The following is a 115,343-nucleotide window of genomic DNA, read 5'->3' as shown; positions in this document are numbered from 1 at the left end:
ATTATCTTGTAAGTAGTAAGTAGAACTAGATAACGTTGTCTTTAAAGATTTAGTATCTCCAAGCACTCCTTTACCTGAGCCAATAGCATTTGTTCCTGTTACAGGTTTCGCTGCCGGCTTTGCCGCTTGCTTCACATCGGCTTTTGGACCAGCTACGGAATCAATCGTATTGTACTTATCTAGCACTTTACCGCTAATAGCATCAACAAAGTAATAATAGTTGCCTGGTTCAGGGCTTAAGAAATTTAAATTTACTACATAAGCATACGTTGTGTCTGAACCATTTTGATAAACATACAGTTCAGATGAAGGGGATTTTTCATACGTCGGTTTAAAGCCTAAGTCTTTTTCGGCTGCTTGAATTGCCTTTTTGCTGTCAACTTGCTTCTGTCCTTTTAGCTTTTCCTTTTTATCTAAATCAGGAGCTACTGTACCTGATACAACTTTTAAGGTTCCATCTTTCGCTACGTGTGCTAATTGAGTAGATCCCCAAACAGGAATATTATTATATACCTGCTGCAAGCGTACAACGGTTGCTTGTACAACGGGATCTTTCACTACTTCTGTCACTTTAAATGAGTTTTGAGCATTTTCGTTTCCTAATTTATATTTGTCTTTATTTGTATTCATATAATGAAATACGACGTCTTGAGCTTTCTGTGATGATGGGCCTGAAAGCTTTCCAGAAATAAACTCAGGAGATTTAATTTCTTTGTTATACTTTTCGGTTGAAAGTACATTATTTGGCGCGGCACTGCTCGTATGTGCAAAAGCAAATGATGAAGAAAGGATACCAACTGATAATAATACCTTTAAAGCCTGTTTTTTCTTTTTCATAGTTTTTTCTCCCTATCCCTAGTAAATTTAATTACCGCAATTTTTCTGTTAATTGTGATAATTAGCAACATTATAGCAACTAAAAATTACTACGTCTATATATTATTTCAATATTCCTATTATTATGAAAATTAAGAATAAACATTTTGCAATAAGTCTTTTTTACCTATTTAAACTATATGAAAATCATTTATGTTGATTTTCATACAAGTAAAATAATTCTTCAAGTCAGCTGATAAAAACTAGCGGCCTATGGAGTATTATTCGGTCTTACTATCAGTCCTGAGAAGCATTTTACAAAAATTACTTATAAGGAAAATTATAAATTTCAGACCATTTTTGAGGCTTAAATCTACTCTTCCTCTTTATTTTTTTATTTTTTTAATCTATTAATTAAATTTTTTGTGTGTTTTTTATGTACATGCACAACATTATTTTATTATAGTACTGCCCTTCTTATGAACATAAAAAAGCACGAATCTACTAAAATCTTTGTAAATCCGTGCTTTTTCTGTTTATTTCAAGCATGTACAACCAACGATAACTAATAAAACAAATAGTACAACGATTAATGCAAAACCGCCACCGTAACTACCGTAGCCGCCGTAGCCATAACCACCGCCGTAACCCCAGTTGTAAAATCCCATTTCACTTCACCTCCGTAGCCTGTTTACTCTATAGCATATGTACAGGCTAGAAAAAATGCTCGCCCATTTATCGCCCTTTTATGACGATAAAAAAAAGACTGAGACATAACGAAAACACTCCAATCAACCGCTAGAAGCAACCAGCTAGATTAAACCCATGTTCACCATAACAATAAAAAAATCCGAACGATGAATCGTTCGGATCTCCCTTCAACTAAAATACTTTTGTCACAGCCTCTTTTAAGATAACAAATATTAACTTATTTACTTTTAGAAGCTTGTTCTTTAAAGCGAAGTATGTAATACGGAACAATACAGATAACCGCCAAAACAAGAGCCGTTAAACTGACTATGCGGGGATTATTAAGCCCAAAAGAATAGTCTCCAAAAGATGCTCCAATCGCAATAATAGCAAAAATAATATACAGAATACGAAATATGTTAATCCACTTTTTCTGTTTAATCGTAACCACTCCTTTGCTTATTTTACTCCAACATAGAATATTATAACTTTACTAAACAACTTGTTGCAAAATTTCTTCTCCCTTTGGCTGATTACCTTTTATTCTAACGGTAAACAAATTTCTACACTCGTCCCTTTGTTTACTTCACTTTCAATACTAAGAGTTCCTTTATGTTGTTGGATAATATTAAAGCAGATCATTAACCCTAACCCGATTCCGTCTTCTTTAATACTGTAAAATGGTTCACCTAAATGTTTGATGCGTTCTTTTGAAATTCCTACACCTTCATCAATAATTTGAATATGAATATGATTGTTGTCCTTTTTTCTCAGCTCAACTTTAATTTCTCCTCCGGAAGGCATTGCTTCAATCGCATTCTTAAGAATGTTTATGAACACCTGTTTCATTTGATTGCTTTCACAATATACAAAAGGCATTTCTCCATATGAGTTAAGTTCAATAAAGATGTTTTTCATGGTTGCTTGAGGCTGCAGCAATAAAATCACTTGTTGAATTAACAGCTGCAAATCAATCGACTGAAATGTTACGGCCTGTGGTTTTGCCACAGACATGAATTCCTCAGTAATCATTTCAATACGCTCAATTTCAGAGGATATAATGTTCATATAGGTTAACTCTTCTTTACTCGCTTTTTCAGTTAATAACTGCATAAACCCTTTGATGGCTGTTAAAGGATTTCTAATTTCATGAGCAATAGCTGTAGCAAGCTGCCCGACCGCTGCTAATTTCTCAGATTTCTGCAGCAGCTCTTCTGTTTTTAAGTACTCTGTTCTGTCTCTTGAAACAATAAGAAGCACTATTTTGTTTTCTATATTGAACAACTTTCCACTATATTCTAGTTTTTTTATTTCGCCGGACTTAAACGTAAACTGTGATTGTAGCGTAAAAGAAAGATTTCCGTTGCGAATTTCTTCGACTGTTTTTTGAACAATGTCAGAATCTCTAGGTATAATATCGTGGCAAGGCATGGATAAAAGCTCTTCTCTCGTATATCCAAAGCGCTTACATCCAGCTTCATTTACTTCAACAAAACGAGAAGGAAAATGATCCGATCCTATTTCAAGTAAATAAATTGCGTCGTTTGCGTACTCAAATAACGTGCGATATTTCAACTCACTTTCTTTAAGCCTACGATGCAGCAAGTCAAGCTCTTCCTTTGCTTTTTTAGCTTCAGATATATCCACGCATACTCCAGACAAACCTACCAACTCATCTTTCCCATTAAAAATTGGAGAAATGGTGATGCGAAGGTCTACTAAACTTCCATCTTTACGAGCTCTTACAACTTCTACTCGATTGATTGCCTCTTTTTCAGCAACAGTCTTTTTTATATTCTCATGTACATCCTCACTAAAAGCTCCTGCTATATCGTAATATTTTTTCCCAATGACTTCATGGGATTTCCAGCCATATACTTTTTCATAAGCTTCATTAACTCGCAAGATTCGCCCTTCTAAATCAGTTATAATAACCGCATCCATGTGATGATTAATAAAAGACTCCAGCTGTTCTTTCGTATATTCTAGTTCTTTTTTCATTATTCTGACAAAAAAAGAATCTTCTTCATCCTTACATGAATCTGATCCAGCATAAGCAGCTTCTTCTGCTACAGCGTAAAATTTACGATAAAATTCTATCGTCGCTACAGCTACTCCCAGTCCGAGAATCCCGAACACTAAATATTCTATTTCGCTATAAAACGGCGACCGAATAGGTGTATTCCAGAAGTAATTTGTCAGTAAGACATGAACGATAAAATGAATAAAGAAACAAAGAAGAGATTGTTTTAATAAAGAAAACTGCTTTCTATATCGAATAAGAGGAAGGGAAAACAAAAAGGTAAAAATTAAAATTAAGATAGTCAGTAACCAATGACTTTCTAAATAGATACTGCACACGGCCATAGTGATACCTGCAACTGCACCGGCTCTATAACCAAAGTACAGAACGGTCAAAATAAGAGGAAGGAAACGTAAATCATATGTAATTTGTTGATACGTAACGCTATATACCATAAGAATAGCAGAAACAATACTTGCATAAATACCACTCATCCATTTGTATTTATGGGCTAGACGCTGTAACAAAAATATTCTTATCGCAATCATAATACTGACAAAAAACGAAAAAATACATAAGTTAACAAATAATCCGCTACTAATCACTCCTTCTATTCCTCCTTTACTTGTAAATATGCGTAAAATAATTCCCTTATATAGAGAGTGTAACATGAATAAGCGCTGCTATTTATAAAATTAATAAAAAAACTAGTCTCGCCCGAGGCAAGACTAGTTTTTTTATTATCTATGCTGATCTTGATACATAGGTCCTTCTGAAATCATATTGCTTTCAGAAACGTACGTAGGATCTGAATGCGCATCTTTATTTAGGCTAGCATTTACCTGCTGTTTTTTAGATAAACTTGAAAGTTTTACTTTGGCACTTCGAACAAGTCCTTTTACTTTCCGTCGTTTCGCAGCATCGCTTAATATATAAGACGTAATGCCGACTCCTACCGTTGATAGCGTAATACCTGATATCAATGCTTTTTGTTTTCTTTTTCTCATAATAGCTCCTTCCTTGTACCTTTTTGAATCTTACAGTAACTTTTCCCCCTCAGGTAATCTCTCAAACCAGATTATTCAGATTATTCACTTCTTTAACAAGACGCGGCAGTGTGTCCGCTCCTGCTATTCCATCTGAAAAAAGTCCATACCGATTCTGGAATTTTTTCATTGCAGCGATTAATTCATCTCCATAGAAGCCGTCTGCTCCAAACTTCGGAAGAGAAAAACCTAGCGCAAGTAAGTTTTGCTGAATTTGTTTGACTCCTAACCCTCTATCACCTTTGGAATACACAAAGGGTCCTTTTTTATTATTCGTCATAGAGAGATTTGTTGTGACTTCTTTAAAAAATGAGCAGTCCATTTCATTTATATCCACATTTGTAGAAATTCCTTTTACTCTGCCAGAATCCGTATACTGAAACATGGCCCATCGCTGCCACTGACTTAGCTCACCAGGGTGCTGCATACCGCCTTGTCTGTTGGCCGCACTATATCTTGCTACCCACAAAGGATACTTACTTATTTCGTTTGTGAAAAAAGTTTTAGCAAAATGATAATTTGTATATACGATAGGCTTAATTCCTGTTGTTTTGTGAACATGCTCGAGCCAGCTTACGGCAAAGTCAGAAACAAATTCTTTAGATTTTTTTTTATCTTCTTCTAGATCCAAACACGGCGGAAGGTCTAGTTTCATTTGTCCAAGCTGAGCAATAAAAAAAGCAGCTTCTTTCTCCGGGCTATTTGTACAGTGAGCATAATGATAAAACCCTACTCTCAAGCCCGCATTTTTGGCACCTATATAATTTTCATAGGATCTAGGGTCTACAAAAGTTCCGCCTTCTGTTAACTTTATATACACCCCTTTTACTGAGGTGTTTTTTATTTCTTTCCAATTAATGATTCCTTGATGATGAGAAACGTCGAGAATAATAGGATTATTTGAATGTCGCCTTTGCATAGTTTTCACCTCTTTTGCTAGCTTTTTTATGTATACGACGAATCTTTCAAAACCCCTGTTTTTTCCGGATCCCGGTATTCTTTTATAACGATGTGTAAAACATTGCTCATTTGAATAGCTAAATAAGCTTCATGTTTTTTGTCATAATAACGATACCATCCTTGCGTATGAATAATAGATTCCTCAAGCTCTTTTACATTTTCTGATTCAACCAATGTACCGATTGATTTTTCATTTCCAAAATAAAACTTCACTTCGTACGTCACTTGAATCCCTCCTTTATAGAAATGTAAATACCCTAATCGTATGTAGTTGAATCTAGTATAAGGCAGTGTGAAAATTCTTTTAATCCGCAATTTCTTTTTATGTGTTTATTTAGAACAATGTTTATTTTATTAATATTTATTAAAAAGAAGCCAAGCAGCTCAGAATGCTTGGCTTCTTTTTTTATTTTGATGGATGAATCATATTAGCGGGATTTACCCATTGTTCAAATTGTTCTTCTGTCAGAAGGCCTGTTTTGACCGCTGCTTCTTTTAATGTCGTTCCTTCTTGATGAGCCAGTTTGGCGATTTTAGCCGCATTTTCATAACCTATGTGCGGATTTAATGCTGTTACAAGCATAAGAGAATTTTCTAGATTATGCTGAATCTTTTCTTTGTTGGGTTCAATTCCTACTGCGCATTTATCGTTAAAAGCCTGCATGGAATCTGTCAGCAATCTAACTGATTGTAAAAAATTATAAATAATAACCGGCTTAAATACATTTAATTCAAAGTTTCCTTGACTAGCCGCAATGCCAATCGTCACGTCATTCCCAAGCACTTGTGCAGAAACCATTGTTAGAGCTTCACTTTGAGTTGGATTTACTTTTCCAGGCATAATAGAACTTCCTGGTTCGTTAGCAGGAATCGTAATTTCGCCTAGCCCGCTCCGAGGACCGCTTGCCAGCCAGCGCACGTCATTGGCGATTTTCATTAAGTCAGCTGCTAATGCTTTGAGTGCGCCGTGGGCATAAACCACTTGATCGTGACTTGTTAATGCATGAAATTTATTAGGTGCTGAGACAAATGTTTTTCCAAGCGTGCTGCTGATTTCTTTCGCTACTTCATCGCCGAAGTCAGGATGTGCATTTATCCCCGTCCCAACAGCTGTACCGCCAATAGCTAGCTCCTTCATATACTCTACGCTTTGTTTAATCATTTCTTCATTCTTTTCAAGCATATGATGCCATCCGCTAATTTCTTGTCCTAGTGTTAGCGGTGTAGCATCTTGTAAATGGGTTCTGCCTATTTTAATAATATCTTTAAACTGCTCTTGCTTCGCAGCGAACGTTTCTTTTAATGTTTTTAGAGCAGGCAATAATTGATCTTCCACTTCTAGTACAGCTGCAATATGAAGAGCTGTAGGAAAAGTATCGTTAGAGCTTTGTGACATATTCACATCATCATTTGGATGAAGCGTTTCGTTGCCATTTATTAGCTGGTTTCCTCGGTGGGAAATCACTTCATTTACATTCATGTTTGATTGCGTTCCGCTTCCTGTCTGCCATACTACTAAAGGAAAATGTTCATTCCATTTCCCTTCAATAATTTCGTTAGCAGCTTGTACGATGGCTTCCGATTTCCCTGCTGATAGTTTGCCTAGTTTATGATTACTAATAGCCGCACTTTTCTTCAAAACCGCAAAAGCGCGTATTACTTCAATCGGCATTTTTTCAATTCCTATTGGAAAATTTTCTTTACTTCTTTGCGTTTGCGCTCCCCATAGTTTATCTTCTGCCACTTTGATTTCTCCAATTGAATCTCTTTCGATACGATAGCTCATAGTTAGAACTCCTTTTCAATATTTTCTTTACCTATTAGTATTGATTATATGGATGAATTTCATGACATAATAACAATTATTCACTGTTGAAAATTCCCTTTATTTTATTTTTTAAACGGCATTAAACACTTTGATTATTTAGCTCATAGTTTATTTTGATTTTCTAACATAAAAAAGATCCGAAGAGTACGCTCTTCGGATCTTTTTTTAATACGTCTAATTTTACTTATGAATCCATACAGCACCAGCTGAATTGTCTTTTGCTTCACCAATTACGTCTAATTTTAATCCGTTTTGAGGAAGCAAGCGGCCTGCATCTTTAATTCTTTCATCTAAATACGATTTTTTGTCATTGAAGCTTGTAACTCCATTTGATTCTTTAGATGAAATAGTTCCCCACGTTTTATGAGAATATGACCAAGCAGGTGATTTATCAAATGAGAACGCCGCGTCTGCAATTTGATATCGGCTTGAATTTGCTGTCGTGCTAATCCCATTCACATTAAAGTAAAGAACTTTATGAGCATGTGAATCAACCACACCAAGGAATCCTTCACCCGGATGTTGTCCTACCCAGTTATCAAGATAGCTTTCATCTGCGTACCAAAGCAGCATGCCTGTATTATATTTTGCACCGCGCGCGAATTGAAGTGCTTTATCGCTGCCTGCATAGTTTCTCCACTCAAGGTAATAATAGTTATCTTTATAGCTGATGCCGTTTGTCTTTTCAAATCCATCTAACGTTACTTTTGGCGCTCCTTCAGCATCGTCCGTAAATACCGTTTTTCCATTTACTACTAAACTTGCATTATCAAGTGCAAATCCTTGAAGAGCAAGTCCTCCGTCCGTTACATATTCAAATTGAAGCTTGATTTTTTTACCTTTAAACTGCGTTAAGTCATAGCTTTTATCTTCCCATTTTCCGCCGGAAGTTTCAGCAGAACCGTCTGCATTATTCGCTTTATCACCAATTGTATCTAACAGAACTTTTGAACCGTCAGGAAGAATCGCATTTACATATAAATAATCGTATTCTGCCTCTACTTCATAGAACGCTTTATAATTAAACGTCGCTGTTTTGGCCGCTGTTAAATCAAACTCTGGCGTCGTCATTGTCGTATGCAGATCGTCTCCGCGTTTACTGTAGTAGTAGTTGCTTCCAAACTCAGGCTTAATCCCTTGAACAGCTTTTTTAGGTAAATTAATCTTTACAATACCCGGTCGTTTGGATTTTGTCACGCTTTGATCAACCACGCTCACAGAGCCTGATTTTGTAATGTTTTTGCTGTCGATTTGTTGAATATTTGCCCAGTTTCCACCCATATTTGCTTGGAAAAACTCTTTATTTTGCGGGGAGAAACTTGTCGGTTCTGTTCCAGCTACTTCACCAGCCCAGCTCCCTCCGCTCATAATTGACCAAACGCCTACCGGCTCGCCTTGACCCGTATACTGTGTATCATACTCATCCGGCAAACCTAAATCATGGCCAAATTCATGAGCAAAAACGCCAACTGCTCCGTCTTCTGGTTCAATTGTATAATCATAAGCAGCCATATTTGTTCCAGGAACTTTATACACTTGTCCCAAAGTAGAGCGATGAGACCAAATAGCATCGTTTCCTAGTTTACCTCCACCTGCTTCTTGCCCAGTTCCAGCATGAATGACCATTAAGTGGTCCACTATGCCGTCAGGCTCATTGCGGTTGCCGTCTCCATCGATATCATATTGATCGAACTGATCATAATCTGAAAGGTTAATGCCGCTTTTTGCTGCTGCAGCAAGCGCTTCTTTTACAAGATTACGAGGTCCTTTAGATCCAGGCGCATTATCGTTTCCTCCCACTGGATTGTCTGCTCCGTATTCTTTTGCGTTTCCAGGGACAGTTAACCAGTCAGAAACCGTTCCATCTACTGTGTAACTGCCTCCAGACTGTTCTTCATAATATTGCTTAAACGTTTTAATTTTCTTACCGTTAAATAGCGTAAAGTCTTTCTTTCCAAACATTAATTGCTGATAGTGATTTCGGTTAAAATCTTTTGCATACATGTAACCAGGTTCTTGAACGACATTGTTATGCTTAAAGTCTGCGTATTCGACTAAAAGAACAAGAACTTTATCTTTTCTCACTTGTCCGTTATATTTGGCCTGAGCTGCAGGTTTAACGTTTACCCCGTTCCCCGAATTGTTTCCTTGAGACTTAATATTAGCAAATTCGCCTCGTTGAAACTTTTCTTTTTGTTTTGTTTGCATTTCTTTCGCTTTCAAATCAATTTTGCTAGCTTTATGTCCCTTCATGCTCTCTTTATGTGCATCTTTTTTGTTTATGTAAGAAGTAACGGCTTTCTTCACTTCTTGCGGTGTTGCACTTTGAGAAATAACTCCTTGGTTTTTCAGTGCGTTAGCCAATCTTTCTTCCGGTACTGTATTCATATCAATTGGTGAACTCGGAAGTTCCTCCGATTGTGCGGTTTTAGCTGAAGCCGTACTTCCATTCATAAGTACTGGCCCCACTCCGCTTAATGTAACAGTTGTGGCAAGAAAAGATGTCCCCAAAATCTTTTTCCAGCTTTTCAAGTAAACCCCTCCATTTTAGAATTTTCAAACTATTAGCAAGATTTATTTTATATTCTAAAACTAGGAAGGTCAACTACATTTTACTATATTATTAAAATTTTTTGATTCTAGTAGATAATGTAAAATAGTTTTATAGTATGTAACTAGTTTTCTTTGCCTGACAATTAAAATGTCTGATAAACCCTTCTTACGTATGCAAATTCCATGCCAAATCGATAACCAAAACTAAAAATATATGAAGCGTATTTTTTTAGGGAATTAGAACTATCTTTTCCGTATTACTATTATATAAAAACAAAAAATTCCCCATTATGGATACAGAAAGATAAAAAAATCACTTCCCAATAGACGAGAAGTGATAATCTCTGTATGCAAGTAACTTTTAAGAATGTTCTTTTTGACGCTGCAGCAAGATATGATAGAGCGACATGCTCCAAATAGACATATTGCGCGCTGCGATTTCATAAGGTTTTTCATCAATTTTAAACAAGAAATCCCCTTCATAACTCACGGATTTCCCTTGCTTTTCCAGCTCTTGTTTAACAGCTTCGATCCATTCTACTGCATTCGTATAATGCTTGTTCAAACGAACTTTAATAGTTTGATTCCTGTAATGAATAAAAGATGTAATTCCCCAAAAAATTAAGACAAGAAAAAGTACCATATACAGCAATTGCATGATAACGATCCCCTTCTTCCTTCATTTCATTATTTTCAATGAAGACTTAATTTACATGAGTAAATATTACTATTCTCCTTTCCTATCGTCATCTCCTTTAAAAAAGTGAATTCCTTTTCCTCGTGGGCGTATAAAATAAATCCATGTACGTGCTCCCTCATCTTTTTTACTAACGTTTTCTGTTGAAAAATGATAAGCTAATAGAATGATAAATAGAAAGGGAGGGCGACGAGTTGTCAACTGAACAAGTGAAATTAGCAGCCGTTTTAGACGTTGAAACAACGGGCTTAAGTGCTCAAACATGCGATATTATCGAACTAGCAATTGCTGTTGTTTCTTATGATTCTTCTACCGGAGAAATAATCGACATTGTAGAAGAATATGAAGAATTTAATATGCCTTCAACTCCCATTTTCCCGTATATTACAAACTTAACGGGAATTACAAATGAGATGGTCAAAAATAAAACATTAGACGATAAAAAAGTGGAATCGCTGTTAACTAGCGTTTCGGCTATCATCGCTCATAATGCTTCTTTCGATCGCAGTTTTCTTTTAAAACGGTATCCATCTTTATTTAACCAAAAATGGCACTGCTCTATGCGTGCTGTCAAATGGAAAGAGTACGGCTTTCCTAATAAAAAACTAACAACGCTCCTTGATCATCATAATATTGAGAGAGAGCACGCTCACAGAGCTATGGATGACGTGAAAGGAACCATTGACTTGCTCAGACGGCAAAATCCTAGCGGAGAGCCCTATTTTTCTGAAGTATTAAAAAAAGCAATGAGCAAACCTAAAAAAACAGCGGCCTCCACTCGTTTTTAACTCAGCAAAAAAAGCGCAGCTTCTGCGCTTTTTTTGTTTTTATTTGCAGATTTCTTAAGTGTTGAGTTATATGTTTGAGGAGTATGTTTGGAAACAGCGAGGCTGTAAACGCACCGGTAGAAAAAGAAAAGTGCCTGCTTTCAAGCAAAAAAAGCCGCGGAGGAACAAACTGAACAGCTGGTATTTACACACATATACGAAATCAGCTGAATTTCTAATAATCTGGAAGATTTTAATTATATTTCTCTTATTTTTTGATTTTGAAGATCGTGATGCGTTTGTTCTAGTTCACTTAAATTCAATTCGTACAAATGTCTCCCGTCTTCTGCTTTAAAGTAACCCGATTCAATAATTTGATTCATTAAAAGATCTTTCTTTTGCTCAAATGCTTTTTCAGATGTCATGTTATCATCTCCTTTTTCAAGTGAATATCTTTCATAGAAAAGACGTACACCGCTTGTGGTATACGTCTTGTTGCTTTTCACACTCGTTACCTATGTTCAAAAACAACGCAATCGTTACATTTTATCGAGAAGGCTGCTTATGTCTTGCAGCCATATTGAACATTTTGGTGATGCACTACTTTTATACCCTTCATGGTGTTCTTAAAACGCAATTGGAAAAAGATTTTCACAAAATTTGTTTTTCATCTACTGTCCCGCTTTCAAAATGCGGCTGCGCGGCGATTTTTTTCGTTGCTAAACTGACCACCATTAATACAACTAAATTAATAAACAAAGAAATAACGCCGACATTTGTATCTTTAATGATTTGTGGCAACGCAGGAAACAACGTGCCAAGCGTTGTTTCAGTAATCGTTATATACATCACAGACGCAATGCCGGCAACAATACCTGCACATGCCCCGTATTTAGTCACGATATTGTTTTTCATTAAACTAAAAATAAAAGCAGGAAACAGCTGCGTCACAATGCTGTAGCCCATTAGTAAAAGCGTTACAATCGTATTCCCTCCATGAAGTGTAAAATAGACTGAAACAAGCGCAATGACCGGTACAAAGCATTTAGCCAGTATCGAAATTTGTTTGCCCGTCGCTGAAGGAACAAGAACGCCATAAACGTTTTTGGATAGTGACGTAGAAGCTGCCATCAAAAGCATCGATCCAGGTACAAGTGCTGTTAATAAACCGGCTGCGCCAATAAAGCCGACAATCCACGGGTCAAATGTTTGAATGGAAAGACGAAGCAGTGACAAGTCCGCTTCTGCACCTTGTAGTCCAGGTACCTGCATAAGAGCAGTAAACCCTACAAAAAAGACAAAAAGCAGCATTAACGTATAAATAGGACTTATAATAGAATTCTTTCGAAATACATTCTCGTTTTCAGCTGAATACGTTGCATTAAACGTATGCGGCCACATGTAAAATCCTAATACGGTCAGCATGACTGTAGAAATAAACCACGAAATACTTAGACCTATCTTGGGAAGAGTAAGAAACGTTGGATTTGCTTGATGCACAGCCTCAAACATCGGCTGTAAGCCTCCGTAGTAATGAATCGGCATATATATTCCTAAAAATAAGACAACAATAAAAATCATAATATCTTTAACAATAGCCGTCCACGCGGAGCCATGTATGCCTGATATCATTAAGTAAACCGTTAATGATATGGCTCCAATCCAAATGGCTGCGGTTGAAGAGATAGACCCATAAGAAGCTTCAGATACAATAATACCTAAGCCTTTGAACTGTAAAATAATATAAGGAACAATTGCCAGCACCCCTGCGCATGAAACAACGATGCCGAGAAACGGGCTGTTGTATTTTGAAACAAAAAAATCTGGCTGAGACATAAGCTTATGCTGCTTCGCATATCGCCATATTTGCGGGCCAATCCAATACCCTAACACGTACGCTAAAGAAATATAGGCTAAAATATAAAACGCTGGCCCTCCTTTTCCATATGCCCAAGCGCTTCCTCCTAGAAACGTAAAAGTAGTATAGATTTCACCCGCCATCAAAAAGAAGACAAAAACAGTTCCAAAACCTCTGCCGCCTACGCTCCACTGTTCTAAATCCATTTTTTTGCCCCGCGTAGCTCGAATTCCAAGATAAATAGCTAAAAGTAAAAAACCAAAAATAATAATCAGAGCAGTATTCATTATTTATCTCCTCCTTTAACAGCAGGATCGAGCTTGTACACAATGCCCATAATAAAAGACGTAAGGATTACCCACATAACAATCCAAAAGAGAAAAAAAGGCATCCCTAAAATAAACGGCGTTACTTTGTTAACAAAAGGCAATAAACCTAATATTCCTACAAATGGAAGCAAGCAAAGAAGATAAATTATTTTCATAGAACTCCTCCTTAATCACACGGCTTATCAGTACTTATCTAACACTTTAACTATCTCATTATGTACTTCTCTTATTCTTCTCTTTACACCTCCATTCTTGAGCTAAACGAGACGTTTGGCATAGAAAACAGCCGTTTATTTGTTCCTTAGTATCTTCCATTTGTCCCCATGTGAAAAGGAGTTTGTAAGGCATGCTTACAAGATTTTGAATACAGCAGAATATAGACAAACAAAAAGAAACGGAACTCAGAGTAAAGGTCTCAGTTCCGTTTCGATTTAGCATTTCTATACTTTATTCTTCTTTTTTCTTTACACCAAGCGAAGAGAGAGCTTGTTTTAAATGTCCAAACGTTTCAATTTTATTAAAACTAATTCCTACATTAACAGCCGTCTGAGCCATGTCAGGACTCACTCCTGACATAATCGCATGGATGCCTAGCAGCTGCAAAATGTTAATCAAATCAAAAAATTTGTGAGCAACATACGTATCTACATAATTTACACCCGATAAGTCAATGACTAGATGCCTTATATGTTTTTCTGCACACTTTTTTGGAACAACCTCGATAATAGAATCACCTTTGATTTCATCAATAAGCCCTACTAAAGGCAAGACCGCGATGTGATCTACAATTGGAATGACAGGAAAACTCGTTTCGTCGATTAGCTCTTGCTGAAGACTTATTTTTTGCCTTGTGATTTTATAATACTGTTCGGAGAATTCATTAAGGAGTTTATCAAATGTTGTATGATAAACTTCGCTCCAAGACAGTATATCTTCTTTTGTAATAGATGAATGTATCAGACTATATGTTTTGACATACGTCCAAATAATTTTTCTTGTTTTGCTTAGCGCTTCTACTACTTCGTAAATCGGCGTATCAAATTTAATTCTGCTGTTTACTACTTCCGTCGTCCATTTCACCATACGTTGTTTAAAAATCTTTTGATCGTCAAGAAAGCCGCTCGCAATTGTTTCAATCGTATAAAGATGCTGCTCACGCAGCTTTTTCTCAACTGAAGCATCTGCGTCCTTTGAGTAAATCGATCCTTTAATATTACTTCTTTGGCGCAGCCATTCTTCACTGATAGAGGCTGAATTTTCTAAAATATATTCAAAAAGTCGTTGATTTTGTTCACTCACTACTGTTTAACCTCCGTTCACTTTCTCCTTCTGTCCACTTACTTACAAAACGCACCTTATGATAAATCCATGCTTCATATTTTTTCCTCGTCCATCTCTATCATACACGATAACCGCTTTGCATACTTATAGAGAATTAGATATAAACAAGCAGGTGTTTGATTATCTACATAGATAAACTGCCGTGTATAATGCAGCTATCATTTATTTTCACATGAAAGGATGTTAATTGTATTGAAAAAATCAATTATTTTGTTGGGGATTCTCGCTACAAGTATTGGATTATCCGCTTGTTCAAACAATACAACAACTTCTTCTGCCACAAACTCTTCTGCACATTCAGGTCATGAACATCACAAAGCTGCAGTTGCTGATATTCGCGAAGAGACTCCGGGAGCAGATGTTTTGCCACAGTTTTTGAAGAACCAGCCTAAAGATATGAAACTAGTTTATCTATCCGTTGCTAAAAATCGTGAACTACTTGAAAAAATCCCTTGCTACTGCGGATGTGGCATGGAAGCGAATCACAAAAACAGCTATGACTGCTTTATTTTTAAAAACAAAAGAAACGGAGCAGTTGTCTGGGATGATCACGGAGCAGTTGTCTGGGATGATCATGGAACAAAGTGCGGATTGTGTATAGAAATTGCAGCTAAAGCTATGCTCGACTATAACCGAGGCAAATCAATAAAAGATATCCGCAAAGACATCGATGAAAAATATAAAGAAGGCTATGCCCAACCCACTCCTACTCCTTCCTTGTAGGACATTGGCAGTTTTTAAGCAAACATTCGCGATAGGTATATATATAAGGAGAAGATATCAAAAACACATTCTTTTTTAGCGTTTTGAAAGCTGATTCATCTTTGAAAAAGCAAAAAACACTCAAATAGCTATTTGAGTGTTTTTGTGTATTATTCTTTCACAAACTCTTTTGTACTTCTTACTGTATCAATCGGACGCACGAGCTTCTCAATTTCTGCACGTTTTGGCTCTAAAAAAGGAGGGAGTGATAATTTTTCTCCGAGCGTTTCGTAAGGTTCATCTCCCATAAATCCTGGTCCATCTGTCGCAAATTCAAATAAAATTTGCGGAGCCACTCTTGCATACAACGATTCAAAGAAGTGACGATTCACATAACCAGACGTATGGAAACCGAAGCTTGGCATTCGATTAATCCACTCTTCAAGAGCTTGTCGATTTTCTACGCGAAAAGCAACGTGATGAACAGTTCCAAAACCTTGCTGAGCCTGCGGAAGTTTTTCATTGTGTTCTACTACTACTTGCGCACCGTTTCCTCCTTCTCCTACTTCGAATAGGTGAAGGTCTCCTTCTTGAGCAATCTCTTTAAATAAAAGGACTTTTTCCATCATTTCTTTAAAGTAATTAAACTCGGCAATACGAATAAAGATAGGACCAAGTCCTGTAATAGCGTATTGAAGAGGGACAGGGCCTTTTTGCCAAGGAGTGCCTGATTCAACTCCTTGATTTCCTTCATCGGAAATTAACTGATACTGCTGATCATCAAAATCAACAAACGAAAGCGTCTTTTTCCCAAATAGCTCTTGAATCCCCGTATGATTTACTTCTAAGCGATCAAAGCGCTTTACCCAATAGTCTAAAGCCGCATCATTTGGAACGCGGAAAGATGTTTTTGAAATTTCATTTGTTCCGTGAAAACCTTTTGGAATACCTGGAAAATCAAAAAAGGTCATGTCCGTTCCGGCGCTGCCTTTATCATCTGCAAAAAACAAATGATACGTTTGAATATCATCTTGATTGACCGTTTTTTTAACTAAGCGCATGCCTAACACATATGTGAAAAATTCATAATTCTTTTCTGCACTGCTTGTAATAGCCGTTACGTGGTGTATTCCTTTTAAGTGGTTCATTCTACATTCCTCCGGATAAATCGTCTAGTTTATCATTTATTATTATTATTTATCTTTAATTTGAATATCTTTAATTAAAGATAATATACCATGATTAATTTTCCTTTGTCAATAAAGTATGGATGATCTCGGAAGGAAATATGTATATTTTTACATTTAACCAAAACATTATAAATGAGGACGAGCCAAATCGGCAATAAAACATCGTATAAACAAAGAGCTTTTACAATTCAAAAGCTCTTTGTTTATTCTTTAATTTTCAATATGCTTGATTATAATTGCAGGATTGCCTCCGACTACCACGTTATCAGGAACATTTTTTGTCACAACGGCACCCGAAGCAATTACCGCATTGTTGCCTATTTTCACTCCAGGATTAATAACGGCTCTCCCCCCAATCCAGACGTTATTTCCTATTTCTACGCGTTTTCCAAACTCAGCTCCTGAAATTCTTTCAAGAGCATGCAAAGGATGAGTTGCTGTATAGATATGTACACCTGGTGCAAGAAAACAATTATCTCCTATTCTTATTTCACATACATCTAAAAGTACGCAATCAAAGTTAGCATAAAAATTTTCTCCAACATGAATGTTAGAACCGTAGTCACAGCGGAAAGTAGGCTCTATGCAAAGAGAATTTCCCGTAGACCCAAACAGTTCTTTTAATAAGTTTGTACGTCTTTCTTCTTCCCTTTCTGTTGTTTGGTTATAAAGCCTTGTTAATCTTCGAGCGTTTTCACGTTCTTTTATTAATTGCGGATCAGCGGAAAGGTATAATTCTCCATCCAGCATTTTTTGTTTTTCTGTTTTCATTTTGCATCCCCTTTTTTGTAGTTCCTTCTCTAACCGATACTGATTTATTCTCTTACACGATATCATGTTTTTAAACCTTTGTCCGGTATTCGCTGAGATTATAACCCCCCCAGGCAAACATTAGTTAATTTAATAACTCCCGGAAGCTAATTTTTTAATCTTTTTATATAAAAGGAATAGTAAGAGAAAACTTCATCACATATACTATATAAATTTATATAAAAGGCAGGGATATCATGAAAGCACAGCGCTTGGTAGATAACCAAAAAGGAACATACAGCAAGGAAGTTCAGAAGCACTTTAACCTAAAAATAAATGGGAAAATTTATACGCAACCCTCGCCGCAATTACCTCCCTCAACCCCTATGCAGAAGAAAAATCTTAAATACAAACCTCAAAATAAAGTTCTACGCACGTACGATAAAAAAGATAAAACATTAAATGACACACAAGAAAAGCTCATAAAATCTGCAAAAACTAGATTAACTAAATATGAAAAGCTTCTATTAAGCAATGAGCTTTCAGAATCTGCGGCTCTTTACTCACCTTTTGGGTTAGAAGAGCTGGTACGAATGGCTAGTAGAGAGGAGTGAACGATTTGTGTTGGGTGAAAAAGTAATCATTGATACAAACATTTGGGCTTCACATGCGCTTAATTATCCAGAAGTTGTAGAATATATTAATGAACTTATTTCAAATAATGCGGAATTTTTAATGCCTACCGTTGTACAAATGGAACTTCTGTCGCATTGGGAAGTAGAAACAAATCCTCAAGTCAAAGCAGTAAAAAATCATTATATTTACGATATGACAGATAAGATTGTGGACGTTACAAGTGAAATTGCGCAGCTAGCAGCTCAAATTCGCAGAAAAGCTAAAATAAAATCCAATAAAAAAATTAAAGGCCCAGATGCGATGATTGCCGCATCTGCTTTTATACATAATGCAAAACTGATTTCTAACAATAATAAAGATTTTGCTTGGATTACATTTAATTTCAGCTATCGAGGTCAACCATTATCTTATGTAAATCCTATTAAAGATACGATTGCTTATGCTTCTTTTATTAAAAGCTTTGAACATCCCACCCTTCCCGATGCTGATAACTTACAAGAAAACGAGAAGGAAAGCTAATTTGCTTTTATTTTCAAAATAATCCTCGTCTCCCCCCTTTTTCAAATTAAAAGTTTGACGGGTACATACTCCAATTCTTTCTATAATGAATACAGTAAAAAGCATAAAAACTTAGGCGGTGAAAAGAGTGAATTATCAATATTACCCGGAACAACCTTTAGAAGAGTATCAATATGGCTATGATTATTATTCAAATCCCCAAGAAGCTGACGAAAGATTCCCTTATGGTTATTATCCATATCCTCGCCCTCGTCCATTTTATCCTTACCCTTATCCTCGCCCCATTTATTACCACCCCCCTTACTTTTACCCTCGTCCTCGTCCATTTTACCCACACCCAGTGTATTGGAGATAAAAAAAGAAGAGCGATCAGCTCTTCTTTTTTGTTTCTTGATATTTAGACATCTCTTCTTGAATAATGGTCACAAAAGCTTCATTTTGTTCAATTTCAAAAACAGTAATAGCTTTTTCTAGGTAGGCTATTCCTTCTTTAAGCTCACCAAGCTGACAGAGTGCTTCTCCAATTTGATAGTGCAGTTCTCCTAATAAATAAAGCGTCTCATGCTGAATACACAGCTCTAGTCCTGCTTGTGCATATTTAACCGATTTTTCATAACGTTCCATTTGCAAAAGCGCACGCGATAATCCATATAAAATTCGAATTTTAACAAGAGGATCTTTTAACTTAGGAAGCAAAGCAATATGCTGCAACCCTTCCATAAACGTACTGAACGCTTTTTTTAAATGACCTTCTTCTTCATAAATAATGGCAATACTATTTAAAATAGCAATCTCTTTTTCTGAATAAAACTGTTCGCTCGTACGCGTGAACGCAATAGCTTTTTCCAATTTACGAAGCGCTTGTTCAAATTTATTTCCAATATAATAATCACATATGGCTTCGTGCCATAGGAAAAATTGTGCATGAAAAGGATCTTGAAACATAGGATTATCTTTTTCTTTGTTCACCATATGTAACACGGTTTCATAATCGCGTTTTCGTATATAATGCCTAATGGTCGATTTAATTTCTTTTGAATAATCGTTGGGCGTTAGCTCTCCTGCTTCAAAGAAATAATTCATCGGAACCCCTAAGCGTTTCGATAAATGATAGAGAACTTCACTGCTTGCATGAATTTCACCTTGTTCAAATCGATGTAGCTCTTCTTCAGTACAAATTCCTTCTGATAACTCGACAGTTGTCATTTCCGCAATCTTTCGCAGATCTTGAATCAGCTGACCTACTTGTTTTTTATCATTCAAAAAATCACCTTACTTAATGTAAATAAATGTTTTTATCCTACTTTTCTACTATACTCCAAACAAAATGACTTTAAAAGAGATAATGGGCTATTTTTTGAAACTCTTGTCAATCTTTTCTCCGTATCAATAAAGAAAAACAGCACATCAATGTGCTGTTTTTCTCAAGTTTATATAATTTATGACACTACATATCCTTAAATGGAATCAAATACTTGACGCAGTTGAGCTGCGCTTTTATTGATCGCCTGCTGAGCGAGTGGGACAAATTCATGAAACCCTAAAAACCCGTGAATCATTGTTTCATAATTTTCATAGGTGACGGGGACACCGTGATTTTTTAATGCGTCCGCGTAGTCTTTTCCGCTATCTCTTAGAGGATCATATTGTGCTGTAATAATGGTAGCGCTTGGTAGACTCGATAAATCTTCTAGTAATACCGGAGCGTTGTAGGGATGCTGTTCTTCTTCTTTATTATTTAAGTACTGAAGGCGAAACCAATCCATAAGATCTTTTGAAAGAAGATATCCTTCGGCGTTTTCTTTCATAGAGGCAGGGTGCTGATTTTTAAATCCTACAGACGGATAAATAAGCAGCTGATGAACAATGGATGGACCTTGTCTTTCTTTTGCTAAAATGCTTACAACCGCAGCAAGATTGCCACCGGCACTGTCGCCCCCGACGGCAATTTTGTTTGAATCGATATTTAATTGAGACGCATGAGCTGAAATCCAATCCAAGGCGTCATAGGCATCGTTTACTGCAGCGGGAAATTTATCTTCAGGAGCAAGACGGTAATCAACAGACACTACAATACAGTTTGTTTCATTTGCATACGACCTGCATATGGAGTCATGAGTATCCAGGCTGCCTAATACCCAGCCTCCTCCATGATAATAAACAAGAGCGGGAAATGGCCCTGTTCCTTCAGGTTCATACACTCGTATAGTGAGCGTATGTTCATTTAATTCAATTTCTTTATTATATAATTTTTTAACCGCTTCTTTAGAAGGAATTAAAGACATCTTTTCCATTTCTCTCAGCTGCGGAGGTGTAACGTCCTCTAAAGCAGGACGGGGCATCTCATTATATTGATTTAGAAATATTTGAATATGCGGATCTAACGGCATTCTTCTTCTCTCTCCTTTCAGGGTAACTCTATATGTAATGATGAATGAAATTTCAGAAAAAATCCAATATATTGTCTTCTCGGCAGACTTTTGTTTGTTTTGATTAAAAATGGGTATAACAATTAAATAAAGAGGATGATATTCGTATATATTTTATTCTCACCTATATAAATATAAATACGTACAAAGGAGGCACACCGATGATTATTGTTTATATAAGCTTAGCTGTTGTTTTGGCATCACTTGCGTATCTTATTTACGCAGGCGTATCATTTAATAAAAAAATCAAGCCAACTGTGAACTCTGTAAATGCCACTTCTCAACATCTTCAAAACGAAACTGATCATATCAAAGAAAAAACAAATCATTTAAAAGTAACACAAGCAGCGATTAAAACCGATGTACAGTACAAAAAAGATTCGGTCAAATATACAGCCAACTCATTTAAACAGCTTGTGAATAGCTTTAAACGTTAAAAAAGGAAACCTCTATAAAGGTTTCCTTTTTTATTACATCGCCTGAGACGTATCTTTAGGAGGCACAGCCGTTTTGTTTCGGTGATAAATAGCGTTAATCTCTCCTCCAATAACGAGAATTAACCCCGTTAAAAATAGCCAAAGCATCAGAACAATCACGCCTCCCAAGCTTCCATAAGTAGCAGAATAATTGCCAAAGTTGCTTACGTAAAATGAGAACCCTAAAGATGTCAGCTGCCATAACAGCGTAGCAGCGAGCGCTCCGGGCCATACATGGGCAAAAGGAAATGTTTTATTTGGCGCTAATCTGTATAATACGGATAAAACAAGTACCATAATGCCGACACCGATAATCCAGCGCAGAATATTTAAAACCACTGTTGTACCTGAAGGAAGAGAAAACCATTCACTTATCCAATTTAACAAAACCCCTCCGAACACTGGTAAAAGAAGCGATACAACAATTGTTACAATTAATCCAATTGTTAAAAGAATGGACAAGCCTCTTACTTTAATAAACGAGCGCTGTTCTTTCACGTCGTAGGCTTGGTTCATTGCACGAATAAAGGCGTTCATACCGTTTGAAGCAGACCAAATGGTTCCTAAAATCCCTACAGTCAGTAGTCCGCCGTTTGGTTGGCTTACAAATTGAGCTACGTTATCTTTAAAGATTGCAGCCGTTTCTCCCGGCATAACGCTTTGAAGGACATCGATTGCCTCTTCCGGTTTAATAGATAGATACGGAACAATCGATATCAGTAAAATAAGCATAGGGAATAATGATAGCATATAATAATAGGCTTGCTCAGCCGCTAGTCCCGTTGCTTGGTCTTCTTGAATTTCTTTACCAAGACTTTTTCCAAATGATAATAGCTTTTTCATGATAAACCTCTACTTTCTCTTTTTTTGTTCTTTTCCCATTTTATGCACTTTTCAACCTTGAAAGTGGAGAATTTCAAGCAAAATCTCAAATCAAACGACCAAGAGAAAGTAGAAAGATATTTCCTACACAAAAAAAGTTCCAGCTCAAAAGAGCCAGAACTTTTCATCAGAGTGTTTATGTAGAGAAGACTAGCGAATGTGTCCTTGTGCACCACTTAATTGCTGTTGCGCCATTGCAACAAGATGCTTCGTCATTTCTCCACCAACAGAACCATTTGCACGAGCTGTTTGCTCAGCGCCAAGCTGAACGTTAAGTCTTCCCGCGATTTCCGTTTTTAGCTGATCAAGAAGCTGTTCAGCACCTTGAACTAAAATAGGATTACGATTTGCCATGTTTATCACTCCTTTCCTTCAACAGCTTATATAGGTTAATGTTCCTTTCACTTGAAATTTTATACAACATCCCTCAAAAAAAAGATCCCTGGCTATCGCCGAGATCTTTTTTTCTTTTTAAGCTTTTTTACACTCGTTCAAGAGGCATTGTGCAGCAGCGGAAAGAACCGCCCGACTTAATAATTTCAGATATATCAACTTCAATTACTTTATAGCCCCGTTTCCTTAACTCTTCATTCACTTCTGTATTCATTGGCAAGCTGATCACCCGCTGATTACCGATTGATAATACATTGGTTCCCATCGTAAACTGCTCTTCTTTTGTTACTTCAATTAAGTCATATTTCATGCGAAGTAAATTTAATTCTTTCTCATGTAAAGCGGGTGAAAATACGAGCGCTTCTGTAGGTGATAAAATATTTAAAACACAATCAAGGTGAAGATAAGACCGATCAATAGGAATCGGAACAACCTCATAGGCTGGAAGCAGCTCTTGGATATGCTCCACACCTTCTTTACTTGTACGGTCGCTGAGCGCAATAAAAATAGCTTGTCCATCAATCAGCACATCTCCTCCTTCAATAGGATGGTCTAGTACCTGATGGAAAGGAATATCTTGCTGCTGCAGCCAATCGGCTAGCACTTGTTCTTCTCCACTTCGAATCTCGCTGCCCATTTTCGTGACAATAACGGTGTCTCCGAGCGTATAGCCAATATCCCGCGTAAATACTTGTTCTGGAAATGGCTCTTGTGCAGATAGCCCGATGACTTCCACTCCTTCTTTTTGAAGGCATTCAACAAATTGACGGTGTTGCTTTGAAGCCAAGCTCTCATCAATATTTTCATCCGCATAGTGCTTTTGTGTTTCATTAATAATTTCTTCAATTTTCATATATGTAGGTGGGCAAACGACCACACGTTTTAATGTATCATACTCATTTTCACACCCATAACTATTCGTCATTTTAGCTGGCTGTTTCATTTGCATCTTTCTAATCCCCCTTCGTGCATTTATGTACAGTGTTCCCTAAATTACCCGAAACATAAACACGATTTTGCTGAGGAAGCACCCCTGCGCATCTATCTAAAAAGCTTTTTCAGGCAAGAAAAACAAAAAAACACAATACTTCTTCTAATTACAATAACTGTTAGTATAAAATAGTCTAGTAACTGTACAAAAAATTGGAGGTTAATATGAATAAAGTAGCGAACGCATTATATGCGAGCAGGAAAATTTTATTAGTACTATGGATAATCCTAATTATCGGATTTGGCTTTTATGCGGCTAAGCTTCCTTCTGTGCTGGGAGGAAACGGATTTGAAGTGAAAGGAATGTATAAAGATACCGAGCAGCTTTTAGTTGATAAATTTGACGTTAGCGAAGCTCAGATCATCGTTTTGTTTGAAAAAAAAGACGGAGTTTCTGACTCGAAATTCCAGCAAACGATCGCTCAGTATATGCAAAAAGCAAAGGGAAAATCAGACGCGTCGAAAGTCGACATGCCAACGGCTTCTAACAAGATGATAAAAGGAAGCACAGCGTATGGAATTATCCATTTTAATCACGATGATGGCACGATGGATAAACGAGTGGAAAAGATCAGGACTCTTTCAGCTGAAGAAAAAGAAATGAGTGTAAAATTAACCGGTGGTCCTATTATTGAAAAAGATATGAATACAGCAAGCCAAGCTGATTTAGCAAAAGCGGAAGCCATTGGTATTCCTGTTGCTTTAGTTGTGCTTCTTCTAGCTTTTGGCGGCGTGGTAGCCGCTGCAATCCCTCTTATGATAGGAATTGTAACCGTCGTTACCACCATGGGCGTTGTCTATTTCTTTCATCCGTACACAGAGCTGTCCATCTTTATTTTAAATGTGATTCCAATGATTGGATTAGCTCTTAGTATTGACTTTGCCCTTTTATTTATTAATCGCTTTAAAGAAGAAATTCAAACAAAATCGGTAGAACAAGCAATCAAAATTACCATTCAAACAGCGGGACGCTCGGTCATCTTCTCGGGATTATGCGTATTTATTGGATTAGCGGGAATGCTGTTTATTCAAGTGGATATTTTCCAAAACGTCGCTCTTGGAGGAATGGCTGTTGTTTTTATTGCTGTGTTTTCAGCTCTTACGCTTCTTCCTTCCATACTGGCTATATTAGGTACACGCATTAATCGTTTACGCATCTTAAAAGTCAGCGAACAAGGCGGTCAGTCTAGGTGGCGTTCATTCGCTACATTTGTCATGAAAAAGCCTGTAACTATGACGATTGTTTCTCTTATCATTTTGTTAGTAGCACTTATTCCCGTTCGAGACATGCATCTAGAAATACCGTCTTCAGAAGCGCTCCCAACAAAATACGAGTCTCGTCAAGCTTTTGACACGTATAACGATACGTTTATAAATAAAAACACGGCAGACGTTTATTTTGTGCTAGAAGCTAAGCAAGATATGCTAAATGAAAAGCCTTTAACAAATGCCTTTACTTTTATAAAACAATTAAAAGAAGATTCGTTAGTTAAGCAAGTCGATTCTATTTCTACCGCTTTAAACGTAAAATCAAGTGACCAGCTTCAAGCTATGCTGGAAAACCCGCAGATAAGTGCACAGACAAAGCCAGCTGTAGATTCGTTCATTAACGGACATTATATGCTCATAAAAGCTACGCTAGATACAGACCAAAATTCAGATCAAGCAAAAGATTTTGTTCGAAAATGGAAAGACAAACGGTCACCTTTCACCGTTCATATTGGCGGCTATCCAAAATTCGAACAGGAAATATTCGATGAAATTTATGAGAAAGCTCCATATGGTTTGGCTCTTGTTTTATTTTCAACGTATGTCATTTTAATGATTGCTTTTCGTTCTGTCCTCATTCCTTTAAAGGCTATCATTATGAATATTTTAAGCTTAACAGCTACGTTTGGTTTACTTGTATGGCTGTTTCAAAATGGACATGTAGGTCTTACCGAATCTAATATTGCTTTAGTACTGCCGGTCTTTGTTTTCGGCCTTGTATTTGGGCTTAGCATGGACTATGAAGTCTTTTTAATTTCGCGCATTCACGAAGTGTATCATCAAACCCGCGATAATAATGTGGCAACGGTAGAAGGCCTAGCTTCCACTAGTAAAATCATTACGAGCGCTGCTTTAATTATGATTGTAATTACAGGGGCCTTTGCTTTTACAGACGTAACGCCTGTTAAACAAATGGGTGTAGGAATTGCTTTAGCTATATTTATCGACGCAACGATTGTCAGAATGCTTCTTGTCCCTTCTCTTATGAAATTGCTTGGAGATGCCAACTGGTGGTTTTTCACTAAAAAACGCGATAAGTCCAGTTCCAACGAACAGTTAAAATCATAATAAAAAAACCCGCTCACTTGAGCGGGTTTTGCATTGAAGGCTTCTTTATCGACTTAATTTTGCAAAAGCGATAATGCCTTCTTCATCGTCTAATTCCAGTTCTAGTCCTGCTGCGTATGGGTCTACGTTCATTTCCGTATCCAGCCAAAAGCGCAGGGCTTCAATAATGTTCAAAGTAATATGAACCTGCTTACGATCATGCACGTATGACTCTGCTGAAAAACCGTAGTCATCATCATACATTAGCTCAATCTCTACTTCTTGAGGCTGAACTTGTTTCTTTTCTGCGATATACAAACACATCGCATTGATAATATCTTGTTCAGAAATTTTTATTGTCTCCAAGATTTCACTTCCTCATTTTTACGCTTGTTGCTACGTACGCTTTGGAATAACTTTACTACAAGAAGAATTAAAGCTACAATCACGAGCATGTTTACCATAAAGCCTAAAATTGGTCCTAATGGTCCTAAGCTTGATAGTAAGCTTCCGAATAATAAGCCCGCAATTCCTCCCATTAAAAGACCTTTCATTAAGCCGCCGCGCTTTGAGCTAGCCGCTGTACTTTTAGATGATGAGTTTTTAGACGTATTGTTTTGCTTAACTGAATTATTGTTATTGTTTTTAAATAAGCTTGATTGGTTATTGCTTCCGCTGTCAAAAGAGCGCTTTCCTGACTTATACCCTTTTGCGCTTGCTACGTTTGAACCGTCATGAATAAGTGATCCACCGACTGGTGAAAACACAACCGCTAATGCGATAAATGCGGCCAATAATTTTTTTACCATTGTTTTCCCTCCACTAAATGACTAACGTCACATATGTTTTTTCATATATGATTTCCATATATGTTCCTACGTTTCATCATACCAAAAGGTTTCACTTTTTTATATAAAAATGCATCAAGCTCCATCAAATGTTCACAGGATTAAACATTTGTACGTATTTCGTGCTTATATAACATCAGTTAAGTATAAATCAAAGGCATTCATAAAACTAACAAAGGTCCTTCATCTTTATTATATATAGCTTATTTTACACTTCGCCGAAAACATTATCTAAAATTTCTATTTTTGAGGTAGTGACTTTTGCAGAATTCTTTGTTTGCTCCACTAATTTAATAATGTCTTTATGGGCCTGCTTAGCACCTATTATTAATAATTAATAAAGGAACACCTATTACATTAATCTTTAACCTTCTTGAAAACAAACCTCCTAGTGTCATAGATAAGGGTACGGTGGGAGATGTATTGGAAAAAAGTATTTTCGTTTGTAATTCTCCTTTTTTATTTAGCAAATTGGCTAACTCATACATAGCAGGAACTACTACTTTTGAAGACCCTCTCCCTAATGTATATACTTCATTTTTTTCTTCATCATATCCATGAAAAATTAACTTCCCCATATCCTTAGAAGTCAATTTATTAAAAACATCAATATTTAATATTTCTTTATCAGTTGGTTCTCTATTAGCAGGGAGCTTTTTCAGATGGTAAGCAGCTGCCAATGCTGATGAATGTGTGCCTCCGTAGCAGTTATAAATATAAATCATCTTGTCATCTCCTAAATAACTAACTCTCCTTTCATTATGATCAAAATTTCTCTGCTCCATTCTTAGATTTCCCAGAAGAAATTCTGTTCTTTCCCTATTAAAACCCGTACAAAAAACATCCTGGAATACAATTGTTACACTCCATTCTTTACGTCCCACAACTACTTCCCTCTTGATTGAAGTTTAAAAAGATTCAAGAAATTCTTGGTAATAGAGACATTCAAACAGTAACAATAAAGGATCTATATACTTATATGACGAATAACATACAGGAAAAAGATTTAGTGAATGGATGAAATTTGTCTCTGAAAGCTTCTAACATTGCACGTTTGTAGTTAATTCGTCTTCAATACTTCATATTATATACTTGCCCTTTCATAAATAAGAGCTTTCTCTTATATGAATATGTATAGATAGACTAAAGTTAAAAAGGAGAGATACGATGTTGAATGAACAGTTCCCATTATCAACAGCAAATTTATCAGATGCAATGGAAGGTGCAAATCACTTAGACTTTTCTATTAAGCCGTTGCAGCGTCATTACAAACTATTTGGACCGGCTCTTACTGTAGATACGCCTGCTGGTAATAATTACTCAGTGCTTGAAGCGATTCGATTAGCGGAGCCCGGAAGCGTGCTCGTCATTAATGGAAAAAGCTACTGTAACCGTGCCTTAGCAGGAGATTTCGTAGTAGCCATGGCGAAGCTTGTTGGAATAAGCGGTATTGTGCTAGATGGTGTTATACGAGATCAAGAAGATATTGAAAAACTCAATTTCCCCGTATTTTGTAAGGGCTCTACGATCGCAGCAAGCAGCAAAAAAAATAAAGGAATAGTAAATGAAACCATTTCCTGCGGGGGCGTAAAAATTCATCCTGGCGATTTTATTGCAGGTGACGATGGTGGAGTCATTGTCATTCCCAAAGAGGAAGCCGAAGAAGTATTAGCAAAAGCGCGGGAAAAGTGGCAAAAAGATAAAGACAGAGAAAATAAAGTATTAGTTAGCAAAGAAACGGTATATACGTATTTAGATAACGCCCTAAAATAAAAGACCTCCGCTTGGAGGTCTTTTATTTGTCATATTGTAAAAATTCTAATCGATTTCCGAACGGGTCGTGAACAAAAAAACGCTCTCTCCCTGCAATAGGCTCTTCTTCAGAAAGAACGCAGCCCCCGCGTACCAACTTACGTCTAAGCGTCTTGATATCTTCCACGACAAAAGCTGGATGCGCTTTTTTAGCAGGTATGTAGTCTTCTTGAATACTGATATGCACTTCTTGAGTCCCACATTGAAACCATATGCCGCCTCTGTGCCTTAAATTTTCCGGTTTAAGAACAGTTTTCATTCCTAAAAGATTTTCATAAAAATTTCTTGCTTCTTGCTCGCATCCTTCTGGACCAAGAAGCTGAACATGATCAATTCCTAGAAACATCCACAAACCCCTTTCAAAAACGTCTTCCTAAAAATTATTAATCAATGACTCTAGGATTATGAATAACCTGCAGTTCTTTTACAGCTTGCTTCATTTCGCTTTTGCAAATTGGACAAGTTGGCTGATCTCCGCTTTTAAAGTTATCTCGAACCCAGCAATTACACGTATCTGATGTACATTCCCAAACTTTTGTTTCTTCAATAACAGCCGGCTCTAAATTTTTACGATTATACATACACATCGTCTCCTTTAAACAGTACTTTTTAAGTGGATAATAAATGAAGATTAACTTAGCGTGTAAATGTGGTAAATGGTGCAAGATAAAGTGATACTATACATCCGTAAATCAATCTTTGAGGAATACATACGGCGTCTTGAAAGACTAAAATAAAAATGAAGTTATAACAAAGCAGATAGCAGTTGCTTTTTTTAAAACAACGGGATAGTCTGAAAAGAACAAAAATGAAGATCACAAAAATTATATATTTTACTATTATAACAGAGTTTATAATTTTTTACAAATCAGCTTCCATTTACTTGTTTTGCTTTTCATAAAAAAAAGCGAGCACATGATTAGGCTCGCTTTTCATTTCTTATCGAGTTTGTCCGTTTCCACTCATAATATATTTAATTGTCGTAAGCGCAGGAAGTCCCATTGGACCGCGTGCATGAAGCTTTTGAGTTGAGATTCCAATTTCAGCTCCAAATCCTAAAGCTCCTCCGTCAGTAAAACGCGTAGATGCATTATGATACAGTGCGGCTGCATCCACTAAAGACATGAAGCGTGAAACGGCTTGTTCATCTTCTGAAATGATCGCTTCAGAGTGTTTTGTTCCATATGTTTCGATGTGATCAATCGCTTCATCCACACTCTCTACTACTTTCATCGCGATCGCTAAGCGCAAATACTCTTCAGCCCAGTCTTTTTCAGCCGCTGGTTTTGCTCCAGGAATTTCACCTACTGTCGCTTTGTCACCATATACTTCAATATTATGATCGTTGAATGCTTGAATCAATTCATCTTTATGAGAATCGAGCCAGTTCTTGTGTACAAGAACCGTTTCTGCTGCGTTACACACCGCTGGTCGATCTGTTTTTGCATTAATCAAAATTGGAATGGCCTTCTTAACGTCAGCTTGTTCATCGATGTAAATATGGCAGTTTCCAACTCCCGTTTCTAACACGGGAACCGTTGCGTTATTGACGACCGCTTGAATCAATGAGGCCCCTCCGCGTGGAATTAGCACGTCAATATGTTCTTTCATTGTAAATAATTCTTGCGTAGCCGCACGATCTGTACTTGAAATAAACTGTACCGCTTCTTTAGGGATTGGCGTTTCATCAAGAGCTTTATGAATAATGTCCACGATAGCTTGGTTAGATGAAACAGCTGAAGAACCGCCTTTTAACACAATGGCATTTCCAGATTTCAACGCTAGCCCTGTTGCATCTACCGTTACGTTTGGACGGGCTTCATAAATCATTCCGATAACGCCAAGAGGCACGCGTACTTGCTTTACATCTAGACCGTTATCCAATGTCCAGCTTGATAAAATATCTCCTGTTGGATCATCTAACTCAGCAACTTCACGAAGGCCGTTGGCAAATTCTTTTACACGTTCCGCTGAAAGAGCAAGGCGGTCCATCAGTGCTTCATCAAAACCTTTTTCTTTCCCGTTTTTTAAGTCTACTTCATTTGCTTTTAAAATATACTCCGTGTTGCTTTCAAGTGTAGAAGCAATCGTTAACAGTGCATCATTTTTTTGTTCTGTTGTCAGTAAACTTAATTGCTTAGCTGCTTTTTTTGCTGAAATAGCTTGTTCTTCTACTGAATACTTTTCATTTGTTTGTAACACCAAATCACTCCTGGATTCGTTTTAGTTTTGTTTGATTTTAAAGTGTGAGGCATAAGAGGTAAATGCAATCATGCAAAGAAAAGGAAGGGCTCCTTTTCTTTACAGCATGTTTGCTTACAAACCGACCGGTACTGGAATTTCTAAGTGACACACCAGACCTTCGCTGTCTACAATCGGTTGATCAATTGGCTCATTCATTGCAAGTTCATCAGATGAATAATTTGTCACACCAAGAGCCAGCTCATTTTCGTCTTTATCTAGAATACGTACAACTGCTCGTTCACTAAAGTGGCCTTTAATATATTTAACGTGCTCGCGAAGTAAAGGCTCTTTATCTTCAATAATTGCACGTTTCGCGGCATCTTCGACTACTATTTCCCCTTCAGGACCAGAGTTAAACGCAATCCACTGTTTTTTCTGATTAAGGTTCGCAGAATCATCTTCAGATTCAAAATACGTTCCTGTTGCATCTCCATCAACCGCTTGTGTTAAGATGTTTGGCACGCCGGCTCTTCCTAAAAATGCTGGAATTCCTGACGCCATAGCGATTTTGAACGCGTCAATTTTCGAGCGCATACCGCCTGTTCCAACTGAACTTCCTGAATCTCCTGCAGATTCTTCGATTTCTTGCGTAATTTCTCCTACGTGAGGAACTAATTTTGCATTTGGATCCTGGCGAGGATCCGCGCTGTATAAGCCATCGATATCCGATAAAATAATAAGCAGGTCGGAATCCACTAGTCCAGCAACTTTAGCTGAAAGTGTATCATTATCGCCAAATTTTAATCGATTGATGGTTACCGTATCGTTTTCATTGACAATTGGCACAATGCCGCGTTCTAACAGAACGTTAATTGTATTTCGTGCATTGTTGTAACGATTTTCGTCTGAAAAATCGTCTCTCGTGATTAAGATTTGAGAAGCAACGTATCCATGGGATAGAAACAGTTCTGAATAAGCCTCCATTAACAGTCCTTGACCGATTGAGGCAGCTGCTTGTTTTTCAGGTAAAGAGCTAGGTCGCTCTAAGCAGCCAAGCTTGCGGTACCCTGCAGCTACAGCTCCTGATGAAACTAATAGCACTTCATGACCGCTATCTTTTAAGTCTACGACTTGGTCCACAAGGCGCTCGAGCTTCCGTCTGCTGATTTCACCGTGTGAACTTGTTAATGAACTACTTCCAATTTTAATTACAACCCGCTTCTTATTGTCGGGACTCATCAAATCACTCCTAGTGTGTTCTGTATGTTTTCTTGTTTATGATTATTTTTTTGTGGTGAGGAATTCACGAAGAAGATAAGTGACGAATTAATTAGTACTTGCCACTTTTTGTAGTTGAGCACTCATTTCTTTTGAACGCTTTGATGCTCCTTTGACTGCTTGCATCATTGCTTCTCCGCCGCCGTGTTTAGCTAAGGCGTCTAAACCAGCTGCTGTTGTACCGTTTGGAGACGTCACATTTTCACGAAGCTCCGTCGGCGTTTCATCTCTTTCCATCATCATTCTTGCTGCACCGTAAATGGTTTGGGCGCCAATTTCACGTGCTAGCTCAGGATCGAGACCTTCTTCTTTAGCTGCTTTTTCGATATGCTCCATAAGGAAATAAAAATAAGCGGGTCCACTTCCGGCAATTCCTGTGAAAATGTCCATTTGCGGTTCATCAATCACGTATACTTTTCCGATTGCAGAAAGCAGCTCTTTTGCTGTTAGCACAGCATCCATTGCAGCATATTGACCTGGAGATATAGCCGTTGCTGATTGTTGAATCATACTTGATGTATTCGGCATCACTCGGATGACCTGCTGTTCATCATGCAGTAACTCTTCCATGTATGAAGACGAAATCCCTGCAAGAACAGATAGGACAAGCTGGTCTTTGTTGATCTGAGGCTTTAATTCGTTTAATGCCTCTTCAGCGCCTTTTGGCTTCATCGCTAGAATAAAAACGTCGATGTCATCTGTTTTCAGCTCGCTGCGCTTTACTGCTGTGATACCATATCTATTTTCAAGTTCGTGCAGTCGCGCATCATTGCTTCGGTTTGTTACGATAATATTTTCAGCAGGTAATTTCTTTGCATTGACCATACCAGAAATCATCGCTTCGGCCATTGATCCAGCACCTAAAAAAGCAACTTTTTGTTTTTGATCCATCAAATCTCCCCTGTCATTTGTTCGTATTTTTGTTCTCGTTTCTTTCAACGGTTCCTATAGTAACATGCTGAAAAAGAGTGTCAAGTTGAATTTAACCGTTTTTTTCCTCCTTGAGCGTATAACCTTATGCATATGTAAGCGTAAACAAAATTTTTTAAATATTTTTTTCTGCAAAAAAAAAACGATTTTTTTTATAAAAATACGTTTATATAAAGAAAATCGGGGCATACTATATAGTTTGGACTTTAAAATTTTTTTGCAAAAAATAGAGGAATTTTGAAAACGTTATTTGAACAATATAATAGGTTTGCTAAAATGAACCTATGTACCAGCATCTTGGTTTTTTTAAAAAAATTTACTTTTGTTATAAACCACGCTGTGCTGTCGACATTAAAATAAACAAAACGACATACAATCTAGGAAGTGTCTAAACATTATTGGAGGTTCTATTATGAGGAACAACTCGTTTTCTACAGTTCCATCGTCTTCAGAAGGAATAGAGAAACAGGATTTACACGTTGTGGGAATTGGCGCTTCTGCCGGAGGGTTAGAAGCTATTGAGCAGTTTTTCGCTAATATGCCTTCACCAAATGGAATGGCGTTTATTATTGTGCAGCACCTTTCCTCTAAATATAAAAGTTTTATGCCAGAACTTTTAGCAAAAAAAACAGGAATGAATATCAAACTGACACAAGACGGGATGACTTTACAAGAAGACACAATTTATTTAAATCCTCCCCATCATTATGTAACCGTTGTGGATCATACTCTTCGCCTTCGTCCCTATGAAGAAAATGATCAGGTAAAGTATCCGATTGACGCCTTTTTTCATTCTCTGGCCGCTTCAAAAAAACACCGGTGCACAGCCATTATTTTATCGGGAAAAGGAAATGATGGAACAGGAGGAGCAAAAACGATACGAGAGTATGGCGGAACTGTACTTGTACAAGATGAAAGCACAGCAAAGTACAGGGATATGCCCCTAAGCGCTATTGATGCACACCTTGCTGATTATATTCTTTCTCCTGCTGATATGCCTGACCTTGTGCAAACGCATGTCAGCCAAACTGAATTTACATATAATGAAGAAACGCTGCAATACATTTATTCATTAATAAAGAAGAAAACAGGCATCGACTTCTCTATGTACAAAAAAAACACGGTGCTGCGACGACTTGAAAAGAGAATGGCTTTACTCGATCCGCCCTCTCAAACGATGGAAGAATACCGGGATTATCTATGTAAAGAAGCCGAAGAAATCGTCGAACTGCAGCGAGACTTGCTGATTGGAGTGACACAATTTCTTAGAGATAAAGAAGCATTCTCTATTATTGAAGAACAAGTCATCCCACAATTAGTTGAAAGAAAGATTCATAGTCAAGAGGATGAAATCCGCATCTGGGTAGCAGGTTGTTCTACTGGTCAAGAAGCATATACATTAGCTATTTTGCTTCATGACCATTTATCAACAATCAACCGTTATTTCGATGTCCGAATCTTTGCTACGGACATCGATCGTCATGCAATCAAAAGAGCTAGTCAAGGTATTTATGAAGAAGCGGAAGTTCATTCCTTCTCAGCAGCTCAGATTAATGAATATTTTGAGCAAACAAAACACGGGAGTTATCAAGTTAAAAAAACAATTCGCAAAATGATTGTTTTTGCTCCCCATAATATAGGAAAAGACTCGCCTTTTGTAAACGTTGATTTAATTAGCTGTCGAAATATGATGATTTACTTCCAAGCTGAACTGCAGCAGCGCATTCTGTCTCTTTTTCATTTCTCTTTGACAGAAGAAGGCGTACTTTTTTTAGGCCCTAGTGAAACAACGGGAAATTTGTCTGATTTGTTCCGCCCTATCAACAGTAAGTGGAAAATATTTAAGCGTTCCGGACAGCCCAGCCGACAAATTACGGGAGCTTTTAATCTTTCAAAATCCAACTCGCATGAAGGTGATTTTTCTAGCGTGCCGCTGCCAAGTCAGCTTTATAAGCCTCTTCCTTCGCTTAAATTAGATGAGATGTATCAGTCAATGATTGATCACTTTATGAGCCCTTGTCTTGTATTAAATGAATACAACGAAGTGATATTTTGTTCAAAAGAAGCGACTCAGCTTATTAACGTTCCTGTAGGGAAAATTAATTATACAATTTTCAAAATGGTTCCAGTTCACGTCTCTTTAGCCATTGGAGCAGCTATTAAACGCGTAAAAGAGCAAGGTATGAGCGTATGCTGTCAGCACATTGAGTTTGTCATAAACAACGTGCAGCGCCGTTTTAATATTACGATATCTGCCCTTCCAACAAATCACTCTCTTTACTTACTTATGTTTGATGAACAGACAGATGGTGCCATTATTGATAAGGAAAAGCCCATGTTTCTTAATAAAACCAGCTCGATTAGTGAGCTTGTAGTAGATTTAGAGCAAGAGCTTCATTACACGCAGCAGCATTTGCAAACGACGATTGAAGAGCTAGAAACAGCAAATGAGGAGCTAAAGTCCACGAATGAAGAACTGATTGCTTCTAACGAAGAGCTGCAGTCCACAAATGAAGAACTGCAGTCTGTTAATGAAGAGTTAATTAGTGTTAACAATCAGTACGAGCGAAAGATTGAAGAATTAACGGACTTAAATAACGATATTGATAATTTATTAATCAGTACAACTATTGCTACTATCTTTTTAGACGAGCAGCTGAATATTAAATTATTTACGCCGGAAACGAAAACAGTGATCAACGTTCTTCATCAAGATATCGGAAGACCTTTCTTTCATATTTCGCATAACTTTAGATATGACCATCTAATCGAGGACGCAATGCACGTTTTAAGAACAAATAATACCCTTCAAAAAGAAATTCAAAGCTACGATAACCAATGGTACAGCATGAAAATGATGCCTTATCGTACAAATGAGAATTTAATTAACGGTGTAGTTATTACGTTTATTAATATTACAGAAATTAAACGATCAAATGAAGAATTGGCTATTACATCCTTTGCAGTAGCTCACAGTCCTACGGGCATTTTCATTACCGATCATCAAGGTAAAATTAAGTACATTAATCAAAAGTTCATGGAGCAAAAGCATGCGCCGCAAGAAGTATTTGGGCTGCACATCTATGACTTATATACAAAAAAGTTGGGGGTTAAAAGGTTCCCTAAGATTTGGAATGAAGTATATAGAGGAGAAAAATGGAACGGAGAAATTTCCTACGTTCAAGAAGACGGAGAAACCGTTTGGGAACAGTTAGCCTTAATGCCTGTTAAAAATGATCAAGACGAAATCATCCATTACATTGGGCTAAGCGAAGATATTTCACAGCGCAAACAGTCGGAAATGATGCTCAAAAATTCAGAGATGCTGTCAGCACTCGGGCAACTCGCTGCCGGCATTGCCCATGAAATACGAAACCCTCTTACATCATTAAAGGGCTTTTTACAGCTTATGATGCAAGAAGAAACGTATAAAAAAGAATATATGGATGTCATGATGTCCGAATTTAACCGCTTAGAACTGATTATTAGCGAACTGCTCATTCTAGCCAAACCCGAAGTCGTAAAATATGAAAATAAACAGATAAATTTAATTCTTCAAGACGTATGTACGCTGCTGCATACACAGGCCATTCTTAAAAATATTACTATTTCAACAGATTTTGAAGAAAAATTACCTGTTGTTCATTGTATTGAAAAAGATATGAAACAAGTATTTATCAACATGGTGAAAAATTCTATTGAAGCGATGGATGACCCTGGGTCTATTCTAGTGGTATCTAAATTTGATCCAGATACAAATCAAGTAGTCGTCCAAGTGATAGATGAAGGAAAAGGCATGCCGAAAGATCGATTAACACGAATTAGCGAGCCTTTCTATACAACAAAAGAAAAAGGAACAGGATTAGGATTGATGGTGAGTCACAAAATCATTAGTAATCATAAAGGAAGCATTTCGTATGATAGTGAAGAAGGAAAAGGAACAACGGTAGAAATTCGATTGCCGCTTTCTTAATGTACTTTGTTCTTCTGTCTTAAACAGTCAAGCTCCTGATTAATTAAATCTTGTATGTCAAACAAATGTGTAGAGACCAATTCAATATATTCTCCTTTTCCTGCTTCAATTACGTCGGAGCGGATAATACTCAAGAGGTCTTGAATGGTTAGCACATTTGTTTTCATTTCTCGAAAATGACGCTGAAGATCAACTAGCTGCATTTTTTTCGCCGTTTCTACATCTGTTTCCCTGACTGAAAAATCTTGGCTTACTTGTGATGAGTCTTGCATAAGCATAGATCGAAACTGTTGAAGAGTTGATTGAACACTCGTCATATGCTCGTGAATAGGATAGCAGAAAACAGCGTGCAGCGAATGATAGGCTTCAGGCTTAAAATGAAAATCAAAAAGAGCAACCGGGTTAGAAAACGTGCGCATATTTACTTCGATTTGCACTTCTTCCTTTCCCTGGAGTGCTCTTTTTACTTTTTCTTGACTATCTTCATCAACTAGATCTAAAAAGTTCTGAACAGGCGGGAAATTTTTCGTGACGCTTGGTGTAAATTCAATTATTTCGTTGTCTTTATTGAGTAAAAACATTGGAACCGGAATGTGTTGAATCGGCAAACTGATCATATTTCTTCCCCCATTACTAACATTTTATCTTGCGTCGAACTTTCTTTATTGTTGATTAGAAGCCAGTCTTTAAAAGCTTGAATATGATTAATGAATATGGTTTTTGAAGATCCTGAAGCCGATAAATCATGCGTATTGAGAAGCCTGCTGCCTACTAATACAAGAGGACTTTGCGGCATGTTTTCAATCTCAGCAATGTATTTTTGTAAATCAGGCAGCAAATGCACTTGTGAGACGGACAAACATACTACATCAGGGTCCCACTTCTCGATACTTTTTAAAGCGAACGGTAGCGGCAAATTGGCTCCTAAGTTTTTCACTTCCCATCCATGTTCTCTCATAAGTCCTGCAATCATTTTAATGCCTAAGTAATGCTCTTCTCCTTCAATGCAAAAAAGAAGGACCCGATTACGCTGAAGCAATTGCTGCTGAGAAAGCTGAAAACGAGTTAACACATAGTCACAGGCTGCAGTAGCCAAATGCTCGTCCGCGACTGAAATTTTATTTTCTTGCCACCTTTTCCCTATCTCATACATCGCTTCTGTCAGAAACGTGTATACGTCAGTTGAAGAATGACCTTCTTCTATATATATAGCAATGAGCAGCCAGCTTTTTTGAACGTCTCCTTCTAGCAAACAATCAGCTAAAGCCGCTACATTACGAGAGTAAACGATAAGATCACGCCCTTTTCTTAAAGTTACAATAAATCTCTAGGCAAAACTTCCTTTTTGCACGATGGACAACATGCGTAGACGCCTTTATTTCCATCATAATCTACGTTCATCGGCTGCTTGCATGCTTTACATACAGCATGTACGTAGTTTAAATATTTTTCCATTAATAAACGTGTTGCCCCACTTGTTTTCCCGCAATAATAGCAAATAAACCTTACTTTTCCTTTTTTTGTTATCTCTACTTCTCGCATATGCTGACAAGATTCACAGCGATCCCAGCTGCGAAGATAATTGCTCAAAGAATATTGTGGTTTATTTGTTTCTATATACATTTTCGTTTCTTGATTTCTTATTTTATCTTCGGTAAAGTCAATCGACCGAATAAGCTGTTTAGCGCCTAGCTTTGACTCAATTCTAGCGGCCATAAACGCTTCTTTCTTTCCGCCATAAGGCATATTAATCCATATAGTGGATTCATCGATGATAAGCAGTGACATCGGAACAGGAGATGAAATGACATGAGCGCCGTCAATTCGAACTTCTGTTGGTTCACGAGTAAGAACGGTCACTTCACCTTTAAACGAATTTAACACATCCCGTATTTCTTGAGAGATAAGGGATGCATAAGGAATGCACAATAAAATCTGCTGCCGAGCTTGATATAAGTCTTTTTTTAACTGACTGCTGTTCGATGGATGGTACCAAATCAATTTAGGATGCTGGATGACTTCTTTTAAAAATTGCTGAGGCTGGTATACTTTTTGATTTTCGTTAAAGTGGTTAACCAACTTCCATAACGCTCGCTCCTTTGGTACACGCTGCTGGGCAAACGACTCGTCTGAAAGCATAATAAATTTTCCTTTTGAACGCGTCACCGCTACATTTACCAATCGGTCGCTATTTTCATTTGTTAAAAGTAAACCTGGTTTTGACTGCGGCTTTGTATCGACCGTATCAAAAATCATGATATCTCGTTCCGCGCCTTGAAATTTGTGTACGGTTGCTGCAATTATACCGCTAGCTGGTTCAATATCTTGAAGAAATGCATTGATCAATTTAGCTTGAGACTTATAAGGAGTCACATAGCCAAGAGTAGCCGAAGAAGCTTTGCGTGCCCGCAGCATCAAACTTACCGCCAACACAGCCGTTATCACATTGTAGCGTGAGCCGGAAGCCGCATCTCGCATAGCGGAAGAATGCAAATGACCAATGTTAAGCATAAGCGCTGCTTCATGAGCAAACGGCGGGCTGCTTGCTACTACTTCTCGACTTGTTGTGACAGATGGATGATCTGCTACTCGATTGCTGTAAATATAGCGATTTGTAAAAGCTGAGATATCTTTATGCATTCTTCTTTGCTTCGTCAACATAAAAAGATGCGGGTGTATCTCACTGCTTTCTACTTGCTCTACAAGACCCGTCTGCTCAAATAAATCTCGCTGCAGCCACTTCTTCACTTCAGCATGAGAAGATTGAGATACCGGGGGAAGCTGTTTAAAATCGCCGCATACAACAATTCGTTTTCCTAACGTAGCTGCAAAAGCAATTTGCGGTGCATATGCCATGCTAATTTCGTCTACCACAACCATATCAAATTCATTTTGATAAAGTAATCGGTCAATAGCCGCTTTTGATAAAGTAGTGCCTACAATATACGCTTGATCAAAAACATTTTTCTCCGCTTCAATCCACTTCTTACGAAGGGCGTTTATCTTTTTGTTAACTTGCTGAAGCTGGTGAGCTCTATTAGGATACCTGCTTAAGTAAACTCGTTCTTCTTGTAAATCACGCATCTCCTGAGCTAAATCCGGATCATCTTCTCCAATGACTTCTTCTACTTTTATATTTTCTAAGCCGCTGCTTTTTGTTGCTCCGTATCGAATGAGTTTTCCTTTTTTCCAAGCTCCTTTCTTTTTTAACTGACGCGCAGTTTCTTGCAGCAAACCGTCCACCGCTGCATTACTGTGAGATAATAAAAGGATCCGCTTTGATTTCCGGTAATAGCTTGCCGCGATTTTGGACAGCGTATATGTTTTTCCTGTTCCAGGAGGCCCCCAAATATAAGTAGTACGGTTATAACGCGCTCGCAGCAACACTTCATGAAGAGCGTTCTTAGACGTATACTCCTTATGACGAACAGGACTATCGCCTCTCATAAGACGTTTGATTCTCACTATTTTTTGCTTGTAATCTTTTGCTTCCGTGAGTCTATCAATGAGTGCCTGCAATAACTCCCATGGTTCATTATATATATCGAGTTCGTCTACTTCTTGTCCAATAAACGCATCTATTTTAAGGTACAGATCAAACCCTTCTGTTCCGATAACTTCTCCTTTACTTTCTTTATGCTGGTGGACAAGGCGTACCTGAGCTCCATCAAAAAGGTATAAATCGGCTGTGCGTTCAAACCGGTAAAGATACGCATCCTCCTGCTGCCCTAAGTACTCTCCTTTTCCTACCGTATACTTTTCTCCGCCGTGTTTCTTCATATAATTAATCTCAATTGAAAGTGCGCGCCCCCATGCTTTTAAATATGAAGAGATAGAGCGTTTTTCCATAGATGTCTAACTCCCTTTTTATCCGTTCATTTCTAACTTGTCTATTTTATCATGTCATTTGAATATAGCATAGCTTCTTTCTTTTTCCTTTTTATAAAAGCAGAACACCTTTTTTACTATTCTATCTCTACAGACAAATTAAGACTTTTTTCATCATAATCGTAAAAAAACCGTGTTTTTTCTATCACTTTAGACGTATTGTTACAAACTTGTAATATAAAACCTACCATTTTGTCATGGTTTTGTTACATATTGCTGATAGAATAAGATACAACTATTGGAAATAAAGGAGAAATATTAGATGAAAAAACACATTTTTACATTAGGGGCCACAGCTCTAGTATCAATTGGAATTGCAGACGCAGCATCAGCTGACACAGACACGCATAAAGTAAAAGCTGGAGAAACGTTATTCAGCATCTCACAGCAGCATAATGTAACAGTTGAAGACTTAAAAAAGTGGAATGGTCTTTCTTCGACATTAATTTATGCAAACCAAACATTACAAATTGGATCTACATCTACTGACTCTTCATCTAGTTCAACTCCAACTACGACATCTTCAAACCATACATATACAGTAAAATCAGGCGACACGCTTTATCGTATCGCTAAAAACAACGGTACTTCTGTACAGCAGCTAAAAGAGTGGAATAACTTATCTAGTCATTTAATTTATGTGAATCAAGTATTAAAAATAAGCGGAACAGGAACTGTTTCATCATCACCTTCAGCACCTGTACAAGAAAAAACAAACGAAACGCAAGCATCCCCGGCTCCTAGCAACAGTAAAAGTTACAAAGTTCAGCCTGGAGATACAATGTGGAGCGTAGCACAGCGACACGGCATTTCAATTTCTCAATTAAAACAGTGGAATAACTTATCGTCTAATACGATTTACATTAATCAAGTGCTACAAGTAGGCGGACAAGCTGCAGCTCAAGCAAAACCATCAACGCCAGCGACTACTGCTCCTTCAACACCGTCGACTTCAACGCCGGCACCTGCTCCAGTGCAAGAAAGCAAGTCGGTTTCGAAAGAGATTACGGTTGAAGCAACAGCTTATACTGCTTACTGTGCAGGCTGCAGCGGAATCACTGCTACAGGCATCGACCTAAGGTCAAATCCTAATCGAAAAGTAATTGCAGTTGATCCTCGCGTGATTCCATTAGGTTCTCGCGTATACGTAGAAGGTTACGGAGAAGCAATTGCTGGAGATACTGGCGGTGCCATTAAAGGTACTCGCGTTGATTTATTTATGGCATCTCAAAGCTCAGCTTTAAATTGGGGACGCAAAACGGTAAAACTTCAAATTTTAGATTAATCACTAAAAGCAGAAGCGTGTTAGTCGCTTCTGCTTTTTAATTTTTTTTCAAACATAATCATATCGATAGCTTGCAAGCCATTCTCGTAAATCGGTGGAACGTACTGCAAAAAGAAATTCTTTTTGACACCTCTTTGATAAAAGCCTGCCTTTTTATAAAATGCTATGTTTTCAAGGCTGGAGTCCGCTGTTCCTACAATCATTTTAGAATATTGATTACGTTTATACAGTACTTCTAACTTTTTAATGACTTTGCTGCCGATTCCTTTTCCTCTGTATGCTTCTTTTAAACCGATATTCTTTACTTCTACTGCCCGTTTCTCTTCATCGATGAGGCACTGCACAACTCCTATCTCCTTCTTTTCATACACAATGGTAAGTAAGGAACCTTCATTTATATACGACTTCACCACTTTTTCGTCTTCATCCCCTATTAATAGCAGATTCAAATAGGAAGCGCGTCTGTCTTTGTGAATTTCAATAAGATCGATACTCATTTTCATCCTCCAAAAAATAAGTCAATAATATTGCTGCCTCTTGAAGATGATTTATTATATAGCTCTGAATACCCGCAGCTCGTGCAATATACCACTGTAAAGTGATTGTGCTGAACGTCTAAGTATCTAGACAGCCCCGTTCCCGTTGTAGCAATTTCTTTTGTTTTTGCTTCTGTATGTCCGCATTTTACACAACCGTTTTTCCCCATTGTCATACTCCTTTATACATAAAATAATTTCTTATTTATATAAACGATTAGAAAAGGAAAAAGTTTCATTTAATTTACAAATAAAGGAACTAAGGAAAACCACATTTTCCATTACCTAGAAATAGAAAATGTGGTTTCTTACTTTTAGTATTAACGGTATGACTATACAGTTGGTTTCTATGATAGGAGTTCTCTTTTCATAATTTCAACGTTTTTTTGATGACATTGTGCGGTGAAATCAGAGGGAAACGCCAGTTTATCATTTAGCTTATCGAGCGCTTCTTTACTGTTTTCTTTCACTGCCGCTTGCAGTTCATCTAAATAAGAGCTGGCCATCTCCACTCGTCTTTGAATTTCAGCTCGGTGATGTGTCGTTTTCCCGTGCCCGGGAACTAGCGTTAGATTTTGGTGCTTAGCTAAAATGTGTCGCGCAATAGCAAGCGTGTCGCGGTAATCATTTACACTTTCATATATGTACGGATATTCAAAATCCGATAAATAATCCCCTGCAATCCATATCGAATCATCGACAATCATAAATAGGCCATCGGTTGTATGACCTTTTGCAAAATAACAGGTAATGGATGTTTCACCTAAAGTAATATGCTGTTCATTTTCGGTTACAACAATATCTAATTCTGGGAATATAATATCATGGGATCTTTTTATATAATAGTCATGATCAAACTGCTTAATCATTTGAACTTTTTCTTCTTTGTCCGGGTGTTGTTCTAAAAATTTGCTGCCGATAAAGGTGGCATTTAATTCTAAGAAAGCCCCATACCCAATGACGTGATCAAAATCTCCGTGAGTAAAAAACACATACAGTTTGCGGTGGTTTAAGATCCCTTGAACATGCTGTTTAATTTCATTAATTTCGTGAGGAAGCCACGTTGGATCAACAACAATGACACAGTCTTTTGTTTCAATGACTGCAGATGTTGTTTGAAACAGCGCGCTTTCAAAAACCGTCATTTGCTCCGTTTTATATTGAATCATGAGAACAGCTCCTTATTTTTTCTATCACCTTTATTATAGCGGAAATAGAAAGATAAGAGTGCGTATGACGGTTTATAAAACAAAACTATGCAAGATGTGATAAAATGCGGAACCAGCCAAACAATGAAATCCAAATAGGAATACTAAATAAGGTTCCCCAAAATAAACCTTTCAAAAAGTTCCCTTGATTCATTCTGATATTCCTCACCTTCATCGTATGTTGGTTTTTAGTCTAGCGCAGCTTAATGAAATTTTAGTGAAAAATAAAAAAAGAAGCAGTTGCTTCTTTTTTTATTTATTATAAAATTGGTGATCGTACTTAATTTTCGGCAGCTCGCGTACTTCCTGCGACATTTCCGTTCCGCACATCGGACAGTTATAATCAACCGTAACAAAATCTTCTCTCATCCACCCATTACATGATTCAGATTGACACGCGTATACAGTCGTATCCATCATTTGATCTACTTCTTCTTCTACGGCTTTTTTTGCAAAATACATGTGCACAGCTCCCTTTTTTTCTTAGTATATGTAAAATTCCCATTTTTTATTTACAGCTTGATTACTTTTTCATCCGACGTTATTGGACACCATTATTTAATTGTGTATAATTAAATAAAAAGCAATAGACTGGAGGCAACATGAATGGAACAACTTTATAAGCAGCTGCAGCTAGAAAACCAGCTTTGTTTCTCAATTTACGCCACGTCTCGAGAAATTACAAAGGTGTACAAGCCGCTGCTCGATAAATTAGGAGTAACCTATCCGCAGTATTTAGCCCTTCTTGTTTTATGGGAACATGAAACACTCAGCGTAAAAAAAATGGGCGAACTTCTGTATTTGGATTCAGGCACCCTTACTCCTATGCTAAAAAGAATGCAGGATCAAGAATTAGTGATTCGTCAGCGTTCTCATGAAGATGAACGCGTTGTTTTTATTAGTTTAACCGAAAAAGGAAAAAAATTACGTGATAAAGCTTGTCATATTCCAGAAGAAGTTTTTAGTATGACGAATAAGTCGCAAGGAGAATTAGAAAAGCTGAAAGAAACGCTGCAGGAGTTATTGCAATCACTGCATACGTACAATCAAAAATAGACCATATAAAATTGCACATAAAAAGCGCCTGGATTTAAGAAAAATCCAGGCGCTTTTTATTTACTCAGCCGTTGTATTTAACGTTACGTTAACATTCCCACGCGTTGCTTTAGAATACGGGCAGAATTGATGTGCATCTTCTACTAGCTTCTCAGCTACTTCTTGTGAAACGCCTTTAATATGAGCGTTTAACACCACTCCAATTTTAAAGCCATCGTCAGTGTGGTCTTTTAGTAGACTTACCTCTGCAGTAATAGAAGAATCAATGTCTTTTTTTTGTTTCTTAGCGATTAAATTTAAAGCACCGTCAAAACAAGCAGAATATCCTGCTGCAAACAGCTGCTCGGGATTTGTTCCTTCTTCTTTGTTATTTGGAGAAGGATTTACAAGGGTTAAATCAATAATACCATCATCTGATTTAACTCGACCATCTCGGCCTCCTACCGCTGTTGCTTTAGATGTAAATAGTACGTCTGACATAAGATCACCTCATAGATTATTTTATGTAATTTCATTGCAGACAATCAAAAAAGTCGCAATCAAATTCATTTTGTAATCACTTTGATTACCGTGATAGTAATGTACTTCCCCTTCTATAATGAGTGTAAACCTATTATTTTATACAAAAAAAGAGAGTTACCTCTCTTTTTTTCCTCTTTGTTTTTTTAAACCGCTTTGAATAATGTTATCTCCATATTTTTCACGCAAACTTTCGACCGCTTTGTATAAAGGCTCTTTTTTTGCTTGCTCTCCATATGTAAACAAATCTAATTGTTCTTCTTCCTGAAGATGGTGGCTCACTTGAAGAGCAGCTACGCCTAATAAACGAATCGGTTCTCCGTTCCAGTGGCTTTGAAATAATACCGCACTGTAATGAAAAAGATCGTTTGGCTCGCTAATTGCTTTTGAAATAGTTTGGCTTCGAGTAATGGTTTTAAAATCACTGTATCGTATCGTTAATTGAATCGTTTTGCTTACAACTTTTTTCGCTTTCATACGAGAGCTTACAGAATGCGATAGTTTATTTAAAATAGGGAGAACTTCATGTTCATCTACTGCATTTTGAGATAGCGTCGTAGAGTTTCCAATAGATTTAAACTGTGATTGGCGATCAGGGTTCACCTGTCGATCATCTTGGCCCCATGCTCGTTCTTTCATAACTTCTCCTTTTACTCCGAGAGTTTGTTTAAGAAGACCGGGAGCGGCTTTTGCTAGATCACCGATGGTCACGATCTTAATCGCATTTAGCTTCTCAGCTGTTTTTTTACCGATTCCGTGCATTTCCTCTACGGCTTTTGGCCAAAGAACTGTTTGGACATCTCTTTTTCGAAGGACGGTAATCCCTAAAGGTTTTTGCATATCACTTGCCGTTTTGGCTAAAAATTTATTCGGCGCGATTCCAATTGACACAGGAATTTGCAGCGTCTGTATTAAATGCTGCTGAATTGACTTTGCTATGTCAAGAGGAGAGCCTAATTCAGCACAATTTGTAATATCCAAATAGCCTTCATCAATGGAAGCAGGCTCTAAAAGAGGTGAAATGGTTACTAAATAATCAAACATGTTTTTGGACACTTGGCGATATAATGGAAAATTAGGTTTTATCACAACCAGCTCAGGGCATTTTCTTTTCGCTTCCCAAAGAGGCATTGGCGCATATACTCCACGTTTACGAGCAATATAGTTACAGGTTACAACAATTCCTCTTCGTTCCTTTGGATTGCCAGCAATAGCAAGAGGCTTATCTTTGAGCGTATGATCATGTGCGGTTTCAACAGATGCATAAAAAGCATTGGCATCAATATGAAGAATAACTTTGCCGTTTTTAGGGTACATCATTTTCATACTATCACCTCTTTCTGTATAATTAATCCCCGAAAGAAGAACGTACATTCTTATTTATTATAACTCTTTTTTTCTAAGTTGTGCGTACCTATACTTTATTTTTATTTTGAGCGAACACTGTGTGTCACTCTCTCGTATTCTAATGAAGAAAGGAGGAAGAAAACGTGATTGATCAGCTTATCGGAGCCATTAACCAATTAGGCTACGGATATTTCTTTTTTATCATTTTAGTCGGAGCCAACCTTACTCCTATTCCTGACCCGGTATATATTATGCTTGCGGGCAGTCAGGCTACATCTCCGTCCGTTCAGTATATTCCAGCTTTTATACTTACCTACAGCGGCATGATGATTAGCTTATATCTTAAGTTTTTGATAGCCAGTCTTTTTTCAGCTCAGGCGCTTGCGCTATTAAAACGCCCGCGATGGGAAAAAAATGTGATGAAAGTCGAGCGAACGATTCAAGAATATGGATCTCACGCCATCATTGCAAGCTACTTTTTACCAGGAATGCGACATGTGATGCCTTTTTTTCTCGGAGCAAGCGGAATGAAGCATCGGCATTATATTAAAGTCTCATTTTCTTTCGGTTTTATTTGGACGCTCGCTTTATTTATTTTCGGTTCCTTTTTTAATACGACATCTTCTTATACGGACGTGATTGAGATCACTTTAGCTTTTTGTGCGATCAGTTTGATTATCTATGCCGTCCAAAGAAGAAAAATACGAAAAAAACAGCAGTAGTTTGTGTGAGAAGTTCTTTTTCACAAACTGCTGCTGTTTCATTTATATTAAATGACTTCATTATATCCCTTTACAAAGTATTTGCGCGCGCGGTAAAGAGCTGATTTTAACGTAGTCATCTGCATATTTAATAACTCCGCAATTTCTTCATATTTAAATCCAAATCCATATTTTAATAGAAGCAAATTGCGATACTTAGGATTCAATTTATTTAAAATCGCCTGACATTCAGCCGCTTCTTCATTTCTAAGCACCTGCTGAATAGGCGTATACATAACGGGCTCTTCTTTGTAAGAAGACGTATAGCGGTCTTTCACTATTTTACGCCTTCCTAAATCACACCGTTTATTTAATGCGACGCGAAACATCCAAGCTTTTATTTTTTCAGGATCGACCATTTCTTGTTTTTCTAAATATTTTAATGCTACTTCTTGCGTAATATCTTCGGCGTCTTGTCTATTCACGCCATTTTTCAACAAATAAGCCAGCACCTGATTTAAATAATCTTGCAATTCCTCGCCGCACATAATAAGTTCTCCCTTGCTATTTTAGTTTTTCTTTTAGTTCGTTTGGCAGCTCATTTTCATTCAACATGTAAACCTGAGGAGTATCTACTTGATCTTTGTAATAAAAAGCAACAAGATAATCTCCTGTGTCTCGTAAATTAGCACGTTGAAGAAGTGTTTCTACCTGCTGATTGTTTTTTACTTTAATTGATTTCTCATCCTTCGTTAGAGGTGTAAAATCTTCTTGAAGACGATAATCATTTTTAAGATGAGAAGAATTTTTAAAGACTTCGGTTTTTTCTACGTCCTTTGGCATAAGGCGAGCACGTTCATATAAATGCTCTTTCTTCAGCCATGCTTCTACTTCGCTATATGACTTCTCCCAAGATGCTTCTTGAACATACTGTCCTTTTCCATCCATGAAATTGATTGACGCCCAGCTTTCTTTTGTGCTGTACATTTCATCAAACGTTTCGTTCATCATCGACTGTTTGACTACGTGTATAAGCTCTTGCACTTTTTCTGGATTTGTAATATTAATGGAATTTGACTTTCCTGGAACAGAAAAACTTACGCTTTTAATTTTATCTGTGTTTTGTGTTCGTAAAAGCGGATGGAAATTTTCTTTATACTCTTTTGTTTCCGCAATTTCTTTATAAAAAGCTTTATAGTCTGAAAATGGAATAAAGTACTCTCGAACTATTTGCTTTCCATTTTTTAATTTGTAAGCAAATACCGCGATTTTTCCATTGCTTCCCTCTATTTCACTTTGTTTTTCAGGATCCAGCTTCTTATCTTTAGATGCTGTAATTTGTTTTTGCAGCTGACGAACGCTCTTGATCGTTTCTTTACTTGTATAGTAATATGGCGCTTCGTAATAGCCATTCATTCCCTTTGCATAGTTTTCAGGTTTATCAGTCAATCGATACATGTCTTCATCGAAATACACACTTTCAATCTCTGAAACTGCCGGCACTTTAGTAGAATAGCCAAACACGTCTAAATGAATGATAAAGCCTACAATAGTTGCAGCTATAATAAAACCTAGATACCCTTTCCATTTCGTAAAGATACGCCACGTTTTATTTAAAATAATTTGAGCAACTATATAGCCTATTAATGAACCAATAATATAGCCCAAGACCATCCATGAAAATCCACCTTTCATGCTGCCGAAGTAAAATCCGCCCAGCATCAGTGAACAAGCGGTTACTCCGTATACGAATACAGGTTTTAACCAGCCAACTGAAATGGTTAGCGTAGCAGCTTCTACTCTTCTTTTTTGATAGGTGATTAAAGCAACGATGTAAAATAAGACAATGAGTCCAATATAAACAAATACACTAGTAGAAAAGCTTTTATGAGCTGCCAATTTCGCTACGTGTAAAAACGGGATAAGGCTGTCAACATTTTTGTTCACGTAATAGTCATACGCATAGCCATACCAGTAAAACTTTACATTCGATATAGCTAAATAAGAAATTCCGCCTGGGAGAAGGAATAGAACATATAAAAAGATTCCTTGCAGAACAGACATCCCGGTAAACATTCCGGCTAAAACAGTTCCAGTTAGGACAAATAAATTAATCAGAATACTGTACCCGACCCAGCTTAGAACGTCGCCTGTTGTATAAACATTCTCAACCGTTAAAACCCCTTTAACGGCAAAAGTCACGATTCCCGTAATTAAAATCGGAACAACTAAAACCAACGCGCCCAGAAGCATGTTTTGATGAAACAACGTAGAACGTTTAATTGGTAAACTATGAATATAGTCAGCCGCAATCTTCGTTTGTATATATCGAAATAGGAAAATACCAAGTAACACTGGTACAACGAACATAAGCACGAATTCTAGCCCGCCAAATACGTCAAATAACGTGTCTGGTTTCTCTATATAAGGCTCAACCTTTCCTGTAAAAGTGAAAATTAGTTGTAAAGGCAAAGCGAACAGTAGTACTAACAAGTAGACAAGCCCAATCCATCCCACGTTTCTCATGGATTGAATCCACATGCCGCGGTTAAACGATGATGTTTTCGATTGCATAACCCACATCCCCCATTTCATAAATAAAGATTTCTTCCAGCGTAAGTGGCAAGATGTCAAAAATTAAAGGCTTATACGATCGAACTTTGTTGACTAAGTGATTTTCTTTTCCTCGAACAATACAAAGCAAGACGCTCCCTCGTTTTTCTTGATATAAAATGTCCAGCGTGTCGTAAAGCGCTAGCGGCACATCTCCTTCAAATGCAACTTGAATTTTGTGCACGTCTGATTTTAAATCATCCAGTTCTTTTTCAATTAATAATTGACCGTGATGCAAGATGCCTACATGATCACAAAGATCTTCCACTTCTCGTAAGTTATGTGATGAAATTAAAATCGTCATTTCCCGTTCTGCCACGTCTTGGACAAGAAGGTTTTTAATTTTTTGACGCATTACCGCATCTAACCCATCGAGCGGCTCATCTAAGATAAGTACATCAGGCATAGCAGACATCGCTAACCAAAAACCTACTTGACGCTGCATTCCCTTGGACATTCTGTGTACCTTTTTATGTAATTGAATTGGGAAAGCTTCTTTTAATTTTTGAAACCGCTCTTCGTTCCAAGTCGGATAGACGCTTCTATAAAAAGACGCTAATTGCTTAATCGTTGTTTGAGGGAAAAAATAAAGAGAATCTGGCATAAAAATAAGACGTTCTTTTAAGCCAACGTTTTCAAATACTTCCTCGCCGTCTATTGCGATTTTCCCGTGATCTTGCTTGTAAATACCTGCAATGATTTTTAATAGCGTTGTTTTCCCTGCCCCGTTCGAGCCAAGCAGTCCGTAAATAGATCCTTTTTTTATAGAAAGCGTGACGTCTCTTAGAGCTTCCATTTCTTCAAACTCTTTTTTTATCGCCTTCAGTTCAATCACTATCGCTTCCTCCTTTTACTGCTTTTTCAGCCTGTGAAATAAGTGATAGAATTTCATCTTTATCCATCCCTAAATACATAGCTTCTGCCAACAGTTTTACTAATTCTTCTTTCATCTTTTTCACCTTCTCGTTATTTAGTGTATCAACTTGAGGCGTTACAAAACTTCCTTTGCCTGGAACTGAATAAATATAATTCTGATGTTCTAGTTCACGATACGCTTTTTGAATTGTATTTGGATTAATCGTTAATTCTTTTGCTAACAGCCGAACAGATGGAAGCTTTTGATCGGCCTTAAAGACTTCATGAATAATAAGCTCTTTCAATTTATCTACTAATTGCTCGTATATCGGCTTGCGACTACGAATATCTAAATCGAACATAGTCTGCCTCCCTTCATCTACCCAAAATCATGATGTGTGTACTAGGTGTATTAACTGTATTACTCATCGTATTACAGTTAATATTATAGTATGTTTTCTGGAAAAAACAAGTACTTTTTTTACTTTTGTTACAAATTGATGACAAAAAAGTGTTTAATAGCTTTATAGGGGAAATGCAAATAACTGTAAATAAATTGCGTGTGTTGCCTTCGTTATAAGCCAAAATACTCCTTTAAGTCAGCACCTCGTTTTGTTTGTCTTAACCAAGTACCTCTAGTTATTACAATAGTAATGTTTTATAATGTTTATAATTAATTTTTTTAATATAAAAGGAGCCATACTCTATGTACTATGATGCGTTAAAGACGTTTGTTTCTGTTGTAGAAGAGCAAAGCTTTACAAAAGCTGCGGAAAAGTTAATGATTTCACAGCCAAGCGTAAGCGTACACATCAAAAATCTTGAAAAAGAATTTCAAACTTCCCTGTTCCTGCGTTCACCTAAAATGTTAAAAATCACACCCAGCGGCGAAATTTTATACGATCGTGCTAAACAAATGATTCAGATATATGAGCATACGAAACGAGATATTTATGAACATCATCACCGTGTCAAAGGAATGCTAACGATTGGCGCCAGTTTCACGATTGGTGAATATATTCTCCCTTCATTTTTAGCAAAGCTTCGTGAACAATATCCTGATATTGATGTAGAAGTGACTATCGGTAATACAAAGGAAATCGCTCAGCTTGTTCGTCATTTCAAAGTAGACGTAGGGCTTATTGAAGGACACACGGAAGAATCCGACTTACATATTCAGTCATTTATGGACGATGAGCTTGCCATCGTTGCGTCAGTGGATCATCCTTTAGCTCAGCTTAAAAAAGTAGAAATTGATGATTTACAAAATCAGCGGTGGGTAGCGCGTGAAAAAGGCTCTGGAACAAGAGAATATTTAGATCACGTTCTAATGTCCAACGGTTTAAAAATGAAAAGCATTCTAACGATCAGCAGCAATCAAGGAATTAAAGAAGCCATCGTTCACGATTTAGGAATGTCTGTGCTGTCGCTTTGTGCTATTAAAGAAGATGTTGAACAAAAACACCTATCGATTCTGAACGTTAACACCGCTCCTTTTAAGCGCCGTTTCTCTTATATCTATCCTGCTAACAGCGCTCATAAAAAAGTAGCGGAGCTTTTTATTCAGCTTTTAAACTAAAAAAAGACTTTCCACACTGAGTGGAAAGTCTTTTTTAGTAAATAGCCATACATGTCTTTACATTCTTTTTTAGTGAACATGCGTCTGCTGAGCCGGCATTTTGGACAAACGAACAGCTAGGAGAAAAGCTGTTGTAAGAAACACACCAATTAAAGCAATAACACCTTTCCAGCCGTACGCACTCCAGCACAAGCCCGCCACCGTCCCTCCAACGCTTGATCCTGCATAGTAAAAAAACAAATACAAAGACGAAGCCTGAGCTTTGTCATGGGTGGCTCTTCTTCCCACCCAGCTGCTTGCGATGGAGTGACTTCCAAAAAAGCCAAAAGTCAGCAGCAAAAGCCCGGTAATTTTTATCCATAAAACCGGATGCAGCGTAACAATTGAACCTATAAGCGTAACAGCAATCGTACATAACAGCACTTTTTTCCGGCCATATCGATCCGCCAGCGTCCCCATCCAGACTGAGCTGAATACTCCCACAAAAAAAATAACAAAAATAAAACTTACAAGCGTATGATTCCAAGAATACGGAGGTGAGGATAAAGCGTATCCAATATAATTGTATAATGCTACGTTACTTCCAAGCAGCGCAAAACCAATAGCAAAAAGGCAAAGCATCCCTTTATCTTGAAGATGACTGCGAAGAGAGCCAGTAAGCTGACGAAGTTCAAAGGATCGCGAAGTGAAGTTTTGTGAATCTGGCAAGTTCATAAAAAAAACAAAGGTGGCCAGTAAACTGATTACGCTTACAACATCAAGAGCTACGGACCAGTTGAAATATTCCGTGAGTACCCCTGTCATAAGCCTTCCCGCTACGCCTCCAAAGGCGTTTCCGCTTATATAAATCCCCATCGCTTTTCCTAAACTCCCTGGTTCAATTTCTTCTCCTAAGTAAGCCATGGCCACAGAAGGCAGCCCTGCTAAAACGATTCCTTGAATGACGCGAAATACTAATAGTGTTTCAAAGGTAGAGCTAAATGCTGTCATGATGCATAGCAATGACGCAAAAATTAACGATAGGCCCATCAGTTTCTTCCGTCCCCACACTTCTGATAAAGAACCTAAAAAAAGCATGCTAACGGCTAGCGTGATGGTTGTTAACGAAAGAGACAAGCTGGCAAACGCCGGAGATATCCCGAATTCTCTAGAAAATTCAGGTAAAATGGCCTGTGTACAATATAAAATCGAAAATGTGTTGAAGCCAGCTGCAAAAAGCGCAACATTTGTTTTGCGAAAAGCTGATGTTCCAATTACGGTATAACTCACAGTTGGTCACTTCCTTTTTCTCTAAAAAAATCATATCACGGTTTTTTTATTCTGTATAATTCATTATGTAAATCGTTCTCATGCATTTCGGTAATGAGTAAAGTGAACAAATATGGCGAGACAACAGCCTGCTTATTTTCAAACAGCTGCATACGAGAATGAAGATAGTACCCTCTCTCGTTTTACACACATATAAAAAAGCTGAGCCAGTTTTTCATGGCTCAACTTTTTAATCCAGTACATAAGATGCTAATACTTTTTGCACGTCGTAAATGCTTTTATCTTTACGAAACTCTTTTGAGATCGGTGCACTAGAACCCGATACCCAAATATTTAATTCCGCATCTAAATCAAATGTTCCAGCCGTTTCTACGCTAAAATGGGTAATCGTCTTATAAGGAATGGAATGATAATCTGTTTTCTTTCCTGTCACTCCTTGCTTATCAACGATAATTAAGCGTTTCGTCGTAAACACCATTAAATCGCGAATGACTTTATATGCTTGTTCCACTCGCTCGTTGGCAATTAAAATATTTTGTAAGTCTTTTTCAGTTCCTCTTATATCTGCTTCTGATGCATTTCCTAATAGTCCATCTAATATACCCATACTGATCACTCCTTTATATCTACACTACCGCATTTTGTTCTGTCTGGAAACCCAAAACGTTTTTTTAATGAATTAATTTACTTTCACGCGCTTTTTTTGTTAATTTTGCGCTCGTTTTACTAAGAGGCTTATGAAGAAAAATGCCAACGAGCAGCACGCCAAGCCAAATGCAAAGAAGAACCGTAACGTCTTTTCTGACAATATCCGCTAACATGCCTCCTACCACTTCTCTCATCATGCTTATTGCATACGTAAATGGTAAAAACGGATTGATTGCTTGAAAAAAAGCAGGCACGACTTGAATCGGAAATGTACCGCCTGCAGCAGAAAGCTGAAGCACAAGTAAAACAATCGCCATCGCTTTTCCTGCATTGCCAAATATCGCAACAAGCGTATAAACAATCGTCATAAATACGAAGCTGCACAGCAAGCCTAAAAAGATAAAAGGCACTTTATCTACGACATACGTTTTGATTAAAAATAAATCCCCTAGCGTCACAATAAAAGCTTGCACGAGAGCAATAGACAAAAACGTTAAAAGTCTTCCAAGATAGACTTCATAGCTTTTGAATCGTTCTTCATCCGCTACTTCTACGCTTAAAATCGAAACTAACAGCAAAGCTCCGACCCACAAGCAAAGCGTTGTATAAAACGGCGACATAGCTGAGCCGTAGTTCGGAATCGGGTAAAGTCTTTCTTCTTTTAAAAGAACCGGCTTAGCAAAAAAGTCACTTTCTTTTTGCACGTCATTCTTTAGCAAATTAATAATATCTTCAATATTTTCTTTTTGCTGAAATTCTCGTATTTTATCTGCTATATTGTGCACGTTTTGTTCAATTCGCGGAAAGTCTTTTGCTATTTTCCCAAGCTCCTGCTGTCCAAGCAAAATGCCACTGGCTGTTTTAGACAGAACGTTAGAAACATCCGGTATGCTTTTGTTAGCTTCATCAAGCAGTGAGTTTGCGCTTGCCGTTTTATCTTTCGCTTCTTTGATTGCTTGTTCAACAGCAGGCACAATCGTAGAAGAATATGAGTTCGTTAACGCATTTAATCTAGAAACAGCTCGATCGGTGCGAGAGCTGAACCTATCAAGTACGCTTTGATTGGGAACATCCCCATTCTTTGTTTGTTGCTGCAGACTGTTTACATCCGAAAGTTGCTGCTGTAAAAGCGTATTTACATCTTTTATGTCATTAATAACAGGTGAAAGAACTTTTTGTTGAGATAACGCATTTAAATCTGTAAGAAGTGTAAGAATCTCTCCTGTGTCAGCAATTTGTTTTGTTAACTGCCCTTTTAGCTGTTCCGCTGCTGCGCTGACTTCAGCCGGTGCTATATCTTTTTCCATCAGCTGATTCTTCAATTCTTGAACTCGGAGAGCTCGTTGCTGAACCCGCTGCAGCGTTTCGTTGATTGTTGGCTCGGCGTTTTTTAAAATTTCATCGCTTTTAGTTAAAAAAGTGTTTAGCTGCTGAGTCATCTGTGCGCCGTCAGCTGTTAGTCTCTCTACTTCAGGAAGAGCGGCCTGAGCTTTTGATACAATGGCTCCAGCTTTTTGAGTGGTGTCATTCGCTTCATTAATTACTTTTTTGATTTCAGGAAGACGATTTTCAAGTTCAAAAATCCGTTGTTCAACTTGTTGAATGGTCGGCAAATCTCGCTGCAGTGTAATACCTAGTTCGTTAAACACTGAAAAAATGGCTCCATTCGCTGTTTTGACGAATTTTTCACTGATCTGTTGTGTTAAGCTGCTGGCTCCTTTACTTGTAATTTTAGGCGCCACTGCGTTTATTTTTTCGTTCACTTTATAAATAATGACTGGTTTTTCCAAACGATCTTGAAGAACGGTACCAAGCTTTTGTGAAAAATCTTTTGGAATAATAATACTTGCATAATAGTCACCGTGCTTTACTCCGTGATCAGCTTTTTCTTTTGAGACAAACGTCCATCCAAGCGTTTTATTTTTTTTTAACGTTGTAATAATATCTTTTCCCACGTTCACGTGCTGACCTCTTATCGTAGAACCTTCATCTTCGCTCGTTACTGCAATGGCAATACCTTCAGTCCGCCCGTATGGGTCCCAAGATGCTTTTATATTAAACCATGCGTAAAAAGACGGCAGAATCATAAGCGTCAGCACAATGATAATCATCGCCCAATTGGTGAAAATTCTTTTTAAATCCCGCGTATAAATATAAACAGTATTTTTCATATGTCCCACCCAGTTTTATTGTTACAAGTTAGCTTATCCATGTTCGAAGAAACATATTTCTGATACTATAGAAAAAGTTAGATAGGGTTTTACTAGAAAGGATGATGAATATGACCGAAAGACTTTATTATAGCAATCCCTACATAAAAACATGGGAAACTGAAGTGATAGAGACGCGCTCTCTTTCGAATGGCTACGCATTAACGTTAAAACAAACCGCTTTTTATCCAGAAGGAGGCGGGCAGCCTTCTGACTACGGTAATATTGCCGGAATCGACGTGAAAGATGTGTATGAAGAAAATGGAGAAGTATATCATATCGTCGATACACTCCCTGAACAAGCGAACGTCACGTGTGAAATTGACTGGCATCGCCGCTTTGATCATATGCAACAGCACAGCGGACAGCACTTACTTTCGGCTCTATTAATCGATACATATGATATTCACACCGTTAGCTTTCACTTAGGAAGCGAAGCAGTCTCTATCGATCTGAATGTACCTCAGTTATCTCATGAGCAGTTATTACACATTGAAAAAGTTGTAAATGACGCTATTTACAGCAACGGTCACATTAAAACGTACGAAGTGAAAAAAGAAGATCTGCATACTCTTGCGCTTCGCAAAGTACCCGACCTAGAAGACGAAGTGGTACGCATTGTGGAAATTGACAGCATTGATGTTTCTGCCTGCTGCGGTACGCATGTGAATCAAATTGGAGAACTTGGCCTTATTAAACTTACGAAAACAGAAAAGCAGCGCGGCAATACACGCCTCTTTTTTAAATGCGGCATGCGTGCATTAGCTGATTATCAGCAGTCTCAAGAAATCGTAGCAGAAATTAGCAATAAATTCAGCACAAGCCGTGAATTAGTTGTAGAACGCATTAAAAAATTGGAGACTGAACAAAAAGAGCTGCAAAAACAACTAGAAGAATTAAAAAATGAAAATGCAGCTTATTTAGCAAGTGAATTAGAAGCCAAAAAAGAAGGTTCATTTCTGTACCATCACTTTGAAAACCGCACATTAAAAGATGTGCAAGCTTTGACGAAGCAGCTGCTTCAAACACCTGATACGACGCTTCTTTTTGCCTTTTCAAGTGATCAAAAAGTCTTACTGGCTCACAGCGGAAGTGAAGTAAAATGCGGAGAACTTTATAAAGAGCTGCTTCCGCTTTACGATGGAAAAGGCGGCGGCGGACCAAAACAAGCTCAAGCCAACTTTTCATCTTCTGAAAATATGAACGCATTTATTAGCGCAGTAAAAGAAAAAATAACGGGAGCATAACAAAAAGCCTGTCTTTTTTAAAGACAGGCTTTTTCCACTCAATCAGCTTACTAAATAGCCAATTAATAATCCAATTGATAAAGTAAATCCAAAAAACGTATTTGTTTGCGCAGTTGCTTTCATTGCAATAAGCTCTCCGCGTACAAATGCTTGTACGGCTTGAATTGGCTTAGGTGCACTAAGAAACACTAAGAAAATCCAAGGGCTAATATCGAAGAATACCACTAATGCAACGGTCCAAATATAGGCAATGCCAAACAAAGCAGCTAAAAATCTAATCGCATTTTTAGAACCTAATAAAATAGCTAGCGTACGACGTCCGCCTTTTGTATCTTCTTCTATATCGCGAATGTTGTTAGACAAATTAATTGCACCTACTAAAATCGCAATCGGAAGTGATACAAAGATGCTTTCAGACGTTACGGTATTCGTTTGAATAAAAAATGAAATTAACACGAACATCGCGCCCATGCAAAGACCTGAAAATAATTCTCCAAACGGCGTATACGCAATCGGAAGCGGTCCGCCCGTATACAAATAACCAATCGCCATACCTACTAATCCAACTAAAGCAAGCCACCAGCTGCTGTTTGCACATATATATACACCTAAAATAAGAGCAATTCCATAAGAAATAAGTGCTAAATTTAATACCGTTTTCGGTTTCATGCCGTGTCTGACGATGGCTCCTCCGATACCTACGGAGTCTTCTGTGTCTAACCCGCGTTTAAAATCATAGTACTCGTTAAATAAGTTCGTCGCAATTTGAATCCACAAACATGAAAAAAGCATCGCAAGAAACATCCAAACATTCACATGGCCATAAAACATGGCTAGAACTGTTCCAATTAAAACCGGTACAAACGATGCTGTTAGCGTATGAGGACGGGTTAATTGCCACAAAATCTTCCCTTTACTGTACTGCTCGACTGCAGCTTTGTTTTCTTTGTTATGACTTGTCATCATCCTCTTCCCTTCTATTACGAACCGTATCTCTATTTAAAAGTGCCGCTTTTAATATAACGAATGATAGCAAACTTACTCTAATACAATACACGTCCGCCCAACAAAAAAATCACGGAACTCTTTAAAATATAAGTTCCACTCTATATCATAATAATTTATTGCTCTTTTTACAAGATGACCGCTTATACATTTCCGATTTTTTTCTACAAAAATCTGCTTTGACGCAGAAATTCATAGGGAAAAGATAAAAAACCTTTATGAAAAAGCAGATTGAGACATAACTACATCAATCCCATCTAAAGAAGCACAAATGGGATACACGAGCTGAACTGCTTGTTACACCGCAGTTGATTTCCGTGCAAGGCTTCGCTTTCCGCGGGCGGCCGGTGAGCCTCCTCGTCGCTTGCGCTCCTGCGGGGTCTCACCTGTTCCGCTTTTCCCGCAGGAGTCTTCGCCTTGCCCTCCAATCAACTGCTAGAAGGAACGAAACACATGAAAGCTGCCTTCACAATAAAAAAGCCGAACGAATTGGATTCTCAATCAAAAATCCAACTCGTTCGGACAAGCCACTTTTTATCACTACATCTTAGTAATTAAAATCTTCGTCTCCGTGTCTTCTGCGGAATCTTTTATGAAAACACGAATCACATATGGCGTGATCATGATTCCAAGGAAGGTCTTTAGAACACGTACTGCATGTTCTTTTAAATTTTTTCATATCTTTTCTTAATACGTTATGGATTTTATCTGTAAGCTCTTCTCGGACACGCTCCCAGTAAATAGCCTCTGGCCTTCTGTCCATTCGATATAAAAATAAAAGATGCAGGCCAATCGCCTTATAAGATAGCTCTAATTTTTCCAATGAGCCTTCTATCATCCGTGGTTCAGGTAACTCTTCCCTGTTAACAATCGCATTCATGCTGGCAACCCACTGCTTTTTCAAAGAGCTTTCTTTTGCTGAAAAAGGCAGCTGCAAGTAGCCGTATAAATCAACAATGGGCATTTTCGCTTCAATCAGCGTGTCTTTTACTTCCTCATAAAGCTCACGTTCTTGTGCCAAATTTGATTTTTGTGTACCTTTTGGATTTTGAAATTTAGCCCACATGTCAAAAAACGTTCCGAGGTCATGACGATATTCTTTAAATCTTCTTAGCATATCTGAAGTAGGAGCAATTGAAAATTTGCTGATTTGCTCGTCTGTTGAAAATAACAGTTCTCTCATTTGCTTTGCATCTTTAGCGAATGCAACTTCTCCAACATTGTAGAGGCCCTTCCTTCCAGCACGGCCTGCAATCTGCTTTAACTCTTGAGAAGTCAGCAATCTCCTCTTTTGCCCGTCAAATTTCATGTTTTCTAAAAGGACAATTCGTCTAATTGGAAGATTTAATCCCATTCCAATCGCATCTGTAGACACAATGACATTTGTTTCTCTATTAATGAACTGCTCAATTTGTTTTCTTCTCGTTTCAGGCGGCATACTTCCATAAATCACGCTAACTTTGTGACCATCTTTTTCTAGCTTAGCCGCTGTCTGGAGCACTTTCTTACGCGAGAAAACAATTAAAGCATCTGCGGGTTTCACTTGTTCAATTTTGAAATTTCGAAGATCTACTTTTAAAGGTATATCTCTTTCATACTCATGAATTTCTGAGATCACACCGTCTAACATCTCTTCTAACATACTTCGAATGCTTAAACTCCCGATAACATGAACTTGTTTAGCATTAGCTCGGGTGATGGCTTTATACCATGAAAATCCCCGGTCTCGGTCTTGAATCATCTGTGCTTCATCAATTACGGTTACATCGCCATGTTCTAATTCGCTAAACATTTCTACGGTACCGGCCATATGCTGAGCGTCTTCAACAATCTTTTCTTCTTCACCTGTTTTTAACGAACAAGCAACTCCGTCTTTGTTCAGCTTTTCAAAAACTTCTAAAGCTAACAAGCGAAGCGGCGCTAAGTAACTACCCGAAGCAGCTTTTTTTAATGACTTTAATGCCGTATACGTTTTTCCTGTGTTTGTATCACCGAGATGAAGGATGTATTCCGTTTCTTTCCTTGGGTCCATTTCGTATTCTGCACCAAAAATATAATTTAACTGTCGCTGTTCTTCTTCAATCAGCTTTTTCTTTTCTTCACGTTCACGTTCTTGTTGTAACCTTCTTTCTTCCAGCTGCTGTTGATATCTCTCTTGATGTTCTTCAATCGTTAAGTTGTGATCTGAAACTTCTAGTACATCGGAAAGCTTTTCTTCTACGAGCATTCTTTTATATTCATAGACCAAATCCGATAGATCACTTCTAAGTGCTTTTATAATATCCATTCTTGTTACCGAAGCATTTGTATAAGTTTTATATTCTTCTTTAAATGAAGCAGGAAGGTCATCCATAATCATAGTTGGAATGATTTCATAAATCTTATCGGTGATAAATACCTCGTATACATCTTCATACGTTTCAAACAAGATAATCGTTGAATATCTGTCTAATTCTGAGCTTACGCCGCCGGTGAGCTCTTGAAAAAAGTCATGAACCGTTTCATAATCATGGCGTGTTAAATCACCGTTTGTTATTAATTCATCTTCAAGTTCAGTATGCGGCGCATAGTTTTCAATATACTTTGAGTTTGTTTTAATGTCTTTTGACAGCTGATGGGAAAGCTGTTCTCTTATATGTAGGTAATACAGCTCTTTATTTACTTCCAAGATAGGAGCTGCTTCTAAATTTAACTGTAATTGATACCTGGCTTTTCGATCATTAATACTTTGCTGTCTTTCTTTCTCTTTTCTTTCTTCTTCTTTTTCGGCAAATTCAGCTCTTGCTTCTCCATATAGAGATAGCCACTCCGCTTTATTGCCCTTTCCGTACTGTTTTTCTAGCCAAGAAAAAGCATCAAACTCTATACCCTTTCTTGTTTCTTTAGCAAATAACTTATCTATAGCTTGAGGTTTATACCCTTTTACCTCAAAGCCTTTCTCTGTTAAATATGACTTTCTGTTTTTTTTAGATACAGAAGAAACAACTGCTTTTCTCCACGTAGTTCCCCAGGCCTTTTTAATAAAAGAGTGCCTGTCTGTTAAATAAGTCTCAAAATCCGGACATTCGTCTTGTTCACCTAATACGCTTTTTATATCCTGTAGTAATGTATGTTTAGTTTTTTCAATGGCCCTGCTTTGAATAGCCTCTAATTCGAGCATAAAATTCTCCTTTGGAAAGTTTTCCTACATTTATTATAGGAAAGACCCCTGACAGAATCAAATACATGTTATTACTTTATTTTCAGCTCGATCAAGAACCTCTCTTTTCCCCGCTTTTGCTTATTTCTTAGCTATTTTTAACACAAAAAGCTCCTTTAAATAGGAGCTTTTTGATTATTTTTGATAATTCAGTCTATTTTAAACGTATATCAAGCATTTTTGTCGATCCCCTTTGAGTAAGGGATGGAAAGCTGTGAAAGTTTGGTTAACAATACATGCAAAACACCTGTAAATAAAAAAGCTAAGATCGTTGCGCCTGTGGCTAGCGGGTGAACGTACGTAAAATAGTAGGCAAATACAGCCCCCACTATGTAAGATACATACACATGAAGGTTAAAGCCTTTTGTATACCAGTACAGTTTATTTTGTTTTTCTAAAATAGCTGAAACGTCATAGTGTTTTCGGCGAATGATATAATAATCAACAAGAACAATCGCAATAATAGGAATAAATAAGACACCGATCATAAGCAAAAAGCTTTGAAAATTTGTCATCAACCACTCTTTTAATAAAGAACCTAGGACTGTGACAACTCCCATAGTTAGTGCCGGTATCCAGAACCTCTGCTTTGGAAAAATAGATAAATAAGACATTGTCGCGCTATACAATACCATTACGTTGGTTGACAGCACCGATAAAAAAATTACGAGGGCAGCTACTAACCCTAACATCGGACTATATGCGCCAATTAAATTTACCGGGTCATACGTTTGCGTCATATTTCCGAGAATTGAAAAACCAGAAACCGTTGCGCCTAACCCCATCGCAATTAAAGTTGCGACGTTATACCCTAAATAAGTTCCCGCAATGCCCGTTTTTTCAGATTTACAGTTTCGGTTATAATCGCAAACAATAGGAATCCACGTAAAAGCTGTAGCTACTACAATATCAAAAGCTAACATCCCTGTAATACCAGGATTTTCGCTTGCTTTCATTTGAATTAATTTTGCTGCATCAAATTCAATAAACAAATAGCTAAACACCACGGTTGCTAAAATGACCATAAGCGTAGCTACTAATTTTTCCGTTGCTTCAATACCTTTATGTCCGTATATAGAAATAGCTACTACCAACACTTGAGTAAGAATTGTAAATAGATTGATATTGCTGTAACCGGTCAAAAAAGTAACGGCATGATTTAAACTTAGCCCTGCCATGTAAGCTTGAATCCATGCCCAGCCGATTAACGTAATAAGATTAACAGCAGCAGGAAGCATAGCACCTCTTTGTCCAAAAGCTGGTCTCATCAAAACCATGGTTGGAAGACCGGTGCGAGTTCCGATATTCCCCATCAGCACGAGCGGTATGGCGCCAACTAAAGAGCCAAGCACAATAATAAATAATGCCTTTAAAAAGGTCATATCGGGTACAAACAGCATTCCGGTAAAAACGGTCGTTACCACCACATTGGCTCCTATCCACATGGAAAATGTAGAGAAGAAGCCCATACTTCTTTTATTCATTGCAATCGGCTGCACATCATCATGGGCGAGACCACTTTTTGTTGTCATTCCTATTCCACCTTTCACTTTTATTGATACCAATTGGCTCGAGCTAGCTTGGAATTTGTATTTACATGTTTTGTTTCAGTAAAAGCAGCTAATCCTGATGGACCTAACTCCCGGCCAATGCCGCTTTCTTTAAAACCGCCCCACGCCGTTTCAATATGAGGCGTATGGTAGCCGTTGATCCAAATCGTTCCCGCTTGAAGATGTTCAGCAACTCGCTCTGCTTTCATTACATCATTCGTTAAAATTCCTGCAGCTAAACCAAATCTCGTGCCGTTGGCAAGTGCTATGGCTTCTTCTTCACTTGAAAAAGATTGAACGGTAATAACGGGACCAAATATTTCTTCTTGTACGACTTTCATATGCTGCTCCACATCGACGAGCACAGCCGGCTTTATATAGTTTCCACCTTCGCAGTCAATTAACGTTCCTCCTGTTAATAAATTCGCGCCTTCTTCTTGACCTAGCTTGATAAAATCCTGTATTTTGTTCAGATGCGCCTTGCTAATAACCGGACCCATTTCCGTTTCTTCTCTTAAGGGGTTACCAATTTTTATAGCAGCAACAGTCTCCGTAAGAGCAGAAAGAAACGGCTTATAAATAGATTCATGTACGAGTATACGCGATGAAGCTACACACACTTGCCCTTGGTTAAAAAACGAGCCAAACATTGTCCAGTCTACTGCAATATCAATTTCACTGTCTTCGAAAATAAGAAGCGGAGATTTCCCTCCCAGTTCAAGCGAAACTCTTTTCATCTCTTTTGCGCACTGCTGATAAATACGTTTGCCTGTTTCTGATCCTCCTGTAAAAGAGACTTTGGCTACGTCTTTGTGTTCAACAAGGGCACTTCCCACTTTACCGTCTCCTGTAAGTAAATTAAACACGCCTTCTGGTATACCAGCTTTTTCACATAGTGAAGCTAGCTTTAAAAAAGAAAGTGGCGTTAATTCTGACGGCTTAAACACTACTGTATTTCCAGCTGCTAAGGCAGGAGCCAGCTTCCACATACCAAGCAGCAAAGGGAAATTCCAAGGAACAATCAGCGCGCATACGCCGATAGGTTCTTGAATGATTTTACTGTTTGTATCGTCGAACATGTTCTTTGTCCACGGCTGGTTTTCTTCTATTAAATTTGCGTAATATCTTAAACAATTAATCGTATCTTCAATATCTAACTGCGCTTCTTTTATCGGTTTGCCAGTATTTAATGTTTCTGTTTCAGCGAATATACTCGCTTCATTTTCTAATAAATCTGCTAGTTTCTTAAGCACCTCTACACGCAGTGATTTATTTTTCTTCCATTCACTCTGTTCAAAAGCCTGCTTTGCTTTACCTACCGCTTCCTCTACTTGTTGAAACGACGAATCGAATACTTTCGCTATGATCTTATTGGTCGCTGGGTTGAGTATTTCTCTTTTACATGGTTTTGCTTGCTTCTTATCTACTGTTACATTTACTTGCTCGTTCATAGTCCAACACTCCCTATAGAAAACTCTTATACAAAAGTGGGAAGATCATAGTACCTTCCCACTTTTACCGCCTTGCTTATATTCAGTCGCGCGCTTGCACTAACAGCGCTGCTTCTTCTTTTGCTTTTTTTCTTAACGCGATAAGCGTGATAAATTCATAAACAATGTTCGAGGCCGCTGCTGCTGTAATTTGGCCATGGTCATAAGCTGGCAGTACTTCTACTAAATCAAACCCGACAAAATCAATATTTATTAACCCACGAACGAATTGAAGCGCATCGTCAATACTTGCACCCGATACTTCAGGCGTTCCTGTTCCCGGTGCGTAAACTGGATCTAAAAAGTCAATGTCAAACGACAAAAATACGGGTCCTTCTCCTACACGCTCATGAATAATTTCTAGCATTCTTTCAACGCCCAGTTTTTTATATTCATTTGTCGTATACAGAGCTAGACCTAAGTTCTTTGCATCTTCTAAATCTTCAATGCCGTACAGACCGCCTCGCATACCAATTTGAATCGAACGCGACACGTCAATTAGCCCTTCTTCAATTGCTCGTCTGAACACGGTACCGTGATTGTATTTTTGTTCAAAATAGCTATCCCACGTATCAGAATGAGCATCAAACTGTAAAAGCGCTACGGGTCCGTGTTTTTTCGCGATGGCACGAAGTTCACCGAGCGTCATCGAATGATCGCCGCCTAGTGAAATAGGAATAATTCCTTCATCCACAACCGGTGTTAACCCTTCTTCAATTTTTTTATATGTTTCTAAAATATATCCCGGAACCACTGCCAAATCGCCGTAGTCCACACCTGAAATGTAGTCAAAAATATTAATCTTTTGTTCTGGGTTATACGGGCGAAGCAAAATGGAGAAATCTCGAATAGCTTCCGGCCCAAAACGTGCTCCTGTTCGAAAAGATTGCCCTGAATCAAATGGAATACCCGTCACAATAAAATCCATATCTGCATTTACTTGTTCTACATACGGAAGTCTCATAAACGTTCGAGGTCCGCAAAAACGCGGAGATTCAAATGAATTTTTCGGCTGATATTTTGGCATGATTTATTCCTCCTAATGGGTTTCATTCATTAGCGCCGTATCATCATTTTAGATACTGACGCTTTTTATTTAGATACTTTTTATTAATGCAAAATGCATGCCAAATTTCATCACCCTATTTCGTGCAATTATGGACGATTTTCAATTCATAATAGAATCAAAACAAAAAAAACCGATTCAGTACTGAATCAGTTAATTCATTTTGAATTATATTTTCCTTATTTAATATTGTACTTTCGTAAACGTCTTACAACCGTAGGCTGACTGATTCCTAATGCATCTGCCATTTCATACGTCGTTTGACACTGGCGATAAGCACGAATCAGCCAGTTTTTCTCCACTTCTGCAAGTGCTTGCTGAAGCGTCATTCCCTGAGAGGTTAAAACATCTAGGGTCTCCCATTCTTCTTTTTCACTTCTGATCTTTTCTGCATGAAACGGGAGGTCTTGAGGCGAGATACTGTTTTCATCCGTTGTTAACACGAGGCGTTCAATCGTATTTTCTAGCTCGCGCACATTTCCAGGCCACGGATGTTCAACCAATTGATTTAATGCTTCTGCATGAAAAAATTTCTTCATTTTATATTTTTCATTTTGTTTATTTAACACATGATAAAGCAGTGCCGTGATGTCTTCTTTTCGCTCGCGAAGCGGAGGAATCGTAATCGGAATAACGTGCAGCCGATAAAATAAATCTTCGCGAAATGTTCCTTTTTTGACCATTTTCTCAAGCGGCTGATTTGTTGCTACAATCAGCCTGAAGTTTACGTGTTTGGCTCGTTCACTTCCAATTTTGGTGACTGTTTTTTCTTGCAGCACTTTTAACAGCTTCACTTGCATATCAACAGGGAGCTCTCCTATTTCATCTAAAAAAAGCGTACCGTTATGAGCTAATTCAAACTTTCCTATTTTCCCTTTTGTACTTGCACCTGTAAAAGAGCCTGCTTCGTATCCAAACATTTCAGATTCAAACAAACTAGCTGGAATGGCTCCGCAGTTGATTTCAATAAACGGCTCTTCTTTTCGTTCACTTCCATAGTGTAAAGCACGGGCAAAAGCCGTTTTACCAACACCCGATTCACCTAGCAACACAACCGTTGCATCGCTGTCTGCCACGCGATTAATAATGGACCATACCTTTTTCATCGATTCACTTCGTATGACCATATCATTTGACTGCTGTTCCCGAAGCTCTTCCACTTCCAGCTGATATGTTTTCATTTTCACTTCGAGCTGCTGATAATCTTCTTTTAAGCGCTGAAGCTCTGTTAAATCATGTGAAAAGCTGATTACTCTTTTCATACACTGATGTTCATCATACACGGGAATACCGGTTGCCATTACCACTTTGCCCGTTTCTGTTTTTTGCATCAGCTGTACTTCTTTCTTTTTCTTTAACACTTCAATCGTAACGGAAGGTGAAAATATCCCGCGGTCTTGCAATTCGTATACGGTTTGTCCCACTAACTCTGACACGTCATACCCGTATATATCACGGCAGTTTTGGCTTGCTCGTAAAATACACCCTTTTTCATCAGTGATAACGATATTGTCGTTAGAAGCATGCAAAATAGCTTCAAGCTCTCGTTCAATCATCTCAGTGCAGTACTCCTTTTTATTTAATCTGATTTTTCAAATATTTATACTTTCTATTTTATCAGTAAACTCGCTTATTCAATACAAAAAGCCCCTTTAATAGGAGCTTTTTGTTTAAGATAGCTGCTTCATTTTTTGTTTGAATAACGCTACTTTAATCATAAAATAAGTAATGTTTTCAGGTAATTCTTCTTTGATTGGTTTTAACTTTTCATCGCCTACTGAGGAAGCAGCTTCTAAAATAAGCTGTTCGTCCTCCTCTGAAAGAAAAGGTGACCAGTCAATTTCTTTTTCTTCTTCTGCGCATTTAAACAAATGATTTTCAATAGTGATGCGGCTCAATTCACGTTCAGCAGCAATTTCATCTAACGATTTTCCTTGCTGAAATAGCTCATACGTCATTAAGTGAGAGCCTTCTTTTGATGAAGCTCTTGCTTTTTTCGGAGCAGGTGCTGAAACTTCTCGTTTTCGGTCTGGATTTTCTTCACAAAACTGTTTGATTTCAGTAGTGAATCGTTCTCCGTATCGCTCTTGTTTTTGTTCTCCGACTCCTTTTACAGTGGCGAACTGTTCAAGCGTTACCGGAAGTTTTGAACACATATCATGAAGAGTATCGTCTGAAAAAATAACAAAAGGAGGCACGCCCGCTTCGTCTGCCAACTGCTTTCGAACGGAACGCAAATGAGCAAACAGCTCGTCGTCTTGGACAATTTGCTTCACTTCCATTTGTTCTTTTCTCATCACTTTTTCCGTACCAAGAAGCACGCCTTTTCCTTTGGCCGCTACGGATAAGGTAGGAAATGACCCTTGTCCTACTAAAATAAACTGCTCTGAAATCAAATACTCAATAAAATCGCTCACTTCTTTAGCCGACCGGTCGCTCATGACGCCGTACGTTTTCAGTTTATCAAAACCAAAATCAACTACTTTTTTATTTCGAGAACCTGTTAATACTTGAGCAATCATCATTTTACCGAAACGTTCGCCCATACGAATCATACAAGATAATACTTTTTGCGTATCGACCGTTACGTCTATTTCCACACGATCATCCGTACAGTTGCTGCAGCGCCCGCATTCATGCGCTTCACTTTCTCCAAAATAATGAAGAATATACGCTTGCAAGCAGCCTTCTGTATGACAGTAGTTCACCATACTTTGCAGCTTTTCAAGATCTTGAATCTGCTTTTTAGGATTCGACGTTGACTGTTCAATTAAAAAGCGCTGCACGCGAATATCCTGAGGTGAATAAAGCACGATACACTCACTTGGCAGTCCATCACGACCAGCACGCCCTGCTTCTTGATAATAGCTTTCCATATTTTTCGGAAGCTGATAGTGAAGAACAAATCTAATATTCGATTTATCGATCCCCATTCCAAAAGCAGAGGTAGCCACCATCACCTGCACATCATCTTGCAGAAAGCGGTTCTGCTCTTCATCACGGCTGTTCCCATTCATACCAGCATGGTATTTTGATACGTTAACTCCTGACTTTTGCAATCTAGCATGAAGCTCTTCAACATCTTTACGCGTAGCGGCATAGATGATTCCTGCTTCTTGGTCATTTTTACGGATATACTGCTCGATATAGCTGATTCGATCCTGACCTTTCACAACCGCAAACGATAAATTTTCACGTTCAAAGCCAGTCATCACCGTGTACTCTTCGTTAATATGAAGAGCTCGGCAAATATCTTCACGCACTTGAGGCGTCGCAGTAGCCGTCAGTCCCATCACAATCGGAGCATTAGACAGTTTGCTGATGAGTTCATTGATGCGCAAATAACTCGGTCTAAAATCATGGCCCCACTGTGAAATACAGTGCGCTTCATCTACCGCTACAAGCGGGATAGGAAGCATTTGAAGCTGTTCTAAAAACTGCGGAGACTCCAGTCGTTCCGGTGCTACATAAAGCAACTTATATTCACCAAGCGCTACTTCTTCCAAGCGCTGCTGCACCTCTGTGTGCGTCAGCGAGCTGTTGATATACGTGGCTGGAATACCAGCAGCGTTCAGCGTGTCGACTTGGTCTTTCATCAAAGAAATCAACGGAGAAATAACCAGGGTCGTACCTTCTAAAAGCAAGGAAGGAATCTGATAACAAAGCGATTTCCCTCCTCCTGTCGGCATAATACAAGCGGTATTGTGCCCTTCTAAAACATAACGAATTGACTCTTCCTGTCCTTTTCGAAACGAATCATAGCCAAAATATGACTGTAAATGTGTTAAAGCTTGTTCAAATTGCAAAATTGCGTCCTCCTTTAAAATAAGTAGAAATAGTAGTTGAGGGATTCATTAGAAGAAATTGAGACGTAGGGTTTTATTTTATCAAACCTTGGAGGAAGTTGCACAGAATTCGTTGAATTTAAGGATATAGAAAAATGATAAGCGAAAAGCCCTCAATTTATAACTCTCTTTCCTATCACAAACAGGCTTTTTATGTATGTCAGGACTCCTTTCCTAAAAATCTTTCCCCATTCCATTCTTTTTTCCTGTATACTTAAGAATAGGAAAGAGGTGCTTATCACGAGACATCCTGTAGAAACAATTTATTATTTAGAAAATCCACAGCGTAATGTTTCAACATATGCTTCCACAACTCAGTTAACGGTTGAGTCTGTTGTGAAAGATGTGTTTGGTGTTGCTTGCGTAGCAGATATTAAAATTATGCTTCAATATAATAAAGAATTCCGCAAAAGTATCAGTCAATTACACAATGCAATGGACGATGATCTTACGTTAGAAATGGTTTTTCGAGTTGCTTCAAAAGAAGATTTGCTTCGATTTAAAAAAAATTTACTTGAAAGTAGTTTAGATGACGCAGAAACATCAATAGACTGTCCATTCAGCGCAACCATTCAATTACAAGATGGTCGATATACATGGAACGAGTCTACTTCTGTTTATGAAAAACAAAAAGAACGTCTTTCATCTTAAATTTCTCTATTTTTATGTATGCAAAAAGCCTGGATCTTAGCTGTTTAAGATCTAGGCTTTTTGCAGTTTGTACTATACTTTAAAAGGTCAAAAAAAAAACGATGCAGGAAAAAGGCTAACTAAAGCTTCTTCCTGCTTATCCTTCACCAGATTCTCCTTAAAAACAAAAGCGTTTTTCCTTCTTCTATATTAGGCTTTTTAACTCAATTTCATGAAATAGGTTTTATCTCTTCCAATAACGTGTATACACAAACCAAGGAGATAAGTTACTTAAGCTTCTCTTCATTACTCAACGTATTCGAGAAAGTTGTCTATCATACAAGGAGGTTTTTGGAAATGGTAAATGTAAAAGTAGTTGAAAATGGCGTACAGGCAAAAGATACAATTGAACAATTTTTGCGTGAAGGATTTACAAAAGACGAAGTTTATTTACTTGCACACCATCAAGATCGCTCCGAGGATTTAACAGCTGCAACAAATACAAACAATATCGGTCTTTCTGAACAAGGTGTTTTTGATGCGATTGCGAATGTATTTCGTTCTCGAGGAGACGAGCTTCGTGCCAAAATGCGTTCATTAGGATTATCACAGCCGGAAGCTGAACGCTATGAAGAAGAATTAGACCACGGTAAAGTAATCGTCGTTGCATCAAAAGTTGCTTAATAAAAAAGCCCTACAACAGGGCTTTTTTATTTTGCCTTCCTCCCTTCTTACCTTTTCATTAAAGCAGTCATTCAGACATATGATTATGAAGATAAGAGTTACTGTGAGGAGTGATATATTTGATTATAGGAATTGAGTACACAAAACGTGTGAAAAATGGATTAGTCGTTAAAAATATTCCTTACAAGATACACGATAAACCTTGTGGTGAAGGCTGCTGTAAAAATGATAAAACGATAGGCATCAGAGACAAATTAAGGGTTAATTGGCTGTTGAATGTTTTTATGCCTAGCAAAAATATAACAGTATTTGATTATAAATATTGGTCAGAGGAATTAACTTCTTTATGGAGAGAGCATAGGAGAAAAACGATATAATACACCTGCTAAAAAAACTCCTTGATAAGCAAGGAGTTTTTTTCTATTTACTTCATTTTCTAGAACCAGCATATTTATTACGCATTGCCGCAATTTTTATAACTTTAAATTTGGTGATAGTAAATGTACTGTCATCATTATAAGTTACTGCGTGAGAGGCTTTTTCTTCCACTCATCATAATCAATTTGATATGTAACATTTCTTAGCTGTGTTTATACTTTTCTGCTGAAGGCAATAATGAAGATGCATAAACTATATAAAGGGTGAAAAGTTATGATTAACGTCATTGAGACACTACTTGATTATATAAAAAACTCTTCTACAGATGATTCGCCCCCTCCCCCACATATTGGTGAGGCTATGGGATGCTGGTTATATTTCACTGCTTTAGCGGAAGAAATACCTGCCTTAGAAACCTGTCTTAATACAACAACTAACAGCGAACTGCTTAAGCTTACTCAAGACTCAAAAAACCTGGCTGAATCTCAGATTGATACACTAAAAAAATTAATGGTTAAAGAAGGAATTATGCTTCCTGAAATACCGGCTACCAAGCCGAAATCCGACCCTAACAGCATTCCATTAGGAGCAAAAGCAACGGATTCTGAAATTGCTAACTTAATATCTGTAAAAATTGCTTCTAATATCGTCATGTGCAGCACGAATATGGGACAGTCTATTAGAACCGATATTGGATTGATGTGGCTAAAATTCCACACTGAAAAGGTTATATTAGGATCAAAAGTGAAAAGTCTGATGCAGCAAAAAGGCTGGCTTAAAATTCCGCCTTACTACTATTCACCTGGAGCACCTCATAACTAATTGAAGTGTTTTAAGGTAAGCAGCATAGATAACCTTACATCTAACACATTTAACGAGGTGCTTGAATATGGATTTCCCTACAATTCATACAAATTTTTGGGACGCAGTCATTGGTGTTCCTATCGTATTAATCGTGACACAGCTGATCAAATGGCTTTTCCATCCTAAAAAGCAGTACGTTCCGACTATTGCTTTAGCTGTTGGCGTGCTTTTTTCAGTATTTATCAGTCATCCTCATCATATTATTGCCGGGTTGTTTATGGGATATTTTTATGGATACGCCGCAATTGGCAGCGATGCCGGTCTTAAAACAACGTGGAGAACGATTAGAAAAGATACGTCTCCTTATTCATCAGACTAAAAAACCAGCGAAATATTCGCTGGTTTTAATCTTCACTGCTTATTTCTTCTGCTCCTAGCTCTTTGGCTAAATGAACAACCGATTGATTGATTTTCCATACGTAATAAATGTTATGCAGCAGCTGAAGATGCTGTAAATTTCTTGATTGAACGGACGTATCAAAATAATCTAAAGATTGTTCAATCTTTTGTCTTACATCTTCAAGCGTGTATACATACGTTCCTCGCTCTCCTCGCAACGCTTTTTCAAGCTGAGTGAAGTTACTTGCTACTTTCTCTTCCACTTCCTTTACTACGCCATGAAATTCTGCTTCCTTATAAAAAGCCTCGTTTCTAGTAGAAGATGCTACCAAATGCTTGGCGTAATAATTAATAGCCGTAAAAACGGTCAAAAATTGCTGAAGGCGTGAACGGCCAACGAAACCTTTGATAATAGGATCTGAATCGACATGAAGCTGTTTTAGCTTTTTTTCTAATTCCATTCCTTTATCAGCTAAATTGGCAAACGCATACTGCTTCGTAAAACGATGCAAATAAGTGTGAACAAATTCTTTTAAAGCCGCTACGTATTCTACTGAGGTGTCGGTTATTTTATCTCTTGTTCTTTTAGGAAACACAAGAGCAGATACGGCTAAACCGATTCCAACTCCTACAACTGTATCTAATACGCGAGCTAGTAACAAACTCTCTGAAATCCCTCCAAGAAGCATGTCATACATAAAGGCCAGCATCATCGTAATCCAAAAGCTCATAAACGAATACGTAATAGGAAAGAAATAAAAAGCCATAAACACACAGATAAAAAGCAGCGTTATTTCAAGTATTCCGGGTGAGACAAAGCTTGCGACAACAAAGCCAACAGCTGCCCCTAAAAGCGTTCCTACGCTTCGCTGCACGGCTTTTACAAACGTACTTCCTATCGTTTCTGTACCAAGAAGCACTAAATAGCCTGCTAACAGCGCCCAATATTGATGCGATGGAGATAAAAAAGAGCCAAATATTAATGTCGCAACAGCAGTGATGACCGCTTGAATAGACTTTTTCGTAGATGGTTTTAATCCTTTTTCTTCATCATTGTCCTCTTCGTCTTCTTTTTCTTCCGCTTCTTTTTGAGGCTGTTTTTCTTGTTTCACAATTGCCTGCTGCAGCTCATAGGCTTCATCAATCACGTGATTTGATATCGTTTCGATACGGCGGATTAAGTAAAGCCAATCTTTATACCTTTTATCTTGAGGTTCGAGTTCACTTAATTTTTGGCGCAGCTCTTGCAGATGCTGAGCTGCATCCGTTAAGGAATGAGTAGGATTTTCATTTAATACCTCTGCTTCGCGAATCGATTCCACTAGCTTTAACAGCAGCTGCTGAATATCAAAATGATTAAATGCCTTTAATTCACTGAGCTTTCGAATCGCCGGGGAATATGTCTGGAGCAGCATAACTGTATCAAATACATAAAGGCGCATCTGTTCAGCTGTTACGCCAGGCCATATGTCGTGGGGATCTGTATTTCCAAGCTCTTCTGATACTACACGGGCATACTCGGCCAGTTTTTTAATATTGCGGTTATATTGTTTGATTTGAGCCGGTTCAATTCTTTTCTTTTGAATTAACTCAATAATTAAATCAAGCACCAAATTCACTTGAATATGAAATGATTTCATTGAAGACCTCAGCACGTTGGCAGGCCGGTCTTTAAAGATAACAAAATTATAAATAAATGCACAGCATGCTCCTACTATAACGCCAGCTAACAGCCACGGCAGCTGAGAAAATGTGACGTGTAAAATAGAAGCAAAATAAAACGACATAAAGGCTACCATCGACAGGGAAAAATAGCGAATACCAAATCTCTGTAAATAAAAAGACAAAAACACCAACAGAACGAGAAAAATATTTTCTGCTTGTCCATATCGTGATAAAAACGAGCCAATTCCGAGAGAAACGGCGCTGGAAAGCGCTACTAAGCCTGTTGTCACTTTTTTTGCTTTTGTTGTTTCATCATTCACAACCAATATACCCATCAGGCCGATTACGCCTGCTAAAATAGCAGCGGTAATTTGTGAGCTTCCCGCTGCTTTTAATACAATCAGCATAATAACGACCGCTGTAATGACGCTGATCGTAGCTTTGGAAGCCGTTTTGAGCCTTTTTCGTCCAGGGTCTGCAGCAACTAAGCGGCTAAACCAATATGAAAAAATAAACACCCTCTCCTTTCGTGCTGTAGAGTTCTTTGTAGAAAGAGTAATATTATTACTTATACCCTTTTTTATTCTTTTCTATCGTATGTAAGCACGTTTTTACACTATAACATTGCGAAGGACTAAAGAGCTAAACAAATGCTTAAAAACACATCTGTTTTCTATCAGATGTGTTTTTAAGCATTAATCAGTACTTACAATGTAAGAGAAGAAATTTCCCACCCGTTTGTTAATGCATTTCTCTTTAAAGTAAAAACCATCGTGGTCTTTTGAGCCCCTTTATCTTCGTAATAAATAAGGCACTCTACGGCGATTTTCTCTTTTGTTTTATACTTTTTTGCATGAAATAAGTCCGTTTTATAATAAATAGTGGAGATACTATGCAGTGTTGCCCATAGCTTATGCTCTTGCTTCACGCGCAAAACCGGCTGCATTAAGGCATCGTCATCTTGCTTTAATCCTGTTAAAAACATATTTACGACTTCTGCCGGCTCAGCTTTCAATGCATATTCATCAAGCTTTCCTCCTGCTTTTAATACCATTAACTGATGACCTGGATCCACATTTTGAGACTTGTGAGTCGTACTTCCTGCAAAGTGAATGCAAAAATGACCGGGGAATCCATTGTCAAGCGCACCGGCTCCGTGAGGCATTCCGTTCATGGAAGCGGCAAGCATTTGGCCTTTAAACGGAATGAGAACAGCTCTTCGGTTCCAGCTCCATTTCCCATTATATAAGTGCTTCATTACTTTCGTATCTTGACGTGTAAGCGGCTGAACATCTGCATGGTGTGAGCCTGCTCTTCGCTGCACGTAAAAGTAAAAGCCGGTTTCTACATCGATCACTTTAAATTTTTTCCCCTTCGGCAGTAAGCTTTCTACACGTTTCCACTTTAATACTTTTCCTGTGTCAATTACCGGAAAATACGTAAGGTTTTCTTCTGCTTTCATCTTTTGGGGATGCACAAAAAAACTAATAAGCATAAAGACTAAAATCATTAATTTTGTCATTGTCTACCCTCATTACCTTGTAGTTTCTCTATGTAATATGCGAAAGTACACAGACAATTATAAATAGAAATTTTTACACGCTAAGCTCATGGAAAATAATACAAAAAAGAGCTTGTGAATCTTATACATTAAACGGTTCATTTTATTCATACTAACAGGTGAAAGCGAGGTATATGATATGAATTTCACTTGGATGGTTGGACTTTTAATGCTCATTCAACCCCTTTCTACACAAGACCACTTATCTCTTACTCATGACGGTAAACCAATTGAACGGATTGAACGGGACAAAGTGGCCGTGCCTCTTCTTCCTGTCCCTATGGTTGATCATGATCGATACAATCTTCTTCTAAAAGAATTGGATAAAAAAACATATAGAGAGCCCATAAATGCCCGCATTGATAAAAGCGGACAAATTGTTCCTGAGCAAGCGGGTGTCAAACTATATCATAAAGATTTTGCGGAGAAATTTTATACTTATTTTTTTAACGGCGGTACGTCAACATTAGAAATCCCGACGCTTCCTGTTCCGCCTCGCGTAGATAAAGAGCTGCTTGCAACGATTCGAATTAAGCAAATCGGTCATTATCATACGGTATTTAACCCTCATAATAAAAATCGTTCTCACAATATTTCTCTTGCAGCTGAATCACTAGACAGCAGCGTTATATTTCCTGGGGAAGTTTTCTCTTTTAATCAAACCGTCGGAAAAAGAACGGCAGCAAAAGGATATATGCGTGCGCCAATCATTGTAAAAGGAGAGTATTCTGAAGGAGTTGGAGGAGGAATTTGCCAAGTTTCTTCTACTTTATTTAACGCCGTCGATAACGCTGGCCTAACGATTACACAGCGTTACTCACACAGCCGCAGTGTTTCCTACGTACCTCCTGGACGAGACGCTACCGTCAGCTGGTATGGACCTGACTTTCATTTTAAAAATACGTATAGTGATCCTTTGTTGATTCGAGCGCAGGTGCACGGGGGAGTCGTAAGCGTGGCCGTTTACTCTACTGATGCGATTGAATATAAGCCTCGCCGCGTGCCTTGGGCTTCTAATGACCGATTGTTGAAAGAAAAAAAAACTGAATCACATGTTGATACTGAGCCTACCGATTAATCATCTCTTCCAGCATTTTATAATGAACACAAAAAAGCCTAAAGGGTATCCTTTAGGCTATTCAGTGATATAATTAGCAGCCGTAGCCGCCACCATAACCACCGCTATAACAACTACATCCGATAATTACTAATAGAATAAATAATACAACTAATAAAGCGAAACCAGAACCGAATCCACATCCAGCATTAGACATACAAGCACTCCCTTTCAACGTAATTTTCTGTTGCTAAAACAAAGAAGGTTCAAACATAGGGTGTTTCTCATGGATAGCTTATTGTATGTCTGCCTAGACGTTTTGGTTTGCTGTTCTGCTCATTTTTTAAAAATTGGGCTTGTTTTCGTCTTTCAGCTCAGAAAATGTAATTCCGTAAAAGTAAAGCTCATTTCCACTCTTCCTTTAAAATTGCGTAATAATATTCATCCCACCATCCTTTTTCAGTTGGAATACATTTTTTAAAATACCCTTCTCTTCTCATCCCGATCTTCTCCATAACACGATAAGAAGACGTATTCTCAGGTTGACAAGTAGCAATAATCCGATGCAGTTTCATTGTGTTAAAGCTATAGTCCACTATTGCTTTTGCCGCTTCTGAAGCATATCCTTTCTGATGATAGAGAGAATTAAATACCCAGCCAATTTCATAAGTATGGTCCCCAAAATAGTTAAAAAAGACGATATGACCAATTAGAATTTTTTCGTTTTTTAATACAACTGGAAAATTTTTAGCATTTTCTTTTATATTTTCATTTACAAATTTCTTCGCATCATCCTTACTAAACATACCTTCTGGTATGTACTTCATGACATTAGCATCAGATGTATATGCGTAGACATCTTGCCAATCTTCATATTTAAATTTGCGTATTAGTAATCTGTCAGTCTCAATGTTCATGTGGTTCTCCCCTATCTCAAAGCTATCTTTCTATACGCTTGTTTCGATAGTGAAGATACAAAAACCTCTTTGCACCAAGTTACTATTGCTTTTGCTGACGCTTCTTTAAAACAAGATAAAGTGACTCTGCGAAAAAGAAAAACAAAAGAGAAAAAAGGACAAATAATTCGGCCACTTCCATTACACGAAACGGGCTTAAAGCATTGTATAGTGCCTGCAGTACGTTCGTTCCTTGAAAAAGATCAATTCCTACAGAAAGAGCGATCACAGATCCAAATAGCAGCAGGCTAACTCCAATAATTTTCATTATTTTCTCTCCTCACCTAATCAATACTTACCTCATAGGGTCGTCATTTTCATTTACTGTCATGCAAAAGATATTTTGTTAAAAATTACATAATTATACGGTTTTTGGCCAAATTAATAAAAACTATAGTAAGGGTGCTTTCATTTATGCCTTCGTTCTTTAAAAATCAAAAGTCTAAAAGTAAACTTCAACCTCAGACAGATCAAACGAACAGCGAACAAACAGCTTCTTCTCTTAAGAATCTGCTGTCTGAGAACCTTACCGTCATTAAAGAGAAAACTGGAAACAGCTCAGATATTGTGATTCGTCATTTTAAAATAGGCGTCAATAACACCTTGGCTGTTGCTATCGTCTACATAGAAGGGATTGTAGATAATCAGGCTATTCAAGATTACTTACTGCAGTCTCTTATGAAAGATAATCAAAAAAATGACCTAAACGATCAAAATGCATTAGAGTTAATTTCCGAAGACATCGTAACAATTGGCAACGTATCGTTTGCAGACAACTGGAATGATTTACTTTCTTCTTTGATGTCAGGAGACAGCCTTCTTATTGTCGATGGCATAAACCGCGTACTCAGCGTGAGTACACAAGGCGGTGAAAAGCGTGCCATTGCAGAATCTACTACCCAAATGGTAGTGCGGGGACCAAAAGGTGCCTTTACTGAGTCTATTGGCACAAACTTAGCCATGGTTCGCCGAATTATTAAAACACCTGACTTATGGCTAGAGTCGATGAAGATTGGCCGGGTAACTAAAACGGATGTCACTCTTATGTATATTCATGGCATCGCAAACGATAAAGTTGTAAAAGAAATTCGAAAGCGATTAAAAAACATTGATATTGATAGTATTTTGGAATCAGGTTATGTTGAACAGCTAATTGAAGATCAAACGGTCACTCCTTTTCCAACTATTTATAATACAGAAAGACCCGATGTGGTGGCGGGTAACCTTTTGGAAGGAAGAATTGCTATTTTTGTGGATGGAACTCCTTTTGTACTTATTGCTCCAGCGTTGTTCATTCAATTTTTCCAATCGGCTGAAGATTACTACGCACGCTTTGATATTGCGACGTCCATTCGTCTTTTGCGGGTGTTTATGTTTATGATTTCACTTATCGCTCCTGCTACGTATGTGGCGGTTACGACATTTCATCAAGAGATGGTACCCACAACGCTTATTGTAGCTCTTGCGGCACAGCGAGAATCCGCTCCATTTCCCGCGTTCGTGGAAGCTTTTTTTATGGAAGTCACCTTTGAAATTTTGCGTGAAGCAGGGATTCGTTTACCAAAAGCTATCGGCTCTGCTGTATCGATCGTCGGAGCCCTTGTTATTGGGCAAGCAGCAGTTCAAGCAGGGATCGTCTCACCAGCTATGGTTATTATTGTATCGATTACAGCCATTGCTAGCTTTGCCACACCGTCTTTCGATATGGCTATTTCAGCACGTTTAATTCGTTTTTTATTTATACTAGGAGCGGCTACATTCGGTTTCTATGGCATTATCCTTATTCTTTTAATGGGGGTTGGACATCTGTGCAGCTTACGTTCATTTGGTGTTCCCTACATGACGCCATTAGCACCCTTTATTCCTGCAAGCAATGAAGATACCTTGCTGCGGTTACCTTGGTGGACGATGAGAAGAAGACCTAAATTAATTAGTGATAACAAAGTTCGTCAAAGCAAACATCAAAAGCCTGAGCCTCCTTCTTCAAGAGGTATGATTAACCAGGAAATGGAAGAAGATGATCAAAATGAAACGTAAAAGTTTATTTTTACTGTTAATGACCATAATGATGGTATTGCTTACTAGCTGCTGGAGTAAAAAAGAATTAACAGACCTTGCACTTGTATCGGCAATGGGAATTGATAAAACGAAAGACGGGCGGTATGAGCTTACCTTCCAAATTATTAATCCTGGAAACGTAGCCGGTTTGCAAGGAGGCGGCACGCAAAGTCCGCCTGTTACTATTTATTCTGCTTCCGGTGATAATTTAGTTGAAGCAAGCAGACGCGCTTCGGCTAGAATTTCCCGAAGACTTTATTATGCCCATACAAACTTAATCGTGGTTGGAGAAAAGTTAGCCCGTGAAGAAGGAATTAACATTCTTATTGATTCTATTGATCGCGATCCTGAGTTTCGAATTACGACTTCCTTAGTAATCGCAAACCAGTCAAGTGCTGCTGATTTGGTAAAAGCACTAACGCCTGTCGATAAAATTCCAGCAAACAAAATTATGAAAACGCTGGAGTTCACTCAAAGAAAATGGGGAGAAAACCTCAAGGTTTCTTTTCAAGAAGTGATGAAATCTCTCGAATCTCCCGGAGGAGAAGCACTAGTCTCGGGTTTTCGTTTAGTTGGAAATCCTCAACAAGCAGAAAACTTAGATAATCTCCAGCAAAGCGCACCAGAAGCTACCCTTCGTGCTTCTGGCATTGCTGTTTTTAAAAATGGAAAGTTAATCGACTGGTTGTACAATAGTCCAGCTAGAGGCAGCGTTTGGATTCTTGATAAAATACAAGGAACCGATATTAATGTAGATTGGAAAGGAAAAAAAGAAGCGCTTGCCTATCAAACAGTTCGTCAAAAAACGGATGTATCTGTAAAAATGATAAAAGGAAAACCTTATGCGTCCGTTCACACTCGCGTAGAAGGCGATCTTGGAGAAGTGGAGGTCCCTGTTGATACACGTCAACCTGCTGTCATCAAAAAAATGGAAAAAGCAGCAGGTAAAGAAATAAAAAAAGAATTACAAACAGCTATTAAACAAGCTCAGACAGACAAAGTTGACATCTTCGGGTTTGGAGAAGCGCTGGAACGCACGCGGCCTAATCAATGGGAAAAACTCAAATCAGAATGGGATGACGTTTATTTTCCAAAATTAAATGTAGACGTTACGGTAGAAGCTTACATTCGCCGAACAGGTCTGCGCAATAAATCATTTCTCTCTAGCCTAAAAGAAAAACAAAACTGAGGTCAGGAGGTTCTGGCTATATGGAAAAAGCAAAAATTAGCGCCACTCAATTATTTATTCTCATGGTTTTATTCGAGCTGGGAAGTGCTTTATTAGTTCCTCTTGCAATGCGAGCGAAGCAAGATGCATGGCTAGCTATTTTAATTGGAATGCTGTGCAGCTTTTTTTTCTTCTTAGTCTATCATAAGCTCTATTCCTACTATCCGGACCTCCTGCCTACAGAATATATGCAGAAAATTTTAGGGAAGGCACTTGGAACACTTCTTGCATTCATATATATTGTCTATTTTTTATACGATGCATCACGAGTTCTAAGAGATTTCGGAGAGATGCTTCTTACTTTTGCCTATCCCGATACGCCTTTATTTATTGCTAATGCCTTGTTGATGCTGGTCATTATCTATATAACTCGAAAAGGTATTGAAGCGATAGCCAGATCAGGAGAGCTTCTGTTTATTTTCATGTATTTTCTAGCTGTTGCAGGCTTCATCTTGATTATTAGCTCGGGATTAATTGATTTTAAGAACTTACAGCCGGTATTAAAAGAAGGAATACTTCCTGTGGCCAAAGTTGCTTTAACTGAAACGCTGTATTTCCCTTTCACAGAAGCTATTGTATTTACCATGCTTCTTCCTTATTTAAGCAACCCCAAAAAAGCAAGTGTCACCATGCTATGCGCAACGGGATTAAGCGGAATTAATTTAATTATTACGATGATCATTAACATTAGCGTGCTTGGGGTTGATTTGACGACAAGATCACAGTTCCCTCTTCTTAGTACTGTTCAAACGATTCAAGTAGCTGATTTTTTAGAGCGTCTCGATGTATTTTTTATGTTTGCTATGGTTATTGGGATTTATTTTAAAGTTAGCATCTTGTTTTATGCCTCTATCATAGGTACAGCTACTTTATTTAAAATTAAATCTCCTTCCCGTCTAGTGTATCCTTTAGGCATCATTGTGTTGTTTTTGTCGATTACAATCGCTAGTAATTTTCAAGAACATCTTTATGAAGGGCTACACGTAGCGAGATTTCTTTTACATATGCCTCTTTTTGCTATCGTACCTATACTGCTTTTGATTATCGCCTTTTTGAAAAATAGGAAGAAGCAGCACAGATAGTATATCTCTAATAAATAGAAAAAATAGCGTTAAAATTATCGAGGTGATGTTCGTGTATATATGGTTTTATGATCATTTTATTAATACCATCTTATTTCCGCTTACTTGTATCATGCTAGTGTGCCTATCATTAGGGCTGTATGCATACTTTAAGCTGAAAAAAATGAAAAGTTGATACTAGATGGCTATTTCCCTCATTCAAAACAAGAAAGATACCACAAGATAAAAAGCAACTGTTATTCCCGCTGCAATTAGAGCGGGCTTTAATTTATACTTGGCATATTCAATAACAGATAAATCTAATATTTTGGCGATGGTATTCGTATCGTCGCTTAAAGGCGAAGAAAACGCTCCAAATGAACCGCTTGCAAATACGGCACCGATAATCAACGGCAAAGAAAGATCTGCAGAACTTGCAAGCGATACGCCAAGCGGCATTAAAATTCCCCACGTCCCCCAAGCAGACCCGATAAAGTAAGAAATAGCAGCTCCAAACACAAACATAAAAGGAGTGACAAACATTTGAGGAATCCACTTAGAATGTGCCGTCACGAAATTGGAAAAACCCAAGTCTTCTGTAACAGCGGATAATCCCCATACTACCGATAACAGCAGAATAACGGACATTAAGTCATTGCCTCCTGTGATAAAACCATTAAGCAAATTCTGTAATGTAAAGCGCTGAAACAAGAAAAAAATGAGGGTAATTAACGTAGTCATAATCAAAGCTACTACCATCGCTTCTAGCACGTCTGCTTTAATAAATGCTTCAAAAAAGGTGTGACTCTTATGATGTCCACTCCACCATGTTAAAAGTAAGGTGAGTGAAATCACGACAAGTAAAGGCACTAACAAATTCCAAGGCTTAGAAGGCAAATCCCTCGATACGCAAGGATGACAATCATGCCAATCTTTTTCTTCTTCTTCCTCAAGCTTCATAGGAGCCGTAGATGTTGAATGATGAAAAAAGCTTAAATAAATCCCTACTAAAATAATCACAATCGAAAAAAAATTATAAGGAATGCTTTGAATAAACAAAGAATAAGCGTCTTGTTTTATGCCTTGATGATCAATCGCCATTTGAATGATGGATACCATATATCCTACAAATGCCGTCGCCACAGGAATTAAGACGATAACAGGAGTAGCAGTTGTTTCAATAACGAACCCTAGCTCTGCTGTCGTCATTTTCACCTTCTTCAGTAATGCTCTCATGATGGGCGCGATCGTCACGAAACGAAATGTCGGAGCACTGAATGTTCCAATGGTTGAAACATAGGTTAAAATAAGGGCTTTTTTTCTTGTATCAATTCTTTCAGCAGCTGTTTCCACAAAACCTTTAACTCCTCCAGCCATCTTAATCATTCCGATGAGCCCTGAAAACGCGTATAAAAAGACGACGATTTCTATATTACTTTTATTTCTAAGAGCTTGTACAACGTAGTGAAGTAGCTTTTCAACACCTCCAATAATCGAATGATCAATCAAATAAGCGCCTACTAATAAGCCTAAAAACAACCCTGGCAGCACTTGTTTGGTGAAAATAGCTATGGGAATAACAATTAAAAACGGTATAATTGAAAACCAACTAGATTCCATAGGACTCTCCCCTATCTTAAAAACCATATTAGATGTCTTCACGTATCGTTCATTAGCTTTTAATGTAACCCCGATATTATGTGTATATTCACGAAAACAACACGTATAAGCAGTACTGCTTTAATAAAATACTTCTGATTAAAAACAGCATCATAAAACTCTTTATTTCTACAACAAAAAAAGCAGTTTGCACATGCAAACTGCTTTTGAAAAGAAGCGGAAGACGAGGTTCGAACTCGCGACCCCCACCTTGGCAAGGTGGTGTTCTACCACTGAACTACTTCCGCGCGTATATGAAAGTAAAGATGCGGGTGAAGGGACTTGAACCCCCACGTCATAAGACACTAGATCCTAAGTCTAGCGCGTCTGCCAATTCCGCCACACCCGCGTGTAAATTAAAAAATAACTCCAAAATGGCAGGGGCAGTAGGAATCGAACCCACACTGACGGTTTTGGAGACCGTAGTTCTACCTTTAAACTATGCCCCTAGAAATGATTTCTTCAAAAGAACCTCGTTTATCAACGACGCTATATCATAATAAAACATATATGGAATTTCGTCAATAGGTCTTTTGATGAATCATAACTAGTACTAGGGGTTTCAAAAAAACTGTGAGGCATATCACAGTTTTTTACACATTCCCTTCACCAGCTGCAGTCCTCTTTAATCTCCGCTATTTGTTTTTAAAGACTCTGCTGTAACACAGTACTATACAAAATGTCTCCAAAATCGTGTAAAGACCGAAAGAATATGTAGGAGTGCAGATTTTACGGGAGGCACGTTTTTTTGAGAATCCGTATTAACATCCACAGGTTCTCCCTCATTCCCCACAAGCGTACTGTGAGAAATTTTAGTTTCAATAGCTCCTGTTAACTCGGCTGCAAATTCTTCACTATCTATCATAACCATGGATTCAGTATTTAAAAATGCAGAGCGTGAATCTAAGTTAAAAGAACCAACTGCACTTAAACGCTGATCATAAACAACAGATTTCCCGTGAATTGAATAGGGCTTTTGATATTCATAAAGCTTCGAACCAGCTTTTATAACGCGATTCTTCACTCCCAAGTATGCAGAAAAAGCCATAGCATTTGGAGTGGATGTAATAGAATTAGTTAAAATAATTCTTTGCACTTTTGGTTTTACTTGCTTATCTATATACTGTTCCATTTCTTTTGTTGGTACGATATAAGGGCTTTGAACAACAATGGATTTTTCAGCTTGCTGGGAAAGCTTAATAAATGTTTTCCATATAAAAGGGCTTTTATTTATTCGTTGAATAGGATTTGTAATAAAAGAAATCTTTCTTGTAGGCATCGTTGCTTCTCTCCATACAATATAAGGATGGACAAAAGGTTCGTTTACTTTTTTGGCCTCTTCGTATTGATCTATCAATAATTTTTTTCCTGAAAGACCGCGAAATTGTTTAGTTTTCTTGGGCTTTGGAAAAGCTTTTCGTGTATACGGATGATTCCATAATTTTTCTATATACTTCTCCATTGAGAGAATGACACTATGACTTTCTTGCTTTGTGTTATAAATCAGTACATCACGGTCATAGACAAAATTTTCATTTGGTTGACTAGCCAAGTATTTATCTCCAATATTTCGTCCTCCACTAATACCTAATTGGCCATCGACTACTATTATTTTATCGTGAAGACGGTTATGCCATGTCCAAGGTTTAAAAATAGTAAAGGGCTCATAGTACTTTAATTCAATATTATTGTGGAAAGCTAGAGCATAAAGAACATTTTTCCTCTTGCCTTTTAACCCATGAGCGATCCCATCTAACAACACGCGAATACGTATACCTCGATCCGCAGCTTCGAATAAAGCACCCATAAGTAAATCCGAAGAACGGCCTTTACCGATGGAAAAGTATGCAATATCAATTGTATGCCTCGCTTCTTGAATCATCTGCATCCGAACAAGCCCTGAAAAATAACCATTTTCTAAAAGCATAACTCGATCTGTGGATTCTTTCTTCCCGTAAAAATTCTCAGTATTCATTACTTTTAAGTCTTTTCCCTTGTGTAAAGGGACATAAAACAGTACCACTGCAGTTACGAATACATATATGAAGTACAATACGACAATCATTATTAGTATGTTTATTAGCATATTTCCTGTCACAATCCCTTTCCATTCTTATCGTTCTGTTTTTATTAGGATTCTTACTTTTTTAACTTCTATACCTTTTAAAATAAGAATGGAATGATGGATTATTTGTTACACCACTGTTGATTTCCGTGCCAGTCTTCGCCTTTCCCTCCAAACAACAGCTAGAAGCAATTATATACACGAAACCTACGTTTACACTACCAATAAAAAAAGCAGAAGTTCATTACCTTCTGCTTTTACAATTTATACTCTCTATTGTGAACCTGCCTAAGTAAAACAGCGGCTCTTTTATTGATTAAGGTCGTTCTCCATATCTTTTATATCTTGCTGAAACTCTGTTAAACGCTGACGCTGTGTTTCAGAAGCATTTTCAAGCGCATTTTCAATTTGCTGAGAGGCTTCATTCACTTCACCTATCGCTTGCTTCGCTTCATGGCCGTACGATGCATCATTTTTAGCTTCATTTGCCTGTTCATATGCATCTACTGCTTCTTTATGCCCCTGCTGTGCTGCTTGAAACGATTGTTGTTTATCTTTATTGTATGGGTATTTTTTCATCATAGTGCTCCTTTCCATTTGTTCACTCTTTAGTGTGGCATTTTTCTACTTATTCATACGACGCTTCAATAGGTTAAAGCTAAATGAATATTCCTCATAACAAATCCCTCAATCATTTAAGAGCCCTACAAAATATCTTCTATCTCCTGAAATACTTTCTATATTTTACAAAAATGTATAATCACTTTCTTTAGCGGACATCATACGAATAGCTTATCTGAACGAAAAAATGTATTGGGGTTGACTGCATGCACTTGTTTCTTTCCTTTTTGATCATTTGTGCAGGGATTATATGGATGGAAATAAAAAGATTACCTCAACACTCCCATAAAAAGGAACGGAACATTTTTATTGTGTTTATGACAATCAGTATCATAATCGCTCTTGCAAAAATCTTTCGTCTGCCTCTACCGAATCCTTCTGATTGGGTAGAAGTAATGTTTCAACCTTTAAGTCACTTATTATTCCGTTGGATCACTTAATTAGTGTATATGGCAAAAGGATGTGCTCATTTTGCTTAATGAAATCAATATTTCAGCTGCGCAGTTTCGCAAGCTAGTAACGTTATATAGTATTGGCAGCACCATTATTGTTGTACCTGCCGCTATTACAGCTGATGCTCATCAAGATGCCTGGATTGCCGCACTTTTCGGTGTAGCATCAGGAATTGGCTTAGTTTTGCTTTTCATCTCACTAGGAAACATGTTTCCAACGCTTACGCTTATGGAAATGAACGAAAAAATTTTAGGCAAAATAGCCGGAAAGATTGTATCAGTTGTTTTTGTGTTATCCAATTTATTCATCAGCAGTCAAGTTCTTTACTATGTAGGAAATTTTCTCACTACACAAATTCTTCCCTATACGCCGCTTACAGCCATCCATATTGCATTTATGGGCGTGGTCATCGTAGGAGTACGCCTAGGAATAGAAGTTATTGCACGAAGTGCCGAAATTTTATTCCCTTGGTTTGTCGGATTATTCGGACTTCTCATTTTGTCTATGATTCCTCAAATTAAAATAGAGCATATTCAGCCTGTGTTCGAAATCCATCCAAAAGCTTTTATTCGTGCTGTTTTAACCTTTTTAAGCATGAGTTCTTTGACTTATACTATCCTGCTTATGATTTTTCCTTCCCATACATCAGACACAAAAAAGGCAACTCAATCTTTTTATATAGGTAATATAGCAGGTGGACTAGTGATGGTGACGTTAATCTTACTCGGAATTTTAGTGCTTGGCCCTTATTACTCCCAAATCACCATGTTTCCAAGTTATGAATTAGGTAGAAGAATTGATGTAGGAAACTTTCTCCAAGGAATTGAAGTAGTCATTGCTATTTTGTGGTTTATTACTCTCTTTTTTAAACTTTGCATTTATTTTTACGCTACTCTTTTGGGGTTTGCTAATGTATTTCATATAAAGGACTACAAGCTATTTTCTTTTCCAGTCGCGCTCATTATGATTACCCTTTCCCTTATTGTGTATCCAAGCGTTTCTTATCAAAAGGATTGGGATACAAAAACGTGGATTCCCTACAGCTTACTTGTAGGCATCTTATATCCACTTTTCCTTTTAATAGCAGGGTTTATTCAAAACAAAAAGCGGCGTTCTAGCAATGTATAGAAACTCAAAAACCTTTAATAAAGAATGCACCTTCAGTATAAGTAATTATTTTCCAGTAAAATATAACACTAATTATTCATGTATAGGAGCTAGTGTATGCTAGGGGTATTGGGGTTACTTATTGTTGGCACGCTCGTCATTTGGTTTGAAGTACCTAAACTACGGCAAAAAAAAGCAAAGAAAGAACTGTGGCTATTCTATACAGTTCTTGCAATTGGAATGGTCGTAAGCATCTGTAAAGCACTTGGTTTAAATGTTCCAAATCCTTCTGATTTATCAGCTGCTATCTTCAAGCCAGTCAGCATATTTTTACTTCATTTACTATCTTAAGACGTTAAGAAGAGGAAGTGAATACAGTGAAACCTGTAGTTAAAATTTCAACGATTCAATTTCGCATGCTCGTTATGCTTTATACAATTGGAAGCACAATTGTTATTGCTCCAGCAGCTATGACTGTAGATTCTAAACAAACCGCTTGGATTCCAGGTATCCTTGGAGTAGTATGCGGATTTATATTAGTGAAAGTATATATAGCTCTCGGACTTTTATTTAAAGATAAAAATCTGATAGAAATCAATGAAGCAGTGTTTGGAAAATATCTAGGAAAAGGTGTATCTTGTTTATTTGTCACGTCTACTGTCATAACATGCAGCCGTATTGTATACTACGTGGGGAGTTTTTTAAATACACATATTATGATGGAAACTCCGCTGATTGCTATTCACATTATTTTTATGCTTGTGGTTGTGTTTGGAGCAAGACATGGACTAGAAACCATCGCACGCTGCTGTGAAATATTTTTCCCTTGGCTTATTGGCCTTCTCGGAATTTTCATCTTTTCACTGACTCCTCAAATGAAAGTCGAAAACCTTATGCCTTTATTAGATATTCACTTAAAGCCGCTGACTCATTCGGTTTTCATCTTTCTTAGCATCACTTATTTTACTTTTGCTCCTTTAATGATGGTATTTCCTCTTCATTTAAGAAAACCTGAAAAAGGTGCTAAAGCTTTAATGAGCGGAAGTCTGTTAGGTGGATTTATTATGGTAGCGATTATTCTCTTTTGTATAATGGTTATTGGCTCTTATCATTCTTCAACTACCATGTTTCCTGTATACGAAATGGCTAAGCGAATTGAACTGGGGAATTTTTTGCAAGGAATTGAAGTAATTATTGCTATTATATGGTTTCTTACTCTTTTCTTTAAAGTTTCTCTTTATTTTCATGCTTCTATCGCTGGGCTTTGCCACATTTTTAACGTTAACGAAACTCGATTTCTAACGTTACCGATGGGGTTAATCGTTACAACTTTTTCTATTATCGTTTATCCAACTATTATCTATCAAAAAACATGGTTAGCCGAAACGTGGATTCCCTATAGTTTTTTCGTAGGAGCTTTTTATCCTTTTATTCTCCTTACTATAGGCTGGATCCGCTTTAGACCTGCTAAAATAAAAAAGATAATAAAATCCACATAAAAAAAGCAGGTAGTCACCTGCTTTTTTATGCTTGAAGCGCTTGAAGTCCTGCTTGGTTTAAGAAATGCCAAGGCTTATTAAAATGCGGCTGAAAGAAAAAGTCCATAAAGCCAAGCTCATCGATCGTCATTTCCTGCTGTACACATACAGACAATGTATTGATTGCTTGAGTAGCATCAATTTTAGAAATAACCTGTGCACCTACAATTCGTCTTGTTTCTTCTTCATATACTACTTTTAACGTAATATTTTCGTACGTTGGCATGAATTCAGGTCGGTTATTCTCTGATATTGTGATACTTTTCACATTCATATCAAAAAGAGAAGCTGCTGTTTCTGTTATGCCGGTAGATGCAACATTGTAATCATAAATATGCAAGCCTGACGTTCCTTGTGTTCCCATATACTTAATCGTCGGCTTAACAAGGTTTTGAGCTACTAATGTTCCCATTCTAACCGCATTGGTAGCAAGCGGAATATAAGCATGTTTCTTAATCGGATTGTAGTAAATGGCACAGCTATCTCCGGCAGCAAATATATCTTTTTTGCTTGTTTGCATATATTCATCAACCACAATTGCCCCGTTTGGAAGCATATCTACTTGTCCTTTTACTAAGTCTGTATTTGGACGGAAGCCAACACACAGAATAACAAGATCCGCTTCGTATTCGCCATCAGTTGTCACTACTTTTTCAACAGATCCCTCACTGCCTACAAATTTAGTAACCGCTTGGTTTAATGCTAATTTAACTCCTCGATTTTCAAACTCAGTTTCCATTAAATTCGTAAATTCTGGATCAAGATATTTATTTAAAATACGATCAGCACTATCAATAAACGTCACTTCTTTTCCATACACTTCGAATGCTTCTACTAATTCTGCACCAATATAGCCCGCACCAATTACGGCTATTTTCTTCGCTTGCTTCGCTTTTTCAATAATGTGATTAGCATGCTGATAGTTTTTACAAAGCACAACATTATTTAAATCGATGCCTTCAAGGTTTGGAATAATCGGCCATGATCCAGTTGTCATCACTAGTTTATCAAATGTATCTTCAAATTCTTCGTTGGTTTCTAAATTTCGTACAGCTATTTTTTTACCATCTGTATCAATATTCGTAACTTCATGCTTCATTTTCATATTTACACCCATCTCTTGCAATTCAGACGGTGAAGAGTAAAATAAGCCATTTGCATCTTTTACGACCCCGCCTACATAGAGCGCAATTCCACAAGACAAAAATGAAACATTATCATTTCGCTCATAAACTGTAATTTTAGCTTCTGGATAAAGTTCTGCCAGATTTTTTACTGCTGCCGTTCCTGCATGTGTACACCCTACTACTGCAATTTTCATAGATGATATCCCCCTTAGGATTATAGAAAATATGATATTGTGAAGTTTTTCACATATCTTTTACAATTCTTATTATACAAACATGTTTGTCCTTTTTCAAGAGATATGTGAAAAAAATCACATACTTTTTTAAAAAAATATGTTACAGGGTTCTTTAAATAGCGTTGAAGCTTGATATGATGAGCTTTTCTTGCTGATGCGCTGCTGATGAGAAACTTCATCAGCTTGTTTTTTTACGTAGAAATTCACTATTCAATGCACTCTCCATCAAAAAAATAAGACGGATAAAAGAGTCACCGCTAAAATAGATACAGTGATGCCGCTCACAAGCGAGTCTGCTATATAAACTGATAGAAAAGTAAAAAATATATCTACAAAAGCTGCGGATGTTACACATAGTACTCTATTCAGTCTGGCATTCTTCATTTAAAAAATGAGTGCCTTTGAAAAAAAGCTCTGTGATAGAGCCAAATACAAAAATTAAAAATAGAAATAAACATATGGCCCAGTAGGACTCATATTCCACTCCCATTACTCTAAGGAAGCCTATAAAACCAAAAAAGTAGCTTCCCACTAGTATCGCTAAAATGATTAGTACCATCGCTCCTACTATAAAGAACGCGATTAAATGATCCATTCCCCTGCTTTTTCTTTTCATTATTCCACTCCACCTTACTTACTCATCACTTAATCCATATTATACGAAAAAAGTGCGATACCGTGGTATCGCACTTTTCCACATTATTTATCTTTTTTATCTTGAAGGGCTTGTTTTAAAGCATCACCCAAGCTTGAACCAAATGCTCCGTCATCATTGTATTTGTTAAGAAGCTTTCGTTCTTCTCGTTTTGAAATCTTTTTCTTTTTGTCCTCAGCTTTTTCCACTACTTGACATGAACGGCATTGGAAGTACGTGCCCGCTTTTCCTGAGTGAATTTCCATTCGCTTATGACACTGCGGACAGCGTCGATTTGATAGTTTAGGGTCTTTTGCGCGTCTATAGCTGCACTCCAGGCTTGAACAAACGAGCACTCTTCCTTGCTTTGTTTTCTTTTCTTTCAAGAAAGAACCGCATTCCGGACACTTAGAGCCCGTTAAATTATGAGGTTTGTACGTTTGATTACTCGTTTTTACTTGCTTAACTAGCTTTTCTGTTTGTTCGCGAATATTTGTTAAGAACTCTTTTGCATTTCCTTTTCCTTTAGCAATTGCTTCTAAGTCACGTTCCCACTTAGCCGTAAGCTCAGGCGACTTTAACTCATCTGCTACTAGGTCAATCAGCTGCTTCCCTTTTTTAGTTGCGTGCAGACGATTGTTTTGGCGATCAATGGATTCATTCTGCAGAAGTTTTTCAATAATATCTGCACGTGTTGCCGGGGTACCTAAATTATGTTTTTCCATTTGTCCAAGAAGATCCGCTTCTGTATAGCGCTGCGGCGGCTCTGTAAATGCACTCTTCATCGTTACATCTTGAATGAGCAGCTTGCTGCCTTCTTCCATATCAGGCAGCTTCACCGTTGCTTCTGAGTCTCCGCCAGAAACTTTTTTGAAGCCTGCATTCACGACTTGCTTTCCGCTTGCTACTAACTGTTCCCCATTTACTTCAAGCTCTGCTTTAACCACTTCATACTCATATGCAGGATAAAATAATGAAATAAATCGCTTTGCAATTAAGTCATACAGCTTTCGTTCATCAGCTGATAAGTCCTGTAGAAATACAGGCTGATCCGTTACGATAATAGCATGGTGATCATTTACTTTTTCGTTATTAACCACTCGCTTTGGCAACTGTGCATTTCTTAAAATTGGACGAACCTCTTCTTTATATACAGCAGAGATGCTTTCCAAGCGCTCTTTCATAGTAGAAACCATATCTGTTGTTAAATAACGGGAATCTGTACGCGGATACGTGACTAACTTATGCTGTTCATATAACTTTTGAAGTACATTCAATGTCTTCTTAGCAGAGAAGTTAAAGCGTTTGTTAGCATCTCGCTGCAGTTCGTTTAAGTCATAAGGAAGCGGCTGCGCTTCTTTATGCATTTTGCGCTTAATTGTTTTTACAACTGCCTCACCTGATAATTTTGAGTGCAGCTCTTTTGCGCGTTTTTCATCAAAGATGCGCTTTTCATTGCCCTTTTGCCAAGCCGCTTCAAAAGATGAAAACTGAGCTGTAAGCGTCCAATATTCACTAGGTTTGAATGTATTAATTACTTGTTCACGCTCAATTATCATCGCCAGCGTCGGTGTTTGTACCCTTCCTGCCGACAATGGTTCTTCATATTTAGTCGTTAACGCTCTCGTTACGTTTAAACCGATAAGCCAATCGGCTTCTGAACGGCAAACGGCTGAATCATACAAGCGATTAAACTCTTTTCCTGGTTTTAACTGTTTAAACCCGTCACGAATTGCTTTATCCGTTTGAGACGAAATCCAAAGGCGTTTAAACGGCTTGTTCCAGCGTACCTTTTCCATAATCCAGCGTGCTACAAGTTCTCCTTCACGCCCTGCATCAGTCGCAATAATTAACTCTCCAATATCCTTTCTTTTTGCTAGATCGGATACTGTGCGAAACTGAGAACTCACTTTACGAATTACTTTTAATTTCATTTTCTCAGGCATGATTGGCAGATCTTCTAATCGCCACGTTTTATATTGGTTATCATAATCCTCTGGTGTTTGTAATTCAACTAAATGACCGAGTGCCCATGTTACGACATACTTTGGTCCTTCAATATACCCTTTTTTTGTTTGGGTGCTGCCAAGTACGCGCGCAAGATCACGTGCTACACTTGGCTTTTCTGCTAATACAAGTGATTTCATTTTATGTATACCTCCAATTCACTTGTTCCATTATACATGATTGTATACTTTTTGTACGACTTCAAGATTAAGTTTACATAATAATATTATAATAAATAAAGCTGAAGAATTTCTCTTCAGCTTCTAGCTACTTCTTTTTATAAAATAGTCGCGAGATAATTAAACCGATAGCTCCTAAGACAATAAATAACAAGGCCCGTATAGCCATTGGGATAAAAGGTAAATCGTATAAAACGAGTTTAAAAAGTGTTAAGAACAAAATGCCCACGCCGATATACGTTGCTGTTTTAAACGTTTTAAGTGATCCTATTATAAATGCTGCAATGGACAGTCCTAACCAAACGGCCGTCATAATAAGCGTTTGCGGATTAGCGGAAAGATGATTGGTGCCAGCGGCCGCAACTTCCGTAGCAAAAATTAAAGAAAGAATAGAAAAAACAATACTTCCTCCAATTTTGAACGTATCGTGCTCATCTTTTTCTGTTTTTTGAATGCTGATCCATATAAATACTAGAATAGAAGCTAACACAACAAGCCAATTTAATGTCGGAAGAGACAGTACTTGTTCGATTGGTGTAACTAAGATATACGTTGCGCTCAGTATATAAATCGTATAAGAAAATAGTTGATGAAGTAGATTTTTATACGTCATGGCGATATAGTAAACAGCCAGTCCTTGAATCACATATAAAATGACTCCTTCTCTTAAATCGACGAGCTGATGAATAAAAAACGCTACTGCAACAATTAAATAGGTAATAAAAAATTCAAATTTCTCTTTAGAACTTCTTACTGCGTAAACACCTAATGCGTAAATAATAACTAGCGCAAGCAGCACCATTGTGGTCGTGCCATCGTCAAAAACGGCGAGCAGCCATCCGTACGTAACTGCTAAACTCGATAGAAGGGTAAACGCATATACTTGGAGTACGGATTGTGATAGAAAAAAACTAGAAATTAAGCATAAATGCTGAATAAGAATCGCCATACCTAATAACTCTTTTACACCATTATCACCAACAAACGAGTAATAAATGAGTAGCGTAAGATTTAATAGTACCGCGGAAAGAACATATAAAATTGAATATTTTTGTTTTATTGCTACATATAAAAAGGCAATATACAGAAACGTTTCATAGCCAATGAAAACGAGCGCATTAGGCGAATTACTTTCAATAAGAAAGGGAACGAGTACGCCTCCAACTGCGCTAATAATACCTAATGCCTGTGAACGATAAAAGACTGTCGCGATAATCCCTAGGATAATCCAGCTCGCATTTAGTATAAAAGCAAGCGTTGGTCCCGCTAAATGATACAGGCTATGCATCGCAAACGTCGTTAACATGAGAATAGGAATAGCTCCTCCTGCAAGTACTTGCCCGAGCACCAACCTGCCCTTTTTAATTTGGAAATGACCTGTCACAGCAAAACCTATTGAAACAACGAAACCGAGAACAACTTTTGCTTTTTCATTCATTAACCCATAGTCAGAAGCTGCTTTAAATCCCCATAGCACACCAATAATAAATACAAAAATAAAAATTCTCGGCAGCCATGTTTGAAAAAGGAATTTTTCCCAATCAACAGGTTCTTCTATTGCCTGTGAACTTTTAGCTGCTGTTTGAGCAGGACGTTTAGTGGTCTCCTCGCGCTGCTTGGGAGGAGGATGAACTGTTTTTGGCTTTGGAGAATTTGTTTTATATACGAGCGACTTTAGCCTGACTACGTCTTCTTCTAAACTGCTTATTTTTCGTTCAAGTTCTTCTATTCTTTCTTTTTCCATGTTTCCTCATCCTTTCTCTTTAAAGTATTTGTGGTTTTTATATGTATATCTTACAGTACTTAACTATTATACCGTTAAAAGGAATATCGCTTAGAAACATTCTATTTTTAGCAAAAAAAAATACAGCGCCCTTTTCAAAAGAAAAGTTCGTTGTATAGGATGTGCTGCATTTTTTATGTCACTTTCTCGCTGTATGTACTATGAAATCCCGCTTCGATGTGGGCTACTTGAAAGCTATGGTGACCAATTAAATATTTAACAATATCCACACGGTCAATTTTACCGGGCTTATTATTCATTGCTTCTCGCACCATAGATTGAAATGTTTCTTTGCAAAACTTCTTTTCATGAAGCAGAATCGTTTCACAATACTCTTCATGGTCTCCCTCTGAAATACGATAATAATGCATTTCTTTCACCCCTTTTTAATGTTATACCTATTACATACCCCAAATATTGCTATTTTAACAAATTAATTTTATTATTCTTTATTTTTCCATATATAATATATGGTTTATAGGGCAACGTTTCGAAACTCGTCGTTATAAATGCTAATTTGAAGCCGCTGAGAAAAACGTTCTTGTTCGATATATGTTTCAGGCATTAATCCAACAGGATATACCTTAGGGTTTTCGCCACTGCCTAATATGTATACATACATCTTTCCTTCGCTTGTATATCGAACTTTCGTCGAAATACCCCCTTGCCCTTGAAGAGGCGCATAAACAGCTCTTACATTATCTCTTATTTCTTGTACAAACCCATGTAGTTCAATATCAGAATCATAATAATGGTTTGCTTCATACAAGCCGTAAATCCGAGACTTGTCGATATCACATAATATGTTCCAAAATTCAGATAAATTCTCTTGGAACAACACTTGAATAAAATTCCGTGCAGCTTCTTGCTGTTCGTTTGTTAATTCTTTTGTTAGCGCAAACTCTTCATTTTTTAACATCTCAGTCACCTCCCTTTTGTATGTAATACGACAAGCGATAAAAATAACCTCTTTTTTTCAACTTATTAGCAAGTAATTTATTTTTTTACATTAAAAATTGAAAAGTTATTTTGACTAAGGCGTCAGAATAACTTTTCAATTACTGTAGAATAATTACGTAAAGTATTCGATTTTTGCATTCGGAAAATACTGATCAATGTAATATTCTAATGTTTCTCTTAATTCTTGTTCTTCATCTTTTGCGTATACATATTTTCCAATTCCGTAACGCCCCCACTTGTAGCGGCGCTCCTCTTCATTCATCTCAAGCTTTGTTTTCGGATAATTTTTCTCGATTACCCGCTTGGCCGGCTTGGTAAAGCGATGCTGAATCATTTCAAACGTAATATCATCTCTGGACTCCTCAGGTATAGAGGCGTCCAGCTTTTCAAACAACTGACGGTATCCCTCTTGCCAACCTTCATGAATGTAAATAGGCGCCACAATAAAGCCAAGTGGATATCCGGCTTTTGCAACTTTATTAGCAGCTTCAAGCCGGTAATCAAGAGGAGATGTACCAGGTTCAAAGTTTTTTATAACATAATCTGCATTTATGCTAAAGCGGAAGCGCGTGCGACCATTATGTTTAGCATCCAATAAATGATCCACGTGATGAAATTTAGTCACAAAGCGCAGTTGACCTAGTTCACTTTCCCCAAAATACTCAATCGCCCGCTTTAATGAATGTGTTAAATGGTCAATTCCTACGATATCAGATGTACAAGCCGCTTCAAATCGCGTTATTTGAGGGGCTCTCTCCTGCATATATTGCTCTGCTTGACCTAATATTTCTTCAACATTCACGTACGTGCGAATATATGGTTTGCTTCCCATTGTTGTCTGCAAATAGCAATAGTGACAATGCCCCATACACCCTGTTGCAAATGGTATTGCATATTCAGCTGACGGTTTAGATGTATCAAATTTCAATGTTTTACGCACGCCAACTACTAAAGTCGACTTGGCATTGCGGTATTTTTGCAAATCATTTTTTCCCGGTATATTACGCACTTGATTATGAGAAGTTGTTTGACGAATCTCAATTCCCATCTTCTCAAATTTTTCTTTTAATTGAACACCAAGCGGGTACTCCATTGCCCCTGGCTCAATATATACTAATTGAGGTACAAAAGGTTTTATCATCATGTACACTTCCTTTTTTCTAGTACTAATAGCGTTTGAAAAATAAAAAGACTCTATCCTTGGTAATTATTTTTCAAACAAAAAAGACTCTCCGTTAAGAGAGCCTTGCATCAGTCATATTGTTCATAATCAAATATCTTATTATACATTTTTTCAGCTTCTTCATACGTTGAATATACGGCATCATCTTCAGCTAACAAATGGTAAGACTCATGTAAAAACAGCGCCTTTTCACCTTTGTTTTCGGGATGTTCAACAATTTCAGCCTGATTAATATTCGCAACGTTTGCCGTATGAGGATTTCGGTAAATAACAAATACTTGATCTCCCACTTGATATTCTTTTTTCTCCACGATCATCATCCTTTTCTTCTTTCTTTACTCGTATGATGTCCGCTTTTGCTCATTTTATCCGGTAAAAACACCTCATGGCATCATCAAGAATTCATACGCTTTTACGCTCAATAAACCGAAAAGGGAGCTCAATTTTCTGAAGAACCTTGCTTCCCACTAATGTAAAAAGCGTTTCTCCCATTTCCTTAAGAGGAAGTTCGATCGTTGTTATTTGTAAATAAGAAGAAAGCGGATGATTATCAAAACCAATGATAGCTAATTCACCAGGAACTGAAATACCCGCTTGTTCGCACTGAGCTTTTATTCCGATAGCTACTTGATCGTTTGTTACTAAAAGCGCCTGAGGCCGATTTTTCATCTGCACTAGTTTTTCCACCACTTTTTCACCATCTGTCACGTTCAAACAGCCTTGAAAAACCCATTCCGGATGATAAGGCTGATTTATTCTTTCTACATATTCTTTGTATGCTTGTTGCCGCTGTTGACTATTCGTACCCGTCATCCTTCCAATACAGTAGCCAATATCCGTATATCCTTTTTCTTTTAAATACATAAGCGCCTGCTTAAAAGCTGCATAATGATCAACGTAAACGGAGCGAATAGAACGATTCTGTACGTTTTCGCACACGGCTATCGGCCCGTACTGCTGATAATATTCAATCGTGCTCCAGCTGCTTGCTCTAGAACAAATAATCACTCCATCAACTTGCTTTGTTTTTAGCATATGAAGCGCTTCTTCTTCTTTTTTTACATCATAGTTCGTCTGACAAATAACAAGCTGATACTGCTTTTCTAACGCCTGAGATGCCACTCCTTCTAAAAGCAGACTAAAATACGGATGATTAATAAAAGGCAAGACGACGGCAATCATATTTGTTTTCCCTTTTGATAAGTGAACGGCATTAATGTTTTGTTCATAATTAAGTTCGTGAATAACCTGCTCTACCAGCCGGCGTTTTTCTTCTTTTACATACGGATGATGATTTAGCACCCGGGATACAGTCGAAACAGATACACCAGCTTTTTTTGCGATATCTCGGATATTTGTCATGTTTTCACCTTTTTCTCTTGCGCTGAAACGCGTTTCATACTTTATTCTCATTATAAAGTGAAACAGCAAGAAGCTAAACCCGTTACCATCGTGTTTTTACTCATTTACGTAAGGAGGTCATTTCATGGGTATTTTATTATTCATTTTATTATGCGGAATTGAAATTGGAGGAGCGGCTTATGCACTTAAACAGAACGAGACGCTTTGGAAGGAGTTAGATGATGAAAAGCCGACTGATTTTTTTAAACAGTAAAAAACCCTTAAAAAGAACATTCTTTTTAAGGGTTTGATATTACGCAGCTTCTTTAGATGACTTTGACTTTTTATTTAAACGAGGAAATCCAATTACAATTGCAATGATCCCGCAAACCGCTGTTAACATTGGGTAGAATGTAAATGGAATAATCTCAATCGGTGAAACTTTAGCAAATCCTGCTGCGAGAAGCATTTGTGCGCCGTAAGGGATAAGCCCTTGAACGCTGCATGAAAACAAGTCAAGCAGACTGGCTGATTTACGATTATCAATTGAATACTTATCAGAGATTTCTTTTGCTAACGGACCTGCCGTAATAATTGAAATCGTGTTATTAGCCGTTGCTAAATTTGTTAAACTTACCAGTCCAGCGATGCTGAATTCTCCGCCTTTTTTTGTTTGAATGCGTCGTGTTAATAAATTCAATAAGAACTGAATACCGCCATTATAGCGAATAAGCTCAACCATTCCGCCGATTAGCAGAGATAAAATAATTAACTCTGACATTCCGCCAATACCTTCTGTCACAGTTTTAGCAAGAGAAGAAAGCGTGTAGCTTCCGTCAGCTAATCCAATCACGCCGGCTAGCACAATTCCTCCGGTTAAAATGCTTAATACGTTTGCACCAAATATGGCAGCAACGAGTACGCCGACATAAGGCAAGATTTTAAACCAGCTAAAATCTTTAATTTCTACTGATGATGTATTGCCTAGCGTCATTACAAGCAATAAAATTACCGTAACAATCGCTGCAGGAAGGACAATAAAAAAGTTTACTTTTAATTTATCTGACATATTTGTTTTTTGCGTACGAACTGCTGCAATGGTTGTATCAGAAATTATCGATAAATTATCTCCAAACATTGCACCACCAATAACGGCAGCAATGGCCAATGTAATGGATACATGCGCTTGCTCACTGATTCCTACAGCAATAGGCCCTAGCGCAGCGATTGTTCCCATTGATGTTCCCATCGAAATGGAAATGAATGCGCCAATAACAAAGATTCCGACTACCACTAAGCTTTGCGGAAGCACAGAAAGCGCTAAGTTTACCGTTGAATCAACAGCTCCCATGCCTTTAGCAACTTGAGAAAAAGCACCTGCTAAAATAAAAATAAGCACCATAATAATGATATCAGGATGCCCTGCTCCTTTAGCAAAACGCTCCACTTTTACATTAAGTGAATCTTTGCGGTTCATAGCCAGCGCCACGATGGCTGCAATGATAATGGCTACTAATACAGGCAGCTTATAAAAATCTCCCGTTATAATTCCTGATCCGACAAACAGGACTAAAAAGACGCCCAGCGGTAACAGCGCCCAGCCGTTTCCTTTTTGTTGTTCCATTCTTAACACCTCTTGTTTACGTAATAAAAAAAGACCTCTTCTTATTGATAAGAAGAGGTCTCTTATTTGTATCATAAGATTACCCTTCTCATCTTCCAAACGAAACATCGTCTGCTGGATTTGGCACCGCACTGCGTACAGCCAGTTGCCGAGACATCATAGGGCCAGTCCCTCCGTCTCTCTTGATAAGAAGTTTATAGTTGTTTTAAAAATAGTCTTTCACTACTGTAATCTCTTTTTATTTAATTGTCAAATGCTATTTTAGAAAAATATATAGTGCGAAAATTCTCACATCAATTAGCTACGTCTCGTTTTAAAAACGCTGCCCATGCCACGCCCATAAAGAAGACAAAATGCGCAACTAAGATGAAAATGGAAAATGGAATCGTCATGCCGTCAAACATCGTCTTCATTCCGTCCATATACTGCACAAAGTTTGTGTTGGCGAACAGTAAAAATTTTCCCCACCATAAACCAAACTGTGATACTAGTCCTGTTACTGCTTTTGCCCCGATACTTACGACAATAGCCAGACTGGAAGCAAGCGCGCTGTTTCTGAATAAAGACGACAGCATGAATGCAAATGTCATCATCATAAACGTTTCCATATACGCGCTGTCATACGTAAGCGTAATGTTTTTAAGCAGCTGCGCATCTCCTTCTAGACTGGTAAAGCCAAAGAACAATGCTCCCCATACAAACGAAAAAAGCAAATAGCTCAGTAAATAATACAAGCTAATTAAAATGAGGGTTATGTACTTGGATGCTAAAATCGTTGAACGTCTAGCAGGGCGAATTAAAAGAAGCTTAATGGTACCTGCTTCAAACTCTTTTGCAACCATTGACCCTCCAACAGCAAGCGCGAAAAATTGAACGAGAATCAGCATACCTGAACTAAATGACAGGAAGTTCAAAATGTTGTCTTCTGTTCCTGCACTGTTTGCTACTTTCTTCATTAAAAGAGCCATACAAAGAGTTAAAATACCGATTGTAATAAACGTGACTTTTGTACTTCTTTTATGAAACCATTTCATATGTTCATTTTGAATTAACTTAAGCATGGTGCTCTCCTTCCGTAACGGACATAAACGAATCTTCAAGCGTCTCATACACAGGAGTGATTCGGTAGACTAAAATATCGCTGTCCACTAATTTTTTATTCACAGCTGGAATTTGTTCTTTTACAATCGCCACGTCGATACTATGTGATCTCATCGTTACTTCAAATTCTTGTGATAAAAGATCCGCTGCTTTTTGCGCATCAGACACTTCAAATTCTACGTACGTTCCTTGATCTTGACGATTTGGAGATAGATCTTGAATGGCTTTTAACTCACCGTCTTGAATAATGCCAACGCGGTCACATAGTGCTTCTACTTCTTTTAATAAGTGGCTCGCGATTAAGATCGAAATTCCTTCTTCCCTGCAGAGGGTTTGTAAATATGTACGAAATTCTCTCATTCCCGCTGGGTCTAGACCGTTTGTTGGTTCGTCTAGTAAAAGCAATGCAGGCTTATGTAAAATAGCTTGAGCTACTCCTAAACGCTGTCTCATCCCAAGAGAATACGTCTTCACTTTTGCATGAATGCTGTTTTCAAGCTTTACTAAAGCAATCACTTCATCCAAGCGTTCTGATGTGATCCCTTCATGCATATTCGCAAAGTGTTTTAAATTTTGATAGCCCGTCAGATAATCATAAAACTCAGGGTTTTCAATAATCGCTCCAATTGATTTCATAGCTGATGTAAACTGTTCTTTTAAAGGAAATCCATTGACGATAATTGTTCCCTCTGTTTCTTTGATGAGTCCTACGACGGTACGAATTAACGTTGTTTTTCCAGAGCCGTTCGGACCAAGCAATCCGAAAATCTCACCGCGCTCAACCGATAAGGATACATCATGCAAAATGGTTTTCTTCCCAATTACTTTACTGACATGATCTACTTGTAGCACTGTTTCTGTCATCATGTACATCCTTTCTTTAATTAGCAATACGCTTTCTATTGTTTCTCTTTTTTAACTATTTGTCTACTATAACCTTATTTTTGGAAAAGTAGCCCATTCAAATCATTCGTATTATCCGCTTACATTTGATAAAATAAAACAAACTTTAGTTAGAGGAGGACTTCTACATAATGAATTTAACCGTATACCTTGCCGGGCAAATTCACGATAACTGGCGAGACGAAATTAAAAACCAAGCAGAACAATTAAACCTTCCCCTTACCTTTGTCGGTCCCATGACAGACCATGACCGCTCCGACAACATTGGAGAAGAAATTTTAGGAAAACAGCCTAACGCTGTCTTAAAAGATGAAGCTGCTTCTCAAATTAATAATTTACGCACGCAGGTACTCCTTAAAAAATCTGATGTGGTTATTGCTTTATTTGGCGAAAAATACAAGCAGTGGAACAGCGCAATGGATGCGGCGACAGCCATTGCATTAGATAAACCGCTAATTTTGGTTCGCCCTGAAAAACTGCACCATCCGCTTAAAGAACTGTCAAACAAAGCCCAGGTTGTAGTCGAAACGCCAGAACAGGCTCTTCAAGCATTAGCTTATATTTTTGAATAACAACAAATAAGAGCTGTCGAAAATCGGCAGCTCTTATTTGTTGTTTATTGAAGGCTCCGTACGAAGCATGTGATGAGTATTTCATGGGAAGTTCTGAGATTATTATTCTTGTGGGAGTTTCATTTTTGACATAAAGATCAGCAATGTTACAGTCGGGTGCTTACTTTTTTGACGCGGATGCTCCATAATCTTTAATCGTTAACTTCACATCATAGTTAATTGGCACTTCACTAAATGTTTGATCCCAATTTTCTTTGACCCTCATCCATGTTCTAGGCTGCTTAATTCTCAATTGATTTCCGAAACCTGCAACATCAACTTTATATTTTGTTTGCATTTTTTCTAGTACGTTTCTTACCAGGTGCTTTACTTTCTTTTCTGAGGTTTTTTGCGCATTCTGTAAAAATTGATTATTAAAAGAGCTCCCTGAAGTCATCCAACTTTCAGATAGCCTTCCCACTGATTCAATGTGTACATCAAAAGAGATATCATTTCCTTTAACATGGGGTTGAATATGACTTTTCATAGACTCTATTTCATATACAATCAGCTGACCAGTCTTTTTATCAAAGCTTTTCACTAGCCCGCCTTTCCCTTTGCCTGTGATCCAAGCCAAACCATCTAGTTCTTCTTCATTCAAAAAACCAATCATTTTGCTTGTTTCCCCTTTAATTATACCAGCACCCGCAAATTTGATTTCTCCATTTGCTGATAATACATTTTGCATCAGAAAACTAGACCCAGTTTGAATCTTGCTTGCTAATTTAATAAGCGGCATGGGCGGTAAAATTCGCGTTGTTCGATACGTATTGTCTATCATTCCATACAAGTGGAAAGCTGGGATCTCTCCTGCTGTTTTTGATTCTAACGTGTCGCTAGCTCTTCCTTTACTAATAAACACAAGGCAACTAGGTCTAAAATCATTGTCCCGAAGAGTTTGGTCCACTAATTGCTCTAAACTATACGCTCGTGCAAGGGCCTCACTGATAACCATTACTTTCATATGAGGACTAGTTAAAGGAGTGTCACTTCTTAAAGATAATTCACGAAGCATTTGAAAAGGAGAATCTCCTGTTTCCGAAATATTTACGTAAGATTTCTGCTGCGGTCCTCCTTGTTTAGTGGTTGAACTTGCGACTTGAGGAGTGATAAGTTGATAAGTTGACGTAATCAGGTTCTTTTTAGTATACCCTTCTCCTTGTTCATCAAATTCTTTTTCAGCTATGGACTCCTTACCTTTATCATAGGCCACACCCACTCCAAAACTTTGCTCTTCAATTTCATGACTGCTCCAGCAGCCTGCCAGAGGAAAGAGCAAAAAAACAGAAAACAAAACCAATAGGAACTGGAAATGGTTAAAGGTTTGTTTCATATTTTACTCCCTTTACTTTTGAAATAATGAGAAGAAGCAGCGGCAAAAACCCAAATAAAACTAAGGCGATATTGCCAATCACATCTCCCAATTTAAATACATCATTAATATTTTTAGGAATCATGGAAATAAGATATATAACCGGAAGCAAACCATACATAAATGGATGAATGTTTTTTTGGAAAAGCTGAGACAGTCCTAATGAAGCGGCATAATGGTTAATAGTAAAAGAAGCAAACATCTGCATGATCCATACAACTAGCAGCAAGGAATCAAATCGTTCAAAAATCAAGCCTGTCAGCTCAAAACTCCTTATTAAATCAAGCGTGGGCCATGTTCTTATTACTACTCCATCAATCGATAACGCTCCGATAACCATTACAACAGTAATCACATAAATAAATATAGGAATGGTAATTCCAACTAGCACAGCTTTTCCTGCTTTGTGTGGTTCTTTCATAAAAGCTAAAATGATTAACATGATTTCAGGACCCGTGAATGCAAGAGCAGTTGTTTTTACCCCTTTTAGTACAGGAAGGACTCCTGATCCAAGTACGGGGCGCAGATTATCTATTTCAAATATTTTTATACTCATAAAAGCTACCAGTAAAAAAAGAATAACGGTAATAGGGAATATAATTTCAAACAGTCGAGCGATCGGATTAATGCCCCCTCTAATTAAATAGAGGCTTATCCACATAAATGGCATAATAATAGCCCACGTCGGCGTTCCTTCTAGCAAGAGATATCCGGTTACTTCTGCCAATGAACGGGCGTGAAAACCACCAAGCAGTAAAAAATAACCTATCATAAGTAAGCTAATTAACTTACTTAACCATTTCCCTGTAATTTCTTTACTGTATTGATAAAACGTCTTTCCAGGGAATTTCCGGCTTAATTTCACCATGATTATCGCTGCTATCATGGTGACTATTCCTCCTAGAATAACAGTTAGCCACACATCTGGTGTTTTCACTTGTTCCGCAGCTGTTCGAGGCAACGTCAGAATACCGGTTCCAAGTATGAAATTGATGACAATAATAGCTGTTTGGGGCGTCGTAATACGATCGTTTGAATTTATCATTACCACTGATTCACTTCCTTTTATCATAAGCTGCTATCCTTTTCGTAGAGAATCTTTGGTATGCATCATCTTTGGACGTCTTTTCATCATCATAAGAGGCATACGGACCATCAAGTCTTTCCATTCACTTAAACGATAGGGTACCGCTGGACTCATGTAAGATACGCCAAAACTTTTTAGTTTCACCAAATGACTGGTCATAAAAAGGAAAAATAAAACGACTCCATATAATCCAAGTATGGCAGCACATAGCATAGCTATGAAGCGAAGAATACGCAGTGAAATCCCGACGCTATATTGCGGAATAGCAAATGATGAAATCGCAGTTAACGCCACAATAATCACTAAAATAGGGCTAACAATCCCTGCCTGCACAGCAGCTTCTCCAATAATTAATCCACCGACAATTCCCATTGCTGGACCAATTGGTTTTGGTAACCTGAGTCCAGCTTCTCTCAAGATTTCGATAGCTATTTCCATAAATAAGGCTTCTATAAGGGCTGGAAATGGTACTCCAGACTTTGTTCCTATAATGGAAATAGCGAGCTTAGTCGGAATCATCCCTGGGTGAAACGAAATAAAAGCAATATACAAAGCCGGTGTAAAAAGCGAAAGAACTACTGCGATATAACGAAGAAAACGAATAAATGTACCGGGAATCCACCTTTCGTAATAATCTTCCGGCGACTGTAACATCATGCTAAACGTAACGGGAGCAATCAAAGCAAAAGGCGTCCCGTCTAATAAAATGCCTACTCTCCCTTCCATTAAAGCAGCAATTACACGATCAGGACGCTCCGTATTCTGCACCTGAGGAAATAGACTAAGGTAATTATCTTCAATGAGTTGTTCAACATATCCTGACTCCGGTACATTATCAAGATCAATTTTTTTAATTCGTTTTTCTACTTCTTCAACTAGCTCTGGATCAACAATCTCCTTTATGTAAGCAACAACTAAGTCTTTTTTGGAACGCTTTCCTACTTGAAATTTCACTAGCGACAAATTTTCAATGTCTCCGCTTCCTCTTAATAAAGAAGTATTATCACTTAAAGATTCAGTGAAGCCTACTCTTGGCCCTCTCACTAATGCTTCTGATACGGGCTCTTCAATCGTCCTTGTTTTTACTTTGCTTGTACCAAGAATTAAAGCAGGTGATATTTCGTCAATTAAAAGAGCCGTAGATCCTGTTAAGACTTTTGATGTTACTTCTTTAATGGAATGAACCTCTTCTACATCACCGATTGATAATACTTGGCTTTTAATAAACTGTTTTGAAAGGTTTTCCTTTACGTAAAGCTGATCCTGTTGGTATTCTTTTGAAAAATCAGCCATCAATGATGATAAAATATGTTTTTCAATAAGATCTTTATCTGATAGCCCCTCTACAAAAATAATAGCTGCCTGAATACCGGTGCGTCCTATAATAAACTCCCGAAAATGAACGTCGGAATTATGACCAATTTCTTTTTTAACTGCTTCTAGAGTTAAAGCTAAATGCTCAGTAACATGATTAGGTGAATTTTGAGGTGTAAATTCCTGTTTGTTTTCCTTTTCATTCGCATGGTTTCCTATTTTTTTTATTGTTGATCTCCATTTTTTCACTTTCATCACTCTTCCTCTGAATTACGAATCCCGCTTAATAATTTGTAGATTATATACGGGATGAAAAAAACCAGAACTGCTTGTATAAAAACTGGCCCTTCTGGAAGATAGGAAACAATTAATTTCCACATGATCATCACCCTATTTATGTCTATAACAAAGCAATTCTAGAAATAAGCATCTGTAAAATATCAGTGTTTACTTCGTAGAAATTCTTTTATTTACCAGGTAGTATTATTCTTCTTTTTGTTTCTTATACAAAGGAATACAATATCCATCTTAAAAATGAAAAAGAGCTTACTACTGAAGGCTTAGACATACTGGTTTGCCGCTCAATGTTTTGGTGAATGCTAGAATAATCAAGTTTTACCGCTCAAAAAATCGCTTAAATGGTTGACGAGTGCTTAAAGTGTCGGTTACACTTTATGTTTGAAATATTGTATTCATATCGCTCTTATCTCAAAAGAATGGTATAATTTTATAGATATTGAATTTGGAGGACTGCTCATACATGATTACAGTTAGTAATGTAAGTTTACGATTTGGCGACCGAAAGTTATTTGAAGATGTGAATATTAAATTCACGCCTGGTAACTGTTATGGATTAATCGGCGCAAACGGTGCTGGAAAATCAACGTTTTTAAAAATTTTATCTGGTGAAATTGAATCTCAAACTGGTGATGTACATATGGGCCCTGGCGAACGCCTTGCTGTCTTAAAACAGAACCACTTCGAATATGAAGATCAAGAAGTTATGAAAACCGTTATTATGGGGCACGCTCGCCTTTATGAAGTAATGCAAGAAAAAGATGCTATTTATATGAAAGCAGACTTCACAGATGAAGACGGAATGAAAGCAGCTGAGCTTGAAGGTGAATTTGCTGAATTAAACGGTTGGGAAGCAGAATCAGAAGCAGCTATTCTTTTAAAAGGATTAGGTATTTCTGAAGATCTTCACGCCAAAAAAATGGCTGAACTAACGGGTAGTGAGAAAGTAAAAGTGCTTCTTGCACAGGCTTTATTCGGAAAACCTGATGTATTACTTTTAGATGAGCCTACGAATAACTTGGATATTCAAGCAATTCAATGGTTAGAAGAGTTCTTAATTAACTTTGAAAACACAGTCATTGTTGTATCTCATGACCGTCACTTCTTAAACAAAGTATGTACGCACATTGCTGACCTTGACTTCAGTAAAATCCAAGTCTACGTTGGTAACTATGATTTCTGGTATGAATCAAGTCAATTAGCACAAAAAATGGCATCAGATGCGAACAAGAAAAAAGAAGAAAAAATTAAAGAGCTTCAAGCCTTTATCGCTCGCTTTAGCGCAAATGCATCGAAATCAAAACAAGCAACGTCTCGTAAAAAATTGCTTGATAAAATTTCATTAGATGACATCCGTCCTTCTTCTCGTCGTTACCCATACGTGAACTTCACGCCGGAACGTGAGATTGGAAATGACGTACTTCGCGTTGAAGGTTTAACAAAAACAATTGACGGCGTAAAAGTGCTTGATAACGTAAGCTTTATTATGAATAAAGATGACAAGATTGCTCTTGTAGGCCGCAACGAACTTGCAAATTCAACATTAATGAAGATTTTAATGGGTGAAATGGAAGCAGACAGCGGTACGTACAAATGGGGTGTGACAACGTCTCAAGCCTTTTTCCCAAAAGACAACTCCGAATACTTTGAAAACGGAGATTTAAACTTAGTAGACTGGCTGCGTCAGTATTCACCTAATGATCAAAGCGAAAGCTTCTTACGCGGTTTCTTAGGTAGAATGCTATTCTCTGGTGAAGAAGTACTAAAAAAAGCAAACGTTCTTTCCGGAGGAGAAAAAGTTCGCTGTATGCTTTCTAAAATGATGCTAAGCGGTTCAAACGTTCTTTTACTAGACGATCCTACGAATCACCTTGACTTAGAATCAATCACAGCACTAAACAATGGACTTATCAGCTACAAAGGTTCAATGATTTTCACATCTCATGACCATCAGTTCGTTGAAACGATTGCGAATCGTGTAATTGAAATTACGCCAAACGGAGTAATTGACAAGCAAATGACGTACGATGAGTATTTAGAAGACAGCAACCTGCAAAAACAAGTAGCAGGCATGTACGCTTAATAAAAAACCCCCTTTCTTTAAAGAAAGGGGGTTTTTTATATATGGACCTCTTGATTTAACGATGACTTCGGAGAATACGTTAAAAAAGCTAGGCTAACAAATACTAGTGCTGCTCCGCATATGTTTACCAAAGTTAGAGATTCTCCTAAAAAAAAGACGCCAAGTAAAAAAGCGGTAACAGGCTCTGCTAGCGATAACGTCACGGCGGTAGACGCTTGCACCGACTTAAGCGCTGTAGAAAATAATACATAAGCAAGCGCCGTCGTAAGTATTCCTAAGTGAAGAGCAATGCCTATTCCATGTAAAGAAACTAGCCAGCTCATATCATATATAAACCAGCATGGAATCAGTAAAACAGCGGCGGCTGTAAACACAAGCGAAGCCCCTACTTGCGGATCAACATGCTGAACAATTTTTTTATTAACAGTCGTGTAGCAAGCAAAAGACGCCCCTGCTCCTATCGCCATACCCAAACCTATCACGTCGATTTGAGTATCTTTTTTTAACAACAAGCAGCTGCACCCTATAATACCAGTAACCGTAGCAAGCAACCATTTTTTTGTAGGTTTCTTGCGGTACACTATGTAATCTAATACTCCTGATAAAACAGGCGCACTGCCAATTGCCACCATTGTTCCTACTGCAACACCCGTTTTAATGACAGCGGAAAAAAATAACGGCTGATAAGCGGCCATACTTGCTGCAGCAACCGCAAGAGGCAGAATAGGAAGGCGTCTTACGTCCACTTTCTTTTTTTGAATAAGACAAGCTGCAAGAAGCGACAGTCCCCCTACAGCTAAACGCACCGCTCCAATCGCCACGGAATGCGCTTCAGCAGATGCTAAGGCTTGGGCAGTTCCTGTAGTTCCCCATAACACAGCGGCACATAATATAAGTATTTTTGATAATGAAGTATTCATATTTCCATCTCCTTTCTTTTATCATAGCTAAAAGAAAGAAAAAAGTTTTTCCGCTTTTATGATGTTACTTGTCTGTTTTTAAGATACTTCGATAGTGAGTAGGTGAGACTCCTTCTTGTTTTGCAAACCATTTAGTGAATGAAGACAAGCTGTGATAGCCGACTTCATGCGCAATATACGTTACCGAGTAGCCCGTCTCTTTTAACAGTTCTTTTGCTTTATTTAAACGTATAAGTGCTACATAACTTTGAGGTGAATAACCCGTTTTTTGTTTAAACCAAGCAGAAAAATAGGCAGGATGATAATTTTCCAGCTTAGCAAGACTTTCTATGTTTAGCTCTTGATTAAAGTTAGCATGAAGGTAATCAATGGATTTAAACGTTTGTTTCTTTGGTAAATAATGCTGAACGTAACGGACTAAATCTTCAAGCGCCCCCCTGTCAGTGCTTTTTTGAAGCCCATCAAGTAAAAGGTAGCGAATTGCTTTCCATGTTGAATTCCATTGAATAAAAGCTGCTTGTTGAGAAAGATGCGCACTTTCTGTAAATTTCAAAGGAATATCAACGACCAAGCATTCATTTGTATTTTTAGCTTGATACGTATGCAGCTGACGAGGCGGAATGTAAAAGCATCCTTCTTGCAGCGTTAAGTGCTGCTCGCTTGTTTGAATATCAAGAGCACCTGCTAGCGGAAACAAAAGCTGACTGTAGTTATGATCATGAGTATGAGGTGAATAGCTGTAGGCTCTTTTTTCGCAAATAATTTCACGTAGCGTATCCATTTTGTGCCCCTTTCTCTTTTTTCTTACCTCACAAAATCATTTCTATACGACTCATAACGGTTTGTAACGCCTTTAACGAGTCGGGTGGAGAATAAAAAACATCCAATGAATGATCGGCATTTTCGATGACTTCAATATGCATCTTTTTTGTTTTTAATTGATAAACTGATTTATTGTAATAGTGATCACGAGTTCCTATTACAATAAGACCTTTATGAGTGCTTTCTAGTAAACTTTCAAACAGTTCTGTTCTTGTTAAAAGCGGGGTCAGTAAAAGCATCACTCCATCTTTATAGGCTGCATCTTTCATGATTCGCTGAATCAGCGGAATTGTGCCAATCGATTTTCCTGCAAATATGATATTTTTATAGTCGTTGTGAGATAAAACGTCTTGCAGCACGAGATTAATGTCTTTCATCATAACGTCTGCAATCTCATCTGTAGATTTTGTCATCATCTCTTTTGGATATGTATAGTGAATCTGAACCACGTCAATTTCGTGTTTTAGCATCAGCATCGTTACATAATACAATAACGGCTTTTCGTATGTATAGCCCAGGCCTGAAAACATAAAACAAATGCTACTAGACCCTTCCGTTTTAATATGTGTATAGGTAATCGTGCTTGTTTGGTTGCTTACACTTTTTTTATCTACGTGCATGTCACTCCTCCTTTTTAAATATTCTAACATTTAATTCTGTAAAAAAACTCATCTTTTTCTAAAAAAAACAAGCGGGATTCATAGTATGTCATTAAGCTATTGAAGAGCCGTTGTATTCACTTTCATTAGGTTCTGATTTTCAAAATATATCATTATAAATTAAATTATGTGGGGCAAAAATGGTGCATCTCTTTTTGCCCTCTTCTCTTGTAGTCATTGGGACATATACGGCTTGGAATTATAAAAATCTACGTATTCTCTTTACACAGGCATTTAATAAAATACATGTTTGTTTACTCTTATAAAAGAAAGGCAATATTAATTATAAATAAAAATGGATAATATATATTTCTTTACAACTACTTAAAAGGAAATAACTCTTGACTTTAAAATCTAAATGGTATGTAAGAATATAAGGGATACAAAAATAAACTACCATATTATTAAATTAACTTAGCAATATTTCACATTAAATCAATATAGCTTACATAAAAAAAAGGCTCTATTTTGGCTTTGATAAAAATAATCACCTTCTACACCATAGCGACTAACCGCTTTACCATACTAGCACTATAAACCATAACTAAGCCGATGAGCTTACTACATCAGCATAACCATGAGAGAATACTGATGTCTAATGTACACATCAACAATCTTAAATATTATTTTAATATCATCTAGCTTCTCGTTAATAATATTAGATGCATAGATTGACGTATACTTATGATCCCTCATCTTTAGCATTGCCACCTTTTCTTTTTTATTTATTATTTAACACATATTCAACTTACATATTATAGACATAATAAAAAGCCACCCACTGTGAGTGACCTCAACTTATAAAAATATTCACTTTTATTTCAGCTCTAAAAGTAAATAACTTAGCGCCCTATCTAATGCTTCAGATATAGTTTCAACCTCTTCAATCAAATCTGCACCAGATTTTAAATGATAAGCCAAACCTATATCAAAAATTTTAATTCCTCCAGCAACTTGATAGTTAGATTTTAAAACTTTCCTCAAACTCAATGTAGGTCCTTGAATTTTAAATGAAACTAAACAGTCTGGAAATGAAATTTCATTTTTTTCTTTATTAAAATTGGCTTTAAACTGTTGATTATCATTTAGCTTTACATTTAACATCTCAACGAAAGAATCAATAATATCTTGAACCAGTAACAGTTCGAAATGTTTTCCTGAAATTTTAGAAACATAAGCATTAATCCAATTTTTATCGACCATATCTATTACCACCTTTTGTCTATTCTATTCGACAAAAAGTTATTTATTCTTACCTTATTATTTTTTTCTTCTGTAACCATAAACTGCACCACATTATTTAAATTGATATGCACTAGCTCTTTTTCATTCGAAACAAATTTTTCATGTTTTGTTATATGACTAATGACTTCTTTCTTTGATGTGGCTTCAAATTTTAATTCCTTTGTCCTGCCGTTTATAAATTCAAAAACAACTTTAAATTTAAGCATATGTGTATCACCTCTTCACCTACTAGTTCGACAAAGAATGACAAATCACCTGTTTTTAATAAAAAGGGACACTGATGAATCAGCATCCTTATGCTTATTACTTTAATAGAAACCCCTTAATCTGAAAGGTATGGCAGGTCCTGAAATAGGCGCTTGGCCCCCACTCAAAAACTTTGGCGCTTTAGCTGGCTTACCCAGTGGATAATTCCCCCACCAACTGTCAACTTCCCCACTAGCATTCAGTACATATCCAGTTGGACGTCCAAAAGAAGGCATAAAATAAGGGTAGAAAGCGTATGGGAAAGGAGTGTAGAAATTAGAATAGAACATGTGATCACCTACTTTGTCTTAAAGGTGTTGATACAACTCGTAAACAAGAGCCTTCATTAAGGTATGAAGGCTTTCTTATTAGTGTGTATCATATGCTTGAGTAAAATGACGAAGGGTTATTTAACTAATTATGGTAGAACCTACTTAATTCATCATGTTGGCTCAGTGTTGGTGCCAGTTTCAAGAATAAAAGGCTTGACTCATGACAATGTTTTGTCTGAAGAAAAGTTAAATCGTCTTCTTAAATCAATTGAAACTCACTGATATGTAACAACCGGTTCATCTCATGTTGAGATTAACCTAACATTATTTCCTAGCGGTGAATTTTACGTTGGTGCTGGTGATAATCATAGACCGTATTTAGCAAAAAAGCTCGGTATAACTATTATTAGAGCAGTTGTAGATGTGTGCATTCTACTTAACCTTTTAACAGAAGAACAACTTCAACATTTTGAATCTATAGGTTCTTACGATTTACCTAATAGCCCAGAATTAAAAGATGTAGCATAGGCCCTAGAACTAATGCCTGGCCAACAACTTACTAAACAAACTATAATTCATATTCGATAAGCACCTAATTGGCGCTTATTTTTTATTAGCTAAAATAAAAAATATACTGACGAATATAATTAGAACTCTTTAATTTATATCGTTCAGAAAGTCATAAGTTTTAGACAGAGATCAACCGTTTTTAAAGGTATACTTTTATAGACTATTTTAAGTAGTTAGTGCTCATAAAAGCAACAATATTATCCTTATGATACAAGCGAGCCCCTTGATACAATAAGGGAGTTCGCTTATATTTTTAGTTATTGTGAAACAACTATAACTTTTAGCCCACTCGAGGGAATCCGCCCATACCAGGGAATCCGCCCATGCCTGGGAATCCACTCATGCCAGGTGATCCGCCCATGCCTGGGAATCCGCCCATGCCTGGGAATCCGCCCATGCCTGGGAATCCGCCCATGCCTGGGAATCCGCCCATGCCTGGTGATCCGCCCATACCAGGGAATCCGCCCATGCCTGGTGATCCGCCCATACCAGGGAATCCGCCCATACCAGG

109 protein-coding genes, 3 tRNA genes, 2 pseudogenes and 1 riboswitch (1 of these 115 running past the window's edge) are annotated in these 115,343 nt (G+C 37.6%); of the genes and pseudogenes, 29 read left to right on the top strand and 85 right to left on the bottom strand.

Annotated features, from left to right (window positions below):
* The 10 genes and pseudogenes from ACFX4G_RS07010 to ACFX4G_RS06965 form a co-directional block, all read right to left on the bottom strand.
* Positions 1 to 747, bottom strand: a pseudogene (locus ACFX4G_RS07010) (M4 family metallopeptidase) (its annotated part extends 852 nt beyond the left edge of the window); the annotation flags it as partial.
* A gap of 605 nt (positions 748 to 1,352) precedes the next feature.
* Positions 1,353 to 1,484 carry a YjcZ family sporulation protein gene (locus ACFX4G_RS07005; RefSeq protein ID WP_016764087.1) on the bottom strand — a complete coding sequence of 44 codons (132 nt, stop codon included), beginning with the start codon at positions 1,482 to 1,484 and terminating at the stop codon, positions 1,353 to 1,355.
* Positions 1,485 to 1,744: 260 nt separating this feature from the next.
* Complete coding sequence (locus tag ACFX4G_RS07000) at positions 1,745 to 1,957, bottom strand: hypothetical protein (RefSeq protein ID WP_013083131.1); 213 nt, start codon at positions 1,955 to 1,957, stop codon at positions 1,745 to 1,747.
* 89 nt (positions 1,958 to 2,046) lie between these two features.
* Positions 2,047 to 4,134, bottom strand: a complete 2,088-nt coding sequence (locus tag ACFX4G_RS06995; protein WP_377573515.1) for a PAS domain S-box protein — start codon at positions 4,132 to 4,134, stop codon at positions 2,047 to 2,049.
* A gap of 135 nt (positions 4,135 to 4,269) precedes the next feature.
* A complete protein-coding gene (locus ACFX4G_RS06990; protein WP_014460133.1) occupies positions 4,270 to 4,536 on the bottom strand; it encodes a hypothetical protein in 267 nt (88 codons plus the stop codon).
* 61 nt (positions 4,537 to 4,597) lie between these two features.
* On the bottom strand, positions 4,598 to 5,494 hold the full coding sequence (locus tag ACFX4G_RS06985; RefSeq protein WP_043982434.1) for a GH25 family lysozyme: 897 nt from the start codon (positions 5,492 to 5,494) through the stop codon (positions 4,598 to 4,600).
* A 26-nt stretch (positions 5,495 to 5,520) separates the two neighbouring features.
* The gene (locus ACFX4G_RS06980) at positions 5,521 to 5,760 is read right to left on the bottom strand and encodes a hypothetical protein (protein ID WP_043982432.1); all 240 of its coding nucleotides are present in this window, start codon (positions 5,758 to 5,760) and stop codon (positions 5,521 to 5,523) included.
* A 181-nt stretch (positions 5,761 to 5,941) separates the two neighbouring features.
* Positions 5,942 to 7,321: a class II fumarate hydratase gene (gene fumC, locus ACFX4G_RS06975; RefSeq protein WP_162214238.1), complete on the bottom strand. Its 1,380-nt coding sequence runs from the start codon at positions 7,319 to 7,321 to the stop codon at positions 5,942 to 5,944.
* Positions 7,322 to 7,543: 222 nt separating this feature from the next.
* Positions 7,544 to 9,895 carry an immune inhibitor A domain-containing protein gene (locus tag ACFX4G_RS06970; protein WP_043982429.1) on the bottom strand — a complete coding sequence of 784 codons (2,352 nt, stop codon included), beginning with the start codon at positions 9,893 to 9,895 and terminating at the stop codon, positions 7,544 to 7,546.
* A 382-nt stretch (positions 9,896 to 10,277) separates the two neighbouring features.
* The gene (locus tag ACFX4G_RS06965) at positions 10,278 to 10,574 is read right to left on the bottom strand and encodes a hypothetical protein (protein ID WP_013057017.1); all 297 of its coding nucleotides are present in this window, start codon (positions 10,572 to 10,574) and stop codon (positions 10,278 to 10,280) included.
* Positions 10,575 to 10,807: 233 nt separating this feature from the next.
* On the opposite strand from ACFX4G_RS06965, the gene ACFX4G_RS06960 reads away from it, so the two are divergent.
* Positions 10,808 to 11,401: an exonuclease domain-containing protein gene (locus tag ACFX4G_RS06960; RefSeq protein ID WP_074895734.1), complete on the top strand. Its 594-nt coding sequence runs from the start codon at positions 10,808 to 10,810 to the stop codon at positions 11,399 to 11,401.
* A gap of 236 nt (positions 11,402 to 11,637) precedes the next feature.
* On the opposite strand, the gene ACFX4G_RS06955 is transcribed toward ACFX4G_RS06960, so the two are convergent.
* The 4 genes from ACFX4G_RS06955 to ACFX4G_RS06940 all read right to left on the bottom strand — a co-directional run bounded on the left by ACFX4G_RS06955 (position 11,638) and on the right by ACFX4G_RS06940 (position 14,866).
* Positions 11,638 to 11,805: a Fur-regulated basic protein FbpA gene (locus ACFX4G_RS06955; protein WP_162214236.1), complete on the bottom strand. Its 168-nt coding sequence runs from the start codon at positions 11,803 to 11,805 to the stop codon at positions 11,638 to 11,640.
* A gap of 226 nt (positions 11,806 to 12,031) precedes the next feature.
* Complete coding sequence (locus ACFX4G_RS06950) at positions 12,032 to 13,525, bottom strand: sodium:solute symporter family protein (protein ID WP_377573510.1); 1,494 nt, start codon at positions 13,523 to 13,525, stop codon at positions 12,032 to 12,034.
* On the bottom strand, positions 13,525 to 13,722 hold the full coding sequence (locus ACFX4G_RS06945; protein ID WP_013083119.1) for a DUF3311 domain-containing protein: 198 nt from the start codon (positions 13,720 to 13,722) through the stop codon (positions 13,525 to 13,527). The genes ACFX4G_RS06950 and ACFX4G_RS06945 overlap by 1 nt, the downstream gene beginning before the upstream one ends.
* A 292-nt stretch (positions 13,723 to 14,014) precedes the next feature.
* Positions 14,015 to 14,866 carry an STAS domain-containing protein gene (locus ACFX4G_RS06940; protein WP_043982424.1) on the bottom strand — a complete coding sequence of 284 codons (852 nt, stop codon included), beginning with the start codon at positions 14,864 to 14,866 and terminating at the stop codon, positions 14,015 to 14,017.
* A gap of 234 nt (positions 14,867 to 15,100) precedes the next feature.
* Here ACFX4G_RS06940 and ACFX4G_RS06935 point away from each other — a divergent pair, with 234 nt between their 5' ends.
* Positions 15,101 to 15,631 carry a PCYCGC motif-containing (lipo)protein gene (locus ACFX4G_RS06935; RefSeq protein WP_377573507.1) on the top strand — a complete coding sequence of 177 codons (531 nt, stop codon included), beginning with the start codon at positions 15,101 to 15,103 and terminating at the stop codon, positions 15,629 to 15,631.
* Positions 15,632 to 15,780: 149 nt separating this feature from the next.
* Here ACFX4G_RS06935 and ACFX4G_RS06930 read toward each other — a convergent pair whose 3' ends face one another.
* Positions 15,781 to 16,758, bottom strand: a complete 978-nt coding sequence (locus ACFX4G_RS06930; protein WP_016764075.1) for a ring-cleaving dioxygenase — start codon at positions 16,756 to 16,758, stop codon at positions 15,781 to 15,783.
* 252 nt (positions 16,759 to 17,010) lie between these two features.
* Positions 17,011 to 17,571: a maltose acetyltransferase domain-containing protein gene (locus ACFX4G_RS06925; protein WP_043982422.1), complete on the bottom strand. Its 561-nt coding sequence runs from the start codon at positions 17,569 to 17,571 to the stop codon at positions 17,011 to 17,013.
* Positions 17,572 to 17,807: 236 nt separating this feature from the next.
* On the opposite strand from ACFX4G_RS06925, the gene ACFX4G_RS06920 reads away from it, so the two are divergent.
* The 3 genes from ACFX4G_RS06920 (at position 17,808) to ACFX4G_RS06910 (ending at position 19,060) form a co-directional block, all read left to right on the top strand.
* A complete protein-coding gene (locus tag ACFX4G_RS06920) occupies positions 17,808 to 18,164 on the top strand; it encodes a hypothetical protein (RefSeq protein WP_043982420.1) in 357 nt (118 codons plus the stop codon).
* 7 nt (positions 18,165 to 18,171) lie between these two features.
* Positions 18,172 to 18,705 carry a PIN domain-containing protein gene (locus tag ACFX4G_RS06915; protein WP_377573503.1) on the top strand — a complete coding sequence of 178 codons (534 nt, stop codon included), beginning with the start codon at positions 18,172 to 18,174 and terminating at the stop codon, positions 18,703 to 18,705.
* 127 nt (positions 18,706 to 18,832) lie between these two features.
* Positions 18,833 to 19,060, top strand: coding sequence for a hypothetical protein (locus tag ACFX4G_RS06910; RefSeq protein WP_080514729.1), 228 nt, complete (start codon positions 18,833 to 18,835; stop codon positions 19,058 to 19,060).
* A gap of 14 nt (positions 19,061 to 19,074) precedes the next feature.
* Here the strand turns inward: ACFX4G_RS06910 and ACFX4G_RS06905 are convergent, their stop codons facing one another.
* Both ACFX4G_RS06905 and ACFX4G_RS06900 read right to left on the bottom strand, forming a co-directional pair.
* A complete protein-coding gene (locus ACFX4G_RS06905) occupies positions 19,075 to 19,968 on the bottom strand; it encodes a helix-turn-helix domain-containing protein (RefSeq protein ID WP_013083112.1) in 894 nt (297 codons plus the stop codon).
* A 194-nt stretch (positions 19,969 to 20,162) separates the two neighbouring features.
* The gene (locus tag ACFX4G_RS06900) at positions 20,163 to 21,095 is read right to left on the bottom strand and encodes an alpha/beta hydrolase (RefSeq protein WP_377573500.1); all 933 of its coding nucleotides are present in this window, start codon (positions 21,093 to 21,095) and stop codon (positions 20,163 to 20,165) included.
* A gap of 200 nt (positions 21,096 to 21,295) precedes the next feature.
* Between ACFX4G_RS06900 and ACFX4G_RS06895 the strand changes: the two genes are divergently transcribed.
* The gene (locus tag ACFX4G_RS06895) at positions 21,296 to 21,571 is read left to right on the top strand and encodes a hypothetical protein (protein ID WP_025752355.1); all 276 of its coding nucleotides are present in this window, start codon (positions 21,296 to 21,298) and stop codon (positions 21,569 to 21,571) included.
* A 33-nt stretch (positions 21,572 to 21,604) separates the two neighbouring features.
* On the opposite strand, the gene ACFX4G_RS06890 is transcribed toward ACFX4G_RS06895, so the two are convergent.
* From ACFX4G_RS06890 to ACFX4G_RS06880, 3 genes are all read right to left on the bottom strand, one after another.
* Complete coding sequence (locus ACFX4G_RS06890; RefSeq protein WP_162214224.1) at positions 21,605 to 22,453, bottom strand: YihY/virulence factor BrkB family protein; 849 nt, start codon at positions 22,451 to 22,453, stop codon at positions 21,605 to 21,607.
* A gap of 189 nt (positions 22,454 to 22,642) precedes the next feature.
* Positions 22,643 to 22,846: an alpha/beta-type small acid-soluble spore protein gene (locus ACFX4G_RS06885; protein WP_013056997.1), complete on the bottom strand. Its 204-nt coding sequence runs from the start codon at positions 22,844 to 22,846 to the stop codon at positions 22,643 to 22,645.
* 127 nt (positions 22,847 to 22,973) lie between these two features.
* Complete coding sequence (locus tag ACFX4G_RS06880; RefSeq protein WP_097823449.1) at positions 22,974 to 23,834, bottom strand: dimethylarginine dimethylaminohydrolase family protein; 861 nt, start codon at positions 23,832 to 23,834, stop codon at positions 22,974 to 22,976.
* A 206-nt stretch (positions 23,835 to 24,040) separates the two neighbouring features.
* Here ACFX4G_RS06880 and ACFX4G_RS06875 point away from each other — a divergent pair, with 206 nt between their 5' ends.
* Entirely contained in the window at positions 24,041 to 26,212 is a 2,172-nt protein-coding gene (locus tag ACFX4G_RS06875; RefSeq protein ID WP_377573497.1) for an MMPL family transporter, read from the top strand.
* A gap of 45 nt (positions 26,213 to 26,257) precedes the next feature.
* On the opposite strand, the gene ACFX4G_RS06870 is transcribed toward ACFX4G_RS06875, so the two are convergent.
* The 3 genes and pseudogenes from ACFX4G_RS06870 to ACFX4G_RS06860 form a co-directional block, all read right to left on the bottom strand.
* Positions 26,258 to 26,557, bottom strand: coding sequence for a YxcD family protein (locus ACFX4G_RS06870; protein WP_013056994.1), 300 nt, complete (start codon positions 26,555 to 26,557; stop codon positions 26,258 to 26,260).
* Entirely contained in the window at positions 26,545 to 27,000 is a 456-nt protein-coding gene (locus ACFX4G_RS06865; RefSeq protein ID WP_043982395.1) for a hypothetical protein, read from the bottom strand. Before ACFX4G_RS06865 ends, ACFX4G_RS06870 begins: the two co-directional genes overlap by 13 nt.
* A gap of 247 nt (positions 27,001 to 27,247) precedes the next feature.
* Positions 27,248 to 27,764, bottom strand: a pseudogene (locus ACFX4G_RS06860) (DUF3189 family protein).
* A gap of 442 nt (positions 27,765 to 28,206) precedes the next feature.
* Between ACFX4G_RS06860 and ACFX4G_RS06855 the strand changes: the two are divergent.
* On the top strand, positions 28,207 to 28,812 hold the full coding sequence (locus ACFX4G_RS06855) for an RraA family protein (protein ID WP_377573494.1): 606 nt from the start codon (positions 28,207 to 28,209) through the stop codon (positions 28,810 to 28,812).
* 22 nt (positions 28,813 to 28,834) lie between these two features.
* Here ACFX4G_RS06855 and ACFX4G_RS06850 read toward each other — a convergent pair whose 3' ends face one another.
* From ACFX4G_RS06850 to proC, 5 genes are all read right to left on the bottom strand, one after another.
* Complete coding sequence (locus tag ACFX4G_RS06850; protein WP_097823452.1) at positions 28,835 to 29,197, bottom strand: VOC family protein; 363 nt, start codon at positions 29,195 to 29,197, stop codon at positions 28,835 to 28,837.
* 37 nt (positions 29,198 to 29,234) lie between these two features.
* Positions 29,235 to 29,432, bottom strand: a complete 198-nt coding sequence (locus tag ACFX4G_RS06845; protein ID WP_013056990.1) for a cold-shock protein — start codon at positions 29,430 to 29,432, stop codon at positions 29,235 to 29,237.
* 358 nt (positions 29,433 to 29,790) lie between these two features.
* On the bottom strand, positions 29,791 to 31,053 hold the full coding sequence (locus tag ACFX4G_RS06840) for a glutamate-5-semialdehyde dehydrogenase (protein ID WP_097823453.1): 1,263 nt from the start codon (positions 31,051 to 31,053) through the stop codon (positions 29,791 to 29,793).
* 114 nt (positions 31,054 to 31,167) lie between these two features.
* Positions 31,168 to 32,274, bottom strand: a complete 1,107-nt coding sequence (gene proB / locus ACFX4G_RS06835) for a glutamate 5-kinase (protein ID WP_097823454.1) — start codon at positions 32,272 to 32,274, stop codon at positions 31,168 to 31,170.
* Between the two features lie 87 nt (positions 32,275 to 32,361).
* A complete protein-coding gene (gene proC / locus ACFX4G_RS06830) occupies positions 32,362 to 33,204 on the bottom strand; it encodes a pyrroline-5-carboxylate reductase (protein WP_013056987.1) in 843 nt (280 codons plus the stop codon).
* 451 nt (positions 33,205 to 33,655) lie between these two features.
* On the opposite strand from proC, the gene ACFX4G_RS06825 reads away from it, so the two are divergent.
* Positions 33,656 to 37,216, top strand: coding sequence for a CheR family methyltransferase (locus ACFX4G_RS06825; RefSeq protein WP_377573489.1), 3,561 nt, complete (start codon positions 33,656 to 33,658; stop codon positions 37,214 to 37,216).
* On the opposite strand, the gene ACFX4G_RS06820 is transcribed toward ACFX4G_RS06825, so the two are convergent.
* From ACFX4G_RS06820 to ACFX4G_RS06810, 3 genes are read right to left on the bottom strand one after another with little or no spacing between them, the layout of a single operon-like run.
* Positions 37,213 to 37,833, bottom strand: a complete 621-nt coding sequence (locus tag ACFX4G_RS06820; protein ID WP_095379697.1) for a hypothetical protein — start codon at positions 37,831 to 37,833, stop codon at positions 37,213 to 37,215. The genes ACFX4G_RS06825 and ACFX4G_RS06820 overlap by 4 nt on opposite strands.
* Positions 37,830 to 38,507 (bottom strand): cobalamin B12-binding domain-containing protein, encoded by a 678-nt coding sequence (locus ACFX4G_RS06815; protein WP_377573813.1) that lies wholly within the window; start codon positions 38,505 to 38,507, stop codon positions 37,830 to 37,832. Before ACFX4G_RS06815 ends, ACFX4G_RS06820 begins: the two co-directional genes overlap by 4 nt.
* 23 nt (positions 38,508 to 38,530) lie before the next feature.
* Complete coding sequence (locus ACFX4G_RS06810; protein ID WP_377573485.1) at positions 38,531 to 41,065, bottom strand: AAA domain-containing protein; 2,535 nt, start codon at positions 41,063 to 41,065, stop codon at positions 38,531 to 38,533.
* A gap of 301 nt (positions 41,066 to 41,366) precedes the next feature.
* On the opposite strand from ACFX4G_RS06810, the gene ACFX4G_RS06805 reads away from it, so the two are divergent.
* Positions 41,367 to 42,389 (top strand): LysM peptidoglycan-binding and 3D domain-containing protein, encoded by a 1,023-nt coding sequence (locus ACFX4G_RS06805; protein WP_097823457.1) that lies wholly within the window; start codon positions 41,367 to 41,369, stop codon positions 42,387 to 42,389.
* Between the two features lie 20 nt (positions 42,390 to 42,409).
* On the opposite strand, the gene ACFX4G_RS06800 is transcribed toward ACFX4G_RS06805, so the two are convergent.
* The 4 genes from ACFX4G_RS06800 to ACFX4G_RS06785 all read right to left on the bottom strand — a co-directional run bounded on the left by ACFX4G_RS06800 (position 42,410) and on the right by ACFX4G_RS06785 (position 44,595).
* Complete coding sequence (locus tag ACFX4G_RS06800; RefSeq protein WP_377573482.1) at positions 42,410 to 42,886, bottom strand: GNAT family N-acetyltransferase; 477 nt, start codon at positions 42,884 to 42,886, stop codon at positions 42,410 to 42,412.
* 2 nt (positions 42,887 to 42,888) lie between these two features.
* Positions 42,889 to 43,095: a zinc ribbon domain-containing protein gene (locus tag ACFX4G_RS06795; RefSeq protein ID WP_045290305.1), complete on the bottom strand. Its 207-nt coding sequence runs from the start codon at positions 43,093 to 43,095 to the stop codon at positions 42,889 to 42,891.
* A 177-nt stretch (positions 43,096 to 43,272) separates the two neighbouring features.
* On the bottom strand, positions 43,273 to 44,094 hold the full coding sequence (locus ACFX4G_RS06790; protein ID WP_377573478.1) for an MBL fold metallo-hydrolase: 822 nt from the start codon (positions 44,092 to 44,094) through the stop codon (positions 43,273 to 43,275).
* 291 nt (positions 44,095 to 44,385) lie between these two features.
* Positions 44,386 to 44,595, bottom strand: a complete 210-nt coding sequence (locus tag ACFX4G_RS06785) for a cold-shock protein (RefSeq protein ID WP_013056977.1) — start codon at positions 44,593 to 44,595, stop codon at positions 44,386 to 44,388.
* Positions 44,596 to 44,739: 144 nt separating this feature from the next.
* On the opposite strand from ACFX4G_RS06785, the gene ACFX4G_RS06780 reads away from it, so the two are divergent.
* The gene (locus ACFX4G_RS06780) at positions 44,740 to 45,189 is read left to right on the top strand and encodes a MarR family winged helix-turn-helix transcriptional regulator (RefSeq protein WP_013083086.1); all 450 of its coding nucleotides are present in this window, start codon (positions 44,740 to 44,742) and stop codon (positions 45,187 to 45,189) included.
* A gap of 60 nt (positions 45,190 to 45,249) precedes the next feature.
* Here ACFX4G_RS06780 and ACFX4G_RS06775 read toward each other — a convergent pair whose 3' ends face one another.
* Positions 45,250 to 45,669 carry an organic hydroperoxide resistance protein gene (locus ACFX4G_RS06775; RefSeq protein WP_013056975.1) on the bottom strand — a complete coding sequence of 140 codons (420 nt, stop codon included), beginning with the start codon at positions 45,667 to 45,669 and terminating at the stop codon, positions 45,250 to 45,252.
* 156 nt (positions 45,670 to 45,825) lie between these two features.
* On the bottom strand, positions 45,826 to 47,034 hold the full coding sequence (locus tag ACFX4G_RS06770) for a DNA polymerase IV (protein WP_097823461.1): 1,209 nt from the start codon (positions 47,032 to 47,034) through the stop codon (positions 45,826 to 45,828).
* A 164-nt stretch (positions 47,035 to 47,198) separates the two neighbouring features.
* Here ACFX4G_RS06770 and ACFX4G_RS06765 point away from each other — a divergent pair, with 164 nt between their 5' ends.
* Positions 47,199 to 47,777, top strand: coding sequence for a DedA family protein (locus tag ACFX4G_RS06765; protein ID WP_013056973.1), 579 nt, complete (start codon positions 47,199 to 47,201; stop codon positions 47,775 to 47,777).
* Positions 47,778 to 47,824: 47 nt separating this feature from the next.
* Here the strand turns inward: ACFX4G_RS06765 and ACFX4G_RS06760 are convergent, their stop codons facing one another.
* Genes ACFX4G_RS06760 through ACFX4G_RS06745 form a run of 4 tightly spaced genes read right to left on the bottom strand, consistent with a single transcriptional unit; the run spans position 47,825 to position 51,586 of the window.
* The gene (locus ACFX4G_RS06760) at positions 47,825 to 48,304 is read right to left on the bottom strand and encodes an RNA polymerase sigma factor (protein ID WP_013056972.1); all 480 of its coding nucleotides are present in this window, start codon (positions 48,302 to 48,304) and stop codon (positions 47,825 to 47,827) included.
* 16 nt (positions 48,305 to 48,320) lie between these two features.
* Positions 48,321 to 50,330 (bottom strand): DUF6449 domain-containing protein, encoded by a 2,010-nt coding sequence (locus tag ACFX4G_RS06755; protein WP_097823462.1) that lies wholly within the window; start codon positions 50,328 to 50,330, stop codon positions 48,321 to 48,323.
* Complete coding sequence (locus tag ACFX4G_RS06750) at positions 50,305 to 51,204, bottom strand: ABC transporter ATP-binding protein (RefSeq protein ID WP_025752330.1); 900 nt, start codon at positions 51,202 to 51,204, stop codon at positions 50,305 to 50,307. The genes ACFX4G_RS06755 and ACFX4G_RS06750 overlap by 26 nt, the downstream gene beginning before the upstream one ends.
* Positions 51,197 to 51,586 (bottom strand): GntR family transcriptional regulator, encoded by a 390-nt coding sequence (locus ACFX4G_RS06745; protein ID WP_013083081.1) that lies wholly within the window; start codon positions 51,584 to 51,586, stop codon positions 51,197 to 51,199. Before ACFX4G_RS06745 ends, ACFX4G_RS06750 begins: the two co-directional genes overlap by 8 nt.
* A 344-nt stretch (positions 51,587 to 51,930) precedes the next feature.
* On the opposite strand from ACFX4G_RS06745, the gene ACFX4G_RS06740 reads away from it, so the two are divergent.
* The gene (locus ACFX4G_RS06740) at positions 51,931 to 52,803 is read left to right on the top strand and encodes a selenium metabolism-associated LysR family transcriptional regulator (RefSeq protein ID WP_377573473.1); all 873 of its coding nucleotides are present in this window, start codon (positions 51,931 to 51,933) and stop codon (positions 52,801 to 52,803) included.
* A gap of 69 nt (positions 52,804 to 52,872) precedes the next feature.
* Here ACFX4G_RS06740 and ACFX4G_RS06735 read toward each other — a convergent pair whose 3' ends face one another.
* The 3 genes from ACFX4G_RS06735 to ACFX4G_RS06725 all read right to left on the bottom strand — a co-directional run bounded on the left by ACFX4G_RS06735 (position 52,873) and on the right by ACFX4G_RS06725 (position 56,891).
* Positions 52,873 to 54,072, bottom strand: coding sequence for an MFS transporter (locus ACFX4G_RS06735; RefSeq protein ID WP_097823463.1), 1,200 nt, complete (start codon positions 54,070 to 54,072; stop codon positions 52,873 to 52,875).
* Between the two features lie 229 nt (positions 54,073 to 54,301).
* Positions 54,302 to 54,679, bottom strand: a complete 378-nt coding sequence (locus ACFX4G_RS06730) for a PH domain-containing protein (protein ID WP_014460184.1) — start codon at positions 54,677 to 54,679, stop codon at positions 54,302 to 54,304.
* Between the two features lie 64 nt (positions 54,680 to 54,743).
* Entirely contained in the window at positions 54,744 to 56,891 is a 2,148-nt protein-coding gene (locus tag ACFX4G_RS06725) for a YhgE/Pip family protein (protein ID WP_377573469.1), read from the bottom strand.
* 110 nt (positions 56,892 to 57,001) lie between these two features.
* Between ACFX4G_RS06725 and ACFX4G_RS06720 the strand changes: the two genes are divergently transcribed.
* Entirely contained in the window at positions 57,002 to 58,177 is a 1,176-nt protein-coding gene (locus ACFX4G_RS06720; protein WP_377573466.1) for a DHHA1 domain-containing protein, read from the top strand.
* A 42-nt stretch (positions 58,178 to 58,219) separates the two neighbouring features.
* Here ACFX4G_RS06720 and ACFX4G_RS06715 read toward each other — a convergent pair whose 3' ends face one another.
* The 8 genes from ACFX4G_RS06715 to recQ all read right to left on the bottom strand — a co-directional run bounded on the left by ACFX4G_RS06715 (position 58,220) and on the right by recQ (position 70,293).
* Complete coding sequence (locus ACFX4G_RS06715; protein ID WP_025752322.1) at positions 58,220 to 59,140, bottom strand: 1,4-dihydroxy-2-naphthoate polyprenyltransferase; 921 nt, start codon at positions 59,138 to 59,140, stop codon at positions 58,220 to 58,222.
* A 339-nt stretch (positions 59,141 to 59,479) separates the two neighbouring features.
* Positions 59,480 to 59,614 carry a hypothetical protein gene (locus ACFX4G_RS06710; protein ID WP_255293610.1) on the bottom strand — a complete coding sequence of 45 codons (135 nt, stop codon included), beginning with the start codon at positions 59,612 to 59,614 and terminating at the stop codon, positions 59,480 to 59,482.
* Between the two features lie 115 nt (positions 59,615 to 59,729).
* Positions 59,730 to 62,342, bottom strand: a complete 2,613-nt coding sequence (locus ACFX4G_RS06705) for a helicase-related protein (RefSeq protein WP_377573463.1) — start codon at positions 62,340 to 62,342, stop codon at positions 59,730 to 59,732.
* A 209-nt stretch (positions 62,343 to 62,551) separates the two neighbouring features.
* Entirely contained in the window at positions 62,552 to 63,913 is a 1,362-nt protein-coding gene (locus tag ACFX4G_RS06700) for a purine-cytosine permease family protein (protein ID WP_237074886.1), read from the bottom strand.
* A gap of 20 nt (positions 63,914 to 63,933) precedes the next feature.
* Complete coding sequence (locus ACFX4G_RS06695; RefSeq protein ID WP_162214201.1) at positions 63,934 to 65,382, bottom strand: aldehyde dehydrogenase family protein; 1,449 nt, start codon at positions 65,380 to 65,382, stop codon at positions 63,934 to 63,936.
* Between the two features lie 82 nt (positions 65,383 to 65,464).
* Entirely contained in the window at positions 65,465 to 66,448 is a 984-nt protein-coding gene (gene speB, locus ACFX4G_RS06690) for an agmatinase (protein WP_043982360.1), read from the bottom strand.
* Positions 66,449 to 66,666: 218 nt separating this feature from the next.
* Entirely contained in the window at positions 66,667 to 68,043 is a 1,377-nt protein-coding gene (locus tag ACFX4G_RS06685; RefSeq protein WP_043982358.1) for a sigma-54 interaction domain-containing protein, read from the bottom strand.
* Between the two features lie 114 nt (positions 68,044 to 68,157).
* Entirely contained in the window at positions 68,158 to 70,293 is a 2,136-nt protein-coding gene (gene recQ, locus ACFX4G_RS06680) for a DNA helicase RecQ (RefSeq protein ID WP_043982356.1), read from the bottom strand.
* 270 nt (positions 70,294 to 70,563) lie between these two features.
* Here recQ and ACFX4G_RS06675 point away from each other — a divergent pair, with 270 nt between their 5' ends.
* The 5 genes from ACFX4G_RS06675 to ACFX4G_RS06655 all read left to right on the top strand — a co-directional run bounded on the left by ACFX4G_RS06675 (position 70,564) and on the right by ACFX4G_RS06655 (position 73,207).
* Positions 70,564 to 70,983 (top strand): hypothetical protein, encoded by a 420-nt coding sequence (locus ACFX4G_RS06675; RefSeq protein WP_043982354.1) that lies wholly within the window; start codon positions 70,564 to 70,566, stop codon positions 70,981 to 70,983.
* A 336-nt stretch (positions 70,984 to 71,319) separates the two neighbouring features.
* The gene (locus ACFX4G_RS06670) at positions 71,320 to 71,646 is read left to right on the top strand and encodes a YflT domain-containing protein (protein ID WP_013056955.1); all 327 of its coding nucleotides are present in this window, start codon (positions 71,320 to 71,322) and stop codon (positions 71,644 to 71,646) included.
* Positions 71,647 to 71,765: 119 nt separating this feature from the next.
* Positions 71,766 to 72,023, top strand: coding sequence for a hypothetical protein (locus tag ACFX4G_RS06665; RefSeq protein ID WP_043982352.1), 258 nt, complete (start codon positions 71,766 to 71,768; stop codon positions 72,021 to 72,023).
* A 274-nt stretch (positions 72,024 to 72,297) separates the two neighbouring features.
* A complete protein-coding gene (locus ACFX4G_RS06660) occupies positions 72,298 to 72,846 on the top strand; it encodes a DUF3231 family protein (protein ID WP_043982350.1) in 549 nt (182 codons plus the stop codon).
* 67 nt (positions 72,847 to 72,913) lie between these two features.
* A complete protein-coding gene (locus ACFX4G_RS06655) occupies positions 72,914 to 73,207 on the top strand; it encodes a hypothetical protein (protein ID WP_377573460.1) in 294 nt (97 codons plus the stop codon).
* A gap of 25 nt (positions 73,208 to 73,232) precedes the next feature.
* Here the strand turns inward: ACFX4G_RS06655 and ACFX4G_RS06650 are convergent, their stop codons facing one another.
* Positions 73,233 to 75,410, bottom strand: coding sequence for an FUSC family protein (locus tag ACFX4G_RS06650; protein WP_043982349.1), 2,178 nt, complete (start codon positions 75,408 to 75,410; stop codon positions 73,233 to 73,235).
* A gap of 188 nt (positions 75,411 to 75,598) precedes the next feature.
* A complete protein-coding gene (locus ACFX4G_RS06645; protein ID WP_377573457.1) occupies positions 75,599 to 76,414 on the bottom strand; it encodes a hypothetical protein in 816 nt (271 codons plus the stop codon).
* Positions 76,415 to 76,592: 178 nt separating this feature from the next.
* On the opposite strand from ACFX4G_RS06645, the gene ACFX4G_RS06640 reads away from it, so the two are divergent.
* Entirely contained in the window at positions 76,593 to 77,531 is a 939-nt protein-coding gene (locus ACFX4G_RS06640) for a VanW family protein (RefSeq protein ID WP_377573454.1), read from the top strand.
* 73 nt (positions 77,532 to 77,604) lie between these two features.
* Here ACFX4G_RS06640 and ACFX4G_RS06635 read toward each other — a convergent pair whose 3' ends face one another.
* The 3 genes from ACFX4G_RS06635 to ACFX4G_RS06625 all read right to left on the bottom strand — a co-directional run bounded on the left by ACFX4G_RS06635 (position 77,605) and on the right by ACFX4G_RS06625 (position 78,734).
* Positions 77,605 to 77,727, bottom strand: coding sequence for a YjcZ family sporulation protein (locus ACFX4G_RS06635; protein ID WP_013056948.1), 123 nt, complete (start codon positions 77,725 to 77,727; stop codon positions 77,605 to 77,607).
* Between the two features lie 187 nt (positions 77,728 to 77,914).
* A complete protein-coding gene (locus ACFX4G_RS06630; protein WP_230183879.1) occupies positions 77,915 to 78,427 on the bottom strand; it encodes a GNAT family N-acetyltransferase in 513 nt (170 codons plus the stop codon).
* Between the two features lie 82 nt (positions 78,428 to 78,509).
* Entirely contained in the window at positions 78,510 to 78,734 is a 225-nt protein-coding gene (locus ACFX4G_RS06625) for a YczF family membrane protein (protein WP_029321624.1), read from the bottom strand.
* 146 nt (positions 78,735 to 78,880) lie between these two features.
* On the opposite strand from ACFX4G_RS06625, the gene ACFX4G_RS06620 reads away from it, so the two are divergent.
* Genes ACFX4G_RS06620 through ACFX4G_RS06610 form a run of 3 tightly spaced genes read left to right on the top strand, consistent with a single transcriptional unit; the run spans position 78,881 to position 82,834 of the window.
* Positions 78,881 to 80,503, top strand: coding sequence for a spore germination protein (locus ACFX4G_RS06620; protein ID WP_377573451.1), 1,623 nt, complete (start codon positions 78,881 to 78,883; stop codon positions 80,501 to 80,503).
* On the top strand, positions 80,493 to 81,713 hold the full coding sequence (locus ACFX4G_RS06615) for a Ger(x)C family spore germination protein (protein ID WP_377573448.1): 1,221 nt from the start codon (positions 80,493 to 80,495) through the stop codon (positions 81,711 to 81,713). The genes ACFX4G_RS06620 and ACFX4G_RS06615 overlap by 11 nt, the downstream gene beginning before the upstream one ends.
* A 20-nt stretch (positions 81,714 to 81,733) precedes the next feature.
* A complete protein-coding gene (locus ACFX4G_RS06610) occupies positions 81,734 to 82,834 on the top strand; it encodes a GerAB/ArcD/ProY family transporter (protein WP_043982342.1) in 1,101 nt (366 codons plus the stop codon).
* Positions 82,835 to 83,032: 198 nt separating this feature from the next.
* Here ACFX4G_RS06610 and ACFX4G_RS06605 read toward each other — a convergent pair whose 3' ends face one another.
* From ACFX4G_RS06605 to ACFX4G_RS06580, 6 genes are all read right to left on the bottom strand, one after another.
* Complete coding sequence (locus ACFX4G_RS06605; RefSeq protein WP_237074881.1) at positions 83,033 to 84,433, bottom strand: Na+/H+ antiporter NhaC family protein; 1,401 nt, start codon at positions 84,431 to 84,433, stop codon at positions 83,033 to 83,035.
* Between the two features lie 215 nt (positions 84,434 to 84,648).
* A tRNA-Gly gene (locus ACFX4G_RS06600) sits at positions 84,649 to 84,720 on the bottom strand.
* A 19-nt stretch (positions 84,721 to 84,739) separates the two neighbouring features.
* Positions 84,740 to 84,821: transfer RNA gene (locus ACFX4G_RS06595), tRNA-Leu, on the bottom strand.
* Positions 84,822 to 84,847: 26 nt separating this feature from the next.
* A tRNA-Trp gene (locus tag ACFX4G_RS06590) sits at positions 84,848 to 84,921 on the bottom strand.
* A gap of 221 nt (positions 84,922 to 85,142) precedes the next feature.
* Positions 85,143 to 86,537 carry a phospholipase D-like domain-containing protein gene (locus ACFX4G_RS06585; RefSeq protein ID WP_377573810.1) on the bottom strand — a complete coding sequence of 465 codons (1,395 nt, stop codon included), beginning with the start codon at positions 86,535 to 86,537 and terminating at the stop codon, positions 85,143 to 85,145.
* 309 nt (positions 86,538 to 86,846) lie between these two features.
* The gene (locus ACFX4G_RS06580) at positions 86,847 to 87,116 is read right to left on the bottom strand and encodes a hypothetical protein (protein ID WP_013083053.1); all 270 of its coding nucleotides are present in this window, start codon (positions 87,114 to 87,116) and stop codon (positions 86,847 to 86,849) included.
* Positions 87,117 to 87,620: 504 nt separating this feature from the next.
* On the opposite strand from ACFX4G_RS06580, the gene ACFX4G_RS06575 reads away from it, so the two are divergent.
* The 3 genes from ACFX4G_RS06575 (at position 87,621) to ACFX4G_RS06565 (ending at position 90,217) form a co-directional block, all read left to right on the top strand.
* Positions 87,621 to 88,739, top strand: a complete 1,119-nt coding sequence (locus tag ACFX4G_RS06575; RefSeq protein ID WP_377573445.1) for a GerAB/ArcD/ProY family transporter — start codon at positions 87,621 to 87,623, stop codon at positions 88,737 to 88,739.
* A 96-nt stretch (positions 88,740 to 88,835) separates the two neighbouring features.
* A complete protein-coding gene (locus ACFX4G_RS06570) occupies positions 88,836 to 89,069 on the top strand; it encodes a hypothetical protein (RefSeq protein ID WP_043982337.1) in 234 nt (77 codons plus the stop codon).
* A gap of 26 nt (positions 89,070 to 89,095) precedes the next feature.
* Positions 89,096 to 90,217 (top strand): GerAB/ArcD/ProY family transporter, encoded by a 1,122-nt coding sequence (locus ACFX4G_RS06565; protein WP_377573442.1) that lies wholly within the window; start codon positions 89,096 to 89,098, stop codon positions 90,215 to 90,217.
* Positions 90,218 to 90,242: 25 nt separating this feature from the next.
* On the opposite strand, the gene ACFX4G_RS06560 is transcribed toward ACFX4G_RS06565, so the two are convergent.
* The 9 genes from ACFX4G_RS06560 to ACFX4G_RS06520 form a co-directional block, all read right to left on the bottom strand.
* The gene (locus tag ACFX4G_RS06560; RefSeq protein ID WP_377573439.1) at positions 90,243 to 91,577 is read right to left on the bottom strand and encodes an FAD-dependent oxidoreductase; all 1,335 of its coding nucleotides are present in this window, start codon (positions 91,575 to 91,577) and stop codon (positions 90,243 to 90,245) included.
* 403 nt (positions 91,578 to 91,980) lie between these two features.
* Positions 91,981 to 92,235, bottom strand: coding sequence for a YrvL family regulatory protein (locus ACFX4G_RS06555; RefSeq protein ID WP_377573436.1), 255 nt, complete (start codon positions 92,233 to 92,235; stop codon positions 91,981 to 91,983).
* 83 nt (positions 92,236 to 92,318) lie between these two features.
* Positions 92,319 to 94,400 (bottom strand): DNA topoisomerase III, encoded by a 2,082-nt coding sequence (locus tag ACFX4G_RS06550; RefSeq protein ID WP_280559555.1) that lies wholly within the window; start codon positions 94,398 to 94,400, stop codon positions 92,319 to 92,321.
* A gap of 127 nt (positions 94,401 to 94,527) precedes the next feature.
* Positions 94,528 to 96,183, bottom strand: a complete 1,656-nt coding sequence (locus ACFX4G_RS06545) for a DUF2339 domain-containing protein (protein WP_377573433.1) — start codon at positions 96,181 to 96,183, stop codon at positions 94,528 to 94,530.
* Positions 96,184 to 96,356: 173 nt separating this feature from the next.
* On the bottom strand, positions 96,357 to 96,593 hold the full coding sequence (locus tag ACFX4G_RS06540; protein ID WP_013056931.1) for a hypothetical protein: 237 nt from the start codon (positions 96,591 to 96,593) through the stop codon (positions 96,357 to 96,359).
* A 104-nt stretch (positions 96,594 to 96,697) separates the two neighbouring features.
* Positions 96,698 to 97,141, bottom strand: coding sequence for a hypothetical protein (locus tag ACFX4G_RS06535; protein WP_029321599.1), 444 nt, complete (start codon positions 97,139 to 97,141; stop codon positions 96,698 to 96,700).
* A gap of 153 nt (positions 97,142 to 97,294) precedes the next feature.
* Positions 97,295 to 98,323: a spore photoproduct lyase gene (splB, locus tag ACFX4G_RS06530; RefSeq protein ID WP_162215257.1), complete on the bottom strand. Its 1,029-nt coding sequence runs from the start codon at positions 98,321 to 98,323 to the stop codon at positions 97,295 to 97,297.
* Between the two features lie 110 nt (positions 98,324 to 98,433).
* Positions 98,434 to 98,682 (bottom strand): transcriptional regulator SplA domain-containing protein, encoded by a 249-nt coding sequence (locus tag ACFX4G_RS06525; protein ID WP_016764006.1) that lies wholly within the window; start codon positions 98,680 to 98,682, stop codon positions 98,434 to 98,436.
* A gap of 85 nt (positions 98,683 to 98,767) precedes the next feature.
* The gene (locus ACFX4G_RS06520) at positions 98,768 to 99,727 is read right to left on the bottom strand and encodes a LacI family DNA-binding transcriptional regulator (protein WP_043982330.1); all 960 of its coding nucleotides are present in this window, start codon (positions 99,725 to 99,727) and stop codon (positions 98,768 to 98,770) included.
* Between the two features lie 124 nt (positions 99,728 to 99,851).
* Here ACFX4G_RS06520 and ACFX4G_RS06515 point away from each other — a divergent pair, with 124 nt between their 5' ends.
* Entirely contained in the window at positions 99,852 to 99,980 is a 129-nt protein-coding gene (locus tag ACFX4G_RS06515) for a hypothetical protein (RefSeq protein ID WP_013083044.1), read from the top strand.
* Positions 99,981 to 100,019: 39 nt separating this feature from the next.
* Here the strand turns inward: ACFX4G_RS06515 and ACFX4G_RS06510 are convergent, their stop codons facing one another.
* The 3 genes from ACFX4G_RS06510 to ACFX4G_RS06500 form a co-directional block, all read right to left on the bottom strand.
* Positions 100,020 to 101,330 (bottom strand): Na+/H+ antiporter NhaC family protein, encoded by a 1,311-nt coding sequence (locus ACFX4G_RS06510; protein ID WP_043982329.1) that lies wholly within the window; start codon positions 101,328 to 101,330, stop codon positions 100,020 to 100,022.
* Between the two features lie 85 nt (positions 101,331 to 101,415).
* Positions 101,416 to 101,522: riboswitch (SAM riboswitch) on the bottom strand.
* A gap of 101 nt (positions 101,523 to 101,623) precedes the next feature.
* Complete coding sequence (locus ACFX4G_RS06505; protein WP_043982328.1) at positions 101,624 to 102,391, bottom strand: ABC transporter permease; 768 nt, start codon at positions 102,389 to 102,391, stop codon at positions 101,624 to 101,626.
* Complete coding sequence (locus tag ACFX4G_RS06500; RefSeq protein WP_162214184.1) at positions 102,384 to 103,295, bottom strand: ABC transporter ATP-binding protein; 912 nt, start codon at positions 103,293 to 103,295, stop codon at positions 102,384 to 102,386. Before ACFX4G_RS06500 ends, ACFX4G_RS06505 begins: the two co-directional genes overlap by 8 nt.
* A 170-nt stretch (positions 103,296 to 103,465) precedes the next feature.
* On the opposite strand from ACFX4G_RS06500, the gene ACFX4G_RS06495 reads away from it, so the two are divergent.
* The gene (locus ACFX4G_RS06495) at positions 103,466 to 103,906 is read left to right on the top strand and encodes a YtoQ family protein (RefSeq protein WP_025752263.1); all 441 of its coding nucleotides are present in this window, start codon (positions 103,466 to 103,468) and stop codon (positions 103,904 to 103,906) included.
* A gap of 160 nt (positions 103,907 to 104,066) precedes the next feature.
* Here ACFX4G_RS06495 and ACFX4G_RS06490 read toward each other — a convergent pair whose 3' ends face one another.
* From ACFX4G_RS06490 to ACFX4G_RS06480, 3 genes are read right to left on the bottom strand one after another with little or no spacing between them, the layout of a single operon-like run.
* Positions 104,067 to 105,278, bottom strand: coding sequence for a Ger(x)C family spore germination protein (locus tag ACFX4G_RS06490; protein ID WP_097823500.1), 1,212 nt, complete (start codon positions 105,276 to 105,278; stop codon positions 104,067 to 104,069).
* Positions 105,262 to 106,389 (bottom strand): spore germination protein, encoded by a 1,128-nt coding sequence (locus ACFX4G_RS06485; RefSeq protein ID WP_097823501.1) that lies wholly within the window; start codon positions 106,387 to 106,389, stop codon positions 105,262 to 105,264. The genes ACFX4G_RS06490 and ACFX4G_RS06485 overlap by 17 nt, the downstream gene beginning before the upstream one ends.
* Before the next feature lie 6 nt (positions 106,390 to 106,395).
* A complete protein-coding gene (locus ACFX4G_RS06480; protein WP_377573424.1) occupies positions 106,396 to 107,973 on the bottom strand; it encodes a spore germination protein in 1,578 nt (525 codons plus the stop codon).
* Positions 107,974 to 108,478: 505 nt separating this feature from the next.
* Between ACFX4G_RS06480 and ACFX4G_RS06475 the strand changes: the two genes are divergently transcribed.
* Positions 108,479 to 110,098, top strand: a complete 1,620-nt coding sequence (locus tag ACFX4G_RS06475; RefSeq protein WP_028413463.1) for an ABC-F family ATP-binding cassette domain-containing protein — start codon at positions 108,479 to 108,481, stop codon at positions 110,096 to 110,098.
* A 35-nt stretch (positions 110,099 to 110,133) separates the two neighbouring features.
* On the opposite strand, the gene ACFX4G_RS06470 is transcribed toward ACFX4G_RS06475, so the two are convergent.
* The 6 genes from ACFX4G_RS06470 to ACFX4G_RS06445 form a co-directional block, all read right to left on the bottom strand.
* Entirely contained in the window at positions 110,134 to 111,018 is an 885-nt protein-coding gene (locus ACFX4G_RS06470) for a DMT family transporter (RefSeq protein WP_377573419.1), read from the bottom strand.
* 64 nt (positions 111,019 to 111,082) lie between these two features.
* The gene (locus ACFX4G_RS06465; RefSeq protein WP_377573415.1) at positions 111,083 to 111,799 is read right to left on the bottom strand and encodes a helix-turn-helix transcriptional regulator; all 717 of its coding nucleotides are present in this window, start codon (positions 111,797 to 111,799) and stop codon (positions 111,083 to 111,085) included.
* Positions 111,800 to 111,827: 28 nt separating this feature from the next.
* The gene (locus ACFX4G_RS06460; protein WP_097823505.1) at positions 111,828 to 112,460 is read right to left on the bottom strand and encodes an alpha/beta family hydrolase; all 633 of its coding nucleotides are present in this window, start codon (positions 112,458 to 112,460) and stop codon (positions 111,828 to 111,830) included.
* 855 nt (positions 112,461 to 113,315) lie between these two features.
* Positions 113,316 to 113,702 carry a hypothetical protein gene (locus ACFX4G_RS06455; protein WP_097823506.1) on the bottom strand — a complete coding sequence of 129 codons (387 nt, stop codon included), beginning with the start codon at positions 113,700 to 113,702 and terminating at the stop codon, positions 113,316 to 113,318.
* A gap of 5 nt (positions 113,703 to 113,707) precedes the next feature.
* Positions 113,708 to 113,950 carry a hypothetical protein gene (locus tag ACFX4G_RS06450; protein ID WP_097823507.1) on the bottom strand — a complete coding sequence of 81 codons (243 nt, stop codon included), beginning with the start codon at positions 113,948 to 113,950 and terminating at the stop codon, positions 113,708 to 113,710.
* Positions 113,951 to 115,112: 1,162 nt separating this feature from the next.
* Complete coding sequence (locus tag ACFX4G_RS06445) at positions 115,113 to 115,319, bottom strand: hypothetical protein (protein WP_377573410.1); 207 nt, start codon at positions 115,317 to 115,319, stop codon at positions 115,113 to 115,115.
* Positions 115,320 to 115,343: the final 24 nt, after the last annotated feature.

The sequence above is a fragment of the Priestia sp. YIM B13486 genome, assembly GCF_042787865.1.
Lineage (GTDB): Bacteria > Bacillota > Bacilli > Bacillales > Bacillaceae_H > Priestia > Priestia megaterium.
This window is presented reverse-complemented; position numbering and strand designations above follow the sequence as displayed.

What these genes read in the sequence shown, in the direction of transcription:
- ACFX4G_RS06615 (WP_377573448.1), top strand. Translation starts at nt 80,493, where the DNA reads ATGAAACGTAAAAGTTTATTTTTACTGTTAATGACCATAATGATGGTA.
- ACFX4G_RS06950 (WP_377573510.1), bottom strand. Translation starts at nt 13,525, where the DNA reads ATGAATACTGCTCTGATTATTATTTTTGGTTTTTTACTTTTAGCTATT.
- ACFX4G_RS06460 (WP_097823505.1), bottom strand. Translation starts at nt 112,460, where the DNA reads ATGCACGTAGATAAAAAAAGTGTAAGCAACCAAACAAGCACGATTACC.
- ACFX4G_RS06700 (WP_237074886.1), bottom strand. Translation starts at nt 63,913, where the DNA reads ATGACAACAAAAAGTGGTCTCGCCCATGATGATGTGCAGCCGATTGCA.
- ACFX4G_RS06480 (WP_377573424.1), bottom strand. Translation starts at nt 107,973, where the DNA reads ATGAAAGTGAAAAAATGGAGATCAACAATAAAAAAAATAGGAAACCAT.
- ACFX4G_RS06845 (WP_013056990.1), bottom strand. Translation starts at nt 29,432, where the DNA reads ATGTATAATCGTAAAAATTTAGAGCCGGCTGTTATTGAAGAAACAAAA.
- ACFX4G_RS06655 (WP_377573460.1), top strand. Translation starts at nt 72,914, where the DNA reads ATGGATTTCCCTACAATTCATACAAATTTTTGGGACGCAGTCATTGGT.
- ACFX4G_RS06635 (WP_013056948.1), bottom strand. Translation starts at nt 77,727, where the DNA reads ATGTCTAATGCTGGATGTGGATTCGGTTCTGGTTTCGCTTTATTAGTT.
- ACFX4G_RS06560 (WP_377573439.1), bottom strand. Translation starts at nt 91,577, where the DNA reads ATGAAAATTGCAGTAGTAGGGTGTACACATGCAGGAACGGCAGCAGTA.
- ACFX4G_RS06500 (WP_162214184.1), bottom strand. Translation starts at nt 103,295, where the DNA reads ATGACAGAAACAGTGCTACAAGTAGATCATGTCAGTAAAGTAATTGGG.
- ACFX4G_RS06760 (WP_013056972.1), bottom strand. Translation starts at nt 48,304, where the DNA reads ATGTGCGGCGAGGAATTGCAAGATTATTTAAATCAGGTGCTGGCTTAT.
- ACFX4G_RS06535 (WP_029321599.1), bottom strand. Translation starts at nt 97,141, where the DNA reads ATGTTAAAAAATGAAGAGTTTGCGCTAACAAAAGAATTAACAAACGAA.
- ACFX4G_RS06550 (WP_280559555.1), bottom strand. Translation starts at nt 94,400, where the DNA reads ATGAAATCACTTGTATTAGCAGAAAAGCCAAGTGTAGCACGTGATCTT.
- ACFX4G_RS06580 (WP_013083053.1), bottom strand. Translation starts at nt 87,116, where the DNA reads ATGAAAAAATACCCATACAATAAAGATAAACAACAATCGTTTCAAGCA.
- ACFX4G_RS06490 (WP_097823500.1), bottom strand. Translation starts at nt 105,278, where the DNA reads ATGAAACAAACCTTTAACCATTTCCAGTTCCTATTGGTTTTGTTTTCT.
- ACFX4G_RS06610 (WP_043982342.1), top strand. Translation starts at nt 81,734, where the DNA reads ATGGAAAAAGCAAAAATTAGCGCCACTCAATTATTTATTCTCATGGTT.
- ACFX4G_RS06725 (WP_377573469.1), bottom strand. Translation starts at nt 56,891, where the DNA reads ATGAAAAATACTGTTTATATTTATACGCGGGATTTAAAAAGAATTTTC.
- ACFX4G_RS06775 (WP_013056975.1), bottom strand. Translation starts at nt 45,669, where the DNA reads ATGTCAGACGTACTATTTACATCTAAAGCAACAGCGGTAGGAGGCCGA.
- ACFX4G_RS06890 (WP_162214224.1), bottom strand. Translation starts at nt 22,453, where the DNA reads ATGAAAAAGCTATTATCATTTGGAAAAAGTCTTGGTAAAGAAATTCAA.
- ACFX4G_RS06855 (WP_377573494.1), top strand. Translation starts at nt 28,207, where the DNA reads ATGTTGAATGAACAGTTCCCATTATCAACAGCAAATTTATCAGATGCA.
- ACFX4G_RS06705 (WP_377573463.1), bottom strand. Translation starts at nt 62,342, where the DNA reads ATGCTCGAATTAGAGGCTATTCAAAGCAGGGCCATTGAAAAAACTAAA.
- ACFX4G_RS06825 (WP_377573489.1), top strand. Translation starts at nt 33,656, where the DNA reads ATGAGGAACAACTCGTTTTCTACAGTTCCATCGTCTTCAGAAGGAATA.
- ACFX4G_RS06520 (WP_043982330.1), bottom strand. Translation starts at nt 99,727, where the DNA reads ATGACAAATATCCGAGATATCGCAAAAAAAGCTGGTGTATCTGTTTCG.
- ACFX4G_RS06885 (WP_013056997.1), bottom strand. Translation starts at nt 22,846, where the DNA reads ATGGCAAATCGTAATCCTATTTTAGTTCAAGGTGCTGAACAGCTTCTT.
- ACFX4G_RS06770 (WP_097823461.1), bottom strand. Translation starts at nt 47,034, where the DNA reads ATGAAAATGATGTACCCTAAAAACGGCAAAGTTATTCTTCATATTGAT.
- ACFX4G_RS06570 (WP_043982337.1), top strand. Translation starts at nt 88,836, where the DNA reads ATGCTAGGGGTATTGGGGTTACTTATTGTTGGCACGCTCGTCATTTGG.
- ACFX4G_RS06630 (WP_230183879.1), bottom strand. Translation starts at nt 78,427, where the DNA reads ATGAACATTGAGACTGACAGATTACTAATACGCAAATTTAAATATGAA.
- ACFX4G_RS06685 (WP_043982358.1), bottom strand. Translation starts at nt 68,043, where the DNA reads ATGATTGAACGAGAGCTTGAAGCTATTTTGCATGCTTCTAACGACAAT.
- ACFX4G_RS06645 (WP_377573457.1), bottom strand. Translation starts at nt 76,414, where the DNA reads ATGACAAAATTAATGATTTTAGTCTTTATGCTTATTAGTTTTTTTGTG.
- ACFX4G_RS06585 (WP_377573810.1), bottom strand. Translation starts at nt 86,537, where the DNA reads ATGATTGTCGTATTGTACTTCATATATGTATTCGTAACTGCAGTGGTA.
- ACFX4G_RS06945 (WP_013083119.1), bottom strand. Translation starts at nt 13,722, where the DNA reads ATGAAAATAATTTATCTTCTTTGCTTGCTTCCATTTGTAGGAATATTA.
- ACFX4G_RS06925 (WP_043982422.1), bottom strand. Translation starts at nt 17,571, where the DNA reads ATGAAAACAGAAAAACAAAAAATGCTGGATGGAGAATTATACCTTTCC.
- ACFX4G_RS06545 (WP_377573433.1), bottom strand. Translation starts at nt 96,183, where the DNA reads ATGGAAAAAGAAAGAATAGAAGAACTTGAACGAAAAATAAGCAGTTTA.
- ACFX4G_RS06880 (WP_097823449.1), bottom strand. Translation starts at nt 23,834, where the DNA reads ATGCAAATGAAACAGCCAGCTAAAATGACGAATAGTTATGGGTGTGAA.
- ACFX4G_RS06745 (WP_013083081.1), bottom strand. Translation starts at nt 51,586, where the DNA reads ATGTTCGATTTAGATATTCGTAGTCGCAAGCCGATATACGAGCAATTA.
- splB (WP_162215257.1), bottom strand. Translation starts at nt 98,323, where the DNA reads ATGATAAAACCTTTTGTACCTCAATTAGTATATATTGAGCCAGGGGCA.
- ACFX4G_RS06495 (WP_025752263.1), top strand. Translation starts at nt 103,466, where the DNA reads ATGAATTTAACCGTATACCTTGCCGGGCAAATTCACGATAACTGGCGA.
- ACFX4G_RS06660 (WP_043982350.1), top strand. Translation starts at nt 72,298, where the DNA reads ATGATTAACGTCATTGAGACACTACTTGATTATATAAAAAACTCTTCT.
- ACFX4G_RS06780 (WP_013083086.1), top strand. Translation starts at nt 44,740, where the DNA reads ATGGAACAACTTTATAAGCAGCTGCAGCTAGAAAACCAGCTTTGTTTC.
- ACFX4G_RS06930 (WP_016764075.1), bottom strand. Translation starts at nt 16,758, where the DNA reads ATGAACCACTTAAAAGGAATACACCACGTAACGGCTATTACAAGCAGT.
- ACFX4G_RS06475 (WP_028413463.1), top strand. Translation starts at nt 108,479, where the DNA reads ATGATTACAGTTAGTAATGTAAGTTTACGATTTGGCGACCGAAAGTTA.
- speB (WP_043982360.1), bottom strand. Translation starts at nt 66,448, where the DNA reads ATGCCAAAATATCAGCCGAAAAATTCATTTGAATCTCCGCGTTTTTGC.
- ACFX4G_RS07005 (WP_016764087.1), bottom strand. Translation starts at nt 1,484, where the DNA reads ATGGGATTTTACAACTGGGGTTACGGCGGTGGTTATGGCTACGGCGGC.
- ACFX4G_RS06540 (WP_013056931.1), bottom strand. Translation starts at nt 96,593, where the DNA reads ATGCATTATTATCGTATTTCAGAGGGAGACCATGAAGAGTATTGTGAA.
- ACFX4G_RS06785 (WP_013056977.1), bottom strand. Translation starts at nt 44,595, where the DNA reads ATGTATTTTGCAAAAAAAGCCGTAGAAGAAGAAGTAGATCAAATGATG.
- proC (WP_013056987.1), bottom strand. Translation starts at nt 33,204, where the DNA reads ATGGATCAAAAACAAAAAGTTGCTTTTTTAGGTGCTGGATCAATGGCC.
- ACFX4G_RS06965 (WP_013057017.1), bottom strand. Translation starts at nt 10,574, where the DNA reads ATGCAATTGCTGTATATGGTACTTTTTCTTGTCTTAATTTTTTGGGGA.
- ACFX4G_RS06670 (WP_013056955.1), top strand. Translation starts at nt 71,320, where the DNA reads ATGGTAAATGTAAAAGTAGTTGAAAATGGCGTACAGGCAAAAGATACA.
- ACFX4G_RS06720 (WP_377573466.1), top strand. Translation starts at nt 57,002, where the DNA reads ATGACCGAAAGACTTTATTATAGCAATCCCTACATAAAAACATGGGAA.
- ACFX4G_RS06515 (WP_013083044.1), top strand. Translation starts at nt 99,852, where the DNA reads ATGGGTATTTTATTATTCATTTTATTATGCGGAATTGAAATTGGAGGA.
- ACFX4G_RS06605 (WP_237074881.1), bottom strand. Translation starts at nt 84,433, where the DNA reads ATGGAATCTAGTTGGTTTTCAATTATACCGTTTTTAATTGTTATTCCC.
- ACFX4G_RS06450 (WP_097823507.1), bottom strand. Translation starts at nt 113,950, where the DNA reads ATGCTTAAATTTAAAGTTGTTTTTGAATTTATAAACGGCAGGACAAAG.
- ACFX4G_RS06900 (WP_377573500.1), bottom strand. Translation starts at nt 21,095, where the DNA reads ATGCCGTTAGATCCGCATATTCAAATATTTCTAAATCAATATAATGAG.
- ACFX4G_RS06640 (WP_377573454.1), top strand. Translation starts at nt 76,593, where the DNA reads ATGAATTTCACTTGGATGGTTGGACTTTTAATGCTCATTCAACCCCTT.
- ACFX4G_RS06850 (WP_097823452.1), bottom strand. Translation starts at nt 29,197, where the DNA reads ATGTTTCTAGGAATTGATCATGTTCAGCTTCTTGGTCCAGAAGGATGC.
- ACFX4G_RS06730 (WP_014460184.1), bottom strand. Translation starts at nt 54,679, where the DNA reads ATGGGTATATTAGATGGACTATTAGGAAATGCATCAGAAGCAGATATA.
- ACFX4G_RS06715 (WP_025752322.1), bottom strand. Translation starts at nt 59,140, where the DNA reads ATGACAAGTCATAACAAAGAAAACAAAGCTGCAGTCGAGCAGTACAGT.
- ACFX4G_RS06920 (WP_043982420.1), top strand. Translation starts at nt 17,808, where the DNA reads ATGAAAGCACAGCGCTTGGTAGATAACCAAAAAGGAACATACAGCAAG.
- ACFX4G_RS06800 (WP_377573482.1), bottom strand. Translation starts at nt 42,886, where the DNA reads ATGAGTATCGATCTTATTGAAATTCACAAAGACAGACGCGCTTCCTAT.
- fumC (WP_162214238.1), bottom strand. Translation starts at nt 7,321, where the DNA reads ATGAGCTATCGTATCGAAAGAGATTCAATTGGAGAAATCAAAGTGGCA.
- ACFX4G_RS06465 (WP_377573415.1), bottom strand. Translation starts at nt 111,799, where the DNA reads ATGGATACGCTACGTGAAATTATTTGCGAAAAAAGAGCCTACAGCTAT.
- ACFX4G_RS06985 (WP_043982434.1), bottom strand. Translation starts at nt 5,494, where the DNA reads ATGCAAAGGCGACATTCAAATAATCCTATTATTCTCGACGTTTCTCAT.
- ACFX4G_RS06470 (WP_377573419.1), bottom strand. Translation starts at nt 111,018, where the DNA reads ATGAATACTTCATTATCAAAAATACTTATATTATGTGCCGCTGTGTTA.
- proB (WP_097823454.1), bottom strand. Translation starts at nt 32,274, where the DNA reads ATGAGTCCCGACAATAAGAAGCGGGTTGTAATTAAAATTGGAAGTAGT.
- ACFX4G_RS06820 (WP_095379697.1), bottom strand. Translation starts at nt 37,833, where the DNA reads ATGATCAGTTTGCCGATTCAACACATTCCGGTTCCAATGTTTTTACTC.
- ACFX4G_RS06955 (WP_162214236.1), bottom strand. Translation starts at nt 11,805, where the DNA reads ATGACATCTGAAAAAGCATTTGAGCAAAAGAAAGATCTTTTAATGAAT.
- ACFX4G_RS06555 (WP_377573436.1), bottom strand. Translation starts at nt 92,235, where the DNA reads ATGAAAAGAAAAAGCAGGGGAATGGATCATTTAATCGCGTTCTTTATA.
- ACFX4G_RS06695 (WP_162214201.1), bottom strand. Translation starts at nt 65,382, where the DNA reads ATGAACGAGCAAGTAAATGTAACAGTAGATAAGAAGCAAGCAAAACCA.
- ACFX4G_RS06895 (WP_025752355.1), top strand. Translation starts at nt 21,296, where the DNA reads ATGATTATTGTTTATATAAGCTTAGCTGTTGTTTTGGCATCACTTGCG.
- ACFX4G_RS06455 (WP_097823506.1), bottom strand. Translation starts at nt 113,702, where the DNA reads ATGGTCGATAAAAATTGGATTAATGCTTATGTTTCTAAAATTTCAGGA.
- ACFX4G_RS06865 (WP_043982395.1), bottom strand. Translation starts at nt 27,000, where the DNA reads ATGGTAAAAAAATTATTGGCCGCATTTATCGCATTAGCGGTTGTGTTT.
- ACFX4G_RS06805 (WP_097823457.1), top strand. Translation starts at nt 41,367, where the DNA reads ATGAAAAAACACATTTTTACATTAGGGGCCACAGCTCTAGTATCAATT.
- ACFX4G_RS06505 (WP_043982328.1), bottom strand. Translation starts at nt 102,391, where the DNA reads ATGCTTAAGTTAATTCAAAATGAACATATGAAATGGTTTCATAAAAGA.
- ACFX4G_RS06740 (WP_377573473.1), top strand. Translation starts at nt 51,931, where the DNA reads ATGTACTATGATGCGTTAAAGACGTTTGTTTCTGTTGTAGAAGAGCAA.
- ACFX4G_RS06620 (WP_377573451.1), top strand. Translation starts at nt 78,881, where the DNA reads ATGCCTTCGTTCTTTAAAAATCAAAAGTCTAAAAGTAAACTTCAACCT.
- ACFX4G_RS06755 (WP_097823462.1), bottom strand. Translation starts at nt 50,330, where the DNA reads ATGCAATCGAAAACATCATCGTTTAACCGCGGCATGTGGATTCAATCC.
- ACFX4G_RS06510 (WP_043982329.1), bottom strand. Translation starts at nt 101,330, where the DNA reads ATGGAACAACAAAAAGGAAACGGCTGGGCGCTGTTACCGCTGGGCGTC.
- ACFX4G_RS06810 (WP_377573485.1), bottom strand. Translation starts at nt 41,065, where the DNA reads ATGGAAAAACGCTCTATCTCTTCATATTTAAAAGCATGGGGGCGCGCA.
- ACFX4G_RS06790 (WP_377573478.1), bottom strand. Translation starts at nt 44,094, where the DNA reads ATGATTCAATATAAAACGGAGCAAATGACGGTTTTTGAAAGCGCGCTG.
- ACFX4G_RS06875 (WP_377573497.1), top strand. Translation starts at nt 24,041, where the DNA reads ATGAATAAAGTAGCGAACGCATTATATGCGAGCAGGAAAATTTTATTA.
- ACFX4G_RS06485 (WP_097823501.1), bottom strand. Translation starts at nt 106,389, where the DNA reads ATGATAAAAGGAAGTGAATCAGTGGTAATGATAAATTCAAACGATCGT.
- ACFX4G_RS06525 (WP_016764006.1), bottom strand. Translation starts at nt 98,682, where the DNA reads ATGATCGTGGAGAAAAAAGAATATCAAGTGGGAGATCAAGTATTTGTT.
- ACFX4G_RS06445 (WP_377573410.1), bottom strand. Translation starts at nt 115,319, where the DNA reads ATGGGCGGATCACCAGGCATGGGCGGATTCCCTGGTATGGGCGGATCA.
- ACFX4G_RS06795 (WP_045290305.1), bottom strand. Translation starts at nt 43,095, where the DNA reads ATGGGGAAAAACGGTTGTGTAAAATGCGGACATACAGAAGCAAAAACA.
- ACFX4G_RS06990 (WP_014460133.1), bottom strand. Translation starts at nt 4,536, where the DNA reads ATGAGAAAAAGAAAACAAAAAGCATTGATATCAGGTATTACGCTATCA.
- ACFX4G_RS06625 (WP_029321624.1), bottom strand. Translation starts at nt 78,734, where the DNA reads ATGAAAATTATTGGAGTTAGCCTGCTGCTATTTGGATCTGTGATCGCT.